The sequence below is a fragment of the Streptomyces sp. NPDC007907 genome (assembly GCF_042959365.1).
GTDB lineage: Bacteria > Actinomycetota > Actinomycetes > Streptomycetales > Streptomycetaceae > Streptomyces > Streptomyces indiaensis.
The window spans coordinates 464717-576902 of record NZ_JBIBKR010000002.1 but is presented as its reverse complement, the minus strand read 5'-3'; the positions used below and the strand labels follow the sequence as shown (position 1 = coordinate 576902).

General features: G+C 72.1%; 96 protein-coding genes and 4 pseudogenes (1 of these 100 only partly in view). 43 read left to right on the top strand and 57 right to left on the bottom strand.

All coding sequences use genetic code 11. The annotated features are described in order from the left end of the window. The 3 genes from ssuE to ACFZDI_RS08605 form a co-directional block, all read right to left on the bottom strand. On the bottom strand, positions 1-226 hold the 5' portion of the coding sequence (gene ssuE / locus ACFZDI_RS08615; RefSeq protein WP_234848269.1) for an NADPH-dependent FMN reductase. 329 nt of this gene lie to the left of the window's left edge; the window shows 226 of its 555 coding nt (coding positions 1-226); it begins with the start codon at positions 224-226; its stop codon lies off the left edge, out of view. A 186-nt stretch (positions 227-412) separates the two neighbouring features. After that, complete coding sequence (locus ACFZDI_RS08610) at positions 413-490, bottom strand: putative leader peptide (protein ID WP_351405193.1); 78 nt, start codon at positions 488-490, stop codon at positions 413-415. Between the two features lie 168 nt (positions 491-658). Next, on the bottom strand, positions 659-835 hold the full coding sequence (locus ACFZDI_RS08605; RefSeq protein ID WP_234848270.1) for a hypothetical protein: 177 nt from the start codon (positions 833-835) through the stop codon (positions 659-661). Between the two features lie 226 nt (positions 836-1061). Here ACFZDI_RS08605 and ACFZDI_RS08600 point away from each other — a divergent pair, with 226 nt between their 5' ends. Continuing rightward, complete coding sequence (locus ACFZDI_RS08600; protein ID WP_234848271.1) at positions 1062-1502, top strand: SPW repeat protein; 441 nt, start codon at positions 1062-1064, stop codon at positions 1500-1502. 143 nt (positions 1503-1645) lie between these two features. On the opposite strand, the gene ACFZDI_RS08595 is transcribed toward ACFZDI_RS08600, so the two are convergent. After that, the gene (locus tag ACFZDI_RS08595) at positions 1646-2422 is read right to left on the bottom strand and encodes a GNAT family N-acetyltransferase (RefSeq protein ID WP_391248762.1); all 777 of its coding nucleotides are present in this window, start codon (positions 2420-2422) and stop codon (positions 1646-1648) included. A gap of 239 nt (positions 2423-2661) precedes the next feature. Between ACFZDI_RS08595 and ACFZDI_RS08590 the strand changes: the two genes are divergently transcribed. From ACFZDI_RS08590 to ACFZDI_RS08580, 3 genes are all read left to right on the top strand, one after another. Next, on the top strand, positions 2662-3147 hold the full coding sequence (locus ACFZDI_RS08590) for a nucleoside deaminase (protein WP_234848273.1): 486 nt from the start codon (positions 2662-2664) through the stop codon (positions 3145-3147). Positions 3148-3293: 146 nt separating this feature from the next. Beyond that, the gene (locus tag ACFZDI_RS08585; protein ID WP_391249511.1) at positions 3294-7571 is read left to right on the top strand and encodes an aminotransferase class I/II-fold pyridoxal phosphate-dependent enzyme; all 4278 of its coding nucleotides are present in this window, start codon (positions 3294-3296) and stop codon (positions 7569-7571) included. A gap of 6 nt (positions 7572-7577) precedes the next feature. Then, complete coding sequence (locus ACFZDI_RS08580) at positions 7578-8312, top strand: class I SAM-dependent methyltransferase (protein WP_391248761.1); 735 nt, start codon at positions 7578-7580, stop codon at positions 8310-8312. 9 nt (positions 8313-8321) lie between these two features. Here ACFZDI_RS08580 and ACFZDI_RS08575 read toward each other — a convergent pair whose 3' ends face one another. Further along, on the bottom strand, positions 8322-8987 hold the full coding sequence (locus ACFZDI_RS08575; protein ID WP_391248759.1) for a chaplin family protein: 666 nt from the start codon (positions 8985-8987) through the stop codon (positions 8322-8324). Positions 8988-9300: 313 nt separating this feature from the next. Between ACFZDI_RS08575 and ACFZDI_RS08570 the strand changes: the two genes are divergently transcribed. The 3 genes from ACFZDI_RS08570 to ACFZDI_RS08560 all read left to right on the top strand — a co-directional run bounded on the left by ACFZDI_RS08570 (position 9301) and on the right by ACFZDI_RS08560 (position 13743). Further along, positions 9301-10872 (top strand): alpha/beta hydrolase, encoded by a 1572-nt coding sequence (locus ACFZDI_RS08570; protein ID WP_234848276.1) that lies wholly within the window; start codon positions 9301-9303, stop codon positions 10870-10872. A 50-nt stretch (positions 10873-10922) separates the two neighbouring features. Continuing rightward, the gene (locus ACFZDI_RS08565; protein ID WP_391248757.1) at positions 10923-12017 is read left to right on the top strand and encodes a chemotaxis protein; all 1095 of its coding nucleotides are present in this window, start codon (positions 10923-10925) and stop codon (positions 12015-12017) included. Positions 12018-12333: 316 nt separating this feature from the next. Beyond that, positions 12334-13743 (top strand): SpoIIE family protein phosphatase, encoded by a 1410-nt coding sequence (locus ACFZDI_RS08560; protein WP_391248755.1) that lies wholly within the window; start codon positions 12334-12336, stop codon positions 13741-13743. A 4-nt stretch (positions 13744-13747) separates the two neighbouring features. Here ACFZDI_RS08560 and ACFZDI_RS08555 read toward each other — a convergent pair whose 3' ends face one another. Next, positions 13748-15241 carry a hypothetical protein gene (locus ACFZDI_RS08555; protein WP_391248752.1) on the bottom strand — a complete coding sequence of 498 codons (1494 nt, stop codon included), beginning with the start codon at positions 15239-15241 and terminating at the stop codon, positions 13748-13750. A gap of 232 nt (positions 15242-15473) precedes the next feature. On the opposite strand from ACFZDI_RS08555, the gene ACFZDI_RS08550 reads away from it, so the two are divergent. Beyond that, complete coding sequence (locus tag ACFZDI_RS08550; protein ID WP_234848280.1) at positions 15474-16613, top strand: aminoglycoside phosphotransferase family protein; 1140 nt, start codon at positions 15474-15476, stop codon at positions 16611-16613. A 70-nt stretch (positions 16614-16683) separates the two neighbouring features. Here ACFZDI_RS08550 and ACFZDI_RS08545 read toward each other — a convergent pair whose 3' ends face one another. The 8 genes and pseudogenes from ACFZDI_RS08545 to ACFZDI_RS08510 all read right to left on the bottom strand — a co-directional run bounded on the left by ACFZDI_RS08545 (position 16684) and on the right by ACFZDI_RS08510 (position 23570). After that, the gene (locus tag ACFZDI_RS08545; protein WP_234848281.1) at positions 16684-17181 is read right to left on the bottom strand and encodes a hypothetical protein; all 498 of its coding nucleotides are present in this window, start codon (positions 17179-17181) and stop codon (positions 16684-16686) included. 166 nt (positions 17182-17347) lie between these two features. Beyond that, positions 17348-18062 (bottom strand): annotated as a pseudogene (locus ACFZDI_RS08540) (CGNR zinc finger domain-containing protein); the annotation flags it as partial. 40 nt (positions 18063-18102) lie between these two features. Beyond that, the gene (locus ACFZDI_RS08535; RefSeq protein WP_391248749.1) at positions 18103-18999 is read right to left on the bottom strand and encodes a universal stress protein; all 897 of its coding nucleotides are present in this window, start codon (positions 18997-18999) and stop codon (positions 18103-18105) included. A 160-nt stretch (positions 19000-19159) separates the two neighbouring features. Next, positions 19160-19402, bottom strand: a complete 243-nt coding sequence (locus ACFZDI_RS08530) for a DUF397 domain-containing protein (protein WP_234848283.1) — start codon at positions 19400-19402, stop codon at positions 19160-19162. A gap of 82 nt (positions 19403-19484) precedes the next feature. Then, positions 19485-20651 (bottom strand): thiolase domain-containing protein, encoded by a 1167-nt coding sequence (locus ACFZDI_RS08525; RefSeq protein WP_391248747.1) that lies wholly within the window; start codon positions 20649-20651, stop codon positions 19485-19487. After that, complete coding sequence (locus tag ACFZDI_RS08520) at positions 20648-21712, bottom strand: thiolase domain-containing protein (protein ID WP_391248745.1); 1065 nt, start codon at positions 21710-21712, stop codon at positions 20648-20650. The genes ACFZDI_RS08525 and ACFZDI_RS08520 overlap by 4 nt, the downstream gene beginning before the upstream one ends. Continuing rightward, entirely contained in the window at positions 21709-22650 is a 942-nt protein-coding gene (locus ACFZDI_RS08515; RefSeq protein ID WP_391248743.1) for an OB-fold domain-containing protein, read from the bottom strand. Before ACFZDI_RS08515 ends, ACFZDI_RS08520 begins: the two co-directional genes overlap by 4 nt. A gap of 119 nt (positions 22651-22769) precedes the next feature. Then, complete coding sequence (locus tag ACFZDI_RS08510) at positions 22770-23570, bottom strand: crotonase/enoyl-CoA hydratase family protein (RefSeq protein ID WP_391248741.1); 801 nt, start codon at positions 23568-23570, stop codon at positions 22770-22772. 175 nt (positions 23571-23745) lie between these two features. Between ACFZDI_RS08510 and ACFZDI_RS08505 the strand changes: the two genes are divergently transcribed. Beyond that, positions 23746-25365 carry an AMP-binding protein gene (locus tag ACFZDI_RS08505; RefSeq protein ID WP_391248739.1) on the top strand — a complete coding sequence of 540 codons (1620 nt, stop codon included), beginning with the start codon at positions 23746-23748 and terminating at the stop codon, positions 25363-25365. A gap of 116 nt (positions 25366-25481) precedes the next feature. After that, complete coding sequence (locus ACFZDI_RS08500) at positions 25482-27290, top strand: sulfatase (protein ID WP_391248737.1); 1809 nt, start codon at positions 25482-25484, stop codon at positions 27288-27290. On the opposite strand, the gene ACFZDI_RS08495 is transcribed toward ACFZDI_RS08500, so the two are convergent. The 5 genes from ACFZDI_RS08495 to ACFZDI_RS08475 form a co-directional block, all read right to left on the bottom strand. Next, positions 27262-27798 (bottom strand): alpha/beta fold hydrolase, encoded by a 537-nt coding sequence (locus ACFZDI_RS08495; protein ID WP_391249509.1) that lies wholly within the window; start codon positions 27796-27798, stop codon positions 27262-27264. The genes ACFZDI_RS08500 and ACFZDI_RS08495 overlap by 29 nt on opposite strands. 247 nt (positions 27799-28045) lie before the next feature. Then, positions 28046-28879 carry an alpha/beta fold hydrolase gene (locus ACFZDI_RS08490; RefSeq protein WP_391248736.1) on the bottom strand — a complete coding sequence of 278 codons (834 nt, stop codon included), beginning with the start codon at positions 28877-28879 and terminating at the stop codon, positions 28046-28048. A gap of 62 nt (positions 28880-28941) precedes the next feature. After that, positions 28942-30444 carry a fatty acyl-CoA synthetase gene (locus tag ACFZDI_RS08485; RefSeq protein ID WP_391248734.1) on the bottom strand — a complete coding sequence of 501 codons (1503 nt, stop codon included), beginning with the start codon at positions 30442-30444 and terminating at the stop codon, positions 28942-28944. 117 nt (positions 30445-30561) lie between these two features. Next, positions 30562-32112, bottom strand: a complete 1551-nt coding sequence (locus tag ACFZDI_RS08480; protein ID WP_234850267.1) for an acyl-CoA synthetase — start codon at positions 32110-32112, stop codon at positions 30562-30564. After that, on the bottom strand, positions 32109-33221 hold the full coding sequence (locus tag ACFZDI_RS08475) for a nitronate monooxygenase (RefSeq protein WP_391248730.1): 1113 nt from the start codon (positions 33219-33221) through the stop codon (positions 32109-32111). The genes ACFZDI_RS08480 and ACFZDI_RS08475 overlap by 4 nt, the downstream gene beginning before the upstream one ends. 159 nt (positions 33222-33380) lie before the next feature. Here ACFZDI_RS08475 and ACFZDI_RS08470 point away from each other — a divergent pair, with 159 nt between their 5' ends. Next, positions 33381-35162 (top strand): serine hydrolase, encoded by a 1782-nt coding sequence (locus ACFZDI_RS08470; RefSeq protein WP_391248728.1) that lies wholly within the window; start codon positions 33381-33383, stop codon positions 35160-35162. A gap of 4 nt (positions 35163-35166) precedes the next feature. Here ACFZDI_RS08470 and ACFZDI_RS08465 read toward each other — a convergent pair whose 3' ends face one another. From ACFZDI_RS08465 to ACFZDI_RS08455, 3 genes are all read right to left on the bottom strand, one after another. After that, the gene (locus ACFZDI_RS08465; protein WP_391248726.1) at positions 35167-36744 is read right to left on the bottom strand and encodes an FAD-dependent oxidoreductase; all 1578 of its coding nucleotides are present in this window, start codon (positions 36742-36744) and stop codon (positions 35167-35169) included. Between the two features lie 61 nt (positions 36745-36805). Further along, a complete protein-coding gene (locus tag ACFZDI_RS08460; protein WP_391248724.1) occupies positions 36806-39031 on the bottom strand; it encodes a tetratricopeptide repeat protein in 2226 nt (741 codons plus the stop codon). Between the two features lie 61 nt (positions 39032-39092). Then, a complete protein-coding gene (locus tag ACFZDI_RS08455) occupies positions 39093-39875 on the bottom strand; it encodes an oxygenase MpaB family protein (protein ID WP_391249507.1) in 783 nt (260 codons plus the stop codon). Positions 39876-40170: 295 nt separating this feature from the next. Between ACFZDI_RS08455 and ACFZDI_RS08450 the strand changes: the two genes are divergently transcribed. Then, on the top strand, positions 40171-40773 hold the full coding sequence (locus ACFZDI_RS08450; RefSeq protein WP_234846204.1) for a 3'-5' exonuclease: 603 nt from the start codon (positions 40171-40173) through the stop codon (positions 40771-40773). Positions 40774-40833: 60 nt separating this feature from the next. Here ACFZDI_RS08450 and ACFZDI_RS08445 read toward each other — a convergent pair whose 3' ends face one another. Continuing rightward, positions 40834-41709, bottom strand: a complete 876-nt coding sequence (locus ACFZDI_RS08445; protein ID WP_391249505.1) for a universal stress protein — start codon at positions 41707-41709, stop codon at positions 40834-40836. Between the two features lie 181 nt (positions 41710-41890). Between ACFZDI_RS08445 and ACFZDI_RS08440 the strand changes: the two genes are divergently transcribed. Beyond that, positions 41891-42349, top strand: coding sequence for a cyclic nucleotide-binding domain-containing protein (locus tag ACFZDI_RS08440; protein ID WP_391248721.1), 459 nt, complete (start codon positions 41891-41893; stop codon positions 42347-42349). A gap of 21 nt (positions 42350-42370) precedes the next feature. Here ACFZDI_RS08440 and ACFZDI_RS08435 read toward each other — a convergent pair whose 3' ends face one another. After that, positions 42371-43048, bottom strand: a complete 678-nt coding sequence (locus ACFZDI_RS08435) for a pyridoxamine 5'-phosphate oxidase family protein (RefSeq protein WP_234846206.1) — start codon at positions 43046-43048, stop codon at positions 42371-42373. A 287-nt stretch (positions 43049-43335) separates the two neighbouring features. Between ACFZDI_RS08435 and ACFZDI_RS08430 the strand changes: the two genes are divergently transcribed. Continuing rightward, complete coding sequence (locus ACFZDI_RS08430) at positions 43336-43719, top strand: anti-sigma factor antagonist (RefSeq protein ID WP_391248719.1); 384 nt, start codon at positions 43336-43338, stop codon at positions 43717-43719. Between the two features lie 4 nt (positions 43720-43723). On the opposite strand, the gene ACFZDI_RS08425 is transcribed toward ACFZDI_RS08430, so the two are convergent. After that, entirely contained in the window at positions 43724-44230 is a 507-nt protein-coding gene (locus tag ACFZDI_RS08425) for a flavodoxin domain-containing protein (RefSeq protein WP_234846208.1), read from the bottom strand. A gap of 236 nt (positions 44231-44466) precedes the next feature. Continuing rightward, entirely contained in the window at positions 44467-45348 is an 882-nt protein-coding gene (locus ACFZDI_RS08420) for a universal stress protein (RefSeq protein ID WP_391248717.1), read from the bottom strand. Positions 45349-45662: 314 nt separating this feature from the next. Between ACFZDI_RS08420 and ACFZDI_RS08415 the strand changes: the two are divergent. After that, positions 45663-46363, top strand: a pseudogene (locus tag ACFZDI_RS08415) (response regulator). A 138-nt stretch (positions 46364-46501) separates the two neighbouring features. Here the strand turns inward: ACFZDI_RS08415 and ACFZDI_RS08410 are convergent. Together ACFZDI_RS08410 and ACFZDI_RS08405 are read right to left on the bottom strand one after the other, a co-directional pair. Further along, on the bottom strand, positions 46502-48232 hold the full coding sequence (locus ACFZDI_RS08410) for a GAF domain-containing protein (protein ID WP_391248715.1): 1731 nt from the start codon (positions 48230-48232) through the stop codon (positions 46502-46504). A 337-nt stretch (positions 48233-48569) separates the two neighbouring features. Further along, entirely contained in the window at positions 48570-49049 is a 480-nt protein-coding gene (locus ACFZDI_RS08405) for a hypothetical protein (protein WP_391248713.1), read from the bottom strand. A 1192-nt stretch (positions 49050-50241) separates the two neighbouring features. Here ACFZDI_RS08405 and ACFZDI_RS08400 point away from each other — a divergent pair. The 5 genes from ACFZDI_RS08400 to ACFZDI_RS08380 are packed head-to-tail and all read left to right on the top strand — an operon-like array spanning position 50242 to position 56871. Continuing rightward, positions 50242-50748 carry a hydrogenase maturation protease gene (locus ACFZDI_RS08400; protein ID WP_391248711.1) on the top strand — a complete coding sequence of 169 codons (507 nt, stop codon included), beginning with the start codon at positions 50242-50244 and terminating at the stop codon, positions 50746-50748. Then, a complete protein-coding gene (gene hypF, locus ACFZDI_RS08395; protein ID WP_391248709.1) occupies positions 50745-53033 on the top strand; it encodes a carbamoyltransferase HypF in 2289 nt (762 codons plus the stop codon). The genes ACFZDI_RS08400 and hypF overlap by 4 nt, the downstream gene beginning before the upstream one ends. Before the next feature lie 5 nt (positions 53034-53038). Beyond that, positions 53039-53407, top strand: coding sequence for a HypC/HybG/HupF family hydrogenase formation chaperone (locus tag ACFZDI_RS08390; protein ID WP_391249503.1), 369 nt, complete (start codon positions 53039-53041; stop codon positions 53405-53407). After that, positions 53404-56100: a GNAT family N-acetyltransferase gene (locus ACFZDI_RS08385; protein ID WP_391248707.1), complete on the top strand. Its 2697-nt coding sequence runs from the start codon at positions 53404-53406 to the stop codon at positions 56098-56100. The genes ACFZDI_RS08390 and ACFZDI_RS08385 overlap by 4 nt, the downstream gene beginning before the upstream one ends. 39 nt (positions 56101-56139) lie before the next feature. Next, positions 56140-56871 (top strand): CBS domain-containing protein, encoded by a 732-nt coding sequence (locus ACFZDI_RS08380; RefSeq protein WP_391248705.1) that lies wholly within the window; start codon positions 56140-56142, stop codon positions 56869-56871. A gap of 93 nt (positions 56872-56964) precedes the next feature. Here ACFZDI_RS08380 and ACFZDI_RS08375 read toward each other — a convergent pair whose 3' ends face one another. The 3 genes and pseudogenes from ACFZDI_RS08375 to ACFZDI_RS08365 all read right to left on the bottom strand — a co-directional run bounded on the left by ACFZDI_RS08375 (position 56965) and on the right by ACFZDI_RS08365 (position 59693). Then, positions 56965-57870 carry a universal stress protein gene (locus ACFZDI_RS08375; protein ID WP_391248703.1) on the bottom strand — a complete coding sequence of 302 codons (906 nt, stop codon included), beginning with the start codon at positions 57868-57870 and terminating at the stop codon, positions 56965-56967. Between the two features lie 30 nt (positions 57871-57900). Continuing rightward, positions 57901-58355: pseudogene (locus ACFZDI_RS08370) on the bottom strand (cation transporting ATPase C-terminal domain-containing protein). 267 nt (positions 58356-58622) lie between these two features. Next, complete coding sequence (locus ACFZDI_RS08365) at positions 58623-59693, bottom strand: alcohol dehydrogenase catalytic domain-containing protein (RefSeq protein WP_391248701.1); 1071 nt, start codon at positions 59691-59693, stop codon at positions 58623-58625. A 191-nt stretch (positions 59694-59884) separates the two neighbouring features. On the opposite strand from ACFZDI_RS08365, the pseudogene ACFZDI_RS08360 reads away from it, so the two are divergent. Then, positions 59885-62177 (top strand): annotated as a pseudogene (locus ACFZDI_RS08360) (heavy metal translocating P-type ATPase). A gap of 7 nt (positions 62178-62184) precedes the next feature. Continuing rightward, a complete protein-coding gene (locus ACFZDI_RS08355) occupies positions 62185-62328 on the top strand; it encodes a hypothetical protein (RefSeq protein WP_391248699.1) in 144 nt (47 codons plus the stop codon). Between the two features lie 56 nt (positions 62329-62384). Here the strand turns inward: ACFZDI_RS08355 and ACFZDI_RS08350 are convergent, their stop codons facing one another. Both ACFZDI_RS08350 and ACFZDI_RS08345 read right to left on the bottom strand, forming a co-directional pair. Continuing rightward, positions 62385-64763 carry a glycosyl hydrolase family 65 protein gene (locus ACFZDI_RS08350; protein ID WP_391248697.1) on the bottom strand — a complete coding sequence of 793 codons (2379 nt, stop codon included), beginning with the start codon at positions 64761-64763 and terminating at the stop codon, positions 62385-62387. Positions 64764-64925: 162 nt separating this feature from the next. Continuing rightward, positions 64926-65798 (bottom strand): universal stress protein, encoded by an 873-nt coding sequence (locus ACFZDI_RS08345; protein ID WP_391248695.1) that lies wholly within the window; start codon positions 65796-65798, stop codon positions 64926-64928. 637 nt (positions 65799-66435) lie between these two features. Between ACFZDI_RS08345 and ACFZDI_RS08340 the strand changes: the two genes are divergently transcribed. Genes ACFZDI_RS08340 through hypE form a run of 8 tightly spaced genes read left to right on the top strand, consistent with a single transcriptional unit; the run spans position 66436 to position 73757 of the window. Then, positions 66436-67602, top strand: a complete 1167-nt coding sequence (locus tag ACFZDI_RS08340) for a 4Fe-4S dicluster domain-containing protein (RefSeq protein ID WP_391248694.1) — start codon at positions 66436-66438, stop codon at positions 67600-67602. Beyond that, the gene (locus tag ACFZDI_RS08335; RefSeq protein ID WP_234846226.1) at positions 67599-68057 is read left to right on the top strand and encodes a Crp/Fnr family transcriptional regulator; all 459 of its coding nucleotides are present in this window, start codon (positions 67599-67601) and stop codon (positions 68055-68057) included. Before ACFZDI_RS08340 ends, ACFZDI_RS08335 begins: the two co-directional genes overlap by 4 nt. After that, positions 68054-68872, top strand: coding sequence for an FAD/NAD(P)-binding protein (locus ACFZDI_RS08330; protein ID WP_391248692.1), 819 nt, complete (start codon positions 68054-68056; stop codon positions 68870-68872). The genes ACFZDI_RS08335 and ACFZDI_RS08330 overlap by 4 nt, the downstream gene beginning before the upstream one ends. 1 nt (position 68873) lies before the next feature. Continuing rightward, positions 68874-69629 (top strand): oxidoreductase, encoded by a 756-nt coding sequence (locus ACFZDI_RS08325; RefSeq protein WP_391248690.1) that lies wholly within the window; start codon positions 68874-68876, stop codon positions 69627-69629. Beyond that, on the top strand, positions 69626-70942 hold the full coding sequence (locus ACFZDI_RS08320; RefSeq protein WP_391248688.1) for a nickel-dependent hydrogenase large subunit: 1317 nt from the start codon (positions 69626-69628) through the stop codon (positions 70940-70942). Before ACFZDI_RS08325 ends, ACFZDI_RS08320 begins: the two co-directional genes overlap by 4 nt. Positions 70943-70960: 18 nt before the next feature. After that, a complete protein-coding gene (locus tag ACFZDI_RS08315) occupies positions 70961-71626 on the top strand; it encodes a CBS domain-containing protein (protein ID WP_391248686.1) in 666 nt (221 codons plus the stop codon). Then, the gene (gene hypD / locus ACFZDI_RS08310) at positions 71623-72726 is read left to right on the top strand and encodes a hydrogenase formation protein HypD (RefSeq protein WP_391248684.1); all 1104 of its coding nucleotides are present in this window, start codon (positions 71623-71625) and stop codon (positions 72724-72726) included. The genes ACFZDI_RS08315 and hypD overlap by 4 nt, the downstream gene beginning before the upstream one ends. Further along, on the top strand, positions 72723-73757 hold the full coding sequence (gene hypE / locus ACFZDI_RS08305) for a hydrogenase expression/formation protein HypE (protein WP_391248682.1): 1035 nt from the start codon (positions 72723-72725) through the stop codon (positions 73755-73757). Before hypD ends, hypE begins: the two co-directional genes overlap by 4 nt. Positions 73758-73969: 212 nt before the next feature. Here hypE and ACFZDI_RS08300 read toward each other — a convergent pair whose 3' ends face one another. Continuing rightward, positions 73970-74689 (bottom strand): CBS domain-containing protein, encoded by a 720-nt coding sequence (locus ACFZDI_RS08300; RefSeq protein WP_234846233.1) that lies wholly within the window; start codon positions 74687-74689, stop codon positions 73970-73972. A gap of 221 nt (positions 74690-74910) precedes the next feature. Between ACFZDI_RS08300 and ACFZDI_RS08295 the strand changes: the two genes are divergently transcribed. Beyond that, the gene (locus tag ACFZDI_RS08295) at positions 74911-75363 is read left to right on the top strand and encodes a universal stress protein (protein WP_234846234.1); all 453 of its coding nucleotides are present in this window, start codon (positions 74911-74913) and stop codon (positions 75361-75363) included. 28 nt (positions 75364-75391) lie between these two features. Here the strand turns inward: ACFZDI_RS08295 and ACFZDI_RS08290 are convergent, their stop codons facing one another. Continuing rightward, entirely contained in the window at positions 75392-75826 is a 435-nt protein-coding gene (locus ACFZDI_RS08290) for a hypothetical protein (RefSeq protein ID WP_391248679.1), read from the bottom strand. A 59-nt stretch (positions 75827-75885) separates the two neighbouring features. On the opposite strand from ACFZDI_RS08290, the gene ACFZDI_RS08285 reads away from it, so the two are divergent. Next, complete coding sequence (locus ACFZDI_RS08285) at positions 75886-76560, top strand: CBS domain-containing protein (RefSeq protein ID WP_391248677.1); 675 nt, start codon at positions 75886-75888, stop codon at positions 76558-76560. A 292-nt stretch (positions 76561-76852) separates the two neighbouring features. Next, positions 76853-77722 (top strand): universal stress protein, encoded by an 870-nt coding sequence (locus ACFZDI_RS08280; RefSeq protein WP_391248675.1) that lies wholly within the window; start codon positions 76853-76855, stop codon positions 77720-77722. 341 nt (positions 77723-78063) lie between these two features. Here ACFZDI_RS08280 and ACFZDI_RS08275 read toward each other — a convergent pair whose 3' ends face one another. The 14 genes from ACFZDI_RS08275 to ACFZDI_RS08210 all read right to left on the bottom strand — a co-directional run bounded on the left by ACFZDI_RS08275 (position 78064) and on the right by ACFZDI_RS08210 (position 94766). After that, positions 78064-79221: an acetate/propionate family kinase gene (locus ACFZDI_RS08275; protein ID WP_391248673.1), complete on the bottom strand. Its 1158-nt coding sequence runs from the start codon at positions 79219-79221 to the stop codon at positions 78064-78066. Positions 79222-79758: 537 nt separating this feature from the next. Then, a complete protein-coding gene (locus ACFZDI_RS08270; RefSeq protein ID WP_391248672.1) occupies positions 79759-81912 on the bottom strand; it encodes an FUSC family protein in 2154 nt (717 codons plus the stop codon). A 610-nt stretch (positions 81913-82522) separates the two neighbouring features. Then, positions 82523-83656: a hypothetical protein gene (locus ACFZDI_RS08265; protein WP_391248669.1), complete on the bottom strand. Its 1134-nt coding sequence runs from the start codon at positions 83654-83656 to the stop codon at positions 82523-82525. A 314-nt stretch (positions 83657-83970) separates the two neighbouring features. After that, the gene (locus ACFZDI_RS08260) at positions 83971-84363 is read right to left on the bottom strand and encodes a DUF2267 domain-containing protein (protein WP_391248668.1); all 393 of its coding nucleotides are present in this window, start codon (positions 84361-84363) and stop codon (positions 83971-83973) included. 276 nt (positions 84364-84639) lie between these two features. Next, entirely contained in the window at positions 84640-85137 is a 498-nt protein-coding gene (locus ACFZDI_RS08255; protein WP_391249501.1) for an Hsp20 family protein, read from the bottom strand. A 47-nt stretch (positions 85138-85184) separates the two neighbouring features. Continuing rightward, positions 85185-86966, bottom strand: a complete 1782-nt coding sequence (locus ACFZDI_RS08250) for an FAD-dependent oxidoreductase (RefSeq protein ID WP_391248666.1) — start codon at positions 86964-86966, stop codon at positions 85185-85187. Then, positions 86966-87229 (bottom strand): UBP-type zinc finger domain-containing protein, encoded by a 264-nt coding sequence (locus ACFZDI_RS08245; RefSeq protein WP_234846244.1) that lies wholly within the window; start codon positions 87227-87229, stop codon positions 86966-86968. The genes ACFZDI_RS08250 and ACFZDI_RS08245 overlap by 1 nt, the downstream gene beginning before the upstream one ends. Before the next feature lie 6 nt (positions 87230-87235). Continuing rightward, entirely contained in the window at positions 87236-87694 is a 459-nt protein-coding gene (gene trxA / locus ACFZDI_RS08240; RefSeq protein WP_391248664.1) for a thioredoxin, read from the bottom strand. After that, the gene (gene clpB, locus ACFZDI_RS08235) at positions 87691-90330 is read right to left on the bottom strand and encodes an ATP-dependent chaperone ClpB (protein ID WP_391248662.1); all 2640 of its coding nucleotides are present in this window, start codon (positions 90328-90330) and stop codon (positions 87691-87693) included. Before clpB ends, trxA begins: the two co-directional genes overlap by 4 nt. Further along, a complete protein-coding gene (locus tag ACFZDI_RS08230; RefSeq protein ID WP_391248660.1) occupies positions 90321-90728 on the bottom strand; it encodes a chaperone modulator CbpM in 408 nt (135 codons plus the stop codon). Before ACFZDI_RS08230 ends, clpB begins: the two co-directional genes overlap by 10 nt. Then, complete coding sequence (locus tag ACFZDI_RS08225; protein WP_391248658.1) at positions 90728-91681, bottom strand: DnaJ C-terminal domain-containing protein; 954 nt, start codon at positions 91679-91681, stop codon at positions 90728-90730. The genes ACFZDI_RS08230 and ACFZDI_RS08225 overlap by 1 nt, the downstream gene beginning before the upstream one ends. A gap of 6 nt (positions 91682-91687) precedes the next feature. Beyond that, positions 91688-92305 carry a nucleotide exchange factor GrpE gene (locus ACFZDI_RS08220; protein WP_391248656.1) on the bottom strand — a complete coding sequence of 206 codons (618 nt, stop codon included), beginning with the start codon at positions 92303-92305 and terminating at the stop codon, positions 91688-91690. A 9-nt stretch (positions 92306-92314) separates the two neighbouring features. After that, a complete protein-coding gene (gene dnaK / locus ACFZDI_RS08215; protein ID WP_391248654.1) occupies positions 92315-94225 on the bottom strand; it encodes a molecular chaperone DnaK in 1911 nt (636 codons plus the stop codon). Between the two features lie 52 nt (positions 94226-94277). After that, positions 94278-94766, bottom strand: a complete 489-nt coding sequence (locus tag ACFZDI_RS08210) for a general stress protein (protein WP_234846251.1) — start codon at positions 94764-94766, stop codon at positions 94278-94280. Positions 94767-95197: 431 nt separating this feature from the next. Between ACFZDI_RS08210 and ACFZDI_RS08205 the strand changes: the two genes are divergently transcribed. Further along, the gene (locus ACFZDI_RS08205) at positions 95198-96766 is read left to right on the top strand and encodes a helix-turn-helix domain-containing protein (RefSeq protein ID WP_391248652.1); all 1569 of its coding nucleotides are present in this window, start codon (positions 95198-95200) and stop codon (positions 96764-96766) included. 126 nt (positions 96767-96892) lie between these two features. On the opposite strand, the gene ACFZDI_RS08200 is transcribed toward ACFZDI_RS08205, so the two are convergent. The 3 genes from ACFZDI_RS08200 to ACFZDI_RS08190 all read right to left on the bottom strand — a co-directional run bounded on the left by ACFZDI_RS08200 (position 96893) and on the right by ACFZDI_RS08190 (position 99089). Beyond that, entirely contained in the window at positions 96893-97459 is a 567-nt protein-coding gene (locus ACFZDI_RS08200) for a DJ-1/PfpI/YhbO family deglycase/protease (protein ID WP_391248650.1), read from the bottom strand. A 78-nt stretch (positions 97460-97537) separates the two neighbouring features. Then, positions 97538-97987, bottom strand: a complete 450-nt coding sequence (locus tag ACFZDI_RS08195) for a DUF1931 family protein (RefSeq protein WP_391248648.1) — start codon at positions 97985-97987, stop codon at positions 97538-97540. A gap of 721 nt (positions 97988-98708) precedes the next feature. Continuing rightward, positions 98709-99089: a DUF2267 domain-containing protein gene (locus tag ACFZDI_RS08190; protein WP_234846255.1), complete on the bottom strand. Its 381-nt coding sequence runs from the start codon at positions 99087-99089 to the stop codon at positions 98709-98711. Between the two features lie 260 nt (positions 99090-99349). On the opposite strand from ACFZDI_RS08190, the gene ACFZDI_RS08185 reads away from it, so the two are divergent. Further along, positions 99350-100774 carry an aldehyde dehydrogenase family protein gene (locus tag ACFZDI_RS08185; protein ID WP_391248645.1) on the top strand — a complete coding sequence of 475 codons (1425 nt, stop codon included), beginning with the start codon at positions 99350-99352 and terminating at the stop codon, positions 100772-100774. A 46-nt stretch (positions 100775-100820) separates the two neighbouring features. On the opposite strand, the gene ACFZDI_RS08180 is transcribed toward ACFZDI_RS08185, so the two are convergent. The 3 genes from ACFZDI_RS08180 to ACFZDI_RS08170 all read right to left on the bottom strand — a co-directional run bounded on the left by ACFZDI_RS08180 (position 100821) and on the right by ACFZDI_RS08170 (position 103184). After that, on the bottom strand, positions 100821-101228 hold the full coding sequence (locus ACFZDI_RS08180) for a DUF2795 domain-containing protein (protein ID WP_391248643.1): 408 nt from the start codon (positions 101226-101228) through the stop codon (positions 100821-100823). A 27-nt stretch (positions 101229-101255) separates the two neighbouring features. Next, complete coding sequence (locus ACFZDI_RS08175) at positions 101256-102395, bottom strand: Vms1/Ankzf1 family peptidyl-tRNA hydrolase (protein ID WP_391248641.1); 1140 nt, start codon at positions 102393-102395, stop codon at positions 101256-101258. A gap of 468 nt (positions 102396-102863) precedes the next feature. After that, positions 102864-103184, bottom strand: a complete 321-nt coding sequence (locus tag ACFZDI_RS08170; RefSeq protein WP_234846259.1) for a DUF2795 domain-containing protein — start codon at positions 103182-103184, stop codon at positions 102864-102866. A gap of 139 nt (positions 103185-103323) precedes the next feature. Here ACFZDI_RS08170 and ACFZDI_RS08165 point away from each other — a divergent pair, with 139 nt between their 5' ends. Continuing rightward, positions 103324-103617 carry a DUF2267 domain-containing protein gene (locus ACFZDI_RS08165; RefSeq protein WP_391249499.1) on the top strand — a complete coding sequence of 98 codons (294 nt, stop codon included), beginning with the start codon at positions 103324-103326 and terminating at the stop codon, positions 103615-103617. A 168-nt stretch (positions 103618-103785) separates the two neighbouring features. Here ACFZDI_RS08165 and ACFZDI_RS08160 read toward each other — a convergent pair whose 3' ends face one another. After that, positions 103786-104964 carry an acyl-CoA dehydrogenase family protein gene (locus tag ACFZDI_RS08160; protein WP_391248639.1) on the bottom strand — a complete coding sequence of 393 codons (1179 nt, stop codon included), beginning with the start codon at positions 104962-104964 and terminating at the stop codon, positions 103786-103788. A 95-nt stretch (positions 104965-105059) separates the two neighbouring features. Next, positions 105060-105434, bottom strand: a complete 375-nt coding sequence (locus ACFZDI_RS08155; RefSeq protein ID WP_234846261.1) for a ferredoxin — start codon at positions 105432-105434, stop codon at positions 105060-105062. Between the two features lie 207 nt (positions 105435-105641). Between ACFZDI_RS08155 and ACFZDI_RS08150 the strand changes: the two genes are divergently transcribed. The 7 genes from ACFZDI_RS08150 to ACFZDI_RS08120 all read left to right on the top strand — a co-directional run bounded on the left by ACFZDI_RS08150 (position 105642) and on the right by ACFZDI_RS08120 (position 112064). Further along, positions 105642-105986, top strand: coding sequence for a DUF6479 family protein (locus ACFZDI_RS08150; protein WP_391248637.1), 345 nt, complete (start codon positions 105642-105644; stop codon positions 105984-105986). A 48-nt stretch (positions 105987-106034) separates the two neighbouring features. Then, on the top strand, positions 106035-106388 hold the full coding sequence (locus tag ACFZDI_RS08145) for a hypothetical protein (protein WP_391248635.1): 354 nt from the start codon (positions 106035-106037) through the stop codon (positions 106386-106388). Positions 106389-106561: 173 nt separating this feature from the next. Beyond that, a complete protein-coding gene (locus ACFZDI_RS08140) occupies positions 106562-107071 on the top strand; it encodes a SigE family RNA polymerase sigma factor (protein WP_391248631.1) in 510 nt (169 codons plus the stop codon). A gap of 11 nt (positions 107072-107082) precedes the next feature. Next, entirely contained in the window at positions 107083-107604 is a 522-nt protein-coding gene (locus ACFZDI_RS08135; RefSeq protein WP_391248629.1) for a cellulase, read from the top strand. A gap of 135 nt (positions 107605-107739) precedes the next feature. After that, positions 107740-109014 (top strand): glycosyltransferase, encoded by a 1275-nt coding sequence (locus ACFZDI_RS08130; RefSeq protein ID WP_391248627.1) that lies wholly within the window; start codon positions 107740-107742, stop codon positions 109012-109014. Next, positions 109011-110273 carry a hypothetical protein gene (locus ACFZDI_RS08125; RefSeq protein ID WP_391248625.1) on the top strand — a complete coding sequence of 421 codons (1263 nt, stop codon included), beginning with the start codon at positions 109011-109013 and terminating at the stop codon, positions 110271-110273. The genes ACFZDI_RS08130 and ACFZDI_RS08125 overlap by 4 nt, the downstream gene beginning before the upstream one ends. 126 nt (positions 110274-110399) lie before the next feature. Beyond that, positions 110400-112064, top strand: coding sequence for a purine-cytosine permease family protein (locus tag ACFZDI_RS08120; protein WP_391248623.1), 1665 nt, complete (start codon positions 110400-110402; stop codon positions 112062-112064). The last annotated feature ends 122 nt before the right edge of the window (positions 112065-112186 follow it).

Genomic DNA, 112186 nt, shown 5'->3' with positions numbered 1-112186 from the left:
GAGTGCCGACGACGACGCCGTCGGCCCGGGCGAACAGCCCGGTGGCCTCGACGATGGCGGGGTGGCGGAAGTCCGCGCCGAGCAGGGCCTCCGCGGGGATGGTGCGGACGTCGAGCGGGATCACGTCGTGGCCCTGGGCCGCCAGCCGCTGGTCCAGGTGACGGAGCAGGCGGCTGGTACGGGACGAGGCGGAGGGGCTGCCGGAGACGGACAGGACGGTGGCCATGGGCTCTCATTTCCGGGAAGGCGCGACTGCGTGGGGCACCGCCGCGTCCGGGACGTCGCGTCCCACGGGCGTGCCGGGGACCGGGTTCGGGGTGAGGGGAATGCGCCGCACGGAGTGGGTCGCCGGCACGGAACAGGCCTGCCGACGGCGGATACGGCGGTGAGGAGAAGCGGCGAGCCCGAAGACTCAGGCTGCGGCGCGACAGGAAGCGCTGGAGACGCGTGCGAGGTCGACGTGGCGTCGCCGCGTGAGGTCCAGTCGCATGGTCATGCCATGGATCGTGGCAGTGGGGGTCACGGGCCGTCAAGGAATGCGCGGCTCATCTCGTATCCCGGACCGGCTTTTTCGGAAGGGAACCGCTTGCGGTTCGCGCCCGCCCGGTTCGGCACGATCGGGCGGGCGCGTTCCGTCGCCGGGCGAACGGCGGCGGCCTCAGTCGTCGTCCGCGGGGACGACCACGAGGAAGGCGTCGGACTCCAGGTCCATCACGACGGTGGCCGGTTCACCCTCGGCGCGGCGGCGTGCCGCGTACTCCTCCGCGGGCCACGATCCGCGCGGAGACCCTGCCGGGAACCGCTCCAACACCTTCGCACCGATGGCCGTGGTCACGTCCGCTGCCCTCCTTGCCCCTCGCCGCCCCGCGGGCGACGTCGCCGGTCGTTGTCGTACACATCCGGATGCCCCCGATCCGCCCGGGCATGTACTGCGGGGTAGATTCCGCCCGCCTCGCCAAGCTCTACACATAAAGGGGAAATAAGCGCAGAATGACACGTACGCGGCGATTACCGCATACCCCACCAGAAGCGGTCGCCCTGCACCATGAAGGAGACGAGTCATGGCCAACGTCTCGCCCACCAGAGGTGACATCACCACTCACCCCGATGCTTCCGAGATGCGTGACCGCTACGCGCGCATGCTCGGTGGCCGCGATGTGGCGCTCGTGGACGGACCGGTGTTCCTGCTCGGTCTGTACTGCGCCGCCTCCCCGTGGATAGTCCACTACACGACCAGCCAGCCGGCCCTCGTGACCCACAACCTGATCATGGGCATCGCGATCGGTCTGCTGGCGCTCGGGTTCACTCGCGCTCCCGAGCGCATGTACGGCCTGAGCTGGGCCATGTGCGCCGTGGGCGTATGGATGATCATCTCACCGTGGGTCGTCGGCGAAAGCCCGGACGCCGGTGTCGTGTGGAACAACATCATCATCGGTGCACTGGCCGTGATCCTGGGGCTCGTGTGCGCCGGCACGGCGGCGAAGGCCACGCCCAGGCCGTAGCGGACAGCGGAAGGGAACCGAAGGCCGGTCCACGCCCTGGACCGGCCCGTTCGCGTCCGCCCTCCGGCGTCCATGCCACGGTGGCGCAGCGGCGGCCCGCGCATGTGTGACGTGCCTTCCCGTTCCGCCACGGGCCCGTGCGGTCAGGACGTGTACTGGTACGGCGTCGTGGTCGTCAGGGGCAGGAAGCCGAGCCGTTCCAGGATCGGACGGCTCTGGTCGGAGGCGTCGACCTGGAGGTAGGAGTAGCCGCGGGCGGCGGCGGCCCGGGCGCGGTGGGCCACCAGGGAGCGGTAGATGCCCCGGCCGCGCCAGCCCCGTACGGTGCCGCCGCCCCAGAGGCCGGCGAAAGGGGTACCGGGCACGAGTTCCATGCGGGCCGCGCTCACCGGCCAGTCGCCGGCCATCGCCACGACGGCGACGACGGTGTCCGGGGCCGCCGACAGCCGGGCGAGGAGTTGGTGGCGCAGCCAGGAGCTGTCCGCGCCGAACGCGTCCTGGTGGACGTGTGCCACGAGATCGACGCCCGCCGGGTCGGTGACCGGCTCGACGCGCACGCCCTCGGGCGGTTCCGCGTCGTGGGCGACCACGGCGACCTCGCCGATCATCAGCGTCTCCGCGGGCTCGGGCGTGAACCCTGCCGCGCGCAGCCGAGGCCCGAGGTCCGCCGGCCGGTCGTGCCCGTAGAGCTTCCACTCGAAGTCGAGACCGAGCCCGGTGTAGTGGTCGATCTGCGCGGCGATCGCGGCGTCCGCCCCGGCCTCGTCGAGGTCGGACCACACGATGCCGTTCCAGCCCTGCGCGGAGGCGACCTGGCGGACGACGCCGCCGGTCCGCTCGACACGGGCGTCGGGACCGTCCGGGCGCGCTCCCGCGCGCAGGTCACGGTCGAACAGCGCGAGCAGCTCCGCATGATCCATGAGCACACCTCAGCAGGCAGCGGACCGGGCGGCAACGGGTTTTGCGGTGCGAACGCCCCTCCCTGTGGGCCCCCGGCACTCCGCCCGGGACCGGGGGGTGTGGGCCCCCGGCACTCCGCCCGGGACCGGGCGGCGAAGGGTTCTGCGGCGCTCCCCCTCCCGGCCCCGCTCCTTTCCCGCCGACGGCCGGCGTCCTAGGGTCCTGTCGATCACACGTCGTCTCGGGAGAGGCCTGCCGCATGGTCGTGAAGGACACGGAACTGCCGCACCTGCGCCGCTGTGTGGAGCTCGCGGCCGAGGCCCTGGAGGCCGGGGACGAGCCGTTCGGATCGGTTCTGGTGGGCGGGGACGGCACCGTCCTCGGCGAGGACCACAACCGGGTGGCCTCGGGCGACCGCACCCGGCACCCCGAGTTCGAGCTGGCCCGCTGGTCGGCGGCGCACCTCACGCCCGCGGAACGGGCGGCCGCCACGGTCTACACCTCCGGCGAGCACTGCCCGATGTGCGCGGCCGCGCACGCCTGGGTCGGCCTCGGCCGGATCGTCTACGTCTCCTCGTCGGAGCAACTGGGCTCCTGGCTCGCGGAGTTGGGGGTCCCCGCCCCACCGGTGCGGCCACTTCCCGTACACGAGGTGGCGCCCGCCGTAGTCGTGGACGGCCCGGTTCCGGACCTCGTCGACCGGGTGAGGGAGTTGCACGTCAGGTTCCACCGCGGGCGCGGCTGAGGCCCGGCCCGGCCCCCTGCCCGAGATGCAGGGCCGCTGGGACGAACCTACGATCGTTTTGAATTGGACCAGGTGTAAGACCAGGCGTACGCGCCGGTCTCCCCGACGGGGGGAGGCACATGTCCTCGTTGCCGGCACGCCGGCTCATGGCCGTCTACGTCGTACTGGTCGCGGCCGTCACCGTCGTGTACATGACCGTGCCGGTGATGGTCCCCGTGATGTGGGCCGTGATGGGGCTGGCCGGGGTCGCCGCGGTCCTGATCGGCACCCGCCTCCACCGGCCCGCCCACCCGTGGCCCTGGTGGGTCCTGGCGGCCGGCCTGCTGGTCTTCGTCGCGGGCGACACGTACTACTTCGTGATGGAGCAGTACCTCGGGGCCTCCAACCCGTTCCCGTCCCCGGCGGACGCCTGTTACCTCGCGATGTACCCGCTCATCGCGCTCGGCCTGTCGGGGCTGGTGCGTCACCGGTGGGCCGGCCGCGACCTGCCGAGCCTGCTCGACGCGCTGATCGTCACCGCCGGCCTCGCGCTGCCCGTGTGGGTCTACCTGGTGCAGCCGCTGACCGTCGTCCAGGGCCTGACCTGGCAGCAGCGTGCCATCAGCATCGCCTACCCCCTCGGCGACATCCTCGTGCTGGCCCTGCTGGTCCGGCTGCTCACCCCCAGCCCGGTCAACGGCTCCAATCGCGCCGTGCGCCTGCTGGTCGCCGGCACGGTGACTTTGCTCGTCACCGACATCGGATACGGGATCCTGCAGTTGAACGACGTGTGGGAGACCGGCAGCTTCCTGGACCTCGGCTGGGTCGTCTTCTACACCGCCTGGGGCCTGGCGGCGCTGCATCCGTCCATGGTCGAGCTGACGGCCTCCGTGCCCCAGCGGGAGTCCCTGCTGCCGCCGCGGCGCAGGCTGGTCATGCTCGCCGTGGCCACGCTCATCGCCCCGGGGATCCTGCTCTGGGAGGGGCTGAGCGGCCAGACCCGCGACGCCGCCGCGATCGCGGCCTTCTCGGGCGTGCTGTTCCTCCTGGTCATCCTCCGGCTGGCGGGGATGGTCGTCGCACATCGCCATGCGGTACACAGGGAGCTCGCCCTGCGGACCGCCGCCGCGTCGCTGGTTTCCGCCTTCCGGCAGGAGGAGGTGGACCGGTCCTGCCGGGCGGCGGTCGACCGGCTGATGGGCCCGGACGTACCGCACCGGACCCTGCTGCTGCCGCGGGAGCGCGCGGCGGACCTCGGGGCCCAGGGCACCCGGCTGGTGAGCCCGGCCGCCCTCGATCCCGACCTCTGCACCGGGCTGGACGGCCTGCCGTCCGTCCTGGCCTGCCCCATGACCCAGCCCGACCGCCCCACCGGGGCCGTGCCGGGCGTCCTGCTCGTCGCCGCCCCCGAGCGGCAGCTCATCGAGACCCGGAGCTCCCTGGAGATCCTCGCCTCCCACGCGGGCCTGGCCATGGAGCGTGTCGCGCTGCGGCAGGAAGTAGTCCGGCGCGAGAACGAGGCGTACTTCCGCACCCTCGTCCGCAACACCTCCGATGTGATCCTGATCCTGGAGGACGACGACACCATCCGGTACGCCAGCCCCTCGGCGCGGTCCGTGTTCGGCACCGACGACCTCGTGGGGGTCTCGCTGCCGCAGCTGGTGGATCCCGGCGACCGGGACCGGGCCGCGCGGGGACTGACCGCCGTACGGGCGCGGGGGCCGTGGGCGGGGCACGACCACTGGTGGGTGCAGCGCCGGGAGGGGCGCGTCGAGGTGGAGGTCCGGTTCAGTGACTTCCGCGACGAGCGCACCGTGTCCGGCCTGGTGGTGACCCTGCGGGACGTGACGGAACAGCGGCGGCTCGAGCAGGAGCTGACGCAGCGGGCCTTCCACGACTCGCTGACCGGTCTGCCCAACCGGACCCTGCTGCTGGAGCGGATCGAACGCGCCCTGCTGCGCGGGCGCCGCGAGTCGTCCCTGACCTGTCTGCTCTTCATCGATCTCGACGACTTCAAACTGGTCAACGACACGATGGGACACCGGGCCGGCGACCACCTGCTGGTCTCGGTCGGCAACCGGCTGTCCCGGACGCTGCGCCGCACCGACACCGCCGCCCGGCTCGGCGGTGACGAGTTCGCCGTACTGATGGAGGACGCCAAGCAGCCCCTGGACGCCGAACTGCTCGCCGCCCAGGTGATCCAGACGCTGAGCCGGCCCTTCGACCTGGCCGACGAGTCGGTGACGGTGTCGGCCAGCGTGGGTGTGGCCACCGCGCGCGACAGCACGGACGCGGAGGAACTGCTCGGCCACGCCGACCTCGCGCTGTACGCGGCGAAGGCGGCGGGCAAACGGCAGTGGCGCCGGTTCAAGCCGCTGCTGCGCAGCCGCATGGTGGAGCGGCACGATCTGCAGTCCCAGCTGGCCCGGGCGGTCGCCGACAAGGCGTTCGTGCTGCGCTACCAGCCCGTCGTGGACATCTCGGCGGGTGAGGTGGTGGGGTTCGAGGCGCTGGTCCGCTGGCCGCACGAGCAGCGGCCGCCCGTCATGCCGGACCAGTTCATCAGGCTGGCCGAGGAGACCGGGCACATCGCCCCGCTCGGCTCATGGGTGCTGGAGAACGCGGTCAGCGACATCGTGAACCTGCAGCGTCTGCCCGGGCCCGCCCGTCCGCCGTACGTCAGCGTGAACGTCTCCGCCCGTCAGTTCCGCGACGCCGGGTTCATCGAGCAGGTCGGGGAGGCGCTGAGCACACCGGGGCTGGAGCCGGGTTCGCTGCAGCTGGAGATGACCGAGACGGTGCTGCTGCACCGCGACGACCGTCTCCAGACGGTGCTGAACACCCTCAAGGAACTCGGGGTGCACATCGCGGTCGACGACTTCGGCACCGGCTTCTCCTCGCTGCGCTACCTGCGGGACTTCCCCATCGACGTACTGAAGATCGACAAGTCGTTCATCGACGACATCACGCGTGACGCCCAGCAGGTCGCCCTGGTCGAGGGCATCGTGCGCATCGCCGACACCCTGGGCCTGCAGGTCATCGCGGAGGGCATCGAGGACGCGGCCCAGCGGGATCTGCTGGCCGGGATGGGATGCCGGTTCGGGCAGGGGTACCTGTTCGCCCGGCCGATGACCGTGGAGCAGAGCGCGCGGATACTACGGGAGCCGAGCGCCCGTCCCTTCGCGTCGCCGCCGGCGCGCCGTCCCCGGGTCGACGCCGCCCGGGGACGCCGGGAGGCACGCTGGGCGGATCTGGAGCATCTGCGCCGCACCAGCCCGATGAGCGACGCGGTCCTGGACGAGGTGCGCGGGCGGCACATCCGCAGCGGCGACCACTGGCTGATCGACTTCGCGTCGTGCAACTACCTGGGCTTCGACTGGGACCCGGAGGTCATGGAGGCCGTCGCTCCCGCCGTACGCCGCTGGGGTACCCATCCCAGCTGGTCGCGCCTGCTGGGCAGTCCGCGGCTGTATCCCGACATCGAGGAGCGGCTCGCCGCGCTGCTGGGCGCGCCGGACACGCTGCTGCTGCCGACGCTGACGCTGGTCCACTCCTCGGTGATCCCCGCCATCGCCGAGGACGGGCACGTGTTCGTGGAGGCGACCGCGCACCGGACGGTCTACGACGGCTGCGTGGTGGCCCGGGCGCAGGGCGCCACCCTGCACCGTTTCCACGCCGAGCGGCTCGACGAACTGCAGGCCCTGCTGGCCGGTGTGCCCCCGGGGACGCCGCGGCTGGTGTGCCTGGACGGCGTCAACAGCATGAGCGGCAACATCCCCGACCTGCCGGCGCTGGCGGCGGTGTGCCGCTCGCAGGGAGCGACACTGTACGTCGACGACGCGCACGGCTTCGGCGTGATCGGGGAGCGCGGGCCGGACGAGATGTGCCCCTACGGCATGCGCGGCAACTGCGTGGTACGGCACACCGGGGAGTCGTACGACGGGATCGTGCTCGTGGCCGGCTTCTCCAAGGCGTACTCGTCCCTGCTGGCGTTCCTCGCGCTGCCGTCGGAACTGAAGAACCGGCTGAAGACCGCGGCGGCGCCCTATCTGTACTCGGGTCCGTCGCCGACGGCGTCGCTGGCCACGGCACTGGCCGGGCTGGACGTCAACGACCGCCGGGGCGACATGATCCGGGCCGATCTGTACCGCAAGACGTCCCGGGTGCTCGACCACCTGGAGGGCTTGGGGGTGTACAGCCTGAACTCGGACCGGCTGCCCATCGTGGAGGTGCCGCTGGCCAACCCCGCGGACCTGGACGCGGTCGCCGCGTTCCTGTGGCAGGAGGGCGTCTACGTGACCCTGGCCGCCTACCCGCTGGTCCCGCGGGACCGGGTGGGTTTCCGGGTCCAGCTCACCGCCCTCAACTCCGACGAGGACATCGACCATCTGAACGCGACGATGACCCGGTTGTCGACACGTTTCCCGCTGCGGCTGAAGGGCTAGAGGGCCATGACGACGCACAACGACGACGTGGACTGGGACCTCTGGCCGGTCGCCGACTACCTCGCGGAGAACTACCGCGAGGTGCACGCGTCGGACGCGGCGGTCATCGCGCACCACTCGGCGTTCTACCGGGGTCTTCCTCCCGGCTCGATCGCCCGCTCGGTCGAGTTCGGGGCGGGCCCGAACCTGTATCCGCTGATACTCGCCTCGGCCGCGTGCCGCAGGATCGACGCCGTGGAGGCCGGGGCGAGCAACGTCGCCTACCTCGAGGACCAGATCTGCCACCGTCTCGACGCGAGCTGGCTGCCGTTCCACGCGCTGTGCCGAAGCCTCAATCCCTCGCTGCCCCCGACGCTGGCCGGGGCGCTGGCCCCGGTGAACGTCGTCCACGCCGATGTCCGGTCCCTGCCGCCGGGCACCTACGGGCTGGCCTCCATGCACTTCGTGGCCGAGAGCGTCACGGAGGACTTCGCCGAGTTCGCCGACTTCTGCCGCACCTTCGTCCGCACGGCCCGGCCGGGGGGCCACCTGGTCGCCGCGTTCATGGAGAACATGCCGACCTACCGGATCGGGCCGGCCTCCCGCTGGCCGGGCTGCCCGGTGAGCCCGGCGACCGTCACGGAGGTCTTCGCGCCGCTGACCCGGGACCTGGACGTGACCCACATCGACGTGGACCCGACCCTGCCGGACTACGGCGACTCGGGGATGGTGCTGCTCACGGGGGTGGCGGAGGCGGTGTGACCGTTGCGGTCAGCCGTCCGCACCGGGCCGGAACCTGCGGCGCAGCACCACTCCCCCGGCGACCAGCGCCGCGCTCGCCGCGACGGACTGGAGGGCGTGATCCGTGCCCGTGTGGGCCAGGGCGCCCCTGGCGTGCGGAACGGTCCGCGGGGCCGGTTCGGGGCCGGGGCGGTCGCGGGGCGGTGCGATCGGCTCCGGGTCCGGCTTCGCCGGGTGCTGGGGGCGGACCCGGTCATGGTCGCCGCGGCCGTTGGAGTACGCGTTGCCGGTGGCCGGGTCGCCGATGCCCACCACGTTCGCCGAGTTGCCCGTGACGTCGACGGGGAGGTCGACCGGCAGCTGCACGCCGTTGCCGGAGACCACGCCGGGGGAATCCTTTCCACTGCCCTCGGCGACCGCACCGCCGGACCCGCCCGGCCGCCCGGCCTGCCCGTCACCCTTGTTGACGCAGCGGTTGCCGGCCGCGGGGTTGAGGAGCCCCACCACGTTCACGGTGTTCCCGCACCCGTTCACCGGGACGTGCACCGGCAGCTGGAGGGTGTTGCCGGAGACCACCCCAGGCGAACCGGCCGCCGAGCCGTCCGTGCCGGAACCGGCGTACGCGGGGACGGTCACGGCCATCGCGCCCGAGGCGGCGGCGACGGCGATCACTCCGTTTCGGGTAGCCCTTCGCATGGGACCCCTGCCTTCCAGACTTCGTCGGCGGGCACTCACCCGCACCGGGAAGAACGCCGGGCCCCCGGTCCGAGTTGCGGCTTATCCGCCTTTCACTCCATCGAGCGGACAGGTTGTCGAACTAGCGGTAAAGCCGCTCGTACGCGGCCTCGCATCCGGACGCCCTACGGGCGTCACCCGGGCGGACGGCACCGGACGCACGGCCCGCCGCACGGGCCGTCCGCCCGGAGGCGAGGCGTCCGGAGCGCGCTTATGGTGAGCGAGGGCACCGATCCGGTCCGCTGCGGGAGGTCCCGCGTACCTGGAGGCATCGATGCTGGCCAAGCTGTCCACGCGCCCCTCGATACGGCGCTGCGCGGTCACCGGCACGGCCGGGCTGGCCCTGCTGGGTACGGCACTGCCGGCCGCCGACGACCCTCCGCCCGGCCTGACGCGCTTCTACGACCAGAAGGTCACCTGGTCGAGATGCTCGGGCATGGACATGCCGAAGGACCTCCAGTGCGGGAAGGTCACCGTCCCGCTCGACTACTCCGCACCCGGCAAGGGCACCCTCGACCTCGCCGTGGCCCGTTACCGGGCCACGGGCAAGTCCCGGGGCTCGGTGCTGCTGAACTTCGGCGGCCCCGGCGGCCAGGGCGTGGCCCAACTCGCCATGGGGGCCAAGGACTTCATGGGCCTGACGAACGGCTATGACGTCGTCTCCTTCGACCCGCGCGGGGTGGGCCGCTCCTCGCCGGTGAGCTGCGGGAACGCCTCGACCGCCGCCCTGGACGCCACGGACGGCAACGCCGACGTGGCCGACGCCGGGGCCGTGCTCGAAGAGCTGCGCGCGGCCGCGACCGAGTGCACCGAGCACTCCGGCCCGGTCCTGCCCCACATCGGCACGGTCAACGCCGCCCGCGACCTGGACGTCATGCGGGACGCCCTCGGCGACGACAAGCTCAACTACCTGGGCTTTTCCTACGGCAGCCGGCTCGGCGCGGTGTACGCGGCCCAGTACCCCGAGAAGGTCGGCAGGATGGTGCTGGACGGCGTCGACACCCTGACCGAACCGCTGACCGACCAGGGTGTGGCGAGCGCCCAGGGGCAGCAGACCGCGCTGGAGAGTTTCCTGAACTGGTGTACCGAGGACATCGCCTGCCCGTTCGGACGCGATCCCCGAGAGGCCCGGGAACACGTCGTGGAGGTGGTCGAGTCGCTCGACAAGGACCCGCTGCCGACCGACTTCGGCGAGGCGTTCACCGGTCAGGACTTCGCGGGGGCGCTCGGGCAGGGCCTCTACAGCAGGGAGCTGTGGCCCTCGCTGCAGCGGGCCGCCGGCCAGCTGCTGGAGGACGGTGACACCCGCGGCCTGGAGGCGTTTCTCTCCGGCGGCTTCACTCTGCCGCTGCGGCGCCCCCCGCACGCCGGACTCACCGACCCGGCGGACATCCCCCTCGACAACCTGCCGGCGGCCCTGATGGCGGTCAACTGCGCCGACGATCCCGACCGGCCCTCCGCCGCGCAGGTCACCGAGGACCTCGGCCGGCTCCGCGCCCGCTACGAGCAGGCCTCCCCGGTGTTCGGCCGGTACCGGCTCACCCAGGTCCTGATGTGCTACGGCCGCCCCAAGGGCACCGACTACATCCGCGACGACGTCAAGGATGTCGAGACGCCGCGGATGCTGCTCGTGGGCACCCGGGGCGACCCGGCCACGCCGTACCGCTGGACGGTGGAGACGGCCAGACGGCTCGGATCGTCGGCGGTGGTGCTCGACAACCGGGGCGAGGGCCACACCGGCTACGGCTCGTCGAAGTGCGTGCACGGCAAGGTCGACGCCTTCCTGCTGTACGGAACCCTGCCGCCGGACGGCAGTTCCTGCGGCTCCGACCGCGACGACGAATGAGCACGTTCGGCCCACATGCCCCTGTGCCGAATTCGCTCTATCGTTCTGTCATGGAGCACGTTCTGACTCCCGCGACCCTGTCAGAGCTGCGGCGCCCGCGCCCCTACCCCGCGGTCTCCGTGCTGACCCCGACACACCGGCGTGATCCCTACAACGCCCAGGATCAGGTCCGGCTGCGCAACGTGGTCGCCGAGGCCAAGCGGCAGCTGGAGGCCGATCCGGCCGTCACCCGCGAGCGACGCACCGAGGTCTCCGGGCACCTCGACCGTGCCCTGGCCGAGGTCGACCTGACCCACGCCGAGGACGGCCTGGCGATCTTCGCCGCCCCCGGTGAGCACCAGGTGTGGTCCCTGGCCCGGCCCGTCCCCGAACGGGTCGTGCTCTCGGACACCTTCCTCACGCGCAATCTCGTCTCCGCCCAGACGGCCGGACAGCCCTTCTGGGTCCTCTCGCTCGCCGCGGACCGCGTCACGCTGTGGGACGGCGGCGTCGACCGGGTCTCCGCGGCGCGCGTCGGCGGCTTCCCGCTGACCCGGCGCGTGGAGAACTTCGACCCGGAACGACGGCAGCGGATCGGCGACACCCCGAGCGCCTTCCAGGAGACGCGCACACGCCAGTTCCTCCGCGAGGCCGACATCGCGATGGCCGCCGTGCTGCGCGACCACCCGAGGAAGCTCTACGTGACGGGTGAGCCGGCCGCCCTCTCCCTGCTGGAGGAGGTCGGCGTCACCACCCGGGACGCGGTGCACGTCCCGCACGGCGGCCTCGCGCACGGGACCCCCGAGACGGTGTGGCAGGCCCTGCGGCCGGTGGTCGAGGAAGAGGCCCGCAGGAGCACGGACGCCGTGGCCCGGGCCCTCGAAACGGGCCGCGGACGGCGGGAATTCGCGGCCGGTGTCGACGAGCTGTGGCAGAGCGCCCGGGAGGGCCGCGTCCGGCTGCTGGCCGTCGAGGAGAACTACCGGGTGACGGACCGCGACGCCGGGGACCATCTGATCCCCGCCGAGGCCGACGACCTCGGCTCCCGCGAGGACATCGTGGACGAGATCGTCGAGCAGTGCCTGGAGACCGGGGCCGACGTCCGCTTCGTACCGGACGGCACACTCGGCGAGGCGGACGGCATGGCCGGGGTGCTGCGCTACTGACCGACCGGGGACTCGCCCGGCAGCCCCGCCCCGCAGCCCCGCCCACAGACTCGAACAGAGAGTCGTCGAACACTCGAATCAGCCTCGCACCGAGGTTCCGACGCTCCCTCAAATCCCCTGTGTACGCTGCGACTTGGTTCTCCCGGCAGCAGCCTCGGCGCCTACCTCGGAGTAACTCCGCGAGACGGTGACATATGCCAGAAGCACCACCGTATCGTGTGTCGTCGAATCCCTTACAGGGCGTCGCGGGCTGTGCAACAGTCGTAACGGTCCCTCCGTCCGCCTTGGTCGTACCGTCCCCGCATCGGAGTGCGTCATGCCGTCCCACCTCTCCGCGGACCGCCCAGCCGCCCAGCCGCCCCCGCGCGGGTCGGTCGACGCGCTCATCTCGCAGACGCGGCGACTCAAGGGCGACGTGGACGCGGTGCGCCGCGACTCCGAGGGGGAGGGAGCCGATCACCCGCGCGAGCGCTGGCAACGCGCCCTGTACGACCTGGCCCTGCACCAGCTCAACGACCTCGACGAGCACCTGGCCCAGCTGCGGGACGGCCCCCTGCCCACGGCGGCCGCCCCGGAACCCGCCGAGGCCGCACCCGGCTCACTGCTCAGCCGGGTCGGCAGCGCCGAGTGGAACCTGCAGACGGACCAGGCCAGTTGGTCCGGAGAGCTCTATCAGATCCTGGGCCGCGACCCGGCCGCTCCCCCGCTCACCCTCGACGAGCTGCCGTCGCTGGTGGTGGAGGAGGACCGGCCGAAGCTGACGGCCATGGTCACCAACTGCCTCGTGGACGCCAGGCCCATCGACGGCGAGTTCCGCATCGCCCGCCGGAGCGACGACGTACGGACCCTGCACATGATGGGCGAACCGGTGCTCGACGCCGACGGCAGCACCGCGTCCATGTGGGCCGTACTGCGCGATGTCAGCGAACTGCGCCGCAGCCAGCGGGTGGTGAGCGAGACCCGTGACTCGCTCCGCAACCGGCAGGAGGCAGCACGGAGCGAACAGCGGCTCGCGGCCGAGCTGCAGGAGGCCGCGCTGCCACCGTGGCGCGGCTCCCTGCGGCTGCCGCACCGCGGCCCGCGAACCCTCGAACTCGCCGCACGCCACCTGCCGGCCTCCACGGCCACACTCATCGGCGGCGACTGGTACGACGCGCTCGAACTGACCGACGGCGAAACGCTGCTCAGCGTGGGTGATCTCACCGGGCAGGGTGTCGGCGTCACCTCGAACATGACCATGCTGCTCGGTGCCGTCCGCGGCATGGCGATGGCCGGCGCGCAGCCGGGGCAGTTGATGGCCTGGCTGAACCAGTTACTCGACGCCACCGTGCAACCCGCCCTGGGCAGCGCCGTCTGCTGCCGCTACCGGCCGGCCACCCGCACCCTGGTGTGGGCGCAGGCCGGACACCCCGCCCCGCTGCTGTTCCGCGACGGGACGGGGCGGGTGCTCAACACCCCGGACGGCGTGCTGCTCGGCGCCACCTCGGGCGCCGTCTACGGGCAGGCCGAAGAGACACTCGAAGTGGGCGACCTGCTGCTCCTGCACACCGACGGACTGGTGCCCGGGCACACGGGGCCGGAGGCCGCAGGGCTGCTCCTCGGTCTGGCACCCCGTCTGGCCGGGAACCGCACCGCGGAGGACTGTCTGGGGACCGTGGTCGAGGAGTTCGGCGAGGGCGGGCGCGAGGACAACGCCTGTGTACTGATGGCGAAGGTCACGGCGTAGGAACTCAGGCCGGTGCGTGGTCGCCGCCCCTGCCCTTCGTCTTCGGCAGGGCGTGCTTGATCTCCTCCCGCAGCTCCTGGATCCTCGGGTAGCCGGAGTACTCCGCCGTGAGCCGGTACATCTGGCGCAGCCGGTCCCACGTACGGTGCGAGGAGTTCGATCCCATCGACACCAGGGCCAGGCGTGCGTACCGGTCGGCCTGTTCGGGGTCGTCGGCGATGAAACAGGCCGACGCCATCGACAGGTAGTCGAAGATCTTCGACCGCTGCCGGCCGTCGACCCTCAGGGCGAGGGCCTTCTCCGCGTAGTGCTGGGCGTGCGCCGCAGCGCCCGGCTCGAACTCGGCGAGCGTGCGGTACGCCAGGGCCTGCATGCCGTACAGGTCCTCCTCCTTGAAGGTCTGCATCCAGTCCGGCGGCGGGACGTCGGCCTTGTCGGAGACGAACAGGTCCTCCGCCCGCCCCAGCGTGCGCCGCATCGCCTGGCCCTTGCCCATCGACGCCTGCGCCCAGGCCTCGACGGTGCAGAGCATCGCCCTGGTGCGGGGCAGCACCTCGTCACCCGAGCCGGAGGTGGCGAGCCTCATCAGCTCCAGGGCGTCGTCCGGCCTGCCCAGGTGCACCATCTGGCGGGCCGCGCGGGACAGGGCCTCGCCCGCCCGGGGCCGGTCCCCGCCCTCTCGGGCCGCGTGCGCGGCGATGAGGAAGTACTTCTGGGCCGTGGGCTCCAGGCCGACGTCGTGCGACATCCAGCCCGCGAGGACGGCGAGGTTGGCGGCGACGCCCCACAGGCGCCGCTGGAGGTGGGGTGGGTGACGGTAGGCGAGCATGCCGCCCACCTCGTTGAGCTGGCCCACCACGGCCTTGCGCTGGAGCCCGCCGCCGCGGGCCGCGTCCCAGGCGCGGAACACCTCGACCGAGCGCTCCAGTTCCTCGATCTCCTGCGACCCGAGGGGGGCGGCCTCGTAGCGGTCGAACCCGGCGGGGTCGGCGTGCAGGGGATGGTCGAGGTCGGGGGCGTCGACAGCCAGGGAAGGGTCGGTGTGCAGCCAGTCGTACATGGCGCTGCTGAGTGCGGATCCCGCGGCGAGCGCGGCGCCCGCGCCCACCAAGCCGCGTCGGTTGAGCATGAGGTCCATTCCCGTGAATTCGGTGAGGACCGCAGCCGTCCGCTCGGGCGCCCACGGCACGCCGTCGGGAGCATCGGCGCTCCCGCCGCCCTGCCGTTTCCCCGCACGCCCGTGCCGGACCAGACCGAGGTCCTCGATGGTCACGACACGGCCGAGACGCTCGGTGAACAGAGCCGCCAGCACCCGCGGCACCGGATCGCGCGGGATCTCCCCCGTGTCGATCCACCGCCGCACCCGGGAGGTGTCGGTCGACAGCTGGGGATGGCCCATGGCCGCCGCCTGCCGGTTGACCAGCCTCGCGAGTTCGCCCTTGGACCAGCCGGCCAGGCCGAACAGGTCCGCGAGCCGGGTGTTGGGTTGTCCGCTCACGTCAAGCCCCCAGGTTCTCGGCTGAGTTGACAGTAGCCCGGGGAGACTTGCCGGGCGACTATTCGCCAGGGTTCGCCAGGGTGCGCCAGATGGTGTGCCATGGGCCATCCGGTGTCAGGTAGGAACGCGCCACCCCGCCCCGGTCACCAGGGGCACTCCCCAGGGTCCTCCCGGGTGTCCGGGCCGGGTGGTGCGCTGTCGTCGCAGGCACACGAAGGGATCTGTTTCGCCCATGTACGCAGCATCATCTTCCGTGTCCGCACCGCCCCGGTCGCTGCACCCGCGTCCCACGGACAGCGGCCCCTACCTCGCCCCCGCGCGGCCGGCGGCTCCCGTGCTCGGTGCGGGGCGGGCTCGGCGCGGCGCGGTCCTCGGCACCCAACCGCTCAGCGGGAGACTCGACTTGTCCGGCCCCCAGGGCGCGCAGCTGCGCACGGCGATCGCGTCCGTGCACCGTATCTGTCCGGAGTTCGCCCCGGTGCAGGTGCTGCGCCGCACCGGACGGTCCGTGCTCCTGGTCGGCACGACCGGTCGCAGCACGGCTGTCGCCAAGTGCTTACTGGACCACTCGCCGGCCTGGTCCGAGCGGATCCGCCACGAGATAGCTGCGTACCGCTCGTTCGTCCGGCACCGCCCACCCGTGCGGGCGCCGAGACTGATCGCGGCGGACCCGGACAACTGCACCCTGGTGATCGAGCGGATGCCGGGCCGGGTGGCGGCCCTCCAGCGGCACCCGGCGGAGGCACCGCCCCGGGCGGACATCAGAGCGGCACTCGGCGCGATCTGCCGGCTGAACGCCTGGCGGCCCCCGGCGGGTACGTTCGACGCCCCGCTCGACTACGCGGCGCGGATCTCCCGGTACCACGAGCTGGGCCTGCTCACCGACCGGGACCTGGGCGACCTGCAGAAACTGCTGCACGGGATCGCGCAGGCCTCCGGACGGCAGGGCATGGGCCAGTTCTGCCACGGCGACGCCCTGCTGTCGAACATGCTCCTGTCACCGGCCGGTCCAGTGCTGGTGGACTGGGAGCACGCGGGCTGGTACCTGCCGGGTTACGACCTGGCGACCCTGTGGTCGGTGCTCGGGGACGCACCGGTCGCCCGTCGCCAGATCAGCCAGATCGCGCAGTCGGCGGGGACTGCGTCCAGGGACGCCTTCCTGGTGAACCTGATGCTGGTGCTGACGCGTGAGATCCGCACCTACGAGACGGCCGTGCAGCGTTCGATGCACGATCCGGCCCCGGCGGCACCGGGCACGGCCCACCCGGGTGCTGCGCCGACCGGCGAGGAGCAGAGGCTGCTGCTGCGGCGGTTGCACGACGACTGCCAGTTGGCCCGGCGCGCCGTGCGCGCGGCGGTCGGCACTCGCTGACGGGGACGAAGGGGCCGTTGCCCACCTGGTTCAGGTGGGCAACGGCCCCTTCGTGTGCGGTCGGCCGGGCTCAGCCCTGCTGGAAGAGTTCCGCGGGGAGCGGCTTGAGAAGGGCGTAGAGGTCGTCCGTGATGGGGCGGTCCCAGGCGGCGATGGTCACCAGGACGTTGTCGCTGCGGTCGAACTGCACGCAGGAGATCCGGCTCTCGGAGAGCTTGACGCGGCGCACGATCAGCAGGTTGTCGCCCTGCATCACCGGGGCGTCCTCGGTGCCGACGACGGTGACCTCCTCGTCGTTCTCCAGTGCCAGCAGCAGCTGGGCCACCTCGAAGGGGACCTCTCCCTCGGGGACCTCACGGGCCGGGGAGCCCTCCGGAAGATTGCCGATGATCATCGCGGGGCCCCGGCCGCCGAACAGGTCGTAGCGCAGGAAGACACCCTGGCAGGTGCCGTCGGGCGCGGGCAGCAGTCCCGCCCCCAGGTTGCCGGGCCAGTCACCCGGGTCCATGGCCAGTACGTCGAAGTCGGGCCCGGCGGGAGTGGCGCTGCGGCGGCGGAGGAACGACATGTCGCCCATGGTACGTGCCCCGGCCTGCGAAGCGCGGGCCGAGGAGCCGTGTGGACATCATGCGCCGGGTGTGGTGGCGGGTCACCAGCGCGGCGCCGGTCCGTCCAGGCGGTCGCCTCGTGCCGGGTGGGGTGACGGCCCCCGCGCCGTGCCGGTCCGTCCAGGCGGTCGCCTTGTGCCGCTGGTGGTGGCGGGCCACCCGGGCACGGTTGCCGCAGGACGGCTTGCACCACTCCTGGCGCGGGTGCTCCTTGAGGAAGTACCGCCCGCAGCGCGGCGCGTGGCAGGCCCGCAGCCGGTCGCGTTCGGAGCTCGGCAGGAACGCGATCACGGCGTGGACGAGGGCCGCGGTCAGGTCGTCGCCGGCACCGACGGGCCGTCGGCGCACGTTCGGTCCGGCGCCCGCGGGCCAGTCCAGGACCGGCACGGTGGGGGTTCGGGCGGCGGCCTCGTTCAGGTGCCGCACCGCTTCCGGCAGGGGCAGGAGCCGGGCCGCGTCCGCGGGGCTCGGCTCGCCGGGGCGCACGGCCCGGGCGAAGAGCGCGCGAACGGCGGCCCGCAGCTCACGCACGGCTGAGTTGCCCGGCGTCTGCGGTGAACGCGCCCCAGTCACCGTCGGCGGGCCGCCGTGCCGCGCCCCAGTCACCGTCGGCCTGCCGCCGTGCCGCGGCACCGTCGCCGTCGGCCGGCCGCCGTGCTGCGCCCCGGTCGTCGGACGGGTAGCCGCCGACGCTCGGCAGGTCGTCGCGGTGGGCCCGGACCCACGCGGTCAGGCCTGCCGCGTCGGTCAGGTCGTCGGCGACGCCGCCGTTGCCGTCGTGGCGGATGGAGAGGGCCAGGTCCAGGGCGAGCCGGGCGTCTCCGCTGATCGGTTCCCGCATGCGCCTGATGATAGGCCCGGCCGTATCCATTACCGCGGGGTCAGATCTCCGAGGGCGACGGCGGCACGACGGCGACCGGGCTCACGGCGTGCAGCAGGACGGCGTGGGTGATCGAGCCCATCATGCGCACGGGTGACAGCAGACGCCGCTGGTGGCGCCCCACGACGACGAGATCGGCGTCCAGGGAGGCCGCGACGAGGTGACCCGCCGCGTCGCCCGCCGACGGCAGAAGCTCGACCGGGACCTCCGGGTGCCGCTCGCGGTAGGGGGCGAGGAAGCCGTCGGCGAGGACCCGGGTCTCGTCCTCGATGACGTCCTGGTCGACGACCGGTGGAGGCATGTCGCCGGGCATCATCCAGGGCTGCGCGGGCCACGGGTAGGCGGCGACCGCCTGGAGCCGGGCGTCGCGCCGGGCGGCCTCGGCGAAGGCGAACCCGAGTGTGGCCTCGTCGGGGCCGTCCGCCTTCAGGCCGACGCCCACCCGCGAGCCGGGACCGCCCGGCGCCTCGCCCTGGGCCTCGCGTCCGGGCCGGGGCACCACGACGACGGGGCATTCGGCGTCCCGGGCGGCGGCCATGCTGGTGGAGCCGAGCAGCAGGCTGGCGAAGCCGCCGCGTCCGCGGGAGCCGAGCACCAGCAGTTGCGCGCCGGCTCCCAGTCCGGGCAGGACGGCGGCGGCCGCGCCCTCCACGCCGACGTACTCCGTGTCCGGCTGATCGGGGCGCCCCGCCAGGTGGGCGCGGACCCGGTCGAGAACGGGGTCGTCCTGCGGGTCCGCCTGCAGGAGCACGTCGGACCGTGCCCAGTGGGCGTGCTGGCGGACGTGCACCACCCGCAGGGGTGCCGCGCGCCGGCGGGCGGCGTCGACGGCCCACTCCAGGGCGCGCAGGCTGTCGTCCGAACCGTCGACCGCCGCGAGGACGGGCAGGGTGCTCATGGGTTCCTCACCTCCGGGATCCGACCGTCCCCTCCCGGGGCCAGCCTGACTCAGGCGGCGGCTCCGGGAAGATGCCTCCGGTCGCGTGTCCGGAAACGGGGGCGGAACACCCCCGGATCGGCCGTCGGGTCGCGGCCGTCCGGAACGGTTCGTCCCGTCGTCAGGTGAGGTCGAACTCCCCTTCCCGCGCTCCTGACACGAACGCGCCCCATTCGGCGGGGGTGAAGATCAGCGAAGGGCTCTCCGGGCGGGCGCTGTTGCGCATGGCGATGAAGCCCTCCACGAAGGCGATCTGCACATCCCCCCGCCCCCGGCTGCTGGACTGCCACTGTGCGTCCGTGAGGTCAAGCTCCGGCTTGTCCCAGCCTGCGAGCGGGCGCTGCTGGGTGGTGGTCTCGGCCACGTCGGTGCTCCTCCCGATTCGTCGTCCGCGGCCAGCCTAGCGATCGTGTCCCACGGCCAACAGGGCACGTGAGGGGGACCTTTCAGGACTCCGGGGAACGGTCGCCCACGAGCCACATCGAGAAGAACTGCGATCCGCCGCCGTAGGCGTGTCCGAGGACCCGGCGGGCCCCGTCCACCTGGTGTTCTCCGGCCTGCCCCCGCACCTGGAGCGCCGCCTCCGCGAAGCGGATCATGCCGGAGGCCCCGATGGGGTTGGTGGACAGCACACCGCCCGACATGTTGACGGGCAGGTCCCCGTCCAGTTCGGTCACGCCCGCCTCGGTGAGCTTCCAGCCCTCGCCCTCGCCGGCGAAGCCGAGGTTCTCCAGCCACATGGGTTCGTACCAGGAGAACGGCACGTAGATCTCGGCGGCGTCGATCTCACGGCGGGGGTCGGTGATGCCGGCCTGCCGGTAGACGTCGGCCGCGCAGTCCCGGCCGGCCTGCGGGGAGACGAAGTCCTTGCCGGCGAAGAGGGTCGGTTCGCTGCGCATGGCGCCGCCCAGCATCCAGGCGGGTGGGCGTGGGGCCCGGTCGGCACCGGCGCGGTCGGTGAGGATCATGGCGCAGGCGCCGTCGGAGGAGGGGCAGGTCTCCGAGTAGCGGATCGGGTCCCACAGCATCGGCGAGGACATGACCCTGTCGAGGGTGATGTCGTGTTCGTGCAGGTGGGCGTAGGGGTTCTTGAGGGCGTTGCGGCGGTCCTTGTAGGCGACGAGGGCCCCGATGGTCTCGGGTGCGCCGCTGCGGCGCATGTAGGCGCGGATGTGCGGTGCGAAGAAGCCCCCGGCCCCGGCCAGCAGGGGCTGCTGGAAGGGGATGGGCAGGGACAGGCCCCACATGGCGTTCGACTCGGACTGCTTTTCGAAGGCGAGGGTGAGGACCGTGCCGTGGACGCGGGCGGCGACGAGGTTCGCCGCGACGAGCGCGGTGGATCCGCCGACGGAGCCGGCGGTGTGGACGCGGAGCATGGGTTTGCCGACGGCGCCGAGGGCGTCGGCGAGGTAGAGCTCCGGCATCATGACGCCCTCGAAGAAGTCGGGCGCCTTGCCGATCACGACGGCGTCGACGTCGGCCCAGGTCAACTCGGCGTCCTGGAGGGCGCGTCGCGCCGCCTCCCGGACCAGTCCCGCGAGGGAGACGTCCCGGCGTGCCGCGACGTGCCTGGTCTGGCCGATGCCGACGACGGCCACGGGCTCCTTGCTCATCGGGGTTCCCCTTCGAGTACGGCGACCAGGTTCTGCTGGAGGCAGGGGCCGGACGTGGCGTGGGCGAGGGCGCGGTCGGACGCGCCGCGGTGGATGCGGGCGGCGGCCTCGCCGATGCGGATGAGACCGGCGGCCATGATCGGGTGGGCGGCGAGCGCTCCCCCGGAGGGGTTGACGTGCACGTCCTCGCCCAGCCGGAGGGCCTTGCGCAGGACGATCTCCTGCGCGGTGAAGGGCGCGTGCAGTTCCGCGGTGTCGACGGGCCGCTCGAACGCTCCGGCGCGCTCGGCGGCGAGGCGGGCGGACGGTGAGTCGGTCAGGTCGCGCACCCCGAGGCCGTGGGCCTCGATGCGGTGGTCGATGCCGCGGATCCAGGCGGGGCGCGCGCACAGTTCCCGGGCCCGGTCCCCCGCCGCGAGGAGCACGGCGGCGGCCCCGTCGCCGATGGGCGGGCAGTCGCCGGTGCGCAGGGGCTGGACGAGGTAGCCGCCCTGCGGCACGGGGCCGCGCAGCTGGGCGTGCGGGTTGGTGGTCGCCGCCGCGCGGTTGCGGGAGGCGATGGCGGCGAGGGCGGGCTCGTCGGCGCTGCCCGCGTCGATGAGGGCCTGCGCCTGGAGGGCGGCGAGGGCCACGGAGTCGGGCCACAGGGGTGCCACGTAGTAGGGGTCGAGCTGGCGGGTGAGGACGTCGCGGACCGAGCCGGGCGAGGACTTGCCGTACGCGTAGACGAGGGCGGTGTCGGCGTCCCCGGTGAGGAGTTTCGTCCAGGCCTCGTACAGGGCCCAGGCGCCGTCCATCTCGACGTGCGACTCGGAGATCGGCGGCCAGGCGCCGACGCCGTCGAGGGCGAGGGTGAAGGAGAAGGCGCGGCCGGCGAGGTAGTCGCTGGAGCCGGAGCAGGTGAAGTCGATGTCGGCGGTCTTCAGACCGGTCCGGTCGAGGACCTCGTGCAGTACCGGCATCAGCATCTCGACCTCGGAGAGGTCGTCGCTGGTGCGCCGGTGGTCGGTCTGGGCGAAAGCGACGACGGCGATCTCGCGTTCCCGCGGTGCGCTCGTCACAGCAGCTCCTTGTAGGTGTCGTAGTCCGCGTCGGGTTCGCCCGTGGGCCGGTAGTGGTCGGGGTAGCGGGCTCCCTCGGTCCACACGGGCTCGACCCGCAGCCCCATGCGGACCTCGTCGTAGGGGATGCCGCCGATCCGGCCGTGCAGGGCGAGGCCGGCGCCGTCGAGGGCGATGTGGGCGTAGACGTAAGGCACCTCGATGTCGAGGTTCTTCGCCTTGATGTTGACGATGCAGAACGTCGTGACGGTGCCGCGCGGGCCCACCTCGACCTGCTCGGACGTGGCCACGCCGCAGGTGGGGCACGCGCCCCTCGGCGGGACGTACACCTTGCGGCAGGACGGGCAGCGCTCACCGACGGTCCGCCGGCCGGAGAGGGCGTTGATGTAGGCGGTCTGGGCGCGGCCGGGCGAGTAGGTGTAGTCGAGGCGCGCCTCGGCGACGATGCCGGTGACGGGGTCCTCGAACTCTCCGGTGTGGCCCGCCGGTTCGGCCCGGTGGCCGTCGTGGGGCTCGAAGCAGGCGATGTCGGTGATGGCGCCGGTGCGTTCGTCCGCCCAGCGGATGCGGACCGGCATGCCGGTGCGGACGGCCGTGGGGCCGGGGGCGTCGAGGGCGTGCAGGAGGGCGGTGTCGGCGCCGTCGAGGCGGACCAGGACCCAGGCGAAGGGGGTGGTGAGGGGCTGGCCGCGGCGGGGGGCGGGGTTCCAGGCCCAGGTGGTGACCGTGCCGGTGGGGGCGACCTCGACGAGGTCCCGGAGTTCGTCCGCGGTGACGGGGTCGTACTCGACGGGCGGGACGAGGACCCGGTCGTCGCGGGTGCGGACGCCGAGGACGACGCGTTCGCGCAGGCCGGTCAGGAAGGCGCTCTGGACGGGCCCGAGGGAGCGGGTGAAGGGGAATTCGACGACGAGCGGCGCCTTGAGAACTGCGGACATCGAGGGCCTGCCTCCTTCGAGATCGGCGTGCACGGGGCGCGCCCCCTCAGGGGCGCGGGGAACTGCGCGCTCGGCCACCGACGCCCCGCGGCTTTGGACCTGCTAGGGCCGGCGCGGCGTCACGCGCGCTTGTAGACGGGTGGTCGCTTCTCCGCGAAGGCGCGGGCGCCCTCCTTGGCGTCGGCGGTGTCGAAGACGGGCCAGCCGCGGGTGAGTTCGGCGGCGAGGCCGTCGGACTCGGTCATCTCGGCGCTCTCGTACACGGAGGCCTTGACGGCTTCCACGGCCAGCGGGCCGCAGGTGTTGATCTGTTCGGCGATCTCCAGCGCCCTGTCGCGTGCCGTGCCGTCGGGGACGACGTGGCCGATCAGGCCGATGGCGAGGGCCTCGCGGGCGCTGTAGGGGCGGCCGGTGAGGAGCATCTCCAGGGCGTGGGTGCGCGGGATCTGGCGTGGCAGGCGGACGGTGGAGCCGCCGATGGGGAACAGGCCGCGCCGCACTTCGAACAGGCCGAAGGTGGCGGACTCGGCGGCGACGCGGATGTCGGTGCCCTGGAGCATCTCGGTGCCGCCCGCGACGCAGTGCCCCTCGACGGCGGCGATGACCGGCTTGCGTGGGCGGTGGTGGCGCAGCATCGCCTTCCAGTGCAGTTCCGGATCGGCCTTGAGCCGGTCCCGGTACTCCTCGCCCGCCATGCCGTTCCCGGCGAGCGCCTTGAGGTCCATGCCGGAGCAGAACGAGCCGCCCGCGCCGGTGAGGACGATCGAGCGGACCGAGTCGTCCGCGTCGGCCTCCAGCCACCCGTCGTGGAGGCCGACGAGCATCGGCAGCGAGAGCGCGTTCCTGGCTTCGGGCCTGTTGAGCGTGAGCACCAGTGTGGCGCCTTCGCGCTGCACGGTGAGGTGTTCCATCCCGCCCATGGCGAACTCCCCTCTCAAGGAACGAGAACAGGTTGCAGTAGTGCGGGAGGCACTTCAAGGGTTTTCTGACAGACAGTCAGATTCTTTCGCGTGGACCCTTCACAGTTGGACCGCCCTTTGCTCTGATGACCGGCGAACCGTCCGATGCCAGGCACGCCCGGGGTCAGGAGGAGCGGTGGAGTACAACCTTGCCGACCTGTTCGAGTCGGTCGTCGACGTCGTGCCCGGCCGTGAGGCGCTGGTGTACGCCGACCACCCCGGCACGGGCGCCGAGCGCCGCCTGACCTACTCCGAGCTGGACGCCGCGGCCAACCGTGTCGGTCACCATCTGCTCGACAGCGGGATACGCCCCGGGGAGCACCTGGGGCTCCACCTCTACAACGGCGTGGAGTACCTGCAGACCGTGCTCGGATGTCTGAAGGCGCGGATCGTGCCGGTCAATGTCAACTACCGGTACGTCGAAGAGGAGTTGGTGTACCTCTACCGGGACGCCGATCTGACGGCGCTGGTCTTCGACGCCGAGTTCACGGACCGGGTGGCGGCGGCGCGGCCGCGGGCGGAGAAGCTGCGGCAGCTGATCCGGGTGGGTGCGCCCGCGCCGGGGGCCGCGGAACTGCCCTGTGTGGAGTTCACGCAGGTGGAGTCGGCGGGAGCGGCCGGGCGGGGTTTCCCGGCCCGCTCGGGCGACGACCAGTTCATCATCTACACCGGCGGTACGACCGGGATGCCCAAGGGCGTGATGTGGCGGCAGGAGGATCTGTTCTTCGCGGGGCTCGGCGGGGGCGCCCCGACCGGGGAGCCGGTGAAGAAGCCGGAGGAACTCGCCGAGCGGGTCGCGGCCGGCGGGACGGGGATCACGTTCTTCCCGACGGCGCCGCTGATGCACGGCACGTCCACCCTCACGGCGTTCATCGGCTTCAACTTCGGGCAGCGGGTCGTGATCCACCGCAAGTTCGTGCCCGAGGAGGTGCTGCGGACCGTGGAGAAGGAGAGGGTCAGCAGCATCTCGCTGGTGGGGGACGCCATGCTGCGGCCGCTGGTCGATGCGCTGAGCGGGCCGCTGCGGGACATCGACCGCTCGTCGCTGTTCAGCGTGTCGTCGTCCGGCGCGATCATGTCGGACACGGTGCGCCGGCAGTTCCGGGAGCTGGTGCCGAACGCCGTGCTGCTGAACAACTTCGGCTCGTCGGAGTCGGGCTTCAACGGAACGGCGACCGAGGACTCCGGGCCCGAGCGGGGCTTCCGGGTGCGGGTCAACTCCCGTACCCAGGTGGTCGACCCGGTCACGTACACGCCGGTGGCACCCGGCGAGGTGGGCCGGATCGCGCAGTGCGGACACGTGCCGCTCGGCTACTACAACGACCCGGTCAAGACCGCCGCGACCTTCTTCGTCAGGGACGGCGTGCGGTGGGTGCTGCTCGGCGACATGGCCACCGTCGACGAGGACGGCGTGGTCACCGTCCTCGGCCGTGGCTCGCAGTGCATCAACACCGGCGGCGAGAAGGTGTATCCGGAGGAGGTCGAGCAGGCCCTCAAGTCCCACCCCGACGTCTACGACGCGCTGGTGGCCGGGGTGCCGGACCCGCAGTGGGGCCACCACGTGGCGGCCGTGGTGCAGTTGCGCCGGGGCGCGGCGCGGCCGTCGCTGGAGGACATCCGGACGCACTGCCGCGACCGGCTGGCCGGCTACAAGATCCCGCGCCAGCTGGTGATCACCGAGTCGATCCGGCGGTCGCCGAGCGGCAAGGCGGACTACCGGTGGGCGCGGGAGGTGGCGGTGACGGCGGACGGGTGATTCTCCGGGCGGGACATTGAACCTAAGGTGACGTGCGGACGTACTGGTGGTGGCAGACGGGCCCACGCGGGCTCTGTCCGGCATGCCATCGCAAGACCGCACGGAAGGACCACCGGGTGTCGCTCTTCACTCGCTCCCGTCAGCTTTCGGACGACACGGCCGAGGGCGGGGCGAAACCCGATGGAGACACCGGCACGCCGGATCCGGCGGACAGCACCGCCACCGACGACGCCCCTGAGAACGCCGTCCCGGCACAGCAGCCCCCGGCGACGAAGCCCGGCTGGTTCGGCTGGCGGCACCGCTACCCCCGCACGGCGCGGGGCGTCTCCCTCGGCACGACCGTGCTGGCCGGAGCCCTGGTGCTGTTCGCGCTGCTGGTGCCGAACCGCATCGAGCGCATCGAGTTCGCGTCGTTCGTGCGCATCCCCGCCGAGGGCGTGCTGCTGGCGGGCCTGCTGCTCGCCCTGCCGCCGAAACCCCGCCGGATCACGTCGGTGGTCGCGGGCGCCTTCCTCGGGCTGCTCACGGTCCTGAAGTTCGTCGACATGGGCTTCTACCAGATCCTGGCCCGGCCGTTCGACCTGGTCCTGGACTGGATCCTGATCCAGAACGGCACGGACTTCCTGAGGGAGACGTTCGGGCGCACCGGCCAGGTGCTGGCCGTGGCCGGGGTGATCGTGCTGTTCGTCGCGCTGCTCGTGCTCACCACCCTGGCGGTGGTGCGGCTGACGAACCTGATGGTCCGGCACCGGCCGGTCGCCGGCCGCACGATCCTGATCCTCGGCACGGCGTGGATCACCTGCATGACGCTGGGCGTGCAGATCGGCACCGTGCCCGTCGCCACCAAGGGCAACGCCGAGTTCGTGGGCAACCGCGTGGACCAGGTGCGCGCGGGGCTGCGCGACGCCCGGGTCTTCGAGAAGCAGGCCGCGGTGGACGCCTTCGCGAACACACCGCCCGATCAGTTGCTCACCGGACTGCGCGGCAAGGACGTGCTGTTCACGTTCATCGAGAGCTACGGCCGGGTCGCGATCGACGACCCGGCGATGGCCGAGCAGACCGACGCCGTGCTTAAGGAGGGCACCGGCAGGCTGAAGGCGGCCGGTTTCGAGTCGCGCAGCGGCTGGCTGCAGTCGCCGGTGACGGGCGCGGGCAGCTGGCTCGCCCACTCGACGTTCCTGTCCGGACTGTGGATCAAGAACCAGCAGCGGTACCGCAGTCTGACCACGAGCGACCGCATGACGCTGACGAAGTACTTCGGCAAGACCGGTGCCTGGCGGACCGTCGGCATCGTGCCGGGGGTGCGCCGCGCCTGGCCGGAGGGGAAGTTCTTCGGCCTGGACCACATCTACGACTCCGAGCACCTCGGCTACCACGGGCCCTACTTCAGCTGGACGCCCGTGCCCGACCAGTTCAGCATGGAGGCCTTCCAGCGCCTGGAGCACGGCAGGAAGGACCGCGAGCCGATCATGGCCGAGATCATCCTGGCCTCCAGCCACAACCCCTGGTCGCCCATCGCCCACATGATCGACTGGGAGGACCTCGGCGACGGCTCGGTGTTCCACCGGATCAAGAAGGAGGGCACCGACCCCACCGAGGTCTGGAAGGACCCGGAGAAGGTGCGCGCCGAGTACCGCAAGGCCATCGAGTACTCGATCCGCAGCCTGACCGAGTGGGTCGAGCGCTACGGCGACGACGACACGGTGCTGGTGTTCCTCGGCGACCACCAGCCGGTGCCGACCGTCCTCGCCGGGGACACCGGCAGGGACGTGCCGGTGACGATCGTCGCTCACGACAAGAAGGTCCTGGACCGGGTCGCCGACTGGGGCTGGACGGACGGGCTCAAGCCGGCCGAGGACGCGCCCCGGTGGGGCATGAACCGGTTCCGCGACCGCTTCATGACGGCGTACGGTCCGCAGGGCTGAGGAACTCCTCGACGGCCGCGAGGAACTCCCGCGGCCGGGTCTCGTGCACGAGGTGCCCGGCGTCCACGGCGATGTGCCGGGCGTCGGGCAGCAGCCCGGCGAGCGCGGCGATCTGCTCCGGCGGGATCGGGCTGCTCGGTCCTCCACCGATCAGCAGCGTGGGCATGGTGATCCGCCCCATGTGGTGCCACCCCACGGGGTTCGGGGCATTGCGCTGTTCATCGGTGGCGAGGATCATCGCCCAGTCGTACGGCAGATCCCCGCCGGGCCGTTGGGCGGGTGGGCGGGGGGTGTCCAGCGGGAAGGGCTCGGGCACGTCCTCCAGGACGAGTCGCCGTACGAGCGCCGGGCTGTGCTGGGCGAGCAGGCAGGCGACGGCGCCGCCCAGTGAGTGGCCCACGACGTCGGCCCGGTCGATGCCCAGCGCCCCGAGGAGGGCATGGATGTCGTCGCGCATGGTCTCGTACGCATGGCCGCCGAGCCGGTCGCTGCGGCCGTGCCCGCGCAGGTCGGGGCGTACACCCGGCGGGGTGCGGCGGCCAGGGCGGGGGCGATCTCCGCCCGGTCGGCGCCGTCGGCCCCGCGGGCGTGCAGGAGCACCAGGGGCGGCGCGTCCCGCGGCCCCTGGACGCGGTAGACCTGGGTGATGCCTTTCGCCCGTACGGTACGCAGTGGTGTGTCCATGCCGGGCACGGCAGGCGCGGGCGCTGCCGGCCCGGGGGTGCTCAGCCGACAGCTGAAGCCGTGGGCGGAGGTCAGGCGAAGAAGGCGGACATACGCCGGGTGAACCACTGCGGGTCGTCGAGCCAGGGGTAGTGTCCGGCGCCCGGCTGCACCACGAACTCGGCCTTCGGGAAGACGTCGGCGACGCGGCGGGCCAGGGCAGGTGCCGGGCCGCCGTCGGCTCCACCGGCCAGGACGAGCACGGGGGCCGTCACCCGGGCCAGCGCGCTCCGGGTCGCCTCCGGGTCGTAGGCGCCCTCGGCACCGTAGACGTCCGCCGCGGCATCGTTGGTCTCGGCTTCCTCGCGGTCGGCGTGGGCCCGGGCGGTGTCGTCCCAACGGCCGTAGAAGAACGGGAGGAAGACCGGGTCGAAGTCTCCCGTGCCGTCGAGCCAGGCCTCGAACGCCGGGAAGGCGTCCGCGAACCAGGGTTCCGAGGCCCGCATCCGGGCGGCCGCCAGCCGGTCCTCGGCCGTCGCCGGCCGGCCCAGCGCCCATGGAGTGGCGGTGACCAGCGCCAGCCGCCCCACCCGTCGTGGATACCGCGCCGCGTACAGCAGGGCGAGACTCCCGCCCGCCGAGTGCGCCACCACGTCCATCCGTTCCAGGCCCAGATGCCGTCGCAGCGCCTCGACGTCGTCCACGAGCCGGTCACAGCGGTACGTCGCCGGATCCGCCGGTGTCCCGGACTCCCCCGTGCCCCGCAGGTCGAGCAGGACCAACTGCCGGTGGGCGTCCAGACCGCCCAGGGTGCCCAGGTAGGAGGAGGCCCGCATGGGCCCGCCGGGCAGCACGACGAGGGGTTCGCCCTCGCCGCGCAGGTGGAAGGCGAGTCGGGTCCCGTCCGGGGCACGGAAGATCGGCATGCCGTCGATCCTGGGGCCCGGGGCCGGTCCGGCACAACCGGGATTCCCGGCCCGTGCGCGTGCTAGCCGTGCCCGAGGTCGTCGCGCAGTTGCCGCTTGAGGATCTTCCCGCTGGCGTTGCGCGGGAGTTCCGTCACGAACACCACCCGCTTCGGTGCCTTGAAGGGGGCCAGGTGCTCGCGGACGTGGGCGATCAGTTCCGCCTCGGAGACGTCGCCGCGGGGGACGACGACGGCCGTCACCGCCTCGATCCAGCGCTCGTCCGGCAGGCCCACGACCGCGGCCTCGGCCACCCGCGGGTGGGTGTACAGCGCGTCCTCGACCTGGCGTGAGGCGATGACGACGCCACCGGAGTTGATGACGTCCTTCACCCGGTCGACGATCGTGTAGTAGCCGTGCGCGTCGCGGACCGCGAGGTCACCGGAGCGGAACCAGCCGTCGCGGAAGGCCGCCGCGGTCTCCTCGGGCTTGTCCCAGTAGCCCTCGCACAGTTGGGGAGAGCGGTAGACGATCTCGCCGGGGGTGCCGTCGGGTACGTCCTTGCCGTCCTCGTCGACCACGCGGGCGTCCACGAACAGGACGGGCCGGCCGCAGGAGTCCATGCGGCCCTTGTGTTCGCCGGGCGCGAGCACCATGGCCAGCGGACCGATCTCGCTCTGGCCGAAGCAGTTGTAGAAGGCCAGCTCCGGCAGGCGCTCGCGGAGGCGTTCGAGGACCGGGACCGGCATGATCGACGCACCGTAGTAGGCCTTGCGCAGTCCGCCGAGATCGCGGGTGGCGAAGTCGGGGCGGTGGGACAGGGCGATCCAGACGGTGGGCGGCGCGAACAGGCTGTCCGCGCGGCCCGATTCGATCAGGTCGAAGAGCCGGTCGCCGTCCGGCGCGTCGAGGATGATGTTCGTCGCGCCGACGGCGAGGCAGGGCAGCAGGAACACATGCATCTGCGCCGAGTGGTAGAGCGGCAGGGAGTGCACGGGGCGGTCCCCCGCGCTGAGGTCGAGGGCGGTGATCGCGCTGAGGTACTCGTGCACCAGGGCCCGGTGCGTCATCATCGCGCCCTTGGGCAGGGCGGTCGTCCCGGAGGTGTACAGCAGTTGCACGAGGTCGTCGCCGCGCGGCTCGGGGCCGTCGTGGGCCGGTGCCCCGGGCAGCCGTGCGAGCAAGGAGTCGTCGGCGTCGCGCAGGGGCAACGTCCGTACGCCGCCCGGCAGTCGACCGGCGAGGTCGGGGTCGGTGAGGACCAGGGCGCATCCGGACTGGCCGAGGATGTACGCGAGGTCGTCGCCGGTCAGGTTCTGGTTGACGGGCACGTGCACCAGACCCGCCCGGGCGCAGGCCAGGAAGGCGATGAGATAGGCGTCGGAGTTGTGGCCGTAGGCGCCGACCCGGTCCCCGGGCTTCAGTCCCTCACCAAGCAGGACGCTCGCCGCCCGGGAGACGGCGGTGTCGAGTTCGTCGTACGTCCAGGTCCGCTCGGCGTACTCCACGGCGACGCGCGCCGGTGTGCGGCGGGCGCTGCGCCGCAGGACTCCGTCGACCGTGCTGCCATGTCCGGGCGTCGTCATGACACATGATCCTCGGTTCACCGCCCGGGGAGGTCAAGGACCCCCGGGCGGGCGGGGACGGGACCGCTCCGGTCCGGGCGCGGGCGGCCCCCGCGCCGGCGGCGGTGGGGCGCGGGCTCACACCGGCCGGGTCCGGCCCTCCCAGTACGGCTCCCGCAGCCTCCGCTTGTAGAGCTTGCCGTTGGGGTCGCGGGGCATCTCGGTGATGAAGTCGACGCTCCTGGGCCGTTTGTACCCGGCGAGCCGGTGGGCGCAGTGGTCGAGGAGGTCGGCCGCGAGGGCGGGCCCGGGCCGGTGCCCGGGGGCCGGTTCCACGACCGCCTTGACCTCTTCGCCCCAGTCGTCGTGCGGGATGCCGAAGACGGCGGCGTCCGCGACGGCCGGGTGTGCGAGCAGGGCCGATTCGATCTCGGCCGGGTAGATGTTGACCCCGCCGGAGATGATCAGGTCGATCTTGCGGTCGCGCAGGAAGAGGTAGCCGTCCTCGTCGAGGTGTCCGAGGTCACCGACGGTGAAGAAGTCACCGATGCGGTTCTTGCGGGTCTTGGCCTCGTCCTTGTGGTACGAGAAACCGCCGGTGTTCATCTTCATGTAGACGGTGCCCAGTTCACCGGGCGGCAGCCGGTTGCCGTCGTCGTCGAAGACCGCGAGTTCGCTGATGGGCCAGGCCTTGCCGACGGTGCCGGGCTTCTTCAGCCAGTCCTCGGCGGTGGCGAAGGCGCCGCCGCCCTCACTGGCCGCGTAGTACTCCTCCACACAGGGGCCCCACCAGTCGAGCATGGCCCGCTTCACGTGGTCCGGGCAGGGGGCGGCGCCGTGAATGGCGTGCCGCATGGAGGAGACGTCGTAGCGGTCCTTCACCTCGTCGGGCAGGGCCAGCAGGCGGTGGAACTGGGTGGGGACCATATGGGTGTGGGTGCAGCGGTGGGCGTCGATGAGCCGGAGCATCTCCTGGGGCGTCCACTTGTCCATGAGGACCAGCCGGTGGCCGATGTGCAGGGACGCGCCGGCGAACTGCAGGACGGCCGTGTGGTAGAGCGGTGAGCACACGAGGTGCACGTTGTCGTCGAACGGCCGGATGCCGAAGATGCCGAGGAAGCCGCCGAGGTAGGCCTCCTCCGGTGGCTTGCCGGGCAGCGGGCGGCGGATGCCGCGGGGGCGGCCGGTGGTGCCCGAGGTGTAGTTCATGACCCAGCCGAGCGTGCGGTCGGCGGGCGCCGACTCCGGTTGCCCGCCCAGGAGTTCGGCGTACGGACGGAAGCCCTCGGCCGTGCCGACGGCGTACCGGTGGGTGCCCGGCAGGCCGGCCTCGTCGGCGGCGGCGCGGGCCGCGTCGGCGAAGCGCTCGTGGGCGAGGAGCACCTTGGCGCCGGAGTCGGAGACGATCCAGGCGATCTCCGGTCCGACCAGATGGTGGTTGACGGGAACCAGGTAGAAGCCGGCCTGGCTGGCGGCGAGGTACGCGGTGAGGAACTCGACGCCGTTGGGCAGGACCACGGCGAAGGTGTCGCCCCGTTCCAGTCCGGCCGCGCGCAGGCCGTGCACGAGCCGGTTGGCGGCGGCGTGCAGGCGTCCGGCGGTCCATGGTTCGCCGTCGGGTGCGACGAGAACCGTACGGCGGGGATCCTCGGTGGCCTGGGCCCAGAAGCCCACGGGGGGTGTGCTCACGACGGTCCGCTCCTTCCGGCGACGCGGTTGACGCGGTCCACGGCCTCCTCGAAGCCGCGGGTGAGGTCGTCGAAGACGGCCTGGACGCTGCGTTCTCTGTTCATCCGGCCGACGATCTGCCCGACCGGGGTGCCGAGCAGCGCGTCGATCTCGTACTTCTGGATGCGTGAGACGGCCTCGGCGACCAGCAGTCCCTGCAGGGGCATGGGCAGGGTGCCGGGCCCGGCCGGGTCGTCCCAGGCGTCGGTCCACTCGGTGCGCAACTGGCGTGCGGGCTTGCCGGTCAGCGCCCGGGAGCGCACGGTGTCGCCGGATCCGGCCGCGAGCAGTTTGCGGGTCAGGGCGGGTGAGCCGAGGTCCGCTTCCGTGGTGGTCAGCCATAGGGACCCCAGCCACACCCCTTGGGCGCCGAGGGCGAGCGCGGCGGCCACCTGCTGCCCGCTGCCGATGCCGCCGGCGGCCAGCACGGGCAAGGGGGCCACGGCGTCGACGACTTCGGGGGTGAGCACCATGGAGGCGATCTCGCCGGTGTGGCCGCCCGCCTCGTAGCCCTGCGCCACGACGACGTCGATCCCGGCGTCCCGGTGCTTCTCGGCGTGCCGGGCACTGCCGGCGAGGGCGGCGACGAGGACGTCCCGGTCGTGGGCGCGGGCGACGACGTCGGCGGGCGGGGAGCCGAGGGCGTTGGCGAGGAGCCGGATCGGATAGTCGAAGGCGACGTCCAGCTGGCTGCGGGCGACCTGCTCCATCCAGCCGGTGATGCGCCAGCCGGACGCCTCGTCCTGGGCGAGTTCGGGGACGCCGTGCCGGGCGAGGGTGTCGCGGACGAACTGCCGGTGCCCCTCAGGAATCATCGCCTCGACGTCCGCCTCGGTGACGCCCTCGACCTTCTTCGCCGGCATCACGACGTCCAGCCCGTACGGCCTGCCGCCGACGTGTGCCTCGATCCAGTCCAGGTCGCGTTTGAGTTCGTCGGGGGCGGTGTAGCGGACCGCGCCGAGCACGCCGAAGCCGCCCGCCCGGCTGATGGCCGCGGCGACGGCGGGGAACGGTGTGAAGCCGAAGACGGCGTGCTCGATTCCCAGGGTCTGGCTCAGCTCCGTCTGCATGGGCGCAGGATGCCGGAGTCCTCCGGAGGACGGAAGGGGTTTCCTGATGCTCCGTCAGATTGTTGCCCCGGTCGGCCCCCGCGTGCGGTCTATGGGCGAAGGCGTGCGGCGGACATACTGCGGGGGACATGCGAGTCGGCAGAGGCGAAGGGGTACGCGGTGACCGACGAAGCGGCGAACAGCGGACCGACCCGGCGTCAACTGGGCAGAGCGGGACTGGCCCTGGGCGGTGCGCTGGCCCTCGCCCCGCTGCCCGCCGGACCTGCCGAGGCCGCCCCGGCGGCGGCCGGCCGCCGCCCCGTCCTGCGGCACGGCTCCGCCGCACGCGCCGGGCTGCTCCCCTCCCACCTGCGCCGGCTCGTCACCGACGCGGAGGCGTTCCTCGGCCCCTCCCCCAGGCATCCCTGGTACGCGGGCGCCGTCCTGCTCGCCGGCCGCGGCGGCACCGTCGCACTGCACCGGCCCATCGGCATGGCGGTGCGCTACCGGGCCTACGACGAGAAGACCGACACCGGGGTCGAGTTCCCGCCGGACGAACAGATCCCGATGGCCGAGGACACGGTGTTCGACCTGGCGTCGGTGTCGAAGCTGTTCACCTCGATCCTGGCCGTGCAGCAGATCGAGCGGGGCGCGCTGGAACTGGAGGGCAAGGTCGCCTCCTACCTGCCGGATTTCGCACGCGCGGGCAAGCAGGACATCACGATCCGTCAGCTCCTCACCCACACCTCGGGGTTCCGCGCGTGGATCCCGCTGTACAGTGCGCCCACCCACGAGGACAAGCTCCAGCTCATCTGGAACGAGAAGCCGGTCAGCGCGCCCGGCACGGCGTACCTGTACTCGGACCTGAACCTCATCTCGCTGCAACTCGTGCTGGAACGGATCACCGGCCGCGCCCTGGACACCCTGCTGCGCGACGAGATCACCGGGCCGCTCGGCCTGCGCCGCACCCGGTACAACCCGCCCGCGTCCTGGCGGCCGAAGATCGCGGCCACGGAGGACGCACGCGCACCGTGGTCCGGGCTCGACCGCGGTCTGGTGTGGGGCGAGGTGCACGACGAGAACGCCTTCAGCCTGGGCGGCGCCGCCGGCCACGCGGGCGTCTTCTCCGACGCCTGGGACCTCGCCGTCCTCGGCCGCACGCTGCTCAACGGCGGTGCCTACGGACGAGCCCGGATCCTGCGACCGGAGTCGGTGGAGCGGATGTTCACCGACTTCAACACCGCCTTCCCCGGGGACGAGCACGGCCTCGGCTTCGAGCTCTACCAGCACTGGTACATGGGCGCGATGGCCACACCGCGCACGGCCGGGCACACCGGTTTCACGGGGACCTCGCTGGTACTCGACCCGACGACCGACTCGTTCCTCATCGTCCTCGGCAACTCCGTCCACCCGGTGCGGAGTTGGCGTTTCGGGTCGGCGCCCCGGGTCGCCGCGGCCAACACCATGGCGCGGGCCGTACCGGTCCGGCCCGCGCGGGGCCGCACGGCCTGGTTCTCCGGTATGGCCCTCTCCACGACGGCGACGCTCACGCTCCCCGCGCTCGACACGTCCGCCGGCCGGGCGCGGCTGCGCTGCGCGCTGTGGTGGGACACCGAGCCGACGGCCGACGCGCTGGCCCTGGAGGCCTCGGCCGACGGGGGCACGAACTGGCTGCCCGTGCCCTTCACGACGTCCCGCCGCGGCCAGGCGCCGAAGCAGCACCCGTCGGGCTCGGTCACCGGCTTCTCCGGCCGCGTCTGGCACGGGCTCACCGCCGGCCTCCCGGCCGCACCGGAGCTCGTCCTGCGCTGGCGGTACGCGACGGACCGGCTGTACGTCGGGCGCGGATGCTTCGTGGACGGTCTGCGGGTGGAGAGCGCCGGGGACGTCCTGTTCGACGAGCGGCGCCCGTCGGACGCGGCGCGCCTGAAGGCGGTGGGATGGACGCCCGAGGCCGACTGACCGGTCACCCTCCGGTGTTCTCCAGCACGGCCATCGCCGCGTTGTGGCCCGGCACGCCGCTCACCCCGCCCCCGCGCACCGCGCCCGCCCCGCACAGCAGTACGTTCGCGTGCCCGGTCTCCACGCCCCAGCGGCCGGTGCCCTCCTGGGCGTAGGGCCAGCTCAGCTCACGGTGGAAGATGTTGCCGCCGGGCAGGCCGAGGTCCCGCTCCAGGTCCAGCGGCGTCCGGGCCTCGATGCAGGGGCGCCCGTCGGCGTCGGTGGCCAGGCAGTCGGCCAGGGGCTCGGCCAGGTGGGCGTCGAGCTGGGCGAGGGTGGACTTCAGCAGGTCCTCGCGCACGGCGTCGTTGTCCCGCTCGAACAGGCGGGCCGGGGTGTGCAGACCGAAGAGGGTGAGCGTCTGGTAGCCCCGCTCGGCCAGGCCGGGACCGAGGATGGTCGGGTCGGTGAGGGAGTGGCAGTAGATCTCGGAGGGCGGCGCGGCGGGCAGGTGACCGGCGGCCGCCTGGGCGTGGGCGACGGCCAGTTGCTCGTATCCCTCCGCGATGTGGAAGGTGCCGGCGAAGGCCTCGCGCGGGTCGACGGCGCTGTCGCGCAGCCGCGGCAGCCGTTCGAGCAGCATGTTGACCTTCAGCTGGGCGCCCTCGGCCGGCGCGGGAGGCCGGTCGCCGGTCAGGTCCGCCAGGGCCTGCGGTGAGGCGTTCACCAGGACGTGCCGGGCGGCGACGGTGCCTTCTCCCTCCGCCGTGCGGTACGTGACCTGGGCCGTCCGGCCGTCTGTGGCGACGCGCAGGGCCTCGTGGCCGGTCGCCAGGACCGCGCCCGCCGCGCGTGCCGCGTCCGCGAGGGCATCCGTGAGGGCCCCCATGCCGCCGACCGGTACGTCCCAGTCGCCGGTGCCGCCGCCGATCACGTGGTAGAGGAAGCAGCGGTTCTGCTTCAGTGAGGGGTCGTGGGCGTCGGCGAAGGTCCCGATGAGCGCGTCGGTGAGGACGACGCCGCGCACCAGGTCGTCGTCGAAGTGCTCCTCCACGGCGGCACCGATCGGCTCCTCGAACAGCATCCGCCAGGTGTCCTCGTCGTCGAGGCGGCGGCGCAGCTCGTCGCGCGCGGGCAGCGGCTCGGTGAGGGTCGGGAAGATCCGCTGGGCGGCGCGGCCCGTTCTGCCGTAGAACTCCTGCCAGGACCGGTACGCGCGGTCGGAGCCGGTGAGCCGGGCGAACGCCTCGCGGGTACGCCGTTCCCCGCCGCCGACGAGGAGCCCGGTGGCGCGGCCGTCGCGTTCGACGGGTGTGTAGGAGGACACGGTGCGGGTGCGGACCCGGAAGTCCAGTCCGAGGTCCCGGACGATCTTCTTCGGCAGCAGGCTGACCAGGTACGAGTAGCGGGACAGCCGGGCGTCGACCCCGGCGAAGGGCCGGGTGGACACCGCCGCGCCGCCCGTGTGGTCCAGCCGCTCCAGGACCAGCACGGAGCGGCCTGCCCGGGCCAGGTAGGCGGCGGCGACCAGGCCGTTGTGGCCACCGCCGACGATGACGGCGTCGTACGTCCGATTGGTGCGGGGTCCCTCGGGTGCGGTCATGGTTCTTCGTAACACGGGGTGATCCGGATCGGCCAGACGGCGCCCGCCCGTCCCGCCGGGGTCAGCGTCCGGCCGCGGCCCGCTGCTCCCGCAGGGCGGCGACTCTCCGGTACAGCGCCATGGCCTCGGTGCCGCGGCCGAGCTGTTCGAGGCAGTGGGCCTCGTCGTTGCGGCTGGTGAGGGTGTCGGGGTGGCCGGGGCCGAGGACGCGTTCGCGGGCGGCGGCCACGTGCCGGTACGCGGCGAGCGCGTCGGGCCAGCGGCCCAGCCAGCCGAGGCCGACGGCGACCTCGCGGCGGCTGACCAGGGTGTCGGGGTGGTCGGGGCCGAGGACCTGCTCACGGAGCCAGGCCACGTCGCGGGACTCGGCGAGGGCCTCCTCCCAGCGGCCGAGCCGGCCGAGGTTGACGCAGCGGCCGTGGCGGGCGCGCAGCGTCTCCGGGTGGGTGGCGCCCTGGCTGCGGGTGCGGTCCGCGACCAGGTCGGTGTAGAGGTCGAGGGCTTCGGTGCCGCGGCCCAGGCGGCCCAGGCTGATGCCGGTCTCGTGCCGGGCGGCGAGCGTGTCGGGGTGGTCCGGGCCGAGGGCGCGGCCACGGGCCTCGGCGACGTCGCGGTAGATCTCCAGGGCCTCGGACCAACGGCCCAGCTGCCCGAGGGTGTAGGCGACTTCGTACCGGGTGACGAGCGTGTCGGGGTGGTCCGGGCCGAGCACGCGGGCACGGGCGGCGGCCACCTCGCGGGCCATCCGGTACGAGTCCTCCAGGCGGCCGAGACGGCTGAGGTTGAAGGCGAGGTTGTGGCGGCAGCGCAGGGTGTCGGGGTGGTCGGGGCCCATGAGGTGCTCGCGGGCGGTGAGCACGGCCGTGTAGACGCGGTGGGCGTCGAAGGGGCGGCCCAGCTGGCCGAGCACGTACGCCATCTCCTGGCGGGCGGCGAGGGTGTCGGGGTGATCGGCGCCGAGGGTGCGGATCCTGGCCCCGGTGACGTGCTTGTACTCGCGCAGGGCGTCCGCGGCGCGGCCGGTGCGGCTGAGCGTGAAGGCGACCTCGTAGCGGCTGGCGAGGGTGTCGGGGTGGTCGGGCCCGAGGAGGTGTTCGCGTTCGGCGGCGACGGCCCGGTGCACCTCGCCCGCCTCCGTCCAGCGGCCGAGCCGGCCGAGGCTCAGGCCCGCGTTGTGCCGCCCGGCCAGGGCGGTCAGGACCTCGGTGGGCGGGGCGGGCCGCTCGGCGGGGACGGGCTCGACGACGGGGCCGGTGGCGGGCCGTGCGATCCACTCGCCGGACAGTCCCGAGGCGGGGTCCGGCGGTGCGGTGCGCAGTGCCGTGCCGGTCGCCTTGCGGCCGGTGGTCATGCCCCGCGTCCAGGACGGCAGCCGGGCCGCGCCGGCGGGCACGCCGGGTGCCGGGCGGGCCGCCGCGGCGGGCGCGTACGCCGGAGCGGCCCGGTGGGCGCTGATCCGCCGGGCCAGCTCGCGGGCGTCGCCGGGGCGTTGCCCGGGCTCCTTGGCGAGCAGGTCGAGGATGATCCGCTCCAGATGTTCCGGCAGGTCGGCGCGGTGCTCGCGCGGCGGGCGGGGCGGGGTGTCGCGGTGGCCGACGAGGATCGCCCAGGCGTCGCCGAGGTCGAACGGCGGTACGCCGGTGGCGATCTCGTACAGCACGCAGCCGAACGAGTACAGGTCGCTGCGCTGGTCGACCTCGGTGCCGCCGATCTGCTCCGGGGACATGTAGTGCGGGGTGCCCATGGCGATGCCGGTGCCGGTCAGCCGCGAGGTGAAGCCGATGTCGTGGCCGAGCCGGGCTATGCCGAAGTCGCAGATCTTCACGGTGCCGTCACCGAGCCGCACGATGTTGGCCGGCTTCAGGTCCCGGTGCACGATGCCCTGTTCGTGGCAGTAGGCGAGGGCGGCGGCGACCTGCTCGGCGATCTCCTCGACCTCCGCGACCGGCAGCGGGTGCTGCTTGTTGTCCTCCAGGAGCTGGCTGAGGTTGCGGCCGTCCAGCAGCTCCATCACGAGGTGGAGGACGCCGTCGGACTCGCCGAAGTCGTGCACGACCGTGATGCCCCGGTGCTGCAGCGCGGCAGCCACCCGGGCCTCGCGGCGGAACCGCTCCCGGAGCACCCGGGTGAAGGCGTGGTCGTGGTTCGGGCCCAGCGGTTTGAGGCACTTGACGGCGACGTGCCGGCCCAGGGACTCGTCCCGTGCCCGCCACACCTCGCCCATGCCGCCGCGCCCGATCAGATCGAGCAGCCGGTACCGGCCCTGGATGAGCCTGCTGTCCCCCATCTCGCGCGACGCTCCCCCCGGTAGCTGTCCGCCCGCCCCTCGGCCCACCCAGTATGGCGGCCTATCGTCCGAGTTTGTACGGTGCCGGACGCGCGTCGGGGCCGAGCCTCGCCATGGCCCGCAGAATGTGTTTGGGCGGGAGTTGCCAGCGCGCACGTGCGGGAATGCCGCGCAGCAGGAGGCCCGCGAGGCGCAGTCGGCGGGTGACGGTGGCGGGCGCGGGGGCGGGTCTGCCGTACAACTCGTGGGCGTACGGCGGCAGGGAGGCGTACGCCAATTGCGCCACGCGCCGCCACAGCACTTCGCGCGCCGGTACGAGGAGGGGGTGCGTCGGCGGGCGGAGCAGGAAGTCGTCCACTGCGCGTGCCTCGGGTCCCGCGGCCAGGTCGGGGCGCACCTTCTCGAAGTAGGCGGCCATCTCGGCCCGGTCGCCGGGTGCGGCGTCGGGGTCGAGGCCCACCAGGCGTGCGCTCTGCCGGTGTTCGGCGATGTACCGGTCGGCCTCGGCGTCGGTGAGGCGCAATCCGGAGCGGCGCGCGACGTGCAGGTACGAGTCGATCTCGGCGCAGTGCACCCACAGCAGCAGGGCGGGTTCGTCGAGGGCGTAGCGCTCGCCGGTGTCCGGGTCGGTCGCACTCAGCGTGCGGTGGATCCTCCGGACGCGGGCACCGGCGCGTTCGGCCTCCTCGGTGGTGCCGTACGTCGTCGTTCCCACGAAACTCGCGGTGCGCATCAGCCTGCCCCAGGCGTCGCGCCGGAAGTCGGAGTTCTGTATGACGCCGCGTACGGCGCGCGGATGCAGGGCTTGGAGGTGGAGCGCCCGGACGCCCGCGATCCACATCATGGGGTCGCTGTGGAGCTGCCAGGTCACCGATTCCGGACCGAACAGTCCGGGGTCCGCGCCGTTCACGCGCCTCACCTCCGCCCGGCGCACACGATGGCACAGCTCGAACAGCGGGTCGAGAGGCTCTTGTCGGCACCCCGGCGTCCGTCATGGCACCCGGGCGTCCGCCACCTCTGCGGCGCACGTCCCCGCAGGTCGCCGTGCTGATCCCGGACGCGTACGCGGGCGCCGCACCCGGCACGTCGCCGGTCGGCCGGGAGTAGCCTGACGGCAGCCGGCGCCCCAGGGAGACGCATTGCGTACGTTCGTCGTGTTCGACCTCGAGTTCACGTCGTGGCAGGGGGCGCTGGAGCAGGACTGGGGGGCACCGGGGCAGTTGCGCGAGATCGTGCAGATCGGGGCCCTGCGGCTGCGCGAGGACTTCTCCGTCGCCGAGGAGTTCGAGGCGCTGGTGCGGCCCGTGGCCAACCCGCGGCTGTCGGCGTACTTCACCGAACTGACTGGCATCGACCAGGAGCGCGTGGACCGCGAAGGGCGTCCCCCGGCCGAGGCGCTCGGCGATTTCCTGGGATTCTGCCGGGGGCAGTCCGTCCTCTCCCACGGGAACGACATGATCGTGCTCGGGGAGAACCTCGGCTGGGCGCGCGCCCGTGGCGAAGAGGTCGGGAACGGCTTCCTGGGCGCCCACTTCCTCGACATCCGCCCCTGGCTGAACTCCCTCGCGCCACGGACGGAGGCGGTGAACGTCGGCCGCCTGTGGCAGGTGCTCGGCCTGGCCCGGCCGGGGGGCGGGCAGGAGCACTCGGCGCTCTTCGACTGCCGTTCCCTCGCCGCCGCCATCGAGCACCTGTGCGGCGCCGGCGCCGCTCTGCCCGAGGGATGTCTGCGGCACTCCTGAGGGGCGTCGCGCGTGCGGGCGTTCTCACCGGTCCGTGAGAGCCACGCGGCGCGTCCTCCCTCAGGCGAGCGGCTCCCGTGAGAGCCCTTGCGGCACCACGGCGACCGGACACGCTGCGTGGTGCAGCAGCGTGTGGGCCACCATGCCCAGCTGGAGCCCGAAGCGGCCCTGGCGGCGTCGTGCTCCGACGACGACCAGGTCGGCCGCGGCCGAGCGGTGCACGAGGACCTTGCGGGCCGGGCCCTCGAGCGCGGTGCGATGCACCCGGACAGCGGGGTGCTCGGCCGTGGCGGCGCCGAGCAGCTCCTCCAGCTCCGCATGGGCCCGCTCCTCGTGCTCCCGCTCGGACTCGTCGGGGGTCGCGTGCGCGGCGCGGCGCCATGTCCGGACCGCGTCCAGGACACCGCCTCGGACCTCGGCCTCACGGAAGGCGAAACGCACGGCTTCTGCGCTGGTGGAGGGCCCGCCGACGCCGAGGAGGATCCGCTGGTGGGTGCCGGCCAGGCCGGCCTTGTCGCCGCGGACCACCACGACCGGGCAGTGGGCGCGTGCCGCGACGGTCAGACCGACGGAACCCAGCAGGAGTCCCTTCAGTTCGCCGCGGCCGCGCGAGCCGGTGATCAGCGCGGTGGCGTTGTCGCCCGCGCGCAGGAGGGCGTCCGTCGCGTCGGTGAGGAGGACGTCGGTGGACACCTTGACGTCGGGGCCGCGCCGCAGGGCGCGTTCGGCGGCGGAGGCGACGATGTGATCGGCGCTCACCTGCCCGGCGGGGCGGTCCAGGCCGACCGACGGGGTGCGGCCCTCGTACCGTTCCCACAGGGAGCCGTGGACCAGTCGCAGAGGGAGCCTGTGGCGGGCCGCCTCGTCCACCGCCCAGTCGATCGCCGGCAGACATCCGTCGGATCCGTCGACACCCACCACCAGGGGAAGTTCCATCGTCATCGTTCCCACCGCCATCGGTCACGGCATGGTGCGATCCGCTCTCACGGTCGCATCCGGGGCGGCCCGGCGGGAGGGGCGGTTGGGCCCCTTGCCGGGGCCGTTCGGCCCGTGGTGCGCCGCGGGGGCCGGGCACAGGCTGAAGTCGGCAGACCACGGGCTTGAAAGGAGCCGAGCGATGACCTCCACCACCAACCTGACCGCGGGCCTGACGGCCGGGCACCGCGAGCGGCTGATGCTGATGGCCCGCGAGGTGTCCTTCGACACGGGCACTCGCCTCTTCGACGAAGGGATGCGCGCCGATCGGTTCTGGATCGTGCGCACCGGGACGATCGCGCTCGACCTGCACATCCCGGGCCGACGAGCGGCCGTGGTCGAGTCCCTGGGGCACGGCGAGCTGGTCGGCTGGTCCTGGCACTTCGCGCCGTACGTGTGGCACCTGGGTGCGGAAGCGGTGAGTCCGGTGCGGGCCCACGAGTTCGACGCGGAGGCCGTGCGGGCGATGTGCCTGCGGGACCCCGAGTTCGGCCGTGCGATCGCGGACTGGGTCGGCCGGGTGGTCGCCCACCGGCTGCACGCGACGCGGGTCCGGCTGCTCGACCTGTACGCCCCCTACGGCAGCGGCAGCGTGCTGTGAGCGGCCGGGGCGCGCACGCGTTCAGGCCACGGTGATCCTGCGCCCGGTGACGGCGACGGGCTCGATACGCAGCCACAGGTCGCGCCGGCCTCCCGCCCAGGGCGTGCTGTACACCTGCTCCGCGAGACGGGCGACCTCGTCCGGATCCGTCACGGTCGTCGCGGGCCCTCGCACCAGTACGCTCCAGCCTTCGCTGAACGCCTCGTCGATGCGGTCGGTCTCGAAGGCGACCCGTTGGCCGTCCGCCTGGGCCGGGACCGTTCCGGGCTCCGTGCGGAAGACGATCCCGCCGTCGACGACGCTGTAGTTGACCGGTACGACGACCGGCCCGGAGTCCGCGGGCACGGCGAGGCGTCCCACCCCGTGGGTGGAGAGCAGGGAACGGCACTCCGCTTCGGTCAGCTCCCGGAACCGGGGTGTGCGCGCGGCCCGGCCCAGGCCCGGGGGCAGTTCGGTGTCGCCACCGGTCAGGTGCCACACGGTGGTCTTCAGTGCACCGGCCAGCCGGAGGAGGGTGCCCGCGCCCGGGTCGGCCGGCGGCCGCTCCTCCAGGTACTGCAGGTAGGCCGGTGACATGCCCGCCTGTGCGGCCGTCTCCTGCCGGCTCAGGCCGAGTTCGGTGCGCCGCTGGGTGATCCGCCGCCCGAGGTCGCCCTTCGGGCTGCCTTCCGCGGCGTGCGACGAGGCTCGTTCGGTCATGGCGCGTCACCTCTCTCGATCGTCGGGCCGCCCGGTCGGGGACGCCATCCCCGTGCGGCTCCTTGCCCGGCGCGTCACAGGCCCGGGTGATGTGCCGGTGTGCACAGCAGTTCCAGCTTCGCGCGGATCGGCGGGACGCGCTTGGGCCGGTCGGCCCCGACCACCGGCTCGCCAGGATTGCGGGGGGCGCAGGGCCGGGACCGCGCACCTCGCGAGCCCTCCGGCCCACGTCGGCGGGGGCCGATCGGCCCTACCGCGCGCCACGCCCGGCAGGCCAGGCTCGGACCATGCCCAGCGACCCCGGCGGCTTCGCTCCGCCGCTTCAGGAGGACACGACGCGCGTCGTGTCCCTGCACGGAGAGCTCGACCTGCTCACGGCACCGGCGTTGCGGGCCGGCCTCGACAGGGCGACCGCCGGCCCCTGTCCGGATCTGGTGCTGGACCTGCGTCAGGTGTCGTTCATCGACTGTGCGGGGCTCGGAGTCCTGTGCCGGACGCGCAACCGGGTGCTGGCACGGCGCGGCCGGCTGCGACTGGTCATCGGTGGCACCTTCCTCCCGCGCCTTCTCCGGCACACCGGTCTGGCCGGGGTCTTCGAGGTGCTTCCCGGCATGCCGGTGGGCGTGCCCGGAGCAGCGGTCGCCAAGACCGTCGACACGGTGGGTCGGTGACGGGTCACACGGGTTGCGCAAGAGCCAGCTCGTGTCCGATCCTCGCCGCCCATGCCTCGATCTGTTCGAAGTCTCGGAAGTCCCCGCCCTTTCCATTGCGGATGATCATCCGGGCGACCCAGCCCTTGGCACCCTCCCGCAGGCAGCCGCCGAAGGTGACGTGCTCCCGCACATCGAGCCGGGCCATGGCCCGCTTCACCCAGGGCACGGGCGGGATGTCCCGCTCCGAGGCGGACGGGTCGAGCGGGCCGCTGCTGAAGAACCACAGCGGGCGCTCGGCGAGGGCCGCGCGGTGGCGTCGGACGAAGCGGCGGGCGTCCTTGTGCCAGCGGCCGGCGTACAGGCCGCCACCGACCACGACGGCGTCGTACTCCGTCACACTCGGCGGGGCAGCGGCCGGGAGTGCCTCGGCGGTCAGCCCCTCCTTGCGCAGGACCCTGGCGATCGCCTCGGCGATCTCCCCGGTCGATCCGTTCGTCGTTCCGTAGGCGACGAGCACGTTCGTCGGCATGACGGTCCGCCTCCTCTCACAGTTCACGCAGCCGGTCGCGGCCACGTCGTGCAGCAGTCGTTCGTCCGACCGCAGGCGCGTGTCGTCCGGCTGCCAGGACAACTCGTCCTCGACCGCCACGACGCCGTCGGTACGTCGTGCCAGGGCGACGCGCTCTTCCAGCATCCGTCGGACGAGGGCGTCGGCGCATGGGCTGTCCGGGTCCCGGCCGGGGGCCGACCGGCCCCCGGCCGGGATCACGCCTGCTCGGGGACGACTGCGACGGGGCAGGCCGCGTGGTGCAGCATCGCGTGCGTGACGCGGCCGATGTGGAGGCCGAAGCGTCCGTGGGGCTGTCCGGCGCCGATCACGAGCAGGGCGGCGCCGGCCGAGGCGTCGAGCAGCACGGCCCTGGCCTGTCCCTCGACGATCCGCCGGCGTACCTCGACGTCCGGGTGTTCCGCGGCCGGCCCGCGCAGCCCGGTGTCCAGGGCTTCGACGGCCCGCTGCCGGTGCACCCGTGCGCTCTCGCCGGTGGTCCCGGAGCGGTCGGTCGCGTCGTACGGGGGGCGGTGCCAGGCCCGTACGGCCTCGACCGGTGCCCCGCGGCGGGCCGCTTCCCGGACGGCGAAGCGCACCGCCTGCGAGTCCGCCGGCTTGTCGGGGGCCCCGACGACGACGGGCCGGCCCCGCCTGTGCCCGGGCCGGTTGTCGTGGTCGCCGCGCACCACGATCACCGGGCCGTCGGCCCGCCCGGCGACGGCGAGGCCGACCGAACCGAGCAGTGCCTCGGCGGCGTTGCCGCGGCCACGCGAGCCGACGACCAGCGCCGTGGCCCTGCCCGCAGCCCGGCGGAGCACGCGTACGGGTCCCTCGGGCACGACCTCTGTGGTGACCTCAAGGCCGGGAACGCGCGCCCGGGCCCGTTTGGCCGCGGTCACCGCGAGGACGTCGGCGAGCAGCCGTTCCGACGCCGACTCCCGGTCGGCGGGGAAGACGGCCTGTTCGTAGCGCTCCCACAGCGAGGCGTGCACCACGTGCAGCGGGACACCGTGCAGCGCGGCCTCGTCGGCCGCCCAGTCCACGGCGCGCAGGCTCGCCTCGGAACCGTCCACGCCGACGACCAGCGGCTGGTCCATCGTCCTCATCCCCTCCGGGCGTCGGGCACGGGCGGCTCGGCCGATCCGGAAGCATGCGCTCCGGCTCCGCGGTCGGCCTGATGGTTCGGTTCGATGGTCGCACCGGCGGGCCGTGGCGGTGCAGAGGCCACAGGTCCCGGGCCGGGTCCGACCGGCCCACCACCGCGGCCGGCGCGTGGCCCGCGGGGGCGGGAGGTCCCTGCGCCATCGGCGTGACGGGGGCCGATCGGCCCTAGTGCGTTCGGCCCCCGCCGGTGATGATCGTGAGCACGGGCGGTGCCGTCCGTGTCTCTTCCGGGGAAGGAGGGGTCGCGATGAGCGAGCCGCGCAGCTTCAGCGAGGAGCGCCCGATCCGGGTCTTCCTGCTCGACGACCATGAGGTGGTCCGCCGTGGTCTGGCCGACCTGCTGGACTCCGAGCCCGACATCGCGGTGGTCGGTGACGCCGAGAACGTGGCGCACGCCCTCGCGCGGGGCCCGGCGCTGCGCCCGGACGTGGCGGTCCTCGACGTACGCCTGCCCGACGGCGACGGCATCAGCGTCTGCCGCGAGCTGCGCAGCCGGATGCCGGAGCTGGCCTGTCTGATGTGACCTCGTTCGACGACGAGGAGGCCCTGCTGGACGCGATCATGGCGGGCGCCTCCGGCTACGTCCTCAAGCAGATCAAGGGCTCCGACCTGATCTCGGCGGTGCGCACGGTCGCCGCCGGGAGGTCCATGCTCGACCCGGAGACCACCGCCCGGCTGATGCGCTCGCTGCGCGCCGATCCGGCCGAGGAGCGGGCTGTCGCCCCCGAACTGGCGAGCCTGTCGCCCCGGGAGCGGGAGATCCTCGTGCTGATCGGGGACGGCCTGACCAACCGTGAGATCGGCAGGAAGCTCTATCTGTCCGAGAAGACGGTCAAGAACCACATCTCCCGGCTGCTGGCCAAGCTCGGCGTGCAGCGCCGCGTCCAGGCCGCCGTCCTGGCGTCACAGCTGGAGCAGCCGGAAGCGGGCGAGCGCCCGGGCCCCTGAGCCGGGCGGCGGGAATGCGACGCCGCGCCCCGACGCCGTGGCGGTGTCCCCTACCGACGCCGGCGCCTCGGCGTCGTGCGGGTGTCCCCCACCGACAACGTCCGCCCATCGCCGGGCAACGGCCACGGCGCTCCCCCGTCAGCCCGCCACCGGCCGGACCGGTACGCGCCACTCCAGCCGCGTGCCGCCGCCTTCGGGGCGTTCGCCGAGCCCGATCCGGCCGCCGAGCGCCGCGGCCCGCTCCTCCATGTTCTTGAGCCCGCTGCGCACGGCATGCGCGGGGATCCCGCACCCGTCGTCGCTCACCGTGAGCGTCAACTCCCCCTGGCCATACACCAGATGCACGTCCACGGAGCGGGCCCCGGCGTGCCGGGCCACGTTGCTCAGGGCCTCGCCCAGCACCGCGACGGCGTGATCGGCGACATCGCCGGGTACGTCCGTGTCGACCAGTCCCTCGATCCGTACCGCCGGAGCGAAACCCAGGGACGAGGTCGCGGCGGTGACCGCGTCCGACACCCGGGCCCGCAGTCCGCTCCCCTCCCGGGTGCCGCCCGGCGCGCGCAGCCCGAAGATCGTGGACCGGATGATCTTGATGGTCTCGTCCAGGTCGTCGACGGTGCGGGACAGCCTCTCCACCGCCACCGGGTGGTCGATGAAGCGCTGGGTGCTCTGCAAGGTCATGCCGGCCGCGAACAGTCGCTGGATGGCCAGGTCGTGCAGGTCGCGGGCGATCCGGTCACGGTCCCGGAGCAGTGCGATCTGCTCGGCGTCGCGGCGCCGTTCGGCCAGCTCCAGCGCCAGCGCCGCCTGCCCGGCGAACCCCAGCAGGGGACGGGTGTCGGCGTCCGTGAAAGCCGTACGGCCCGTGGCGCGGCCGAGCAACAGCACACCGCCCGGCTTGCCGCCCGCCTCCAGCGGCACGCCGACGACGGGCCCCACCCCGGCCCACTGCGCGGCGTCCGGGGCGGTCCGGGCGTCCTCCCGGATGTCCGCGCTGACCACCGGTTCGGTCGTCGTCAGGACGGCGGCCACGAAGCCGTCCCGCCCGGACACCACGAGGCCGCTGCGCCGGTCCGCGTCCAGCCCGACGGCGAGCAGCGGCCGCAGCGCGTTCTCCTCCGGCACCCGCTCGGCGATCATCCCGACGTCGGCGTCGGTGATCTGCCGGGCCTGCTCCACGATCAGCTCCAGGACGTCCCGGCTCGGCGCGCCCGACAGCAGTGCGCGGGTGACCTCGGAGCTCGCTCCCAGCCACCGCTCCCGCAGTCGCGCCTCCTCGTAGAGCCGGGCGTTCTCGATCGCCACCCCCGCCGCCACCGCGAGCGTGGACAGCACCGACTCGTCCTCGGCGTCGAACTCCGCCGCACCGCGCTTCTCGGTGAGATAGAGATTGCCGAACACCTGGTCGCGCACCCTGATGGGCACACCCAGGAACGAGTGCATCGGCGGGTGGTGGGGCGGGAAGCCGTACGAGGACGCGTGCTCGGAGATCTCCGCCAGCCGCAGCGGCTCCGGGTGCCGGATCAGCTCGCCCAGGATGCCGTGGCCGCTGGGCAGACCGCCGATCCTGTTCCGCTGCTCGTCACTGATGCCGACGGTATGGAACTCGGAGAGCATGCGGTCGTCGCCGATGACGCCGAGCGCCCCGTACTCGGCGTCCACGAGCACCACGGCGGCCTCGACGATGCGCCGGAGCACTTGGGGCAGGTCCAGTTCCCGCCCGACCGACAGCACCGCTTCGAGCAGGCTGTGCACGCGGTCCTGGGTGCCCCGGGCCGCGTCGATCCGCGCCTGGAGCTCATCGAGCAGCTCGTCCAGCCTCAGTTTGGGCAGCCGCTGCTCGGGAGGCCCGGGCCGCTCCCCGCTCATCGTCGCCTCCGACCGGTTCCCGCGAGCGCACCGGAAGGGGCGCCGCCTGAGGCTCACGATAGTGCGTTACCGCATGATCGGCCGCGTTTGCGATGCCAGGACGGGCCTCCGTGGGAAGCGCGGACGGACGTCGGCCGCCACGCGGGGACGACGTCCGTCCAGGTTCGGCACACAGGCTCGCCGACGGCCCGCCCGGGCCGGCCGGCTGCACACACGGCCTCGGGAAAGTGATCAGAGCAAGGCGGCGACCGTGGCGTTCTGTACCGGCGGCGCGCACAGCGTCCGGCACCCGGTGCCGGTGCGGGCCGGTGGCGTCACCTCGCGGCACGCCCTCCGGTCACCGTCGGAAACGCGCCGACCATTGTGGTTCCACCAGGTCCCACTCGGCATCCCACTGGGCGAACCTTCGCCGGTCGAGGACCAGGCCGACACCCGCCCGCACTGCGCAGACGCCGACCACCATGCCGAGGGCCGCCATCCCGCCCGTGAAGAAGCCGTTGCTCCAGGCAGTGGTCGCGGTCACAGGCGGACCGGTGATGGTTCCTTCTCGATCCACCCAGATCCGTAGGATGTCGCCCTTGGGTGTTCCGGTCCTCACCAGGGTGGTTCCGGTCCGGACGGTGCCGTTCTGCTCTGTCCAGCGAACCTCCGCCGGCTGTCTGGCCGCTCCGCGGTCGTCTGCCACTGCCGAGGTGAGCCGGGCGGTGACCTCGTGCCGCTGAGCGGTCTGGGCGTGCGCCGTGCGCATCGTGGACCCGTAGGCGGTCATTCCCGCGCCGACCGCGGCAAGCGGCAGCCCGACAGCGAGGACGAGCATCAGGACGCGACGGAACCAGCATTCGAACCGGTCGGACGGACGCCTCAGTGGGTTCGACCCCGCTGCCGCCTGACGCTTGCGGGACGGCGGTGGACCCGACGCGTGCGGAGCACTTCGCTTGCTCATGAGCGGACCTCCGACAGGGCGCTGATCCCTCCTCGACCACTGGTTCCACCATCGACCGGGCGGCGGTCGCGAGCAAAGGGCCGAAGGTCCCAGCCTGACCGTGCGGCCGTCCGTGCGGACCGCCCCGCGAGGAACCTGTTCCGTCGGCGTGCGCGTCGACGCCTACCGGGGCGCCCCTCGAAGGCGAGGCCACACCCGGCGGCGGCCTCTGTCCGTATGCCTCTGAAGGTTTCGCACGCTTCCGGGCCCGTCGTGCAGCCCGGCACGGTCCGCGGCGCCGCGCCGGAAGCGACGTGCGGGTCACCGAAGGCGTGGCCGTTTCCGACCGAGGCCACGCTCGCCGTTCCGAGCGGCTGATGTCCCCGTCCTCCGCGGCACCCCGGCCGTCCCCTGGAGGTACGCGTCGGCCCGGAGGAGCCATGGTGCGTGGTCTCGTGATCGTGGGAGTGGACGGTTCGGCGTCCAGTCTCGCCGCGGCTGGGCTGCGGCCCCGGAGCCGCTGTCGGGCGGGGCGGCACTGGGGGTGGTCCACGCATTCACTGCGCCCGCAGGGATGGTCTCGCGGCGAACCAGGACGGTGTCCTGTCCGGCGGCCGCACGGCGCACGGCGGCTGCGGAGTCGAACACCACGACGCCGACGGCTGCGGCCCGGTGAGGCCGGCACGCCGCGGGCGAGAGGCACGTCGGAGGTGCGGGTCTTGCCGCCGAGCAGGGCGGCCATCTCACGGTTGCTCTCTGCGAATGCGTACACGTACCGGATCGGTGTGTTCGTCTCGGATCGCATCTCTCGGTCGTGCGGCACGACGGACTCGAAGGCGAACTCGATCAGCTTGTGCGACAGCGGCGGAACGGGGCGGGTGCAGTTCCTGGTGCTCCCAACCGTCAGCTTCATGGACCCGGCCCGCACGGTGCGGCGGCCGCCCGGTCATCGGGGAGGTCCGACGGGCCCCTGTGTCCAGTTTTGGTCGGCCCGGTCCACCGCGCGGGGGGGGGGGGGGCGGCCCGGCCCGTTGATGAGGGCCGTTCGGCCCTGGAACCGCGGTCGGGCGACCGTCAGCGTGGAGGCATGGGGTCGTCTGCGCGCATCGTCGTCATCGGCGTCGGAAACGAGTTCCGGCGCGACGACGGCGTGGGCCCGGTGGTCGCCGCGCTTCTGCGGGAGCGTGCCGAGGACCGTGCTCTTGTCCCGAACACCGTGGTGTCGGTCTGCGACGGTGACCCGGCCCGCCTGATCGGGCTGTGGGAGGGCGCCCGGCTGGCCGTCGTGGTGGACGCGGCGCATGCGCACCCGGGCGCCGCCGGACGGATCCACCGGATCGAGCTCGACGCCGAGCGCCTCGGACAAGCGTCCACGACCAGCTCGCACGGTCTCGGACTCGGTGAGGCGGTCGATCTGGCCCGCGTTCTGGGCCGGCTGCCGGAACGCCTCGTCGTGTACGCGGTGGAGGGCTCCGATGCCTCTCTGGGCACCGGGCTGACGCCGGCCGTAGCAGAAGCCGTGGAACCGCTCGCGGACTCGGTCGAGGACGAGATCCTCCGTCACCTGGGCGCGGAGGCAGGGGGCGAGCGATGACCGTACGGGCCTTTCGCGTGTTCGGGACCGTGCAAGGTGTCGGCTTCCGGCCCTTCGTGTACCGCACCGCCGACGCCCTCGGCCTCGACGGCTGGGTGGCGAACGTGGACGGTCACGTGGAGGGCGAGGTCGCGGGTGATCCCCGGGCGATCGACGAGTTCGCCGCCCGCCTCGGCACCGGGGCGCCGCCGCTGGCCCGCGTACGGCGGGTCGCCTTGTCGAGCGGTCGTACCACCCCGGGCAAAGGCTTCCGAGTGCGGCGCAGCGCGCCCGGCCCCGCCCGGACCGCGGCGCGTGAGGTCCCTCCCGACGCGGCCATCTGTGATACCTGCCTGCGGGAGCTGTACGACCCCACCGACCGGCGGTATCACTACCCGTTCATCAACTGCACCGACTGCGGACCACGGGCGACGATCATCGAGGGCCTTCCCTACGACCGTCTGCGCACCACCATGCACCGCTTCCCGCTCTGCCCGGACTGCGCCGCCGAGTACGCCGACCCGGCAGACCGCCGCTTCCACGCCGAACCCGTCGCCTGCCCCGCATGCGGGCCTCGGATCGCGTGGGACGAACTGCGGGGTGCTGATGCCTTGCGGGCCGCAGCGAAGGCGGTCGTCGGCGGAGGCATCGTCGCGTTGAAAGGACTCGGCGGCTACCAACTGGTGTGTGACGCGACGGACAGCGGTGTTGTGAGCGCGTTGCGGTTTCGCAAGCACCGGCCGTCGAAACCGTTCGCGGTCATGGTCCGTGACATCGGGACGGCCGCCCGGCTGGCACGGGTCAACGACACGGAACGCGCGGTGCTCACCTCACCTGCGCGTCCGGTGGTGCTGCTGGCGGCGAGGCGACGACAGCCCATCGCGCCGGAGGTCGCTCCCGGCGTCCCGCGCACCGGTCTCTTCCTGCCCACGACCGGCCTGCACCACCTTCTGCTCGACGCGGTGGGCCGCCCGCTGGTCGTGACGAGCGGCAACCTCAGCGACGAACCGATCGCCGTCGACGACGCCGAGGCGTTCGGCACGCTCACCCGCGTCGCGGACGGATTCCTCACCCACGACCGGCCGATCCGGGCCCGCTACGACGACTCGGTGGTGCGCATCGAGGGCCGGCAGCGGATCACGGTCCGCCGGGCCCGCGGCCTGGCACCGGCGCCGCTGCCCCTCCCGGCACGGATCCCGCTCGCCGGAATCGGGGCCCAGCTCAAGCACACCTTCACGCTGGCGGGAGACGGCAGGGCATACCCGGGTCCGCACACCGGCGATCTGTCCGGCGCAGCGGCGTACGACGCGTTCCGCCGGTCCTATGCCGACCTGAAACGGCTCACCGGCATCGAACCGGCCGTCCTGGCCCACGACCTGCACCCCGGCTACCTGTCCACGCAGTGGGCGCGGGAGCAGCCCCTCCCCCGGCTCGCGGTTCAGCACCATCACGCGCATGTGGCCGCAACAGCAGCCGAACACAAGGTGAGCGGTCCCTTCATCGGGGTCGCCTACGACGGCCTCGGACTCGGTGATGACCGCACCCTGTGGGGCGGTGAGATCCTGCTCGCCGATCTGAGCGGATACCGCCGGGTGGGCAGGTTCGCGACCGCACCGCAGCCCGGCGGCGACGCGGCGGTGCGCCATCCCTCCCGCACTGCTCTGGGTCACCTCCTGGACGCCGAACCCCTGGGCACGCCGCGCCCCTCCCTCGATCTCGTCCGGCGCTTCACGGAACGACTCGACCCCTCCGAGGCCGCCGTAGTACGCGCGATGGTGGCTCGCCGCGTCAACTGCCCCCGGGCGTCCAGCGCGGGACGCCTGTTCGACACGGTCGCCGCCCTGCTCGGGCTCGCCGACTCCGTCGGCTACGAGGGCGAGGCAGCGGTGCGTCTGGAGGCTGTGGCGGGGATGGCGCACGCGGTGCCGCTGGCCCACCGGATCGTGCGGGCGGAAGGTCTGTGGGTGTACGACTCGTCGTCCACGCTGGCCGACCTGCTTGAGCGGCAGGCGAGCGGTGAGCCGGTGCGGGACCTGGCGGCCGCCTTCCACCTCACGCTCGCGCGTGTCACGGCGGACCTCGTCGCCCGGGCCGTCGAAGGCAGCGCTTTCGGGGGCGGCGCGCCGCACACCGTCTGCCTGGGCGGAGGCTGCTTCGTCAACGGCCGCCTGCTGACCGAGGTGCGGCGACGGATCCGCTCCCAGGGGCTGCGGGTGCTGGTCGGGCACGAGATCCCGGTCGGTGACGGCGGCATCAGCTTCGGCCAGGCCGCGGTGGCCGCGGCCCGGCTAGCGAAGGAGAGGTGAGCGCGATGTGCCTGGGCATCCCCGGCCGGGTCCTGGAACTGCGTGCCGAGGCAGGACTGCGCATGGCGACCGTCGACTTCGGCGGCGTACGGCGCGAGGTGTGCCTCGACTACACGCCCGGTGCCGGTATCGGCTCGTATGTCATCGTGCACGTCGGTTTCGCGATCACCGAGGTCGACGAGGCGGAGGCGCGGCGCACCCTGGATGTCCTGCGTGCGATGGCGGACGCTGTGGAGACGGAGCTGGGCGAGCCATTGCCCGAACAGCCGAGCCGGGACCGTCGGCCCCGCCCCGTGCCCTACCGGCCCATCGGATCGGGGGCTGCGGAGACACAGGCTGAACGTGCAGACCCGCCGGCGAAAGGCACGCCATGACCGCTACCCCGGAATCCGTCGAACGGGTGCACGCCCTCCTCACCGACGGCACGACGGTGTGCGTACGGCACGCGCGGCCGGACGACCAGAAGGCTGTCCTCCGGTTGTACTCGGAGATGTCGGACGCGAACCTGCGGCTGCGTTTCTTCTCGGTGAGCCGCCGCTCCGCCGAGCAGGCCGCGGCGCGTATCGCCCAGCCGTCCGGCTCCGGCTACCACGCGCTGGTCGCCGAACGCGGTGGCCGGATCATCGGCATCGCCGAGTACCAGGCCGGGCCCGGAAAGACGGCGGAGAGCGCCGAGATCTCGTTGGCGGTCGGCGACGGACGCCACCACCGTGGAGTGGGCACGCTGCTGCTGGAGCACCTGATCTCCGCCGCCCGCGCTCAGGGCGTCAGAACCTTCACCGCTGACGCGCTCGCCGAGAACCACGAGATGCTCAAGGTCTTCTCGGACCTGGGACTGCACACGGAACGGCGGTTCGACGGTCCGGAGGTGCACTGCGTCATCCCCCTGGAGGAAACCGAGGACTACCTCAGGAGCGTCGAGCGCCGTGGCCGGGCCGCGGACGTGGCCAGTCTGGTGCCGCTGCTGCGCCCCCGGTGCATCGCTGTCATCGGGGCGGGCCGCAGGCCGGGCTCGGTGGGCCGGGCCGTGCTGCACAACCTGTCCACCGGTGAGTTCACGGGCCAGTTGTACGCGGTCAACCCGGTCGCGAGGTCGATCCTCGGCGTCCGCGCCTACGCGGCCGTGAGCGCGCTGCCCCGAGTCCCCGAGCTGGCGGTGATCGCCGTACCGGCCGGGGAGGTGGCAGGGGTCGCCGAGGAGTGCGGCCGGTTCGGTGTCCGCGCTCTGCTGGTGGTCTCGTCCGGTCTCGACGCTTGCCAGGCCAAGGAACTCCTGGTCGCCTGCCGCGAACACGACATGCGACTCGTCGGCCCGAACTGCCTCGGCCTGGCCAACACCGAGGAACGGGTGCGTCTCGACGCCACTTTCGCCGCCGCCCACCCCGCGCCCGGGAGCGCCGGGGTCGCCGTGCAGTCCGGAGGAGTGGGCATCGCCCTGCTCGGTGGTCTCCAGCGGCTCGGCATCGGCGTGTCCAGCTTCGTCTCGCTCGGCGACAAGTACGACGTCAGCGGCAACGACCTGCTCCAGTGGTGGGAGTCCGACGGGCGCACCGACCTGGCGCTGCTGCACCTGGAGTCCTTCGGCAACCCGCGCGCGTTCTCACGGACCGCGCGTCGCGTCACCCGTCGCATGCCCATCCTCACCGTCGACGCGGGCCGTACCGAGGCGGGCCGTCGAGCCGCCGCCTCGCACACCGCGGCCGCCGCCACTACGACCATGACCCGGCGCGCGCTCTTCGCACAGGCCGGCGTCACCGCCACCCGTACCATTCCCGAACTGCTCGAAGCGGCGGCCCTGTTGCACAGCCAGCCGCTGCCCGCCGACGGCCGGGTCGTGGTGGTCACCAACGCGGGCGGCGCCGGCGTGCTGGCCGCGGACGCGTGTGCGGAGGCGGGACTGGTGCTGCCCCCGCTGCCGTCCGGGCTGGTCGACGACCTGCTGGACGTGCTCCCTCCGGGCGCGAGCACCGTCAACCCCGTCGATGCGACGGCGGCCGTCTCCGAGGGGCAGCTGCGGGCCTGCGTGGACGGGCTGGCGGCCCACGATGGCATAGACGCGGTACTCGTGGTGCTGGTACCCACCGCCGTCGCGACAGCCACCGGCGACGTCCTGGTCAAAGCCCTCACCCATGCCTCGACACGCCGCGCCCGCACGCTCGCCGCCGTACTTCTCGACCAGGACGTGCCCGTGCGGCTGCTTCCGTCGGACAACGGGCGGGTGCCGGCCTACGCCGACGCGCAGGCGGCTGCCCGTTCCCTCGCCCACGCGGTCGAGCGTGCCCGTCGACTGGCCCGGCCGTCCGGCACCGTCCCGGTTCTGGAGGAAGTCGACACTTCCCGCGGCCGGGCTGTGGTCGACCGGTTCCTGCGCCTGCACCCCGACGGTGGCTGGCTCGACCCGCGTGCCTGTGCCGAACTCCTCGGCTGCTACCGCATCCCGCAGTCGCCGTGGGCCTGGGTGGAGACCGAGGACGAGGCCGCTTGGGCCGCGGACCGGCTCAAGGGGCCGGACGGGCACGTCGTGCTCAAAGCCCACTGGCCGGGGCTCGTGCACAAGGCGGCCCAGCACGCGATCCATCTGGACCTGCGCGGCGATGCACAGGTGCGCGCCGCCTTCCGGGACTTCGACGTCCGCTTCGGCCACGTCATGACCGGTGCCGTCGTCCAGCCGCTCGCCCCGCGCGGCATCGAGCTCTTCGCCGGCGTCGTACAGGACGAGGTGTTCGGGCCGCTGATCCTGTTCGGGCTCGGCGGCACGGCGACGGAGGTCCTCGCCGACCACGCGGCACGGCTGGCCCCGCTCACCGACCTCGACGCGCAGAGCCTGATCACCGCACCGCGCTGCGCGCCGCTGCTGTTGGGACGTGAAGGCACCCGTCCCCTCGATCTCGCGGGGCTGGAACAGTTGCTGCTGCGGCTCTCGCGCATGGCGAGCGACCTGCCCCAGCTCGCGGAGGCGGACTTCAACCCGGTACTCGCACGACCGGAGGGCGTCACCGCGCTGGACTCGCGCTTGCGGTTGGTTCCGCGCCGTGCCCCCGACCCCTACCTGCGCCGGCTCCGCTGAACCCGCAGGTCCGCAAGCCACCGAAGGAGGCGGAACACGATGAAGCACCACAAGGTCGGCACACTGATGACGACCGACGTCGTGCGCGCGGAGTACGGCACACCGTTCAAGGAGGTGGCCCGGCGGCTCGCCGAGCACGGGATCAGCGGTCTGCCGGTGGTGGACGACGACGAGAAGGTCCTCGGGGTCATCTCCGAGTCGGACCTGATGGCCCGGCAGGCGGAAGGCCTCGGCCCGTCCGGGTCCCGGCGGTGGTTGCGTCGGCTGCACTGGACGCCGGGGGCGCGCACCCTGCGGACCAGGGCCCGGGCGAGGACGGCCGGACAGCTCATGTCCCGTCCCGCCATCACGGTCCACGGCGACGCGACCGTGGTGGAGGCGGCCCGGGTCATGGCACACCACCGCGTCGAACGGCTGCCGATAGTCGACGACGAGGAGCGGCTCGTGGGGATCGTCACCCGTCGTGATCTGCTCCAGGTCTTCCTGCGCCCCGACACGGAGATCGGGGCGGCGATCAGGAACGAGGTGCTGGAGCGGGCCTTGTTGCTACCGCCCGATGCCGTCGACGTGGAAATACACCAGGGCGTCGTCACGCTCACCGGCAGGCTGGAGCGGCGTGCCGAGACCACCATGGCGGTGGAGCTGTGCCGCCAGATGGACGGAGTGGTCGCGGTCGTCGACCACCTCACCTACCGGTTCGACGACTCCCGGCCGTCGCCCGAGGAACCTGCCCTCCACGGGATCCCCTACTACTGGCAGCGCAAGCCGTGACGCCGGCAGGTCGACGCCCGCCGCTGCGCACGGAAAGGGGACGGCCTCACGGGCCGTCCCCCTTCCGTGCCGTGCGGCACCGGGCACGTCGTGTCAGCCGTGGGCCACCACCGCGACGGGAGCGAGCGCGTGGTGCAGCACGGCATGGGCGACAGGACCGATGTGCACGCCGAACCGGCTGCGCCGTGTCCGCCGACCCACGACGACGAGCGACGCGTAGCGAGAGGAACTCACGATCTGGTCCGCCGCGCTGCCGGCGCGGGAGGCCTCGATCACCTCGACGGCCGGGTACTTGTCCCGCCAGGGGCGCAGTGCCTCGGTGAGTGCGGTCGCGTTCTCACGGGCGAGTTCGTCGTAGAAGCTCACGTGGTCGGACAGGCCGTAGATGTTGTAGGGCGGGGGTGTCCAGGCATGCAGGACACGCAGGGAAGTGTCACGACGGGCAGCCTCCTCGAAGGCGAACGCGATGACCGTGTCGTCGGGGCTACGCGTGTCGAGCCCGAGCAGCACGGGACGGAACCGCGTCGCTGCGGACGGTATGCCGGCCGGGTCCATGGCGTGCTCGTCCGCCGCCTGCTCCCCGGAGCGGACCACGACGACGGGTACCTCGGTGCGCGCGATGACGGATTGGCCCACGGGACCGACCATGAAGCCTGCGAGCCCGCTCAGCCCCCGGGAGCCCAGGACGACCAGTTCGGCGTCCCTGGCCACGTCCACCAGCACATCGGCCGGTACGCCGGCCAGCTGGACCGCTGCCACGTCCACCCCTGGGTGGCGCGCTCGCAGTCCCTCGGCGGCCCCGCGCGGAATCCGTTCGCTCCAGTGCTTCAGGGTCTCCGTGCCGAGCAGCGGTGCCTGCGCCATCGGCTCCGGGACAGGCTCCCAGACGTGCACCAATCGCAGGGGCAGCTCACGCAGCTTCGCCTCACGGACCGCCCATTCCGCGGCCGCCCGGCTCTCGGACGAGCCGTCGAGGCCCACCATGATGTAGCGCACCATGCTGTCCACCTCCTGATTCGGTATCCGTCTTCAGGTTCGCGCCGATGAGCGGTGACGGTGCAGGGGTCGCAGGTCCCGGCCTGGGACCGTTCGGCCCATCGTCGAAGGACCGGTCGCCTCCCGCGCGCCCTCGCGGGCCGCGGGCAGGTGCACGGCGATCACCTGCACGGCGAGAACTCCCGCCAGACACAGCCACAAGGTGCGGTTGCGGAGCTGGTCGCGGCCGAGTAGCGCGCCGTCGTCCGCGCGCGCTGAGGGCGTTGAACAGGTGGAACAGGTGGAACAGCACATGAACGCCATGGTGAGGGCGGTGTCGGTGCCGAAGGGGGAGCGTCTGGGGGCCGGCAGGGCGACGGTGCCCGCCGCCATGACTGCCCCTGCCCTGCCGATGGCGGACGGCCTGCGGGCGTCGACAATCCGTTCCTTCGCGTCCCGGGCGGCCGCCGCATCACGTCGTCACGGGCGGGATCGACGGCCAGGGCCATCGCGTGCGGGCCGTCCATGATGATGTCGACCCACATCAGGTGAGCGGCCGTGAGCGGAGCCGACAGGCCGGCGAGGGAGGCGCCGAGCCGTGTCGGCGGCTTCCTTGGCCACGTCCGTCCGACCCGCTCGAGCCGGCCCGCTACCGGGCGATGATCCGCCCCTGGGCGGGACGGACCGCGGACCACGCGGTCCGTATCCGGCCGGACCCGGTGACCGGTGTGGTGCTCACGGCCCCGGACACATGAACCGACCCGCAGGTGGCACGGTCAGGCCGCCGGGACGGCCAGTTCGTCGTGGCGCTGTTCGCCGAGCACGACTTTGAGTGCGCCGGTGTCGGCCGCATGGGCGAAGACCTCGTATGCCTCCTCCATCTGGTCCAGGGCGAAAGTATGGGTGACCAGGTCGCTGGTCGGCACCCGGCCGGAAGCCGCCATCCTCAGCAGGGTGGGCGTGGAGGACGTGTCGACCAGGCCGGTGGTGATGGTCACGTTCTTGATCCACAGGTCTTCCAGGTGCAGGGTCACGGGCTTGCCGTGCACGCCGACGTTCGCCACCCGGCCACCGGGCCGCACCATACGCGTGCACATCTCGAAACTCTCCGGCACTCCCACCGCCTCGATGACCACGTCGGCGCCCACACCGTCGGTGAGATCGTCGACGAGCGGCTCGGGCTGGTCGCGCACGGGTGCGACGGCGTCGGCACCGAACCGCCTGGCGGCCTCGAGGCGGGAGTCGGCGAGGTCGACGGCGATGATCCGCTCCGGTGAGTACAGCCGTGCGGTGAGGATCGCGGCGAGCCCGATCGGTCCGGCGCCGACGACGGCGACCGTGTCACCAGGCCGCACACCTCCGTTGATCACACCCACCTCGTACGCGGTCGGGAAGATGTCCGCGAACAGCACGGCGTCCTTGCTCGTGAGTGCACCCGGCAGCGGATGCACGGACAGATCGGCCTGCGGCACGCGGACGTACTCCGCCTGCGTGCCGTCGATCAGATGGCCGAGGATCCAGCCTCCGCCGCCCTGGCACTGACCGTACGCACGGTCCTTGCAGAAGCGGCAGCGGCCGCAGGCGGTGATGCAGGAGACCAGGACCCGGTCGCCCGGCCGGACGGTGCGCACGTCGCTGCCGACCTCGACGATCTCGCCGACCGCTTCGTGTCCCAGCACCGTCCCGGAGGGCACCTCCGGCACGTCGCCCTTGAGGATGTGCAGGTCCGTCCCGCAGATGGTGACGGCGTCGACCCGCACGATCGCGTCGGTGGGTTCCTTGATCTCCGGGTCGGGGACGTCCTCCCAGGCGGACTGCCCGGGGCCGTGGAAAACGAAGCCTTTCATGGCCGTTCCTCCTCCAACGAAGCACGGGAGATGCCCCATGGATCCATCTTTGAACGAAGTGGTGGTCTTCGCATGGGCCGGGTGGCCCTGGGGCAGGGCTGTGCGCCCCCTGCCGCATGCACGGTCGCCCGTGGTGCGATGGTCGGCGGGGGCGGCGCCCTGGCCACGGCACCGGACTGAGTGAGATGCACATGGATACGACCTTCTTCGCTGCCCGGTTGCGCCGCCTCGCACCCGAGGGCTTCGCGCCACGGGTGGAGCCCGTTCTGCTGCTCGTCACGGCGGCTGCGGTGGCGGCCGGCTGCGTCGCCTGGTTCACCGGTTCCGAGGGACTCGCCGAGCTCTTCTGGGGGCTCGGCACGATGTCCGCGGTCGTACCCGCGGTGATGTGGGTCCTGGCCGCCCTTTGGCACGGGCACGCGGGCGTTGACCTGATCGCCGTCCTGGCACTGGGGGGCACCTGGGTCGTGGGCGAGTACCTGGCCGGTGCCCTGATCGGGCTGATGCTCGCCTCGGGCCGCACAATGGAGGCGGCCGCCCAGCGACGTGCCGCCCGCGACCTGCGCGCCCTCCTCGAACACGCGCCGCACTCGGCGCGCCGCCGGACGGAGAGCGGAGTGGGCACGGTGCCGCTGGACGACGTCGTCCCCGACGACCTGCTCGTGGTGGGCCCGGGCGAGGTGGTTCCCGTCGACGGCACGCTGGAGAGTTCCGCGGCCCTACTCGATGAGTCCGTGTTGACCGGCGAGCCATTGCACGTCGAACGTACTCGCGGCGAAGCGGTGCGCAGCGGCGTGGTGAACGCCGGCGGCGCGTTCGACCTGCGCGCCGGCGCGACCGCGCGGGACAGCACGTACGCCGGGATCGTGCGGCTGGCCCGGCAGGCCGGTGCGGAGTCCGCGCCGGTGGTCCGGCTGGCCGACCGCTACGCGGCCTGGTTCCTGCCGCTGTCCCTGGCCGTGGCCGGGCTGGCGTGGCTGGTCAGCGGCTCCGCGGTGCGGGTTGCTGGCGGCGCCGGTCGCCATCGTCTCCGGTCTGTCCCGCGCCTCCCGCCTGGGAGTCGTCGTTCGCGACGGCGGCGCGCTGGAGAACCTGGGCCGTGCCCGAACCTTGTTGCTGGACAAGACCGGCACTCTCACCCGCGGCCGTCCCCGCGTCCTCGACGTGAGCGCCGCCCCCGGCCGGGCCCCGGCGGAGGTGCTCCGGCTCGCCGTCTCGGTCGACCGGTATTCGCCGCACGTACTCGCCCGGGCCATCGTCGAGGCGGCCCGGGGGCGTGGTCTGGAGCTGTCGGATCCCGCCGACGTCATGGAGGAAACCGGCCGGGGAGCCACCGGCACGGTGGACGGGCACCGCATCTGCCTCGGTCGCGCCGGGGCGTCCGGCACCCGGCCGTACTGGGCCGCGGCGGTCGACAACCGCGCCCTCATCGAAGGCGCGGCCGTCGCCTGGCTGACCGTCGACGACGAGCCGGCCGGTGCCGTCCTCCTGCGCGATCCCCTGCGCCCCGACGCCCCGCGAACCGTTCGCTCCCTGCGTGCCGCGGGAATCGAACGGGTGGTGATGCTCACCGGGGACCGGAGCGCACCTGCCCGCGAGGTCGGCGCTCTCCTCGGTCTCGACGACGTCCGCTCCGGGCTCGGCCCCGCGGACAAGGTCACGGCCGTGCGCGCGGAGCGGGACCGTGCGGTCACCGTGATGGTCGGGGACGGTGTCAACGACGCCCCCGCCCTGGCGGCCGCGGACGTGGGCGTCGCGATGGGCGCCCGTGGTTCCACCGCCTCGTCCGAGGCGGCCGACATCGTCCTGACCGCCGATCGTGTGGACCGCCTGGCCGACGCCGTCTTCGTCGCCGTACGGGCTCGCCGCATCGCCGTGCAGAGCGCCCTCGGCGGCATGCTGCTGTCCCTGGCGGCGATGGCCACGGCCGCCGCAGGGCTGCTGCCGCCGGTCGCCGGCGCGGTACTGCAGGAGGGCATCGATGTCGCGGTCATCCTCAACGCGCTGCGGGCGCTGCGCACGGACCGGACCGCCCGCCCCCCGCTCACGTCCGAGACCGAGGCGCTGATCCACCGCTTCGCCGCCGAACACGACGATCTCCAGGACGTTCTGACGGCCGTGCGCGACGCCGCGGACCGCCTCTGTGAAAGCCCCGGCCCCCGGGCCCTCACGGCGGTGGAGGAGACGCACCGGCTGCTCACGGAGCGGTTGCTGCCGCACGAGCACGCCGAGGAGCACCGGCTCTACCCCGCCCTGGCGCCGGCCCTCGGCGGCCCCGAGGCGACCGCCACCATGAGCCGGGCTCACGCGGAGATCGACCGCCTCTCCCGCCGTATCGCCACCCACCTGGACCTCGCCCGTGCTGCCGGTGGCCTGGCGACCGAGCAGCTCGACGATCTCCGGGCCTGCCTCTACGGCCTCAACACCGTGCTGCGCCTGCATTTCGCCCAGGAGGAGGAGAGCTACTTCTCCCTCACCCCGTGAGGGACCGATGCCCCCGCACGAGGGCCGTTCGGCACTGTCGTGGGCACCTGTCCCCGCCCAGGTCGGACACGAGGAGCGGTTCCGGTACGGAAAGGTGCACGACGTGGCGGCCGACGACATCATCCAGCTGACGGGCCCCGTTCGGGCGTGACGGGCGGGGGCGGGGCTTCCCCACGCCCCCGTGAGCCCCCCGGCTGAGCGGCGAACTCACGCACGCCCGTCGGCCAGCAGCAGCCGGCTCGTCTCCCCGGGGCCGACGCAGACGGTCCGGTCCGGCAGCCGGACATCGATCGGCGGACCGCCGGACGACGGGACGGCGATCTCCAGCCGGCCGCTCTCCAGCAGCAACCGCACGCCCCAGTGCCCCTGGTACTGCAGCGAGAAGCCGTACGACGACAGCTCGGGAAGCGGCACGGGGTCCAGCCACAGCGCCCCTTGACGGGCCTCCAGCCCGGTCAGCCCGCGCTGTACCAGGTCGAGGGTGCCGGCCATCGCACCGAGGTGGATGCCCTCACCGGTGGTGCCGCCCTGGAGATCGGCCACATCCCCCCGCAGGGCCTCCTGACAGAACGACCAGGCCTCGCTGCGCCGGGCGCGGGCCAGGATCCAGCCGTGGACGAGGCCGCTGAGGGTGGAGCCGTGGCTGGTGCGGGCGAGGTAGTAGTCGACGGTCCGCGCCCAGGTCTCCCCGTCCATGCGGTAGCCCAGGCGCCGGAAGAGGCCCTGGAGCTCGTCGGGCGAGAAGAGGTAGCCGAGCATCAGTACGTCCGCCTGCTTGGAGGCTTTGTAGCGGTTCACGCTGTCGCCCTCCGCCTCCAGGATCCGGTCGAGCCGCCGGATGTCGTCGTAGCGCGTCCGGTAGCCGTCCCAGTCGAGTTCGGCCAGGTCGCCGTACCCCTCGAACTGGCTGATGACACCGTCGTGGAACGGCACGCGCAGCGTGTGGGAGACCTCCTCCCACTGCTCCGGCTCGCCGTCGTCCAGTTCGAGCCGTTCGACGAGTTCACGTCGCCGGGGTGCCGGCAGGTCGCGGAGCACCTCCAGCGCCCGGGCGAGCACCCAGGCGGCCGTCACGTTCGTGTAGGCGTTGTCCTCCAGGCCCGGCCGCTCGGCATCCGGGTACGCCTCGTGGTACTCGTCCGGGCCGACCACACCCCGAATGCTGTGCCGGCCCGACGCGGCGTCCCAGGCGGCCGAGTCGGACCAGAAGCGCGCGATCTGCACCAGCAGCTCAGCGCCCTTGGTGTGCAGGAACTCGACGTCGCCGCTGGCCTCGCAGTACTGCCACACGTTGTACGCGATCGCCGAGCCGACGTGGTGCTGGAGATGCGTGTGGTCCGGCAGCCAGCGGCCCGAGCGGGGGTTGAGGTGCAGCCGCTGGGTCTCCTCCCGTCCGTCGCTTCCGCTCTGCCAGGGGTACAGCGCCCCCCGCCGGCCGAGGGCCCGCGCGGCGGCGTGGGCCCGGTCCAGGCGCCGGTGACGGTAGTGGAGCAGGGCGCGGGACACCTCGGGGAAGTGCAGGTTCAGGTACGGCAGGACGAACAGTTCGTCCCAGAAGACGTGCCCGCGGTAGGCCTCGCCGTGAAGCCCGCGGGCCGGCACGCCCACGTCCAGCTCGGCGGTGTGCGGGGAGAGGGTCTGCAGCACGTGGAACAGGTGCAGGCGCAGGATGGCACCCGCTTCTCCGGGGACGTCGATCCCGGCCCGGCGCCAGAGCTGGTCCCAGGCCGTCAGATGCGACTTCAGCATGGTCTCGAAGCCCGGCGCCGCGCTCACCCGGTCGACCGCGGTCTGCAGCGGGTCGCTGATCGCGGGGTCGCGCGAGGTGTGCAGGGCCACCGTCTTGTCGACGGCGACCGTGCGCCCCGGTTCCAGGACCAGACGTACTCCCTGCACCGCACGGGGGTGCTCGTGGGCCTCGGTGACGGGCGCGCCACAAGTCAGCCGGGCCGCCATGCCGATCCGGATGTCCGAGGTGCGGGTACGGCAGCGCAACCACACGGTGCCGGGCGAGGCGGTGCCGGTGTGCACATGGGTCAGATGGCGTCCCTCGAGACCCCGGTAGCGCTGCACGCCGCTGTTGGTCACTCCCCCGTCCAGCGCCGCCTCCACCTCCAGCTCCGCCGGTTCTCCCTCCACCGTGAACTCGGTGCGCAGGACCGCGAGGTAGGGATCGGCCATGTGTACGAGCCGCTGCTGGCGTACGGACAACACCCGTCCGGTGTCCAGGCCGTAACGGGTCACGCGTTCCAGGACCCCCGCGCCCAGGTTCAGAGCCTGCCGGTGCGCGAGCACCGGCGCGGAGTCCGGCGTGAGCCACGCACCGCCCGGCCGGCGGAAGCGGAGCGGCAACCAGTTCGGCAGGTTGACCATGTCCTCGTTCTCGACCCGGCGTCCGGCGACCACCGAGGTGAGCCGGTTGTAGCAGCCGGCCGCGTAGGTGCCCGGATAGTGCACGTCGTCGGCGGCACACTCCGGCAGGGCGCCGCGTGTGGCGAAACGACCGTTGCCCAGCGTGCACAGCGACTCCCGCAGCCGTTCGTCCGCCGGGTCGTATCCCTCGTACTCCCAGGTCCAGGCCGTCATGCAGCTGCCCCCTTCGCGGCTGGGAGGGTCGGTGATCCGGTGTGAGCCTCCTGCGGACCAGTGTGGCCCGGCGCGAGCGGCGCCCCGGCGTCTCCCGACACGAGCCAGGTCGTGTCGGGGACGCCGGGGCGCACACGCGCGGGTCTCGGGCCGCCCGGCGCGTCAGACGCGCTGCGGGACGACGGCGACGGGGCAGGCCGCGTGGTGCAGCAGGGTGTGGCTCACCCGGCCGAGCTGGAGGCCGAAGTGGCCGGACCGGCGCCGTGTGCCGACGACCACCAGGTCGGCAGCCTCCGAGCGGTCGACCAGCACCCTGCGGGCCGGCCCCTCGATCGTCACCCGGTTCACCCGTACGGCCTCATGATCGGCCGCCGCATCGGCGACCAGCGCATCGACCAGGTCGGAGGCCTGCGCCTCGTGGTCCGCGCTCTCCTCGGCGGGAGCCGGCTGGTCGCCGCTCTCGTGCGAGGGACGACGCCAGGCCCGGACGACGTCGAGTACGCATCCACGCGCCTCGGCCTCCCGGAAGGCGAACCGGACGGCCTCGTGGCTCGTGTCGGGGTCTCCGGCACCGAGCAGGACCCGGCCGTGAGTCCCCCCGAGGCCTGCCTTGTCGCCCCGGACCACGATGACCGGGCAGTACGCGCGCGCCGCGACAGCGAGGCCCACCGAGCCGAGCAGGGCTCCCTTGAGCTCTCCACGGCCGCGCGATCCGGTCACCAGGGCGGAGGCGTTGTCGCCCTCGCTCAGGAGGGCGGACACCGCTTCGGCGGCCACCGCCTCGGCCGACACCTTCAGATCGGGGTTGAGCCGTCGGACGCGTTCCTCGGCGGAGGCCACGATGTGCTGCGCCATCACCCGCTCCGACGGCCGCTGCACACTCAGAGACGGCAGCGCACCCTCGTATCGCTCCCACAGGGAGCCGTGGACCAGACGCAACGACAGGCCGTGGCGTGCGGCCTCATCCACCGCCCAGTCGACGGCGAGGATGCTGCCGTCGGACCCGTCGACGCCGACGACCAGGGGCAGTTCCATGATTCCACCGCCAATCCTTCGTGCTGCCACTCGTGCAGCAGGGCTACTACTGTCACGGTCGCGCTTCGGCGCCGTCGTCGGCAGGGGCGATTGGGCCCCGGCCGGCGCCGTTCGGCCCATCTGCCCGGCCGACCCCGTCAGCGGGGACGGTCGGCCCTTACCCGTGCGACGGCGGACGACGAGGCCGACAGGGCGGGGGAAGCGCCAGGAGACGGGGCGATCACCGTGAAGAGGATCCACGAAGCAAAGCGCCCCCGGCCGCCGCGCCGGCCGGATCCTCCCGACCTGCGCACGCCGTCGGGGCGGCCGATGCCCTGCTGAGCCCGGCCGGAAGGCCGGGGAACGGGGCCGGTCGAGGCCGACCGGCCCTACCGGACATGTCGTCCGGGTGATGTGCTGAAAGTGACGGGAAGGACGAAATGAGACGCGGCGAAGCGGCCTCGGACCGTGCACCGCGCAATCAGGATCCGCGAGAAGTGGATGTCCTTCCCGCCTCTCGTGCGCAGGGCACGGGGATCGCCGGGCCCCCGATGAGGCCGAAGGGCCCCACGAAGGTGCCCGGGCGGCCCGTGGTGCCGCGCTACCCGGGGGAACAGGCTGGCATCAGAGGGCCGAGCAAGGACGCGGAGGGGTGAGCATGACGAACAACCCGGCAACCGGCGTCCTCGACAGAGACGGACTCAGTGCCCTGATCGAGGTCCTGGCCGCGCAGGGACGAACGGTCATCGGGCCGACGGTCCGGGACGGTGCGATCGTCCTGGCCGAGATCGGCTCCGCCGATGATCTTCCGTTCGGCTGGGGCTCGGAGGTCGAAGCCGGCCGCTACCGCCTCGTGCCGCGTGCCGACGGTGCCGTGTTCGCCCATACGGCGGGCCCGCAGTCCTGGAAGACGTTCCTGCATCCGCAACGGGAGAAGCTGTGGAGCGCGGAGCGCACGCCGGACGGCGCCCTGTCGGTCACCGAGGACGACCCGGAGCAGACGTCGTACGCCTTCCTGGGCGTACGTCCCTGCGATCTGCGGGCCATCACCATCCAGGACCGTGTGCTGGCCGGCGGCCGGTACCCGGACCGGGGCTACCGGGAACGGCGAACGGGTGCCTTCCTGATCGCCGCCGAGTGCACCGAGCCCGGCGCCACCTGCTTCTGCGTCTCGATGGGCGGCGGTCCGGCAGCCGATGGTTCGGGGTTCGACCTCGCGCTGACCGAGGTCCTGGACCAGGGTGGTCACCGCTTCCTCGTCCGGGTGGGCAGTGAGGCGGGACGGGACGCCCTCGACGATGTGCCGCACGCACCGGCCGACGCGGAGACGGAGTACGCGGCCCGTGCGGCCGTGGACGCCGCCCGGGACCGGATGGGCCGGGCGATGCCGCCCGTGGACCTGCGGACGCTGATGGGCGAGAGCCTTGAGGCCGATCGCTGGGACGACGTGGCCGCCCGCTGTCTGACGTGCGGCAACTGCACCATGGTCTGCCCCACCTGCTTCTGCACCACCACCGAGGAGGTCACCGATCTCACCGGCGACCACGCCGAGCGGTGGCTGCGGTGGGACTCCTGTTTCGATGTGGCCTTCTCCCACCTCCACGGCGGGCCCGTGCGGGCGTCGGCCCGCAGCCGCTACCGGCAGTGGCTCACCCACAAGCTCTCCACCTGGTACGAGCAGTTCGGCAGCTCCGGCTGCGTGGGCTGCGGGCGCTGCGTGACCTGGTGCCCGGTCGGTATCGACATCACCGAGGAAGCCGCGGCGCTGCACGACGAACGCGCGGGCCGTCTGCGGCACGAGAAGCAGAAGGAGACGCAACGATGACCTCCACCACCACTGTCTCCGTGGGCCTCCCGGTCGAGCACCGAGACCGGCTGATGCGGCTCGCCCGTGAGGTCTCCTTCGGAGCCGGCACACGCCTCTTCGAAGAGGGCCGCCGCGCCGACCGGTTCTGGGTCATCCGGACCGGAACCGTCCTCCTCGACCTGCACGTGCCCGGCCGTGGCGCCGCCGTCATCGAGTCCCTGGGCCACGGCGAGCTGCTCGGCTGGTCCTGGCACTACCCCCCGTACGTGTGGCAGCTGGGCGCCGGGGCACTCAGCCCCGTGCGGGCCTGGGAATTCGACGCGGAGACCGTACGGGCCCTGTGCGCGCGGGATCCCGCGTTCGGTCGGTCGATCGCCACCTGGGTCGGCCGGGTCGTGACACACCGGCTGCAGGCCTCGCGCATCCGTCTGCTCGACCTGTACGCCCCGTACGGGAGCGGGAGCCGGGCATGAGCGACGTCCCCGTCCCCCACCTGGTGACCGGCATGCGGCGCGAAACGGCCGACACGGTCAGTCTCACGCTGACGCCCGCCGGGCAGGAGGCTCTCGAGCCCTTCGCGCCGGGCCAGTTCGCCATGGTGTACGCCTTCGGGGTCGGGGAGATCCCCGTCTCGGTGTCCCGCGTCGGACGCCGGGAACTCGTCCACACGATCCGCTCCGTGGGCGCGGTCTCGGCGGCCTTGTGCGCGCTCCGGCCGGGCTCCCAGGTGGGTCTGCGTGGCCCCTTCGGTACCGGCTGGGAGCTGGAGCGGGCGGCCGGTCAGGACGTCGTGGCGGTGACGGGCGGCATCGGCCTGGCCCCCCTGCGGCCCCTCGTCCTCGCCGCGCGGGCGGCCCACCGGGCATATGGGCGGCTGAACCTGCTCGTCGGATCGCGCACGTTCGAAGACCTTCTGTATGCCGATCAGGTTCGGGCCTGGGCGGAATCGCACGGGCCGCTGCTCTGCCGGGCCACCGTAGATCGCCCGTCCCCCGGCTGGTGGGGCCACGTCGGTCTCGTCACGACGCTGCTGAACAGCGCGCGCTTCGTGCCGGAGAACACCACGGCGTACGTGTGCGGGCCCGAGGTCATGATCCGTGCCACCGCCCGCGACCTGCTGCACCGGGGCGTGCGCGCGGACCGCATCCGGGTCTCGCTGGAACGCAACATGCGCTGCGCCACCGGGCACTGCGGTCACTGCCAGCTCGGTGGGGTGCTGATGTGCCGCGACGGTCCCGTGATCGGCTGGGACCGGGCCGCCTCCCTGCTCATGGTGAGGGAGTTGTGACATGTCCGTGCCGACGCTCGCTGTGTTCAAGCTCGCGTCCTGTGACGGCTGCCAGCTGACCCTCCTGGACTGCGAGGACGAGCTCCTCACGCTCGCCGGGGAGGTGCGCATCGCACACTTCCTGGAGGCGTCGAGCGCGGTGACGCCCGGCCCGTACGACCTCGCCCTCGTGGAGGGCTCGGTCACCACACCCGCCGACGCGGAACGGGTCCGGGAGATCCGCGCGCAGTCCCGCCACCTGGTGACCATCGGCGCGTGTGCCACCGCCGGCGGAATCCAGGCGCTGCGGAACTTCGCGGACGTCGAGGAGTTCACCCGCGCCGTGTACGCCCGGCCCGACTACATCGACGTCCTCGCCACCTCGACACCGGTCTCGGACCATGTGGACGTCGACTTCGAGCTGCGCGGCTGCCCCATCGACCGCAAGCAGCTTCTCGAGGTGATCACCGCCTACCTGGCCGGCCGCAAGCCGGACATCCCCGATCACAGCGTGTGCTTCGCCTGCAAGCGTCGCGGCACCGTGTGCGTCACCGTGGCCCACGGCACCCCCTGCCTCGGCCCCGTCACGCACGCGGGATGCGGGGCGATCTGCCCGGCGTACGGGCGCGGATGCTACGGCTGTTTCGGTCCGTCGGGGTCGCCGAACCTTCGTGCTCTGATTTCGCTGCTGCATCGTGACGGCATGGACGACCGAGCGGTCGAGCGCCTCCTGCGCACCTTCAACGCCCCCGCCTTCGACAAGGAGGTGCGGTCATGACCCACCGCGGTTCCCGCGTCCTGCGCGTCGGCTCACTCGCCCGCGTGGAGGGGGAAGGCTCCCTGCATCTACGCGTCGCGGGCCGCAGGGTGGAGGAGGCGCAGCTGCGGATCTACGAACCGCCGCGCTTCTTCGAGGCGTTCCTGCGCGGCCGCGCCCACACCGAGCCGCCCGACATCACCGCCCGGGTGTGCGGGATCTGCCCCGTGGCCTACCAGATGAGCGCCTGCCGGGCGATCGAGGACGCCTGCGGCGTCACGGTCGACCGTCCGCTGCGCGACCTGCGCAGGATGCTGTACTGCGGCGAATGGATCGAGAGCCACGCCCTGCACATCTACCTCCTGCACGCCCCGGACTTCCTCGGCTGCGACAGCGCCGTCGACCTGGCCCGCACCCGGCGCGCGGCCGTCGAGCGGGGGCTGCGGCTGAAGCAGGCGGGCAACGCCATCCTCGAACTGCTCGGGGGGCGTGCGATCCATCCGGTGAACGTCCGGCTGGGCGGCTTCCACCGGGTGCCCGCGCATGATGAACTCAGGCCCTTGCAGGAGAAGTTGCGGCGGGCCGCCGAAGACGCCTGGGAGACGGTCGGCCTGGTCGCGGGGTTCGACTTCCCGGACACCTCCCTCGACGCCGACTTCCTGGCTCTCTCCTCTCCCACGACGTACGCCATCGAGGACGGCACCCCTGCCGTGCTGCGCACCGATGGCGCTCGCCGCCACTTCCGGCCCAGTGCTTTCCCCGACCATGTCCGCGAGGAGCAGGTGCCGCACTCGACCGCCCTGCACTCCCGTCTGGACGGGCGGCGCCACCTCACGGGGCCCCTCGCCCGGTTCGCGATCAGCGGCGACTCGCTGTCGCCCACCGCTCGGGAAGCGGTCCGCGAGGCCGGACTCGACACCGTGTGCCGCAACCCCTACCGCTCGGTGCTCGTCCGGGCCGTGGAGGTCGTGTACGCGATCGACGAGGCCCTGCGCATCATCGCCGCCTACGAGCCCCCGGCCCGCCCTCACGTCGACGTACAGCCTCGCGCGGGCACCGGACACGGCATCACCGAGGCACCGCGCGGCCTGCTCTACCACCGCTACCGGCTGGACCCCGAGGGCACGGTCACCGACGCGTGCCTGGTGCCGCCCACCGCACAGAACCAGGGCGCCATCGAGGACGACCTGGTCCGGATCGTCGAGCGGACGCTCGCCGAGGGTGATCCCACCGACGAGGAACTGACGCGTCTGTGCGAACGGGCCATCCGCAACCACGACCCGTGCATCTCGTGCTCCGCTCACTTCCTCGACCTGACCATCGACCGCGCCTGACGCCCCGAGGAGGACACCATGCGCATCAGTCCGCACATCGTCAGCGACGTCATGACCCACACCGTCGTGGCGGTGGGCCGTGACGCCCCGTTCAAGGATGTCGTCAAGCTCATGCAGGAGTGGAAGGTCAGCGCCCTTCCCGTGCTGGAGGGCGAGGGCCGGGTGATCGGCGTCGTGTCCGAGGCCGATCTGCTGGTCAAGGAGGAGTTCCGCGACAGTGACCCCGACCGGTTGACTCAGATGCGTCGTCTGTCCGACCTGGCCAAGGCGGGAGGCATGACCGCCGCGGATGTGATGAGCGCCCCGGCCGTCACGGTGCATCCGGACGCCACACTCGCACAGGCGGCCCGCGTCATGGCCCAGCGCAAGGTCAAGCGGCTGCCAGTCGTCAATGACGAGGGTCTCCTGGAGGGCGTGGTCAGCCGGGCCGACCTGCTCAAGGTCTTCCTGCGGCCCGACGACGAGATCGCCGAGGAGATCCGCCGGGAGATCCTTACTCCCCTCTTCCCCAAGACACCGGAACCGGTGCTGGTGGACGTCGCCGACGGCGTCGTCACCCTCACCGGGCGGGTCGGGGACGCGTCGCTGGTACCCATCGCCGCCCGCTTGGTGCGTTCCGTCGAGGGCGTCGTCGACGTCGACATGGCCCTGTCCGGCGGGATGCGCGTGAGGGACCCCGGATGAAGTACCTCGACGAATATCGTGACCCGACGCTCGCCCGGCAGCTGCTCGACGAGTTGGGGCGTACCGCGACGGCGCCCTGGCGGATCATGGAGGTCTGCGGCGGGCAGACGCACACGCTGGTCCGTCAGGGCATCGACGAACTGCTGCCCGCCGGCATCCGCATGATCCACGGTCCCGGCTGCCCCGTGTGCGTCACCCCGCTGCAGACCCTGGACCGTGCGATGGCCATCGCCGCCCGTCCCGGCGTCGTTCTCACCAGCTTCGGCGACATGCTGCGAGTGCCCGGTACGGACACCGACCTGCTGTCGCTGCGGGCGCGCGGTGCGGACGTACGGGTCGTGTACACACCGATGGACGCGGTACGCATCGCCCGGGACCTCCCGGACCGTCAGGTCGTCTTCCTCGCGGTCGGGTTCGAGACCACCGCCCCCGCGAACGCCATGGCGGTCCTGCACGCCGCGCGCCTGGGACTGCCCAACTTCTCGATATTGGTCAGTCATGTCCTGGTGCCGCCCGCCATGACCGCCCTGCTGGACGACCCCGACTGCGAGGTGCAGGCCTTCCTCGCGGCGGGTCACGTGTGCGCGGTGATGGGCTGGCGCGAGTACGAGCCGATCGCCGACCGCTACCGCGTACCGATCGTGGTGACCGGCTTCGAACCGCTCGACCTGCTGGAGGGCGTCCTCATGGCGGTGCGCCAACTGGAGCAGGGCCGCTGGGAGGTCGAGAACCAGTACGTGCGGGCCGTACGCCGCTCGGGCAACACCGGGGCCCAGGAGGCCGTACGCACCGTGTTCCGCGTCACCGACCGCGCCTGGCGGGGCATCGGCGAGCTGCCCGACAGCGGCCTGGAACTCACCGAGGAGTACGCGACCTTCGACGCCGCGCGACGGTTCGACGTCGGCGGACTGCACGCCGTCGAGGACCCGGAGTGCATCGCCGGTGCCGTGCTCACCGGTGCCCGTCTGCCCACCGACTGCCCCGCCTACGGCACCCGCTGCACGCCTCGCCACCCGCTCGGCGCCCCGATGGTCTCCGCCGAGGGAACCTGTGCCGCCTTCCACGCCGCCGGCCGCACGAAGGAAGTGCTTCCGTCATGACCCTCGCCTGCCCCGCTCCCCACCACGAGGACGACGTGGTGCTGCTCGGTCACGGCGCGGGAGGGCGATTGACCGCCGAACTCCTCGACGCACTGGTGCTGCCCGCCCTCGGCGGGCAGGACGGTCCGCTGGAGGACGCAGCCCTGCTGCCCGGCCGTCCGGACCTGGTGATCAGCACCGACAGTTTCGTCGTCAGCCCGCTGTTCTTTCCCGGTGGCGACATCGGCTCCCTCGCCGTGCACGGCACGGTCAACGATCTGGCGATGCGCGGAGCGCGGCCGATCGCCCTCTCCGTGGCCCTGATCATCGAAGAAGGCCTGCCGCTGGAGGAGTTGCGGAGGGTCGTGTCCTCGATCGGCAAGGCAGCCCGTGAAGCCGGCGTGCCGGTCGTCACCGGCGACACCAAGGTCGTGGGCCGTGGCGCTGTGGACAAGGTCTTCGTCAACACCACGGGGATCGGGCAGCGGCATCCGGCCCTGCGCCCGTCCGCCGCGCTCGCCCGCCCACGGGACGCCGTGCTGCTGTCCGGCCCCGTCGGGCTCCACGGCACGACGGTGCTGTCCACCCGTGAGGGACTCGGTTTCGAGAGTGACATCGCCTCCGACAGCCGCCCCCTGCACCGCGTCGTCGAGGCCCTGGCACCCCTCGGTGAGCAGGTGCACTGCCTGCGCGATCCGACCAGGGGCGGACTGGCGGCGGCACTGAACGAAATCGCCCGGGACTCGCGCGTCCCGGTGGAGATCGACGAGAGCGTCCTTCCGGTCCCCCGCGCCGTCGCCGCGGCCTGCGATCTGCTCGGTCTCGACCCCCTTGTCGTCGCCAACGAGGGCTGCCTCGTGGCCTTCGTCGCCCCGTCGGCCGCTGACGAGGCGCTCGCCGCGCTGCGATCGCTGCCCGAGGGCCGGGAGGCGGTGCGGATCGGCGAGGTGGTTTCACAGGGTTCGGCAGGCCGGGTCACCCTGCGCACCCTCGTCGGTGCCCGGCGTGTGGTGGAGATGCCGCTGGGCGAGCAACTCCCGCGCATCTGCTGAGAGGGAGCGCCCCGCCGGCACGAACGTATCCTTGTCGGGGTCGACGCCCGGCAGTTCGGTCCGTACGACGTACGTGCCGTCCCCCAGATGCTCCTCGACACCGATGCCGTGCAGCCCGGGGCGACGTGCGCCCCCGGGAGCCCCCGTCTCCTCACCCAGGGCCGAAGGGGCCACGAAGCAGGGGCTGACCGGCACCTCCTGCTCGCCGATGCTCACGAACGGGGCTGAGGCGCGGCCCGTCGGGCTTCCTCCTCCTGAACGAGGTCCGGTTCGAGGGCCGGGCGGTGTGGAGGCCCCGTGAGCTCGCTGCGGACGTCCACCACACCCTCGACGGACCGCACCAGACGCACGGCCAGCGGTACGACGGAGGTGTCCCGGACGCGTCCGGTGAGCGTGACGACGCCTTGGTGGACGTCGACGTCGATCGACTCGATCCCGTCCGGCAGCCGACCGGCGAGGACTTCGCGCCGGACCTCCTCCTTGATGTCCGTGTCCGGCCGGAGGAACACCCGGAGCAGATCCGACCGGCTGACGATGCCACGGAGCACGCCGTCGTCGTCGACGACGGGCAGCCGTTTGACCTTGCGCCGGGCCATCACACGGGCGGCCTGGCCGAGTGGGGCGTCGGGATGAACGGTGACGGCCGGGGAGGTCATCAGGTCGGCCGCGGTGACGGCCCCGGCCTTGTGCAGGCCTGCCGGAGGCCGGGCCCGTGGCCCCCGCTCGGGGGCGCTGTCACGGAACTCCTCCTTGCGGAGCAGGTCGGCCTCCGACACGACGCCGACCACGTGGTGGCCTGCGTCGACGACGGGCAGGGCACTGACACGCCGCCCTTCCATGGCCCGCACGATCTCCTTGAAGGCAGCGCCCGCGGCCGAAGCGACGACGGTGCGGGTCATCACATCGCTCACTGTGTAGACCGAACCGTGCATGACGTCCTCCCACCTTGTGCGACAACACTTCGCGACCCTTTCCAGCCTCGCCCATGCGCTCCGTGCCGTCATGGGCCGAACGGCCCGGCCCGGGTCATGACTCCACCGGACCGAGGGGGGAAACAGGCCGGTCGGCCCTAGCCCTCGTCACTCCGGCGGGGCGACGCTGGGAGGTGTCAGGCGGCGAATCCATGCGGGGGCGACTGCTGAGTGAGGCGACCATGGAATCCTCGGAGCGGATACCACGGCTGATCGTGGGTGTGGACGGGTCTCCCTCCTCCCACGCCGCGCTGCGGTGGGCCGAGCGCTACGCCCGCATGGTCGGAGGCGTGGTGGAGGCGATCCACGCCTGGGACACTCCGTCCGCCCGGGGCTACAGCGGACCGGCGATCGATCCCGACTTCGATCTCCAGCAGGCGCGGGAACGCTTCGCGGAGGAGTTGCGCACCGTCTTCCCGGGTGAGCGTCCGGCACGTCTGCGGGAGCACCTGGTCGAAGGCGATCCCTCGGAGGTGCTGATCCAGACTTCGGAAGGTGCCGAACTCCTCGTCGTGGGCCGCCGGGGCCGGGGCGCGTTCGCCCGGGCGATGCTCGGTTCCGTGAGCCAGCGCTGTGCCCAGCACGCGGCCTGCCCCGTTGTGGTGGTCGGCCAGCAGGCGGATCCCGCGCACTGACCGTGTGGGCGGGGCACGGCCCGGTGCGTCATGGGAAGGCCGCGTGGTTCTCGTGCTCGCCGGTCGCGACCAGGGTGGCCTCGGGGAGTGCGATGTCACCGAGCAGACGCCCCGCGGCTTTCGACTCCGCCGTGATGGCGGTCTCGATGATGCCGGCGCCCGCGCTGCTCAGCCGCAGCAGCGTCACCGCGTCCGCCGCCCCCGTGGGCTCCTTGATGAGGGACGCGATCGGGGTGGCCGCCGGGGCGGCGCTGTCGACACCCCAGCGGTGGCCGAAGAGCCAGGTGTTCTCGTCGTCGTCGATCCGCGTGACGACAGGAGACCGTGCCCTGCCCGGTGGGCAGCCCGCCCCCGCGCCAGGGACCGAAGGTCCCTCCGATCGGGGACGTGCAGCCCCCGCGTTCTGTCCGAAGGCCCCCAGCCCACAGGCACAGCCGGGTGCAACCTGAAGGTGAGAAGCCACGCCCGGGACCGACGGCCGAAGCGCATCACGGTCGGTCGTGGACCGAAAGGAGGCGCGTCATGCAGCACCGCACGATCGGAGAGCTGATGACTCGTGGCGTCGTACGGGTACGACCGGACACACCGTTCAAAAAGGTCGTCGGACTGCTGGCCGACCACGACGTGACGGCCCTGCCCGTGGTCGACGACCTCGATCAGCCGGTAGGAGTGGTGTCGGAGGCCGACCTGCTCCGCACGGTGGCGGCGCACCCGGACCCCAACGGGTGGCCGTCAGTCGCGGGCCACTCCGACGGGACCCTTCTCCAGGACGACGGCACCACGGCCGGGGAACTGATGACGGCTCCCGCGGTCTGCGCGCGCCCGGGGTGGACGGTTGTCGAGGCGGCGCGCCTGATGGACGGCAAGGGTGTCAAGCGACTGCCCGTGATCGACGAGGCGGGCACGCTGGTCGGCATCGTCAGCAGGGGTGATCTCCTGCGGGTCTTCCTGCGCCGGGACGAGGCGCTTCGTGACGAGATCACCCGTGACGTCCTGAACCGGACTCTCGGCCTCGCCCCCAACGACGTGGCGGTCGATGTGCACGAGGGCAGGGTGAGTTTGAAGGGCAGTGTGGAATCCGGTCGGCTCATCCACGTCATCGAGCGGCTGTGCCGCGGTGTCGACGGCGTGGTGTCCGTGGAGGCGGACCTGACCGGCCCGGTCGACGGAGCACCAGAAGCCGGTCGGACCGGCTGAATCCTGCCTGCCGGGCCGAGGTGGGCCACCAGGTCCTGTGCCGGGTCTGCAACGCACGGGGCGAGCCGCTCGACGGAAGGTCCGCTGACACCGGACGGCACCTCGGTCACCCGTCGGCTCACCTAGGCGTCGCGATCCGCCCGACATGCGCCGTCGCGGCGATTGGGGTACTCCTCGAAGGAGAGACCGCGCTGCTCGGCATGCCGGCGACGTCCGGACCACCCACTCGGCCGGACTCGTCCCACCGTCATCCCCGTCAATCCCAGCTTCGTACGAGACGGAGGCCGCCGCCATGCAACCAGTCGTCACCGTGGGCCTCGACGGCACACCCGAGAGCCTTGCCGCAGCCCGCTGGGCCGCCGACGAGGCCGAGAAGCGCGAACTCGCCCTGCGTCTGCTGCACGCATGGCCGCTGCTGGCACCGGAACCGACCCGCGTCCCCGCAGAAGTCGATCAGAACTACTGGGCGAAGCGTCTGGTCCAGACCGCGAGCTCAGAGCTCCAAGCACGCCACCCGGGCCTGTCCGTCCTTGAGAACCTGGTGGCCGGCGACGCCCAGCACGCTCTGCTGCAAGCGGCATCCGAGTCCGAGATGACGGTGCTCGGTTCCAGAGGGCTGGAGCCCGTCGAGAGCTACTTCCTGGGTGACGTCAGCATGCCCGTCGTGGCACGGGCCGAGCGGCCGGTCGTCCTGGTCCGCGCCGAGACCGCGGAGGACGGGACACCCCCGGCATCCGCGAGCCATGTGGTCGTGGCCCTGAAGCTGCACGGCTCCTCCGACGACCTGCTCGACTTCGCCTTCCGCACGGCCGCGGCCAGAGGCGTCCCCCTCCTGGCGGTCCACGGGCGCACCGTGCCGCTCCATGCCCGCGTACCGTGGGGTGTGGACCACGACGTCAGCGAGGAGCTCACACGGGACGCGCAGAAGCAGCTGAGCAAGGCGCTGCACCCCTGGCGCGAGAAGTACCCCCAGGTGGACGTGTCCGACAGCATCCGCCTGACAAGCCCCGCCAAGGCCGTCGTACAGAACGCGCAGAGCGCTGCACTCCTGGTCGTGGGCCGACGCAAGCACCGTCCTGGCACAGGGCCCCACCTGGGCCCGGTGGCGCAGGCGGCCATTCATCACGGGCAATGCCCCGTCGCTGTCGTTCCGCACGACTGAGACCGGCCGGCCTCCGCGGGAAATCCGTGGAAGGGACGGCTTGCCTGCCGTCGCGCGGCAGGCGGCGGCCGAAGCCGGGGTGATCGGACGGCCGGGGTCGGGGTCGGCGAGCGCCGGGGCCTACAACGTCTCCGGCGAACTGCGCGCTGCGGCCGCGCCCGTGGAGCTCGACCACGACGTGATCCGCCGCCCCGGCACCGACAACCGGCACCGGCGGTCACACCGTGGTGACCGGGGCCGCCCGCTGGCACCAGGCGCTTCGTCAGGTTCTGGATCTGCTGGTCGGCAGGGGACGGCTGGGTCCGCCCGACCTCCTGAGCGGTTCGGGTTACTGGTGACAGCTACCGCGTCCCGTCAGCAAGACCGAGTACCCGTCGGGTCTCGGCGGCGATCTGCCGTGTCTCGCCGGTGGCGACCACGAGGACCGGGACGCCTCGCCCCGCCCGATCGATGCGTCGGAGGCCTTCCCGCATCAGATCTTCCAGTTCGGGGACGAGCAGCCCGCCTCGTACACCGAGAACGGGCAGGGCCGAGCAGATCTCCTCGCGTACCTCGGGTTGGTCCTCACCGATCTCCCCGGTGAAGACCAGCGCGTCCAGCCGGTCCAGCGAGGCGGCCATCGAGGCGATGCCCCTGCGGCAGCTGAGTGTGAACGTCGCCAGCGCCAACGCGGCTGCGGCATCACCCTCCACGCGGGCGCGCACCAGGTCCCGGGTGTCTCCCGAGGTACCGGAGAGGCCGAGCAGACCGGAACGCCGGTGGAGTGCGTCATCCAATTCGTCCGCGCTCAGACCGTGCCGCCGTTGCAGCCACAGCAGCGCGCCGGGGTCGAGGCTGCCGCTGCGTCGGCTCATCACCAGGCCTTCCAGCGGAGTGAGGCCCATGGTGGTGTCCACGCTGCGTCCGTTCCGGACGGCGCAGGCCGAGCAGCCGCCGCCCAGGTGCACGAGCACGACCTGGAGGTTGTCGACGGGGCGGCCCAGGGCCTGCGCCGTCCTCCGCAGTGCCCACGCGTAGGAAAGCCCGTGGAAGCCGTACCGGCGCAGCTCGTAGTCGGCTCGCCATCGCTCCGGCACGGCGTACGTGCGCGCCTGCGCCGGCAGATCCTTGTGGAAGACAGTGTCGAAGCAGGCGACTTGAGGAACGTCGGGCAGGAGTTCTCGTGCGGCGTCGACCGCCTGAAGGGCAGGGGTCACGTGCAGCGGCGCGAGATCGGCGGCATCCGCCAGCAGAGCCCGTACGCGTGTGTCGATCAGTGTATGTCCGCTCAGGTGCGGACCGCTGTGGACGATGCGGTGACCAACCGCCGCGGGAGCGGGCACCTCGCTGAGGAAGTTCCCCAGGTCCGCCGCCGCAGCGGGCCCCGGGGGCTCCGAGGAGTCCCGATCCGCCACCCGTTCACCGTCCGCCGCGAACAGAGCGATGTGAAGGCTCGAAGAGCCGGCGTCGAGGACCAGTACGTGGCCATCACGGCTCTCGTCGGAGCGGTCAGCACGCATCACACACCTCCAGTGCACCTGCGTCCTCCGGCACGGTGCGCCCGCCACGGAGTGCGACCCTGTGCCGAGGGTCGGCCTCGGTGGGAACCGGGTACCGACGACGTTTCGGCGGCGTCGGACACGTCGACCTGTTTCTTTCGCCGCCAAGGGCGACTTCGGTGTCCGTCTGCCGGCGGATGCCCCCGGCGGTGCGGTGGCGCGGTTCCTCCCGCAGGCCGGAGGCGAGGGCCCGGGCCGGGTCGCAGGGCACCCCCCGGGCTGGCGCCAGGACGGGCCGCGGGCTCCTGCCGTGCGTGTCCGCGTCGGGCTGCCTCATAACCGTTGTCCTGCCGCCTGGTAGGCCTCGGTGATGTCGCGCCCCGCCGCTCTCCTCAGGCTGCCATCACAGGGAGGGATCCGCTCGTCCATCCGATCGGCAGCACGCCACGCCCGCGGGCCGGGGCACTCCTGGCATGCTGATGAGGGCGAGACTGCTTCCCGCTCCAGGAGGCGCGGCGCTCCCGGTCGCCGAAGCCGTCACCCACCCCGGTGCGCGGCTCACGATCCGTCACCTTCAGCCGCGGCCGCCCGCACCCGTTGCTCCTCGCGCACGGAGCTGACGTCCTGTTCCAGGGGTGTGCGGCTCACTGCCGCCGCGAGGTCCTCCAGGGCCCGCTTCTGCAGTTGCGCCCCGCGTCGCAGCACCGGGCTCCGGTCCCCGGCCGTGCCCTCCCACGCGTGGAGCGCCTCCTCCACCCGTCGTCCCCAGTCCGGATTCCTGTGCTCGCGCACATCGTCTGCCGCCTGCGCGGTGTCCGCCTCCAGGGCCTCGGCCAGCCGCTCCGCCTCCGGGGCGACACGGCTGTCGGCCCGCGGGACGTGGCTCTCCATGAGCATCGCCGCCCGGTCAAGTCCCTTGAGCGCCTCCTGTGCCTCCTCCGCCTCGCGCGATGTCAGGCCTCTGGGGCCGACCGGTTCCTGCCTCGCCTGGTCGTAGGCCTCCTGCCAGGCGGCACGTGCCTCCCTGCTTGCCAGCAGGGCCCTGCGCATGTCGGCGCGATGCTCCCGGGTCGGTTCGGCGTAGCTGCGGAGCACTGCGGCCGCGTAGCGGCCGTCGGCGGCGAGCCAGTCCGCGAGCCGGCCCGGCAGCCGGGGGGTCTCCCATGCGGGGAACACCACGTACGCCAGCATGGCCAGGGCACCGCCGAGCAGGGTGAGCACCACCCGCTCCGGGACCGTCTGCTCCCATGTCTGGCCGCCCATGCCGAGCAGGAAGACGACGTACGCGGCAGTGAAGCACTGGGAGTAGGCGTAGCCGGTACGGAGCAGCGTGTACGACAGGCCCGCCGCGACCACCGCGAGCGCGCCGAACACCTGGGCGTCCGGGCCCAGGGCCCGCACCATACCGGTGGCGAGCGCGACCCCCGCCAGGGTCCCGGCGAGACGGCCCACCGCACGCGCGTACGTCCGGTGGAAGTCCGGCCGCATCACCATCACCGAGGCGATGGGCGCCCAGTAGCCGTGTTCCAGGGGGAGCCGGGACGCGATGAGGTAGCCGAGCGTGGCCACCGCCGCCAGGCGGACGGCGTGCCGGAACACGGGCGAGTCCCGGCGGAGCTCACGGCGGACCGCCCGGAGGGCGACCGGGAGCAGCCTGAACATGGTCGGGCGCACCAGGAACTGGGCGCTCGCGGGGCCGGGCGGTGCAGGCGCCTTGGCGCGCGCTCCGCCGCTCCCGGCGATTTCCAGCGCCTCGGCGAGCAGTTCCACGAGCCGTTCGGCGGCCTGCCGGGCGGGCCCCTCCAGCACCTCGTCCTCCTCGTCGACGCGCAGGGCGTCCGCGCTCCGTGGCGGTATCTCGGCGGGAGTGCCGCGGCGGATCGAACGGGCGGCCGCGTCCAGGACGTCGGCGGCCGCACCGAGCAACTCCCGTGCTCGGTCCCGCCCGGGTCCCTCCGCCGGGGCGCCGACGTCCGGATCGGCGAGCGCGGCGACGACCGGCAGAATGCGCTCTGCGAGGCCCCGGGGGCCGTGGAGGACGGGGGGCCGGGTGCGGGCCTGTGAGGGCGTCACGGCGGCCGCGTCCCGGGCCGTCATCAGCGGCTCCGGGTCGAACGGCTCGATCGGGTCGTGCCGCAGCCGGCGGGCGTGGTCGGCCACGGCGGCCAGCGCGTCGGCCAGCGCGTCACGGTGCGCCCCCCAGCGGCGAATCGGGAACAGCAGGATCAGCAGGGCCTGCGCCACGCCTCCGAGCGCGATGACCCCGGCGTGTTCGAGGGCCCGCCCGACGCTCGTGGGCAGGGTGATGGTCACCAGCATGCTGCCGACCGTCGTCGCTGCGACGATCCCGGCGGTCGATCCGAGGGCCCACGCCATCCCCGCGGCAAAGGCCCATACGGCCAGCAGCGGGAGGAACGTCACGAGTCGCCCCGCCGCGAGGTAGCCCACGAAGGTGCTGAGGGCCAGACCCGCGCCCGCGCCGAGCGCGATCACCTTGCGCGGACGCCAGGTGCGCTGGAAGGTGGCAGCACCCGCGGAATAGGCACCGAGGGCAGCGGACGCCGCGTACGCAGGGGAGACCAGCCACAGCGCCGGTCCGATGACGAGCGCCACCCCGACAGCCGTCCGCAGCGCGAGCAGGGGCTCCAGCCGCGTCTCCTCGACCGTGAGCCCGGAGCGCGCGACCTCCCCGAAGGTCCGCAGCCACCTCACGGTGTGAGCCCGATCGGCACGCGCTGCCGGGTCGCGGCGGCCTGGTCGAGGCGGGGCCGCCGGGCGAGGAAGCCTCCCGCCGGGCCCAGGAAATGAGCACCGGTGCATTGGCGACACATCAGCATGCGGCCTCACCAGTCCCAGGATCTGCCTCGCACCGTACGCCCGGCGGGCTCTTCGCCTCCGGCTGGGCGAGGCATGCGGGGCCGCGGGCCGTCCTACCGGACCGAACTCCGGCGGTCACCGCTCAGCCTCTGCCGGAACCAGGGTGACTGCCACGCGTCACCCGGGACCGGTCCGCGGAGACAGACGGGCGGCGGTCCCTGGTTCCTCTCGCTTGCTGCCGTTCCCGTGTCCGTTCGGATGCAGGTCCCGGGCGTCGAACGAGGAGGGTGTGGGATGCGGTCCGTGGCTCTGCATGTCTCTGCGGGTCGTTCACCCGGCTCAGGTGCAACGGCGCGGCCGACGGCTTGCGATGCGGAGTACCGGCGGCGTGCCGCCCGGGTCCCCGTTGACCCTCGACGCGAAACGAGCATGCGCGCAACGATCAGCGAGAACTTCGCATCCGGACGACCACCGACGACCACCGCGTCCGCGGCTCGGACCCCGGCTAGTCGTCGTGGTCGTTCTGAAGTTGGCGGCGACGTTCCTGTTCGCGCTTGGAGTAGGCGGCCGCCCGGATCGCCTCGTCGCTCTCCAAGCCTGATCCCAACGCGCCGCCCACGGTGGCGACCGAAGCGACGAACCAGGCCAGCGTCAAGTACTCCCCCGCGTGCAGTGGAGTTCGTGTCATGGAAGAGAACGCTTGGCCGTTGAGGATGAACAGCGCCCACACCAAATTGATGACCATCAAACCCACGTAGCAGACGAGCACGCCGATACCCACGGTCACGACCGTCGAGGCGTTGTACAGCCGCGCCCTCTGCTTCGCCTCCGGCGAGCTCTCCGGTGATCGATGCCAGAGCTCCGCGTCTATGATCAGCCAGCCGATCATGATCGCGACAGATCCGACCGTGGCGATCACGAGGCGTGGCGTGCTGAGGGACGTGGCCAGGCTCCAGACGGTGGAGTTCACGGTGGCGACCGCTCCCGTGGCGAGTGCGGCCGCCAGGGCTTTCGACAAGCCCGGCACCAACCGCCACGGCCGATTGGCGCGGACCATACCGGCGAGCACCCGCAGGTAACCGCGCGGCCCGCTGACGACGTACCGAAGATCGTCGGTCTCCTTCTCATCGGGTCGGCCCTGGCGCGGGCCCGGATGAGAAGGGGCGAGACGGTGGACGGAGGGCCCGGGAAGTGGCTGACTCCGCGAAGTTCCTTCGGCGCCATCGGTGTGCGGACTCGCCATGCCGAGCACGGCTTCTTCGACGGCCCGCCGGGCCCTCGTCTGCAGCCGCAGGCCCCCCAGTGAAGGAAGAGAGAGCAGCGCCAAGCCGTGTTCGTGATTCAGATCCACAGCGAGCTTGCGCCCGTGTGAATGCAGCGGAAGGTCGGTGAGAGCCACGACGATGTCCCAGTTCTCCGCACTCCCACGGTCCTTGATCCTGCGCATCAAGGTGGGCGGGTCCTCCGTCCCCGAGGTGAAGGGCTCACTGACCACCTCGACCTCGAACCGTCGCCCCTGGCCGGACATGTCGGTGAGCCGATCAGGAAGCGTCCGGGCCAAGCGCTGCGCTATGGCCGTCGGCGCGTCCGGATCCGCCAGGAGAGCCACGACCGTCACGCCCTGGGACGACACCTGCATGACCGGACCCTCCTCATCGGCTGCCCCGCCGGTGCCGAGTGCCCACAGACGCCGCCGCGGTAACGTCCACGTCACGTGACACGTCGGCCTCCGCCTGCGGGTGCGGCACGGCCGGATCTCCCGAGCACACACCGCACGCCGCGCCACCTGCCACCCCGCTTCGGTATCCGTCCGAGAGCCGGAATCCTGATCCGTGATCGCACGAGCATGGCCTCCTCCACCGGGGTCACGGCAGGGCGCGGCAAGCGAGTCCGGCACCCGGGATGTGAGGTGCTGTCATTCGCCTGCGCTCACGTCCTGGGCGCCTCACGGGCTCAGTCCGCGAGATCGGCCTTGCCGAACAGGACCGCGTAACTGGAGGGGAGTTGGCTGATGATCTGATTCAGTTCTCCGCCGGTGACAGCGTCGGCAACGGTGGTCAGGACGGCGCTGGCGTCCCACTGCGCAGTACGCGGCCGGGCACCGGTGCGCTCGGCGACCCGGCGGTAGAACTCTTCGATCCCGAAGCTCTGCGCCTGCTGCGGCGTGGCATGGTCCAGGACCTGTCCCAGCGGGCCGGGCAGCTGGGATGCGAGGTCCTTGACCTCTCCCGGGCTGATCCGCTGGGCCAGCACTTCCAGCACAGCGTTGGTGACGTCCGCGGCTTCGCTCTGGTCCTTGTACTCGCCTCGCTCGCGTACGTGGGCGAGGAACCCGTCGTATTTCATCGCTGCCTCCTTCTGCCGCGGTCACCGCTGGTCATGGGAATCGCCCGGTGCGCTGTCGGGTCGGCCGCGTCCGTCCGTCGGCGCGTAGCTGCCGCCGGCAGGGCTGCACGGGGGACGTGACAGGCCGGCATGAGCCCTGTCCCCATCCTCCATGAGGGCGACGCCATGCTCTGGCGCCGCGCGCGTGGGTGCGGAGCAGAGGGAAGCTAGCGTTGTCGACCCTCGCCGGTCCGGCCGCGGTTCCGGGCGGGTGTCCGCAACCGCGGGGTTCGCGTATCAGCCGCTGCTCCCGGTGTTTTCGCCGGTCTCGCTGATCTCGACGTGCCGAGGCTTGGCGACCTCGGCCTTGGGGACGGTGATGGTGAGCACCCCGTCCGACATCTGCGCACTGATCTTTTCGGTGTCGACCTCTCCGGGCAGCCGCAGCCGGTACTCGAAGGCTCCGGTGCGGCGGGTGCTCCGGCGCAGGACGCCTTTGCGTTCCTTCTCCTTGATCTCTCCGGTGACCACCACCTCCTGGCCGTTCGCTTCGATGTCGATGTCCTTGCTCTTGACGCCGGGGAGTTCGATCTCGACGTGGAAGGCGTCGTCGGACTCCGTGACATCCGCCAGGGGCGTCCACGCGACGGCGGTCGCCGCGCCTCCCACCGTGGATTCGATCAGCCCGCTCATCTCGCTGAGCAGTTGGTCGAACTCCGTCAGCGGATTGCGTGCCCAGCCAAGCGGCCTGGCCTGCATGGCGGCACCTCGGTGGTGCCGGACGGGCGTGGCCATTGCCATCGCCTCCCTCTCCTTTGCGTGATCTCGTCGCCCGCTGGGTGTCATCCGAGCCAAGCGGACTCCTTCGGACGGGTGTGCGGGGAGCTGTCGGTGCCGCCGGGCGCGGCCGAGTGACCCAGGTAGCGGTGCACGAAGTGGATGCTCATCGCGCCTTCGCCGACCGCGGAGGCCACGCGTTTCACCGAGCCGCTGCGGACGTCGCCGGCGGCGAATACGCCAGGCAGGCTGGTCTCCAGCGTCAGGCAGTCGCGGCCCTGGCTCTGCCACAGCCCGGGGGCGGAACAGGCCTGCGCCTCCGCCCCGGTGAGCACGAAGCCGCGCGCGTCGAGGGCGAGCGCGTCGGACAGCCACTGGGTGTGGGGCTCGGCGCCGGTGAAGACGAACAGGGCCCGCACCGCGAGCTGCCGATGCTCGCCCGTACGGTGGTCGACCACGGTGACCGCCTCCAGCACCTTGTCGCCGAGTGCCTCGGTCACCTCGGTGCGCAGCAGCACGCGCACCCGCGGATGGCGCTCGACCTGATCGATCAGGTAGCGGGACATGTGTGCCTCGAGGCTCGGCCCGCGGACTAGCAGATACACCTGCGGTGCGTACCCGGCCAGGAAGAGTACGGCCTGGCCCGCGGAGTTGCCGCCGCCGACGACGGCCACCGGGTCGGTGCGGCACTGCTGGGCTTCGTAGACGGTCGCCGAGTAGTGGACGCTCGTTCCCTCCAGGCGTTCGATGCCGGGCACGTGGAGGCGGCGGTAGCGGGCGCCGGTGGCCAGGACGACGGTGCGGGCGGTGATCTCGCTGCCGTCGTCGAACCCGACGGCGTAGTGGCCGTCCCGCGGTTCGAGGCGGGCCGCCTCCGCCGGGACGCTGATCCGGGCGCCGAACTTGTCGGCCTGGAGCACGGCGCGGTCGGTGAGTTCGGCGCCGGAGATGCCGGAGGGGAAGCCGAGCAGATTCTCGATGCGGGACGACGTCCCGGCCTGGCCGCCGCTGGCCATGGCCTCGACCACGGTCGTGTCCAGACCCTCCGAGGCGGCGTTCACCGCGGCGGCGAGGCCGGCGGGTCCGGAGCCGACGATCAGCAGATCGCCGTGATGATTTCCCGCAGGCAGCGAGGGCAGGCCCATGAGCCGGGCCAGTTCCGCGTTGCTGGGGTTGCGCAACAGAGTGGTGTCCCGCCAGATGACGAGCGGTGTCTCCTCCGGGCCTACGCCGAAGCGGCGCAGCAGCTCCTCGGCCTCCTCATCGGTCTCCAGATCGATCCAGCGGTACGGCAGCCGGTTGCGGGCGGCGAACTCACGCAGCCGCCGGGTGTCGGGCGAATAGCGCGAGCCGACGATGCGGAAACCGGCGCCCTGCCCGACGAGCAGGGCACGGCGGCCGAGGCAGGCGCGCAGCACCAGGTCGCCGAGGACGGAGTCCCGGGTCACCAGGTCACGCAGCTGATCCATGGACAGGGCGAGGACCTCTCCGGGGTCCCTGACCGTAGCGGTGTAGAACGCCACCTGGCCCTTCAGGAGGCCGAGTTCGCCGATGAAGCGGCCGGGGCCGTGCACACGCAGCAGACGTTCGTCGGGCGTGCCGTAGTCCTCTACGATGGCGACCGAGCCGCTGAGGACGACGTAGAACGTCTCGCATCGCTCCCCCTCCCGGATCAGCACATCGCCGGTGTCGGCTGTGCGCCGCCGGCCACGCTGCGCCAGGCGGTCGATCTGGTCCTCCGGCAGGCGCGGATAGGCGCCGTAGATGTCGGCGGTCTCGAAGGGGACGCTCTCCTCGGTCTCGTCCGGCACCTGCGCTGCGCTTGGCCGCGTCTCGTCGCCGGACATCACACGAACGCCTCATGGACGAAGCACCATCGCCAGTCCTCGCCGGGCTCCAGCGACGCCGCGATCGGATGGCCGTCGGTGGCGGCGTGACGGCGCGCGTGCCGGTTCGGCGAGGAATCGCAGCAGCCGACGTGGCCGCAGGTCAGGCAGAGCCTCAGGTGGACCCACGGGGAGCCCAGCAGCAGACACTCCTGACACCCTTCGGGGGTCAGTGGCTGGACCGGCCGGACCAGCGCGAGGTGGGGGTCGGTTCGTACGGTCATGGCTGTTCACCCTTTCCCGGCCGGTTCGCGGCCGGCGATCGACTGCTCCACCCACCGCCGCAGGACAGGGGCAGGTGCGGCACCCGCCTGCCGGGCGATGGTCTGCCCTTTGTCGAGAACCAGCAGTGTCGGTACCGCCTGGACCTCGAACCGCTGCGCCAGCCGCGGGTTCTTGTCGATGTCGACCTTGACCAGCTTGATCTTTCCCGCGAGATCGGCGGCGACCTTCTCCAGCGCGGGGCTCACCATGCGGCAGGGGCCGCACCAGGTGGCCCACAGGTCGACGACGACGGGCACGGTGGCCTGCTCGACGACCTCGGTGAAGTCGTCGTCGCCCGCGTCGGCCGTCCACGGCAAGGGCTGCTTGCAGTTGCCACACCTGGGCCGGCCCTCGGCGGCCACGGGCACCCGGTTCTTGCGCCCGCAGTGCGGGCACGTGACGTTCGTGGCCTGAACAGTGCTCATGCCGCCTGCGCTCCCTTCACGTCCTCGCCCTGGTCATAGGTGACCACCAGCTCTCCGGCCTGGGCGTCGACACGGACCGTGGCGCCGTCCTGTACGTCGCCGCGCAGCAGGGCGCGCCCGACCAGCGTCTCGACCTCGTGGGAGATGTAACGCCGCAGCGGCCGGGCCCCGTACACCGGGTCGTACCCCTGGTGGGCGATCAGTTCCCGGGCCGCCTCGGTGAGTTCCACGGTGATGCGACGCTCGGCGAGGCGGCGTCGCAGTTCGTCGAACTGCAGCTCCACGATCCGCTCGATCTGCCGCTCACCGAGCGGCTTGAACAGCACGATGTCGTCGACGCGGTTGAGGAACTCCGGGCGGAAGTGCCCGCGCAGCTCACCCATCACCAGGGCACGGGCGTCCGGCTTGATCTCACCCTCGGCGGTGACGTCGTCGAGGAGGTGCTCGGAGCCGATGTTGGACGTCATGATGATCACGGTGTTGCGGAAGTCGACGGTGCGGCCCTGGGCGTCGGTGATGCGGCCGTCGTCGAGGATCTGCAACAGGGTGTTGAAGACATCGGTGTGCGCCTTCTCGATCTCGTCGAACAGCACGACCGAGTACGGCTTGCGGCGTACGGCTTCGGTGAGCTGTCCGCCTTCCTCGTAGCCGACGTATCCGGGCGGTGCCCCCATCAGCCGGCTGACGGTGTGCCGCTCCTGGTACTCGCTCATGTCGAGGCGGACCATGTTGTCCTCGGAGTCGAACAGGGCCGCCGCGAGGGTCTTGGCCAGCTCGGTCTTCCCGACGCCGGTCGGGCCGAGGAAGATGAACGAGCCGATGGGGCGCCGCGGATCCCGGATGCCGGAACGGGCGCGGATGATGGCGTCGGCGACGAGCTTGACGGCCTCGTCCTGGCCTATGACGCGCTCGCGCAGGATCTCGTCGAGGCGCAGCAGCTTCTCGCGTTCGCCCTCCTGGAGACGGGCGACGGGAACGCCGGTCCAGGCTGCGACGATCTCGGCGATCTCCTCCTCGGTGACGACCTCGCGCAGCAGCCGGTTCTGCCCCTGCTTGGCGGCCAGTTGCTCCTCCTCGGCCTTCAGCCGGCGCTCCAGGTCCTGGAGACGGCCGTAGCGGAGTTCGGCGGCGCGGTTGAGGTCGTAGGCGCGTTCTGCCTCCTCCGCCTCGTGGCGGACCTGCTCCAGTTCCTGGCGCAGTTCCTGCACGCGGCGGATCGCCTGCCGTTCGGCCTCCCACTGGGCGCGTTTGGCGTCGGCCTCGCCGCGCAGGTCGGCGAGTTCCTTGCGCAGTTCCTCCAGGCGGGTCCTGCTCGCGGGGTCGGTCTCCTTGGAGAGGGCGGCCTCCTCGATCTCCAGGCGGGTGACGCGGCGGGTGATCTCGTCGAGTTCGGCGGGCATCGAGTCGATCTCGGTACGCAGCCGGGCGCAGGCTTCGTCGACGAGGTCGATGGCCTTGTCGGGCAGGAACCGATCGGTGATGTAGCGGTGGCTGAGGGTGGCCGCGGAGACCAGTGCGGTGTCCTGGATCTTCACGCCGTGGAAGATCTCCAGGCGTTCGCGCAGTCCGCGCAGGATGGAGATGGTGTCCTCCACGCTCGGTTCGTCGACCATGACCTGCTGGAAGCGGCGTTCGAGGGCGGCGTCCTTCTCGATGTGCTTGCGGTACTCGTCGAGGGTGGTGGCGCCGATCATGTGGAGTTCGCCGCGGGCGAGCATCGGCTTGAGCATGTTGCCCGCGTCCATGGCTCCTTCGGCGGCGCCCGCGCCGACGACGGTGTGGAGTTCGTCGACGAAGAGCAGGATGCGCCCCTGGGCTGCCTTCACCTCGGACAGCACGGCCTTGAGGCGTTCCTCGAACTCGCCGCGGTACTTGGCTCCGGCGACCAGAGAGCCCATGTCGAGAGCGAACACGGTCTTGTCGCGCAGTCCTTCGGGCACGTCGCCGCGGACGATGCGCTGGGCGAGGCCCTCGACGATGGCGGTCTTGCCGACACCGGGGTCGCCGATGAGGACGGGGTTGTTCTTGGTCTTCCGGCTGAGGATCTGGGTGACGCGGCGGATCTCGGCGTCCCGGCCGATGACCGGGTCCAGCTTGCCGTCCCTGGCCTCGGCGACCAGGTCGCGGCCGTACTTCTCCAGAGCCTCATAGGCCACTTCGGGGTTGGCGGAGGTGACCCGCTGGTTGCCGCGGATCTGGGTCAGCGCGCTCAGGAACGAGTCCCGGGTGATGCCGTGCTCCTTGAGCAGGCGTCCTGCGGCGGTCGCCGAGCCCTCCTCGGCCAGGGCGAGCAGAAGGTGCTCCACGGACACGTACTCGTCCTTGAGGCGTTTGGCCTCCCGCTCGGCCGCGTCCAGCAGCCGGGACAGGCGCTGGGTGACGAACACCTGCCCCGGCGCCGCACCCGGGCCGGTCACCCTGGGCCGGCGGGAAAGCTCCTCACGCACAGCCGCACGGAGTGCCTCGGGCTCCCTGCCCGCCTGTTGCAGCAGCCGCGGGATCAGGCCGTCCTCCTGGTCGAGGAGCGCGAGCAGCAGATGCTCACCGTCGACCTCGGTCTGGCCCATGCGGACGGCGGCGGTCTGCGCCTCCTGGAGGGCTTCCTGTGACTTCTGGGTGAGACGGTTCATGTCCATGGCGGTATGTCACTCCTCGTACCGGCGCGGCGCAGTGCGGCTTCGAGCAGGCTGATGCGGTCCAGCAGGTCGAGCACCAGACCGATGGATGCGTAGTTGAGACAGAGACCGGAGCGCAGCCGCTGAACGCGGGCGAGAACCGCCGGGGCCGCGGAGTCGAACACCAGGCGCCCCGCGGCGTCGCGCTCGGCGTCGACCAGGCCCAGGGCGACGAACCGGCGGACCAGGTCGGGATGGACGCCGGCGCGGCGGGCCACGGTGTCCAGGGAAAGCCTGGGCACGGGGACGAGCGCGTACCGCACGGCCGTGGCGCCTGCGCTCGTCCGTACGGGACGCCCGCCCGCGTCGGCCCGGGTGGTCCGGCCGTCGGGGGCTGCCCATGAGGGTCGGTCGCTCATCACGTCCTCCGGGGGTCGTACGAAGAGGTGGCGGCGAGCTCCTCGAACAGCTCGCGCTCCCGGTCGCTGAGCTTGGGCGGCACCATGACGCGGAGTTCGGCGTAGAGGTTGCCGTCGGCACCGCGCGGGTTCGGCATGCCCTCGCCGCGCAGCCGCAGCCGCCGGCCACTGGACGAGCCCGCGGGCACCGCGACCTTGGCCGTGCCGCCGCCCGGGGTGGGCACCGGAACCGTCGCGCCCAGCGCGGCCTCCCAGGGGGTGACCGGAAGCTGCGTGTACACGTCCCGGCCGTCCAGCCGGAACCGAGGGTGCGGCTGGATGCGCACTCGCAGATACAGATCCCCTGCGGCGGCGTCACCACTGCCCCGTCCGCCCTCGCCCGCCAGCCGGATGCGCTGCCCATCGGTGACGCCGGGCGGTACGTCGACCTCGTACCGTCGCGGCTGCCCGGTGGGGCCGGCGAGCGTGACGGTGCGCCGGCCCCCCTTGTACGCCTCCTCGACGGTGAGCGGCAGCTCGGCCTCCTGGTCGGCCCCCGGTACCCCGCCGGGGGCGCCGCCTGCTCCGAAGAGCGAGCCGAACAGGTCCTCGATGTCGATGCCCTCCCCTGCGAAGTCGTCGCCGAAGCCGGTGTACCGGACACGGGGGCCGCCCGCACCAGCGGTCCTGCGAGCGCGGAAGCCGCCGCCGGGTCCGGCGCCGGCACCGACCCGCTCCTCCCAGTCCTCGGGGACCTTCCGGAAGTCCTCGCCGAAGCGGTCGTAACGGGCCCGGGTCTTGGGGTCCGACAAGGCGCTGTACGCCTCGTTGAGGTCCTTGAAGCGTTCCTCCGCTCCCGGGTCCTTGTTGACGTCGGGGTGATACCTGCGGGCGAGTTTGCGATAGGCCTGCTGGATCTCGTCCTGGCTCGCGGTCCGAGACACGCCCAGCGCGTCGTAGAAGTCCTGTGCCATGACCGGTCACTCCCGCTTCGCGACCGTCACGGCGGCGGGCCTGAGCTGGCGTTCGCTGTCTCCGTAGCCCGGCCGCAGCACCTGGACGACCGTGCCCGGTGGGGCGTCGGGGTCCTGGACCACACCGACCACCTCGTGCCGGGCCGGGTCGAAGACGACCCCGGTCTCCGCGTACCGCGGGTAGCCGAGCAGTTCGAGGACGTTCACCCCCTGGTCGCGGACCGCCCGGACGCCCTCCACGATCGCGCCGGGGTCGGAGCCCGCATGAGTCAGGGCGAGTTCGAGGTTGTCCAGGACGGGCAGGAAGGCGGCGGCCGTACGGGACCGTTCGGCCGTCCGCTCCCGCTCCAGTTCCCTGGTGTGACGCTTGCGGAGATTGTCGAGGTCGGCGAGCGCGCGCCGCCAGCGGTCCTCGAGTTCCTTGAGCTCGGCCGTGTGCTGGTCCTCGGACGGTGCGGGGCCGCCGGCCGCGTCGGGGCCAAGTTGCTCGTCCCCATCAGGCCCCTGCCCGGTCGGCGGGCCCGAGCGCGGAAGATCCCCGCGGGGAGGGCGTGCGGCGCCCTCCGGAGCCGGGTCGGCCGGGTCCGGCACGGCCTGGTCGGATTCCCTGGGGTGGATCGGCATGACGGTTCCTCAGCCCTTGTCGAACTCGGCATCGATGACGTCGTCGTCACCGCCACCGCCGCTCGTCCCGCCGTCGGTCGCGCCGCCCCCGGTGGTGTCCTGACCGGGACCGCCCGTGGCGGCGGCGCCCTGATGGGCCGCCAGCCCTGCCAGCACCTGCTGGAGTTCGGAGGTCAGGGGACGCACCCGCTCCACGCCTGCCTCCTCCTTGACCGCCGCCCGGGCGTCCGACACCAGCATCTCGGCGCGTGCCTTCTCGTGCGCGGGTGCGGCGTCGCCCAGCTCGGCGAGGAGCTTGTCGACCTGGTACGCGACAGCGTCGAGCTCGTTGCGGGCGTCGACGGCCTCGCGCAGGGCCTGGTCCTCGCCCTGGTTGCGCTCGGCCTCCTGGACCATGCGTTCGACCTCGCCGCGGTCGAGGTTGGAGCTCTCGGTGATGGTGATGCCCTGTTCCTTGCCGGTGTCCTGGTCGCGGGCCTTGACGTTGAGAATGCCGTTGGCGTCGACGTCGAAGGTGACCTCGATCTGAGGTTCGCCGCGCGGCGCCGGGCGGATGTCGGTGAGCTGGAAGCGGCCGAGCACCCGGTTGTCGGCGGCCCGTTCGCGCTCGCCCTGGAGGACGACGATGTCGACGGCGGGCTGGTTGTCCTCGGCGGTGGAGAAGGTCTCGGTGCGGCGCACGGGGATGGTGGTGTTCCGCTCGATGATCTTTGTCATGACGCCGCCGCGTGTCTCGACACCCAGGGACAGGGGCGTGACGTCGAGCAGCAGGACGTCCTTGACCTCGCCCTTGAGCACCCCGGCCTGGATCGCGGCACCCAGGGCCACGACCTCGTCGGGGTTGACACTCATGTTGGGTTCCTTGCCGCCGGTCAGCCGGCGCACGAGGGCCTGGACGGCGGGGATGCGGGTGGAACCGCCGACGAGGATGACCTCGTCGATGTCGCTCTCGCCGACCTTGGCGTCGGCCATGGCCTGCTTGACCGGTTCCAGGCACCGCTCCACCAGATCGCTGGTGATCTGCTCGAACGTGGACCGCATGACCGAGTCGGTCAGATGCTTGGGCCCCGAGGCATCGGCCGTGATGAACGGCAGGCTGACCTGCGTCTGCGTCACCGAGCTCAGCTCGGTCTTGGCCTTCTCCGCCGCCTCGAACAGGCGCTGCAGGGCCTGCGGGTCCTTGCGCAGGTCGATGCCGTTCTCCTTCTGGAAGTCGTCCGCGAGGTAATCCACCAGACGCCGGTCGAAGTCGTCACCGCCCAGGTGACTGTCGCCCGCCGTCGAACGCACCTCCACCACGCCGTCGCCGACGTCGAGGATGCTCACGTCGAAGGTGCCTCCGCCCAGGTCGAAGACGAGGACGGTCTCGTGCTGCTTCTTGTCCATGCCGTACGCGAGAGCGGCCGCGGTCGGCTCGTTGATGATCCGCAGCACCTCCAGTCCCGCGATCCGCCCGGCGTCCTTGGTGGCGGTTCGCTGGGCGTCGTTGAAGTAGGCGGGCACGGTGATGACCGCCTCCGTGACCCGTTCCCCGAGTTGCTTGGAGGCGTCGTCGGCGAGTTTGCGCAGTACCTGGGCGCTGATCTCCTCGGGCGCGTAGAGCTTGTCGCGCACCTTGAAGCGGGCGACGCCGCCCGGACCCTCGACGACGTCGTACGCCACCGCCCTGGCCTCGTCCGAGATCTCGTCGAAGTGCCGGCCGATGAACCGCTTCGCCGAGTAGATGGTGCCCTTGGGGTTGAGGATCGCCTGGCGCCGGGCCAGCTGGCCCACCAGCCGTTCCCCGGTGTCGGTGAAGGCCACCACGGACGGTGTCGTACGGTTGCCTTCGCTGTTGGGCACGACGGAGGGTTCGCCGCCCTCCCACACGGCGATCACCGAGTTCGTGGTGCCCAGGTCGATGCCCACTGCCTTGGCCATGAGGAGCTCCTCCCGGTGCGGCGGCCTGCGCCGCACCTGCGGATCCGATCGTTCACGTAGGGGCGGTACGTCCGCCGACGCCGGTGGCCTGCAGCCCGCCGAGCAGCCGTACGGCCTCGTCGGCCACCGCTTCGTCCACGACGACGTCGTACCGGCTGGGCTGCATCGAGCGGACCGAGGCGAAGTCCCGGCGGCCGCCCTGCAGGGCGTACAGCAGCAGACCGAACAGCGCGCCCACGATCGCCCCGAAGATCAAGCCGTAGAGGGCGACGAGCAGGGCGGAGACGAGCGGGTCCACCCAGTCGAACAAGCCGAAGAGCCAGCCGATCAGCGCACCGGGAAGGGCCCCGCTCGCCGCACCGTGCAGGGCGGCCCGGCCGTAGTCCATGCGTCCGACGACCTGCTCGACGAGGCGGACGTCCTGGCCGATGATGGCCACCCTCTCCACGGGAAATCCCTGGTCCGAGAGGTGGTCGACGGCGCGTTCGGCTTCCTGGTACGTCTCGTACGTGGCAACGGGCCTACGAGGCTGCTCGGTCATCGCCCAGTCCTTCCTGCCGGTATCCACGGCGGCCCCCGGCATGCCCCAGACTCGCGAACCGGGGAGCTCTGCGCCTGCGTCCGGCAGGTCAAAGAACCACGGAGCCCGTCCCCCCGCGAGCACGAGGCGAAAACTCCGAAGACGTGGGGTGAGCCGGTCGCAGCGGGGTACGCGAACGCCGCCCACCACTCTGTGGGCTCGGAAAAGGGAGTGATCCCATGGTCGGACGCTGGGCCCCTAACGTGCCCCGAGGCCGTCCCGGCCAGGAAGGCAGCCCTCCATGGAGCCGTCCGGGCAGCATCCAACGGCGTCGTGGAAAGGTTCCCGCCCACACCTTCCCGGCCCGGCCGCCCCGGCCTCCCCACGAACTGCTGGCAGTCTTCCGCGCCCTGTTCGAGACCCGGAACGAAAGCGAGATCCTGCGCCTGGCCATGGACCACGTGTCGGCTGTCGGCCCGTACCGAGCCGAGGCCGGATACCTCAGGGTGCACGGCCAGCTGGTCCCCAGACCGCAGGGCAGGCCGGACCCTGCGGCAGCCGTCGACCGGACGGTGCGAGAGCTGACGGGGCGGGACGGCCCCGTGGCCGTTCCCGGCCGGTCACGGGGCCGGGCACTGGCCCTGCACGGGCCCGGTGGACTGCACGGCTACCTCGTCGTGACGTCTCGCTTCCGGCCCACCCGTGCCCAGCACTTCCTGCTCGCCGTACTGGTACGCCTCACCGCTGCGGCCCTGTCGGCCGCCGTCGCGCAGCGCCGCCAGCAGGAAGACGCGCTGGAGCTGCACCGACTGCGACGAGAACGAGCAACCCTCCAGCAGCGGCTGATCTCCCTTGTGGTCGAGGCGGGATATCAGCGGACCGTGCGCGACGCGCTCACCGAGGTCGCGGCCTCGGGCGGCGGCGAGGAGGCCATCACCAGCGCACTGCATGAGCTCACCGGATTTCCGGTGCTGGTGGAGGACCGCTTCGGCCGACTGCGGTCCTGGGCCGGTCCCGGCCGGCCCGACCCCTATCCGGAACCGGACCCCGCACGCCATGAGGAGATGCTCCAGGGGGTCGCCCGGAGAAGCGGACCCGTGCGGATCAAGGACCGGCTCATCTCCGTGATACGCCCACGCGGTGAGGTCCTCGGAGTGCTGGCCCTGGTCGATCCCCGGGACGAGGCCGACGCGTACACCGTGTTCGCTCTGGAGCACGCCGCCACGTCACTCTCCCTCGAACTGTCCCACCTGCGCCATCTGGCGGGTGTGGAGCTGCGACTGCGCCGCGAACTGGTCGACGATCTCCTGGCGGGCGCGGACGAGGCGAGCGCCTACGCCCGGTCCGAGGCGTTCGGACACGACCTGCACCGCATCCAGTACGTGGTCGTCGTGCAGTGGAGGAGCAAGGTCTCCGACGACGCTTTCGCGCGGACCGTGGGCCGGGCGGCCTCGGCCGTGGGCATGCGGTCATTGGTGACTCGGCGCTCCGACCACGTGGTCCTGGTCGCCGAGGGCAGGCCCGACGACCACGCCTTGTACGAGGCGCTTGCCCGGGAGACCGGCACACCGGACGGGACGATCGGGGTGAGCGCCCGCTGCGACACCCCGGACGGTATCCCCGGCCGCTACCAGGAAGCCCTGCGGGCCCTGGAGGTACGCCGCCGGTCTCTCAGCCGGTACGGCACGACGTTCTTCGACGATCTGGGCCTCTACCGCATCCTGGGACCTGGGAACGACTACCAGGAGCTGGAGGGGTTCGTTCGGGAATGGCTCGGACAGCTCGTCGACTACGACAGCCTGCACCGTGCGGCGCTCGTGGAGACTCTGTCCCGGTACTTCGACTGCGGCGGCAACTACGCCGAGACCGCCGAGTCCCTCACGATCCACCGCAGCACGCTTCGCTACCGGCTCCAGCGCATCCGCGAGATCAGCGGCCATGACCTCACGAACGTGGAGGACCGCCTCAACCTGCAGGTCGCGACCCGGGTGTGGAAGATCATGCTGGGCGGTCCCGGTTGAGGCGCCCACGCCCCGCAGGGCCGGCCGACTCCGCTGTCTGTCCCCATCGCCGTGGGAGCAAGCGTGCACCGCCTGCTCTCGCCGCGCGTCCAGGCCTGGCCCCTGGTTCAGCCGGGCATGGGCGGTTCAGCCGGGCATGGGATGGTGCGCCCGGGCGAACTGCTCCACGACGGCGGCGCAGAAGGCGGGCAGGTCGGCCGGGCCGCGGCTGGTGATCAGCTGTCCGTCGACGACCACCTCCTGGTCGGCGACGACCTCCGCGCCGGCGTTGCGCAGGTCGGTGCGGATGCTGGGCCAGGACGTCAGGCGTCGGCCGCGCACGGCGTCGGCTTCCGCCAGGGTCCACGGGCCGTGGCAGATCGATGCGACCGGTTTCCCGCTGGCCATGAAGTCCCGGACGAACTGCACCGCGTCGCGGTCCATGCGCAGCTGGTCGGGGTTCATGGTGCCGCCGGGCAGGAGCAGGGCCTGGTAGTCGTCGACGGAGGCGTCGGCGACCAGACGGTCCACGGGGAAGGTTCCCGCCGGGTTCAGGTCGAACTGGCGGGCCTGGATCTCGCCGTGATGGAGCGAGAGGACCTCGGTCTTCGCCCCTGCGCCCAGCAACGCACCGCGCGGCTGGTCGAGTTCCACGCGTTCGACGCCGTCGGTTGCCAGGATTGCCACCCGCATCCCCTGGAGTTCCTGTGTCACGGTACGGCTCCCTTCACGAGTCTCTGGTTGTACGAGGCGAGCGCGTCACGATCGGCGACCTGCGCCGGGGCGCGACTGCTACAGCAGCCGGTCGAACACCGCGGTCACGCCGTCCCAGTGGCTGGTCTGCGGGTTCTTGACATCCGAATACATGATTTTGAACGTCTCGGCCAGGGCGACACTGAGACCGCCGATGATCTCCGGGTAGCGCTCCTCGGTCTCCTGCGTGGGGGTCCTGTCGAGGGGAGGGTGCGCGGCGAGTTGTTCCAGGATCGGCTTCAGGTCGACCTCCTCGTCGAGCCGCCGGAACCGGTGGATGCTCTCCTGGAGGCCCTTGGTGATCGGTAGGTCCCACGGTTCGACGGTGTCCCGGCCGTTGGCCTTGGCCGACGCCTGGCCGACGACCAGGAGGTCGTAGAGCTTCGCGTCGACGAAGTCGCCGTACCGCTTCAGGTCGTTCTTGTCCACGTCGATGCCTGCGGCGGCGCGGAAGAACCTCTCGAATTTCGACACACCCATCACGGTCATGCCTCTCGCCTCCTCAGCGGGAACCGGACGGCGTCGTTCGCTCCCGCCGGCGCCGCCATCGGCTGTTACCGGTCGAGATTCGCAGAGCCCGCCTGCTGAGCGCCTCCGCACCCCAGGCCGAAAAAGAACACGCCCTCCTGCCCTGGCAGAGCAGCATGAAATGCGCGGGCATCCCCCGGCCAGCCGTACGGCCGTCCCTGCGCGGGAAGCCGCGCGGCGTCGCAGCGCCTCGAACGGGCCGGACGACATGACCAACTCGGGGAAGCGGGACTGTGTCGGGGCGCCCCGACGAGCTTGCAACACCGGAGACGCGGCGGCGGAAAGCCACTTGCGCTCGGAGGTCCATGGGGCCCTCCGCTTTTCCGCACGCCGGGAGCAGGCAGGGGTGTGGCCCACATCCGGAGCATGGAGATGGCCCCTGCTGAGGCGCATGCAGCGTGACGCGCATCAGCCCGCCACCCCCACGCACGACGCACCCTTCGGCGGCTGCCTCAGGTCCCACGCCACGCAGTGGCAAAGCTTCGGAAAGGGAACGGCTGCGTCTCGGGCATCACTGCGGCGGCCCCGCTCTGCCCTGGGGGCGCTGGTCGGCCTGGTCGACCTCCACGTCGTCGCCCTGTGACGCCCGGGCTGCAGGCCGGGCGTCACCCGACGGTGGTGTCCGGCCGCTCGCGTCCGCTTCGCTCCGGCCACCACGGGCGCCGTGCCGAAGGTCCCAGGGTCAGCCGGCGGATTCGAGGTGCTGGGAGAAGTCCGTTCCGAGCTGCGACATCAGGTCGTCGAACTCCTTCTCGCTGATCGCCTCCCGGAGTACGACCAGTACGGCCCGCACACCCCGGTCGGCTTCTTCCTCCTTGAGCATGGTGCGTTCGGCCACGCGCCGCACGCTGTCGTGGTGGCCGAAGCGTTCGATGCGGTCCGTGGTTCCCCGGCGCACCGCCTCCGCGAGGCCCTCGGGGAGCTCGGTGATCAGGTCTCTGGCCTCCCCCGGGCTCAGCCTGTGGGCCAGCGTCTCGAGCGTGGCCCAGGTCAGGTCCCCCGCCTCCTGCCGGCTCAGTCCGGTGCGCTCGGCGACGGTACGGACGAATTCCTGCTCATCCATGGGTCGTCCTCCTTCGCTGCTGTGTTGTGATCGAACGGCGCGGACCCCTGCAAGCCTGCCACGCCGACCCGGCCCGCGCCCGCGCGCCGATGAGGCACTCCATGAGAGCGCCGACGTGGCGAATTCGGGCGGCGACTCTGTGCATGCGACGTGAACCACAGCGGACCCGGGTGCCACAACTTGCTGTGGCAAGGGCGAATCAGCACGTGTGAGCGGGTCCGGGCGTGGAAACCCGGGGGCCCCGACTCCAGGGAGGCGTCATGGACGCCCATGTCACTGCCCAGGGAAGCCCCATCGCGACGGTCAACCCGTACACCGGTGAAAGGGTTCGTGAGTTCCCGGCGCTGAGCGCGGAGGACGTGGGGCGCGCGATCGACGCGGCGCATCACAGCTTCCCGAACTGGCGTGCCCGGTCGAAGGCCGACCGGGGGGCCCTCGTGCAACGCGCCGGCCGGCTCATGAGGGAGCGCAAGGAGGAACTGGCGCACCTCCTGACCCTTGAGGTCGGCAAGCTGATCGACTCGAGCCGTGCAGAGGTCGATCTCGCATCCGACATCCTCACCTACTACGGCGAGCAGGGCCCCGAGCTGCTGGAAGAACAGCCCCTGCCGGTGCCCGAGGGCACGGCCGTGCTGGTGAACGAGCCGCTCGGCGTCCTTCTCGGTGTGATGCCGTGGAACTTCCCGCTGTACCAGGTCGTCCGATTCGCGGGTCCGAACCTCGTCCTCGGCAACACGATCCTGCTCAAGCACGCGAGTAGCTGCCCGCAGTCCGCACTGGCACTCGAGCAGTTGTTCACGGATGCGGGTGCGCCGCCCGGGGTCTACACCAATCTTTTCGTGCGGGGCAGAGACGTCGGGGAGATCATCGATGACTCTCGAGTGCAGGGAGCGTCACTGACCGGAAGCGAGCGGGCGGGCGTGAGCTTGGGCGAGATCGCCGGCCGCAATGTCAAGAAGTCCGTCCTCGAGCTGGGTGGCAGTGATCCCTTCATCGTGCTGGACGATCACCACCTCGAGCGCACCGTGTACGCCGCGTTCCTCGGCCGGATGGGCAATACCGGGCAGTGCTGCGTGGCGGCCAAGCGCTTCATCGCCCTTGCGGACGTGTACGACGCCTTCGTCGCCGGGCTGCGTGACCGGATGAGCGAGGTGCGACCGGGAGATCCGGCCGACCCCGCGACCACGCTCGGCCCGCTGTCCTCCGAGTCCGCGGCCGAACTCCTTATGGAGCAGGTTCGTGATGCGGTGGACAGGGGAGCCACGGTGGTACTGGGCGGTGGGCGGCCCGACCTGCCGGGCGCCTTCGTCGAGCCGACCCTTCTCACCGATGTCACACCGGACATGCGGGCCTACCGGGAAGAGCTCTTCGGCCCCGTCGCCACGGTGTACCGGGTCGCCGACGAGGACGAGGCCGTGGCACTGGCCAATACCTCCCCCTACGGCCTGGGAGGCGCGGTCTTCGCCGCCGATCCGGAACGCGCGCGCGGAGTCGCGGACCGGCTGGAGGCGGGCATGGTATGGATCAACCACCCGACCGCGTCCCGGCCGGAGCTGCCCTTCGGCGGCATAAAGCGCTCCGGCTACGGGCGCGAACTCGGCGACGCGGGCATGGTGGAATTCGCGAACCGCAAGCTCGTGCGCTACGTGGACGCGGACGCCCCGATCGCAGAAGTGCTGGGCTGACCCACGAGCCGGTCGATCGCGCTCGCCATGGCGGGCCGGTGGCGATTCACACCGTGGGCTCGCCGCCGAGCGCCTCGACAATCTCGGTCACATTGGCGTACTCGCCGCTTTCCGGGAGTTGCCGCACCGCCTCCAACAGGGGGTCCGGCGCGTGGTGAGCTTCGAGGACGTCCAGCAGCCCCTGACGGTCTGCCGGGAAAGCGGTGCGCTCCAGGTGGCGCGCCAGTTCGAGCCGCAGGGAGTCCGCTTCGGCGGCTGCCAGGGCCCGTTCACGTTCCTCACCGGGTGGCGGGACGGGGCCGCCCGGGTCGACCCGGATGTCGTCGTCGGCCGGCGGCTCGGGGTCGGTGGCCTCCTCCACGTGCGTGGGCCGGCCGGCGCGCAGCTGCCCTTCCAGCTCGTGCTTCATCTCGTCGTCCTTACGGGGACCGACCGGGTTGCTGCCTCGTTCCATGTCCATACACCTCCGTAGCCTGGCTCCTTACGCCGCGGGTTCGTGCGTCCACCGCAGCAGGGCGCCGAGGCCGCCCGTGGGCACGTCCGCTCCCTCCCCGTCTGCGGGAGTAACGAACAGCACGTCTGCAGCCGTGGCGGCGGCGGCCCGCAACAGCGCGTCGTCGGCGCGCACGGCGACGGGATCGCCTTCCCCGAGGGTCTGCGCGTCGGTAAAGCGCACCGCCACCTGATCCGGCGCGGCACCCACCCATGCCTCGGCGGCCAACTCCGGACCGTCGGCACGGATGAGGAGGGTGTCGATGCGGTGCTCCTGAGCCGCTTCCACCAGCGCCGGAACGCCTTCCACCGCGTCCGCCGGGCTGCCGGTGTCCGACCGCCCGGCGCGGAAACGGTCGAGTGCCTTCTCCACGCGCCGATGTGCGTGCTCCCGGCGGGCCTGCTCGATGGCCTCTTCGAGAGCGGGGGAGGAAGAGCCGGCGGCGCGTCCGCCGTGCTCCGTGGCCACCGTAACCTCGCGGACGGCCTCGGGAAGCCTCTCGAGTACGGCGGGGCGCTCGCGGACGTCACCGACCAGCACGACGAGCTCGGCGCCGGACTCCTCATACGCGGAGCCGAGAGCTGCGGCGATCTCGCCGGCATTGTGGTCCCAGGTGTTCTCCACCTTCAGCTGGAAATGCCGCTCGGACCAGTCGGCAGAGGCCGTGCGGTGGATCGGCCTCTGGCGCCCCTCGACGCTCCCGGCGTCCTTAGGGCCGGCCGCCCCGCGCAGTTCGAAGTCGGCGCCGGTCCGGTCGATGTACGCCACGAGGCAGAGCGGGTCCTGCCCGGCCAGCTCCAGCAGCGGCGCGAGGCGCGGCAAGGGTGCCCAGCAGGCGATCGCGTTTTGCGGCGGTCGGGAGAGGCGGCAGCTGAGCGCCACTTCGCCTCCAGCGGCGAAGATCACCCGGCCCGCGGGGTCTTGCTGGGGCGTGATATCCGTCAGGGCCTCGCGGACCGCCTGGACGGTCGCCGAGTCAGCGCCCTCTTCCTCCAGCGTCCGACAGGCGTCCCGAACGATCAGCTCGCGCTCTTTGGCTCCCGACTCGTCGTTCTGAGCCGGGTCGAAGTACACGGTGGCCCACGGACCGCGCCGGTCGAGCAGTGGCTCAAGGAATGTCAGTTGCACGATTCCTCCTCATTCATGACGAGTGAAAGCCGAGTGCCCAGAGGGCGGCGCGGGACACGGGACCCGCTTCACGCCAGCCGACGTCGTCGAACATTTCGGATGGGCGTGGACGCCCTTCAGAGCACCAACCCACACACCCAAGGCTGGCGCGGCGTGGTGGTCGCCGAGCACTCGGAGACATGCTGGGAGGAATCGTCTCAGCGGGGTCTGAAAAAGAATCAAATGCTCAATACGACACCGTTTCCCGTCGGGTGTGCATGTCGACAGCTGCCCCGGTGTTCGGCAGGGGAACCAGGACCGGGTCAGGGCAGCTACGGCGGGCGGGTGCCACACCGCCCCTGGCCGACGACGGTGTATGCCCGCTCCGTATCACGAGCGGGCGGTGGGGAGACGACAGGTGGTCGGCCCCAAGGGTGTGCGCCGCCGAGAAGTTCGCCGCCCGCATCAGCCGGCAGGCTGCCCCGCCCGTCAGCTGTCCAGCTCCTCCTCGACCGGCGGTTTCGGTACGTCGCGCAGATGCTGGGACTGTCCCGGCCGGCCGCCCCTGCGGGCCTGCTCGGCGCGCTGCGCCGGGCTCAGCCCCAGGTCGGAGTCCGGGTCCACGCGCACCGACCGGGCCACCTCCTCACGGTTGGCGTACTGCTCGGCCGGGATGGCGCGCAGCGCCTTCACCACATCCGGCGCGGCGCCCGACTGGCTCGCCGCTTCGATCAGCCTGTCCTTGCCGGCGGGGAAGTCGACGTCCTTGATGGCCTCCACCACGTCCCGGGCGCTCGTACTGTGGGTCATGGCCTCTTCTCCCTCATCGGAATCCGCAATCCTGGGGCACCCGGGTAACCGGCAGGGGCCGCTCACTCACCTCCTACACCGCCGGTTTTCCCTCGGTTTGCCGGTCTGAGCCGGGGGACCTGGCCGGGCAGGAGGCGAGCTGACCCGAACCACGATGCTGACGCCGGCCGAGCGGATCACCGGCGGCGAGGCCAGGGACTTGGCCGGCGTCCTGCCCGCCGAGATCGCCCCGCCCCTGATGCCACCGGAGGATGTCGCGCAGAAAATAGGGGTCGACGAGTTCGTCCGGCGAGTGAGTGAGCGTGCGGGCGTCGATGAGACCGTGGCGCGCAGGAGCGTTGCGGCGGTTTTCATGACTCTGGGAGAGGCCGTCCCCGGCAAGGAGTTCCAGGACGTCATGTCCCAACTGCCGAGCGCGTTCCAGAACATCTAGTGCCGCGCATCCCGACGCGCGGAACACGGGTGCGAACACGCCGTGAGAATCGCCCGCAAGCGCTTGTTTGACAGTAGCGCGTCACCGATAGGCGCGTGCTGCGTGTCGCCCGGCAGGGCCGGTCCGACCACCAGCCGGCCGCGTCACCAACCTGTCGGGACAGCACTCCTAGCGCCGCACCCTCGGCATCCCCAGCCCGATCCACGAGATGATCTCGCGCTGGATCTCGTTGTTGCCGCCGCCGAAGGTGAAGATGACGGCCGAGCGGTAGCCGCGTTCCAGTTCGCCGTGCAGGACCGCACCGGCCGAGCCCTCCTTCAGGGCACCCGGGGCCGCGACGATCTCCATGAGCCAGGCGTAGGCCTCACGCCGGGCCTCCGAGCCGTAGACCTTGACCGCGGAGGCGTCCTGGGGGGTGAGGGTGCCGTCCTGGACCGCGCCGACCATTTGCCAGTTGAGCAGTTTGAGCGCGTCGAGCCGGGCGTGGGTGCGGGCCAGCAGGCGGCGCACCCAGGGCAGGTCGGCGACGCGGCGGCCGTCGACGAGCTTGGTCTCCTGCGCCCAGCGCCGCACGTCGTGCAGGGCGCGGATCGCCATGGTGCCGTGGGCGGCCAGGGTCACGCGTTCGTGGTTGAGCTGGTTGGTGATCAGCCGCCAGCCCTGGTTCTCGGCGCCGACCCGGTGCGCGACGGGGACACGCACGTTCTCGTAGTAGCTGGCGGTGGTGTCGTGCGAGGCGAGGGTGTTGATCAGGGTGCAGGAGTAGCCGGGGTCGGTGGTCGGCACCAGGAGCATGGTGATGCCCTTGTGGGGCGGGGCGTCGGGATCCGTCCGGACCGCCAGCCAGACCCAGTCGGCCGTGTCGCCGTTGGTGGTCCAGATCTTCTGGCCGTCGACGACGTAGTGGTCACCTTCCCGTACGGCCCGTGTGCGCAGGGACGCGAGGTCGGTGCCGGCGCCGGGCTCGCTGTAGCCGATGGCGAAGTCGATCTCGCCCGCGAGGATTTTCGGCAGGAAGTACGCCTTCTGTTCGTCGGTGCCGTACTGCATGATCGTCGGCCCGACGGTGTTCAGCGCCATGAGCGGCAGCGGGACACCGGCCTGGGCGGCCTCGTCGAAGAAGATGAACTGCTCCATGGCCGTCAGGCCGCGCCCGCCGTACTCCTTCGGCCAGCCGACACCGAGCCAGCCGTCCGCACCGAGCTTACGGATGGTCTCGCGGTAGAACCGCTTCTGGGCTGCCGGGTCGCCGTGCCGCGCGTAGGCGTGGTCCGGGACCAGTTCGGCGAAGTAGGACCGCAGTTCGGTGCGCAGCCGCTGCTGCTCGGGCGTGTATTCGAGGTGCACGGCGCCTCCAGGCTCCCCAGACCGGTCCTGTCGGCGCACACCGTAGAACGTGTTTCAGAAATTGGGAATGGCGTCGGTCAAGGGAATGGCGTCTGTCATTCGAGCGTGGCGAGGAAGTCCGTGCACGCCCGCGCGCAGGCGCGGCACGCCGCCGCCGAGTCCTCCGCTCCCGGCTGCCGGTCGAAGACGTGGGCGGCCTCCAGGCACACGGTCCGGCACCACTCCACCTGGGCCCGGATGGTGCCCTCGTCCACCTGGTTCTGCTCGGACAGCACACGGCAGGTCGCGTCGCAGACCTCCGCGCACATGATGCCCTTGCGTCGTACGAGTTCCTGGTTCTCGGTGCCGTCGGGATCCACGAGGCTGGCGCGCAGCGCGCACGCCCGCGCGCACTCCGTGCACGCCTGCGCACAGGCGAAACGGTCCTCCAGGAACCGGAACAGCTCCTGCTGGGATGTCGTCGAAGTCACACCGCGCGGGTAGCCCGGGACCCCGCCGGCCAAACCGGTGTTTCCGGCCGAGTGCCACGCGCGAACGGGCCGACCGCTCGGCCGGGGGGACGGGTTCGTACGGACCGGATGCTCGGCCGGGGGACGGGTTCGTATGAACCGGCCGCTCGGCCGGGGCCGGGTTCATAGTGCCGGGTTCGCGGCGAGGTCCAGGGGTACCCGCGGGCCATGACTAACGCATGGATGGAGATGGCCGCGGGCGGCGACGCCCCCGGCTTCGGGTTCGTCGTAACGGGTCTGGTGGTCCTGGCCCTGCTGCTGGGCGCCTTCATCCTGGGCCTGCGGCACAAGCGCCGGCGTCCGCCGCGGCCCGACGAGCAGCCCAGGCTGCCCGACGGCGGGCCCGTCCGCGAGACGCTGGAGCGCCGCGAGCCGGACGAGATGCCGAGAAGCGAGGAGCGTCTGACGCCGCACGAGCTGAAGACCCACGGAAACCAGAGCGACCGGACCAGCGCCTCCCAGGAGCGCCCGCGCTGGAACGAGGGCAGCAGCGGCGGCCCGGGAGCCCGCTGAACCCGCCACCGGCATCGCCGAGCACGTCGTCACAGGGAAGTGAGAACCATGGCCGACTCCGCCCACAGCACCCTGCCACTGCCTGACTACGACCACTTGCCGATCGGCAGCCTCGAGAGCCGTGTGCGGTCGCTGTCCGGGGACGAGGTCGAGCGACTGCTCTCGTACGAGCGATCGCACGCCGACCGGCCGGCGGTCACCCGGCTCCTCTGCGCCCGGCTCGACCAGCTGCACGCGGGCGCCGAGCCGACGTCCGGCGACCCGAACGCCCTGCGCCCCGAGGCGGGCCAGGGCGCTCAGGGCGGCTCGCCCGTGTCGCCGGCGACGTCGCCGGAGCCGCACAGCCCGCCGCCGCACGGTACGCCCGACCAGCCGGGCCAGCCGAAGGCCAACCGCACCTGAGGAGCCCGTGATCCCCGGGAAAGGGGCCCGTGCCTGCGCACGGGCCCCTTTCCCATGCTCCGGGCCGACCCCTGCCCTAGGTGATGTGGATCACAGGTTTCAGGTGCATCGTGGGGCGGGGGCCAGCGTCTTTTGAGGGGTGTAGAGGGCCACTGAGACGCAGGACGGTGAGGATGGAGCAGTTTCGGGGGGCGGACGGCTTCGACGATTTCGCGGCCGCCCGTTGGTCGGCGCTGCTCCATGTCGGGCGTCTGCTCACGGGGGGCGATCGGCAGCGGGCCGAGGATCTGGTGCAGGAGGCCTTGGTCAAGCTGTGGTTCGCGTGGCCGAAGATCGCCGAGCAGGCTCCGGAGGCGTACGTCCGGACGGTGCTGGTGCGGCTGGCGGCCCGCTCGGCGCGGCGGCGCTGGTGGGGCGAGCGCCCCATGGACCAGCTGCCCGACCGGGCCGACCCGGGCGACGTGTCGTCCGCCGTCGCCGAACGGTCGCGGCTGGAGGCGGCGCTGGCCCAGCTGTCGCCCAAGCAGCGCGCCGCGGTGGTGCTGCGCTACTGCGAGGACCTGCCCGAGGCCCAGGTCGCCCAGGCCCTGGGCTGCCCGGTGGGCACCGCCCGGTCCCATGCGTCCCGCGGAGTCGCCCGGCTCCGCCAGATCCTGTCCGACACCGTCAGGCCCGTGGGGTGAAAGGAGAACCGATGGACGACTTCGAGCGGGACCTGTCGCGGCTCATGCACGACACCCGGGAGCACACCCCCTACGAGCCCGCGCACCGGCAGCGGCTGCACGCGGGCATCCGGGCCCGCCGTCGGTCGCGGATGCTGTGGAAGGCGGGCGGCTCCGCGGTGGCGGTGGCCGGGCTGAGCGTCGGACTGGCCTTCCTGCCCGGCATGCTCACCCGCGCGCAGCCCGCCGATCCCCGGCCGCAGCCGGCGACGAGCCCGACGAGTTCACCGGACGGCACGCCGACGACCGAGCCGTCGGCGACGAGTCCGACCCCGACCCTGCAGCCCGAGACGTCCCTGCCCGCGACCACCACCGGCAGCGTCACGCCGTCCGGGACGACGACCCGGCCGGCCGACCCCACACCGACGGCCACGGCGTCCGAGAGCCGGACCGGTACGACGCCGCCCGCGCCGCCGCCCTCCCCGACACCGACGACGGTCCCGCCGTCCGTGCTGGACTCCGGGGAACCCTCCGCATCGGCCTCCACCGAGTAGCCGCCTGAGCGGCCCTCCACGTCAGGGGCTTGCCGCCCCGCCTCCTTCACCGCACCACCCGCCACGGGCGCCTTCGGCATGCCCGGAACCGGTGCGCCGGCATGCCGGCGCGCCAGAAAGAGACCGTGACACGCCATGCGCACCGCACGGCGGTCGGCCCTGATCGACCGCCCCCTACCCGAGCCGTCCGCGTTGCCCCGCCGGGCGCCGCTGCCCGCGCACCATCCGGACCCGGTCCTGGACGTGGTCGTTCCCGTGTACAACGAGGAGAACGACCTGGAACCCTGCGTCCGGCGCCTGCACGCGCACCTCGGCGAGACCTTCCCCTACGCGTTCCGGATCACGATCGCCGACAACGCCAGCACCGACCGCACCCCGCTGATCGCCGCGCGGCTGGCCGCGGAACTGCCCGGCACGGACTGGATCCGGCTGGCGGAGAAGGGACGGGGCCGTGCGCTGCACACCGCGTGGTCCCGCTCCCCCGCTCCGGTGCTCGCGTATCTGGACGTCGACCTGTCGACCGACCTCGCCGCGCTGCTGCCGCTGGTCGCGCCGCTGATCTCGGGCCACTCGGACATCGCCATCGGCACCCGGCTGGCCCGGGGCTCGCGGGTGGTGCGCGGACCGAAACGGGAGATCATCTCCCGCTGCTACAACGGGCTGCTGCGCGGCACCCTCGCTGTGGGCTTCTCCGACGCGCAGTGCGGGTTCAAGGCGGTGCGGCGGGACGTCGCCGAGCGGCTGCTGCCGCTGGTGGAGGACCGCGAATGGTTCTTCGACACCGAGCTGCTGGTCATCGCGGAGCGTGCGGGCCTGCGGATCCACGAGGTGCCGGTGGACTGGGTGGACGACCCCGACAGCCGGGTCCACATCGTCTCCACGGCACTGGCGGACCTGCGCGGCATGGCCCGGCTGGGCGGGGCCCTGGCCCGCGGCAGGCTGCCGCTGTCCGCGCTGCGCCGCAGCGGCGGCGACCTCGCCGGGGACCTGCCCACGGGTCTGGCCCGGCAGGTGGTGCGTTTCGCCGCCGTCGGTGCCGCCAGCACCTTGTGCTACGTGCTGCTGTACAGCGCGCTCAGACCGGCGGCGGGGGCGCAGGCCGCCAACGCGCTCGCCCTGCTCGCCAGCGCGATCGCCAACACGGCGGCCAACCGTCGGCTCACCTTCGGTGTGCAGGGCCACGGTGGAGCGCTGCGTCACCATCTCAAGGGCCTCGCCACGTTCCTGGTCGGGCTGTCCCTGACGAGCGGTTCGCTGGCCGTGCTCCACCACACCGCGCCGGGCGCCGGCCACCGGGTCGAGCTCGTGACGCTGATCGTCGCCAACCTGGCCGCGACGCTGCTGCGCTTCCTCCTCTTCCGGGCCTGGGTCTTCCCGGCCCGCCGCACGACAGGACCCTCCGCCCCATGAGCACCGTCCAGCTGCGCCGCCCGCCCTCACTCGCCGAAGCGCACCAAGTTCCGCGCAGGTCGCGGGAGTTCCGGCCACGCCTGCGTGCCGCCGCCGGGCGCTACGGTCCCGTGCTGCTGACGTACGGCGTGCTGAAACTGGCCGGCTTCGCCGTCTTCATGTATCTGCTGGACGCGGCGGGCGACTTCCGGAAGAAGAACCCGCGCTTCGGCGGCGGCGAGCACCCCTGGGACGTCCTGGCCAGCTGGGACGGCTGGTGGTACCAGCAGATCGCCGCGCACGGGTACGACCCCGCCCTGAAGCCGGTCCCGGGCGCGACGGGCATGATCACGCTGGAAGGCAACTCGGCGGCGTTCTTCCCGCTGTACCCGGCCCTGATGCGGCTGGTCTCGGAGTGCACCGGACTCGGCCTGTACGGCGCCGGCCTGACGGTGTCCGTCCTCGCCTCGTTCGCCGCCGCGCTCGGCGTCCACGCCGTCACCGCGCGCCTCGGCGGGCACCGGGCCGGACTGGTCGCGGCCGGGCTGTGGGCGGTCTGGCCCGGCTCGGGCACGGAGTGGTCGGGCTACTCGGAGTCCCTGTACACGGCTCTGGCCGCGTGGGCCTGTCACTCCGTCATGACCCGCCGCTGGCTGACCGCCGGCCTGCTGACCTGCGCGGCAGGGCTCTGCCGGCCCACCGCGGTCGCGCTGGTGGCCGCCCTGGCTGTCGCCGCGGTGCTGTCCCTGCGCCGACGTGCGGACGGGGTCCGCCGCCCCCTGGCCGCCGTCGCGATCGCGCCCCTGGGCCTGTTCGGCTACCTCGGCTGGGTCAACTACCGCATGGGCGACCTCAACGGCTACTCCAAGCTCCAGGACGGCGCCTGGGGCCACAAGTTCGACTGGGGAGTCCACTCGTTCAACGTGCTGACGTCCATCCCCGTCGGTCACTTCGACTACCTCTTCGCGATGCCCTTCGAGGACGTCATCGGCCTCTGCGTGGTGCTGATGGTGCCGGTGCTGACCGTGCTGCTGATGCGCGTGCGCCCGCCCGCCGTGCTCGTCGTCTACACCGTCCTGTCTTACCTCATGGTGATGACGACCCAGCAGTACTTCGGCAACGTCTCGCGCTATCTGCTGCCGCTCTTCCCGCTGTTCATCCCGCTCGCCCTCGCGATGCGCCGGCTCAGGTGGCCGTCCGTGACGACGGTCCTCGGGACGGCCGCGCTGGCTTCGGGGTCGTACGCGGGATACGTGCTGTTCGTGCTGGGGGTGCCGTAGACCGACGCCGACGACCGGTGAGAAGGCTCCGAAACACTCCCTTCACGCAGGAAGCATTGAGGGGTAACGACCGCTGCCTACCGTGCCTGCCTTGTCAGTACCCGACCCGCAGCAAGGAGGCGTGGCATGAGTGCCGAGCCGCGACTGGCCGCAGTGGCCGAGCCGGAACCCGCTCCACAGGCAGCACCGGGCACGGACCAGGCCGTCAAGGAGACCCTCGAGGACTACACGCTCCGCTTCGCGCCGCGCAGTTACCGGCGCTGGACCCCGATGGTCGTGGCGACGACCGCGCTCGGCGGCATCGCCTACATGGCCGACTTCTCCATCGGGGCCGGCATCGGGCTGGCCCACGGCACCGGCAACGCGCTCCTCGCGATCGGCGTCGCCGCCGTCGTCATCTTCGTGACCGGCTTCCCGCTGGCCTACTACGGGGCCCGCTACAACATCGACCTGGACCTGATCACCCGCGGATCCGGCTTCGGCTACTTCGGCTCGGTGCTCACCAGCGTCATCTTCGCCAGCTTCACCTTCATCTTCTTCGCCCTGGAAGGCTCGATCATGGCGCAGGGCCTGAAGCTGGGCCTCGGACTGCCGCTCTGGCTGGGCTACTTGGTCTCCACGCTGATGGTGATCCCTCTGGTGATCTACGGCATGACGGCGCTGAGCAAGCTCCAGGTGTGGACGACCCCCATCTGGCTGCTGCTGATGGTCGGCCCGCTGGGCTACCTGGTCGCCACCGACCCGGGCACCGTCGACCGCTTCCTCGCCTACGCGGGAACCGACGGGGACGGCGGCATCGACACCGCCTCCGTGCTGCTCGGCGCGGGCGTGTGCCTGTCGCTGATCGCGCAGATCGGCGAGCAGATCGACTATCTGCGCTTCATGCCGCCCAAGACCGAGGCGAACAAGCGCAGTTGGTGGACGGCCGTGGTGATGGCCGGCCCGGGCTGGGTGGTGCTGGGCGCGCTGAAGCAGGCCATCGGCGTGTTCCTCGCGGTGTACATCATCGCCGAGGTCGGCGCCTCCGCCGCGCCCGAGCCGATCCAGCAGTTCAAGGGTGCTTTCGACGCCATGATGCCGTCCTGGCTCGTGGTGCCGCTGGCGGTGGTGCTGGTCGTCATCAGCCAGATCAAGATCAACGTGACGAACGCGTACTCGGGCTCGCTCGCCTGGACCAACTCCTTCACCCGGGTCACCCGGCGCTACCCGGGCCGGATGGTCTTCGTCCTGGTCAACCTGGGCTTCGCGCTGGCCCTGATGGAGGCCGACATGTTCAGCTTCCTCAACAGCATCCTGGGCTTCTACTCGAACTGCGCGATCGCCTGGGTGGTCACCGTGGCCACCGACATCGGCATCAACAAGTACGTGCTGAAGCTGTCCCCGCACGCCCCCGAGTTCCGCCGCGGCATGCTCTACGCCGTCAACCCCGTCGGGGTCGTGGCGTTCGTCGCCGCCTCGGGGCTGTCCATCGCGATGTACTTCCACGGCCTCGGCGACACGCTCCAGCCCTACTCCCCCGTCGCCGCGGCCGTCATCGCCTTCGTCCTCACTCCGCTGATGGCCGTGGTCACCCAGGGCCGGTACTACCTGCGCCGCACCGACGACGGCATCGCCGAGCCCCTGCTGGACGAGGACGGCAACCCCAGTGCCGTCGCCTACGCGTGCCATGTGTGCCGCCAGCAGTTCGAGCGGCCCGACGTGGCCGCCTGCCCGACCCACGACGCGGTCGTCTGCTCGCTGTGCCTGAGCACCGACAAGGTCGGCGACCACGTCCTGCCGGCCACGGTCTGACCCGCCGTGGGGGGGGGGGGGGGGGGGCCCCCCCCCCCCCCCCCCCCGCCCCCCCCCCCCCCCCCCCCCCCCCCCCCCCCGCCCCGCCCGCCCCCCCGCGCGGGGGGCCGCCCCCCCCCCGG

What these genes read in the sequence shown, in the direction of transcription:
- ACFZDI_RS08610 (WP_351405193.1), bottom strand. Translation starts at nt 490, where the DNA reads ATGCGACTGGACCTCACGCGGCGACGCCACGTCGACCTCGCACGCGTC.
- ACFZDI_RS08600 (WP_234848271.1), top strand. Translation starts at nt 1,062, where the DNA reads ATGGCCAACGTCTCGCCCACCAGAGGTGACATCACCACTCACCCCGAT.
- ACFZDI_RS08595 (WP_391248762.1), bottom strand. Translation starts at nt 2,422, where the DNA reads ATGGATCATGCGGAGCTGCTCGCGCTGTTCGACCGTGACCTGCGCGCG.
- ACFZDI_RS08590 (WP_234848273.1), top strand. Translation starts at nt 2,662, where the DNA reads ATGGTCGTGAAGGACACGGAACTGCCGCACCTGCGCCGCTGTGTGGAG.
- ACFZDI_RS08585 (WP_391249511.1), top strand. Translation starts at nt 3,294, where the DNA reads ATGGCCGTCTACGTCGTACTGGTCGCGGCCGTCACCGTCGTGTACATG.
- ACFZDI_RS08580 (WP_391248761.1), top strand. Translation starts at nt 7,578, where the DNA reads ATGACGACGCACAACGACGACGTGGACTGGGACCTCTGGCCGGTCGCC.
- ACFZDI_RS08575 (WP_391248759.1), bottom strand. Translation starts at nt 8,987, where the DNA reads ATGCGAAGGGCTACCCGAAACGGAGTGATCGCCGTCGCCGCCGCCTCG.
- ACFZDI_RS08570 (WP_234848276.1), top strand. Translation starts at nt 9,301, where the DNA reads ATGCTGGCCAAGCTGTCCACGCGCCCCTCGATACGGCGCTGCGCGGTC.
- ACFZDI_RS08565 (WP_391248757.1), top strand. Translation starts at nt 10,923, where the DNA reads ATGGAGCACGTTCTGACTCCCGCGACCCTGTCAGAGCTGCGGCGCCCG.
- ACFZDI_RS08560 (WP_391248755.1), top strand. Translation starts at nt 12,334, where the DNA reads ATGCCGTCCCACCTCTCCGCGGACCGCCCAGCCGCCCAGCCGCCCCCG.
- ACFZDI_RS08550 (WP_234848280.1), top strand. Translation starts at nt 15,474, where the DNA reads ATGTACGCAGCATCATCTTCCGTGTCCGCACCGCCCCGGTCGCTGCAC.
- ACFZDI_RS08545 (WP_234848281.1), bottom strand. Translation starts at nt 17,181, where the DNA reads ATGTCGTTCCTCCGCCGCCGCAGCGCCACTCCCGCCGGGCCCGACTTC.
- ACFZDI_RS08535 (WP_391248749.1), bottom strand. Translation starts at nt 18,999, where the DNA reads ATGAGCACCCTGCCCGTCCTCGCGGCGGTCGACGGTTCGGACGACAGC.
- ACFZDI_RS08525 (WP_391248747.1), bottom strand. Translation starts at nt 20,651, where the DNA reads ATGAGCAAGGAGCCCGTGGCCGTCGTCGGCATCGGCCAGACCAGGCAC.
- ACFZDI_RS08515 (WP_391248743.1), bottom strand. Translation starts at nt 22,650, where the DNA reads ATGTCCGCAGTTCTCAAGGCGCCGCTCGTCGTCGAATTCCCCTTCACC.
- ACFZDI_RS08510 (WP_391248741.1), bottom strand. Translation starts at nt 23,570, where the DNA reads ATGGGCGGGATGGAACACCTCACCGTGCAGCGCGAAGGCGCCACACTG.
- ACFZDI_RS08490 (WP_391248736.1), bottom strand. Translation starts at nt 28,879, where the DNA reads ATGCCGATCTTCCGTGCCCCGGACGGGACCCGACTCGCCTTCCACCTG.
- ACFZDI_RS08485 (WP_391248734.1), bottom strand. Translation starts at nt 30,444, where the DNA reads ATGACGACGCCCGGACATGGCAGCACGGTCGACGGAGTCCTGCGGCGC.
- ACFZDI_RS08475 (WP_391248730.1), bottom strand. Translation starts at nt 33,221, where the DNA reads ATGCAGACGGAGCTGAGCCAGACCCTGGGAATCGAGCACGCCGTCTTC.
- ACFZDI_RS08465 (WP_391248726.1), bottom strand. Translation starts at nt 36,744, where the DNA reads ATGACCGCACCCGAGGGACCCCGCACCAATCGGACGTACGACGCCGTC.
- ACFZDI_RS08460 (WP_391248724.1), bottom strand. Translation starts at nt 39,031, where the DNA reads ATGGGGGACAGCAGGCTCATCCAGGGCCGGTACCGGCTGCTCGATCTG.
- ACFZDI_RS08455 (WP_391249507.1), bottom strand. Translation starts at nt 39,875, where the DNA reads ATGATGTGGATCGCGGGCGTCCGGGCGCTCCACCTCCAAGCCCTGCAT.
- ACFZDI_RS08445 (WP_391249505.1), bottom strand. Translation starts at nt 41,709, where the DNA reads ATGGAACTTCCCCTGGTGGTGGGTGTCGACGGATCCGACGGATGTCTG.
- ACFZDI_RS08440 (WP_391248721.1), top strand. Translation starts at nt 41,891, where the DNA reads ATGACCTCCACCACCAACCTGACCGCGGGCCTGACGGCCGGGCACCGC.
- ACFZDI_RS08435 (WP_234846206.1), bottom strand. Translation starts at nt 43,048, where the DNA reads ATGACCGAACGAGCCTCGTCGCACGCCGCGGAAGGCAGCCCGAAGGGC.
- ACFZDI_RS08430 (WP_391248719.1), top strand. Translation starts at nt 43,336, where the DNA reads ATGCCCAGCGACCCCGGCGGCTTCGCTCCGCCGCTTCAGGAGGACACG.
- ACFZDI_RS08425 (WP_234846208.1), bottom strand. Translation starts at nt 44,230, where the DNA reads ATGCCGACGAACGTGCTCGTCGCCTACGGAACGACGAACGGATCGACC.
- ACFZDI_RS08420 (WP_391248717.1), bottom strand. Translation starts at nt 45,348, where the DNA reads ATGGACCAGCCGCTGGTCGTCGGCGTGGACGGTTCCGAGGCGAGCCTG.
- ACFZDI_RS08410 (WP_391248715.1), bottom strand. Translation starts at nt 48,232, where the DNA reads ATGAGCGGGGAGCGGCCCGGGCCTCCCGAGCAGCGGCTGCCCAAACTG.
- ACFZDI_RS08405 (WP_391248713.1), bottom strand. Translation starts at nt 49,049, where the DNA reads ATGCTCGTCCTCGCTGTCGGGCTGCCGCTTGCCGCGGTCGGCGCGGGA.
- ACFZDI_RS08400 (WP_391248711.1), top strand. Translation starts at nt 50,242, where the DNA reads ATGGGGTCGTCTGCGCGCATCGTCGTCATCGGCGTCGGAAACGAGTTC.
- hypF (WP_391248709.1), top strand. Translation starts at nt 50,745, where the DNA reads ATGACCGTACGGGCCTTTCGCGTGTTCGGGACCGTGCAAGGTGTCGGC.
- ACFZDI_RS08390 (WP_391249503.1), top strand. Translation starts at nt 53,039, where the DNA reads ATGTGCCTGGGCATCCCCGGCCGGGTCCTGGAACTGCGTGCCGAGGCA.
- ACFZDI_RS08385 (WP_391248707.1), top strand. Translation starts at nt 53,404, where the DNA reads ATGACCGCTACCCCGGAATCCGTCGAACGGGTGCACGCCCTCCTCACC.
- ACFZDI_RS08380 (WP_391248705.1), top strand. Translation starts at nt 56,140, where the DNA reads ATGAAGCACCACAAGGTCGGCACACTGATGACGACCGACGTCGTGCGC.
- ACFZDI_RS08375 (WP_391248703.1), bottom strand. Translation starts at nt 57,870, where the DNA reads ATGGTGCGCTACATCATGGTGGGCCTCGACGGCTCGTCCGAGAGCCGG.
- ACFZDI_RS08365 (WP_391248701.1), bottom strand. Translation starts at nt 59,693, where the DNA reads ATGAAAGGCTTCGTTTTCCACGGCCCCGGGCAGTCCGCCTGGGAGGAC.
- ACFZDI_RS08355 (WP_391248699.1), top strand. Translation starts at nt 62,185, where the DNA reads ATGCCCCCGCACGAGGGCCGTTCGGCACTGTCGTGGGCACCTGTCCCC.
- ACFZDI_RS08350 (WP_391248697.1), bottom strand. Translation starts at nt 64,763, where the DNA reads ATGACGGCCTGGACCTGGGAGTACGAGGGATACGACCCGGCGGACGAA.
- ACFZDI_RS08345 (WP_391248695.1), bottom strand. Translation starts at nt 65,798, where the DNA reads ATGGAACTGCCCCTGGTCGTCGGCGTCGACGGGTCCGACGGCAGCATC.
- ACFZDI_RS08340 (WP_391248694.1), top strand. Translation starts at nt 66,436, where the DNA reads ATGACGAACAACCCGGCAACCGGCGTCCTCGACAGAGACGGACTCAGT.
- ACFZDI_RS08335 (WP_234846226.1), top strand. Translation starts at nt 67,599, where the DNA reads ATGACCTCCACCACCACTGTCTCCGTGGGCCTCCCGGTCGAGCACCGA.
- ACFZDI_RS08330 (WP_391248692.1), top strand. Translation starts at nt 68,054, where the DNA reads ATGAGCGACGTCCCCGTCCCCCACCTGGTGACCGGCATGCGGCGCGAA.
- ACFZDI_RS08325 (WP_391248690.1), top strand. Translation starts at nt 68,874, where the DNA reads ATGTCCGTGCCGACGCTCGCTGTGTTCAAGCTCGCGTCCTGTGACGGC.
- ACFZDI_RS08320 (WP_391248688.1), top strand. Translation starts at nt 69,626, where the DNA reads ATGACCCACCGCGGTTCCCGCGTCCTGCGCGTCGGCTCACTCGCCCGC.
- ACFZDI_RS08315 (WP_391248686.1), top strand. Translation starts at nt 70,961, where the DNA reads ATGCGCATCAGTCCGCACATCGTCAGCGACGTCATGACCCACACCGTC.
- hypD (WP_391248684.1), top strand. Translation starts at nt 71,623, where the DNA reads ATGAAGTACCTCGACGAATATCGTGACCCGACGCTCGCCCGGCAGCTG.
- hypE (WP_391248682.1), top strand. Translation starts at nt 72,723, where the DNA reads ATGACCCTCGCCTGCCCCGCTCCCCACCACGAGGACGACGTGGTGCTG.
- ACFZDI_RS08300 (WP_234846233.1), bottom strand. Translation starts at nt 74,689, where the DNA reads ATGCACGGTTCGGTCTACACAGTGAGCGATGTGATGACCCGCACCGTC.
- ACFZDI_RS08295 (WP_234846234.1), top strand. Translation starts at nt 74,911, where the DNA reads ATGGAATCCTCGGAGCGGATACCACGGCTGATCGTGGGTGTGGACGGG.
- ACFZDI_RS08285 (WP_391248677.1), top strand. Translation starts at nt 75,886, where the DNA reads ATGCAGCACCGCACGATCGGAGAGCTGATGACTCGTGGCGTCGTACGG.
- ACFZDI_RS08280 (WP_391248675.1), top strand. Translation starts at nt 76,853, where the DNA reads ATGCAACCAGTCGTCACCGTGGGCCTCGACGGCACACCCGAGAGCCTT.
- ACFZDI_RS08275 (WP_391248673.1), bottom strand. Translation starts at nt 79,221, where the DNA reads ATGCGTGCTGACCGCTCCGACGAGAGCCGTGATGGCCACGTACTGGTC.
- ACFZDI_RS08265 (WP_391248669.1), bottom strand. Translation starts at nt 83,656, where the DNA reads ATGCAGGTGTCGTCCCAGGGCGTGACGGTCGTGGCTCTCCTGGCGGAT.
- ACFZDI_RS08260 (WP_391248668.1), bottom strand. Translation starts at nt 84,363, where the DNA reads ATGAAATACGACGGGTTCCTCGCCCACGTACGCGAGCGAGGCGAGTAC.
- ACFZDI_RS08255 (WP_391249501.1), bottom strand. Translation starts at nt 85,137, where the DNA reads ATGGCCACGCCCGTCCGGCACCACCGAGGTGCCGCCATGCAGGCCAGG.
- ACFZDI_RS08250 (WP_391248666.1), bottom strand. Translation starts at nt 86,966, where the DNA reads ATGTCCGGCGACGAGACGCGGCCAAGCGCAGCGCAGGTGCCGGACGAG.
- ACFZDI_RS08245 (WP_234846244.1), bottom strand. Translation starts at nt 87,229, where the DNA reads ATGACCGTACGAACCGACCCCCACCTCGCGCTGGTCCGGCCGGTCCAG.
- trxA (WP_391248664.1), bottom strand. Translation starts at nt 87,694, where the DNA reads ATGAGCACTGTTCAGGCCACGAACGTCACGTGCCCGCACTGCGGGCGC.
- clpB (WP_391248662.1), bottom strand. Translation starts at nt 90,330, where the DNA reads ATGGACATGAACCGTCTCACCCAGAAGTCACAGGAAGCCCTCCAGGAG.
- ACFZDI_RS08230 (WP_391248660.1), bottom strand. Translation starts at nt 90,728, where the DNA reads ATGAGCGACCGACCCTCATGGGCAGCCCCCGACGGCCGGACCACCCGG.
- ACFZDI_RS08225 (WP_391248658.1), bottom strand. Translation starts at nt 91,681, where the DNA reads ATGGCACAGGACTTCTACGACGCGCTGGGCGTGTCTCGGACCGCGAGC.
- ACFZDI_RS08220 (WP_391248656.1), bottom strand. Translation starts at nt 92,305, where the DNA reads ATGCCGATCCACCCCAGGGAATCCGACCAGGCCGTGCCGGACCCGGCC.
- dnaK (WP_391248654.1), bottom strand. Translation starts at nt 94,225, where the DNA reads ATGGCCAAGGCAGTGGGCATCGACCTGGGCACCACGAACTCGGTGATC.
- ACFZDI_RS08210 (WP_234846251.1), bottom strand. Translation starts at nt 94,766, where the DNA reads ATGACCGAGCAGCCTCGTAGGCCCGTTGCCACGTACGAGACGTACCAG.
- ACFZDI_RS08205 (WP_391248652.1), top strand. Translation starts at nt 95,198, where the DNA reads ATGGACCACGTGTCGGCTGTCGGCCCGTACCGAGCCGAGGCCGGATAC.
- ACFZDI_RS08195 (WP_391248648.1), bottom strand. Translation starts at nt 97,987, where the DNA reads ATGACCGTGATGGGTGTGTCGAAATTCGAGAGGTTCTTCCGCGCCGCC.
- ACFZDI_RS08190 (WP_234846255.1), bottom strand. Translation starts at nt 99,089, where the DNA reads ATGGATGAGCAGGAATTCGTCCGTACCGTCGCCGAGCGCACCGGACTG.
- ACFZDI_RS08185 (WP_391248645.1), top strand. Translation starts at nt 99,350, where the DNA reads ATGGACGCCCATGTCACTGCCCAGGGAAGCCCCATCGCGACGGTCAAC.
- ACFZDI_RS08180 (WP_391248643.1), bottom strand. Translation starts at nt 101,228, where the DNA reads ATGGAACGAGGCAGCAACCCGGTCGGTCCCCGTAAGGACGACGAGATG.
- ACFZDI_RS08170 (WP_234846259.1), bottom strand. Translation starts at nt 103,184, where the DNA reads ATGACCCACAGTACGAGCGCCCGGGACGTGGTGGAGGCCATCAAGGAC.
- ACFZDI_RS08150 (WP_391248637.1), top strand. Translation starts at nt 105,642, where the DNA reads ATGACTAACGCATGGATGGAGATGGCCGCGGGCGGCGACGCCCCCGGC.
- ACFZDI_RS08145 (WP_391248635.1), top strand. Translation starts at nt 106,035, where the DNA reads ATGGCCGACTCCGCCCACAGCACCCTGCCACTGCCTGACTACGACCAC.
- ACFZDI_RS08140 (WP_391248631.1), top strand. Translation starts at nt 106,562, where the DNA reads ATGGAGCAGTTTCGGGGGGCGGACGGCTTCGACGATTTCGCGGCCGCC.
- ACFZDI_RS08135 (WP_391248629.1), top strand. Translation starts at nt 107,083, where the DNA reads ATGGACGACTTCGAGCGGGACCTGTCGCGGCTCATGCACGACACCCGG.
- ACFZDI_RS08130 (WP_391248627.1), top strand. Translation starts at nt 107,740, where the DNA reads ATGCGCACCGCACGGCGGTCGGCCCTGATCGACCGCCCCCTACCCGAG.
- ACFZDI_RS08125 (WP_391248625.1), top strand. Translation starts at nt 109,011, where the DNA reads ATGAGCACCGTCCAGCTGCGCCGCCCGCCCTCACTCGCCGAAGCGCAC.
- ACFZDI_RS08120 (WP_391248623.1), top strand. Translation starts at nt 110,400, where the DNA reads ATGAGTGCCGAGCCGCGACTGGCCGCAGTGGCCGAGCCGGAACCCGCT.